The sequence below is a fragment of the Flavobacterium cheonanense genome (assembly GCF_039539185.1).
Taxonomy (GTDB): Bacteria; Bacteroidota; Bacteroidia; order Flavobacteriales; family Flavobacteriaceae; genus Flavobacterium; species Flavobacterium cheonanense.
In genome coordinates, this window is record NZ_BAABCT010000005.1 from 57,672 (window position 1) to 173,014 (window position 115,343).

Below are 115,343 nucleotides of genomic sequence, written 5' to 3' on the forward strand. Positions count from 1 at the left end.
TAATAGTTATTTCGTAAATATTATTTTTATCTTTTTCAACCGGAATATCAACTTGACTAAAATAATTAAATGATTGATGAATTTTAATATAAAACAGTACATCCGTTCTGTTTTCCTCATCTTCTTCAAAATATTGCGGGACTTCATAAATTATAAAATCAAAAATAAGATCAGCATCCATCTCAAAATAATGCATCCCCAATAATTTATATTTTTCTATTATGTTCTTTTTATTTAAATTGAAATCTTCCAACTTTTCAGACCCTAAAAAATATTTTTTGTCAAAAGAAATACTGCTATAATTATACAATTCAGGGATTTTAATTGAATTACTACTATTGTACAAGGAATCTGGAACTTTAACCATTTTGAGCGAATTATCTTTAATAACAAAACTCCATGTTTCCATTCTTTTAAAAGAATCTAAATAATTTTTAAAAAAATAACCTGCATACTCAGGTTCTACCTCTGTTAATTTATTATTCTTTGTGCTAACTTTTTTTGCTTCAATAAGTAAATCGTCAAGATAAATAAATACATAGAAATTTTCTTCAGCAATTTTTTCAACTATTTCTTTATCATCTTGTTTAGGAACATTTATAGCTTTGATTAATGGACGATAATAAAGTTCAATTTGCCTTTCTTTGTTTTCTTCATAAGGTTTAGTATCATAATAAAAATCTTTCTCCGTATTGTTATTTTGTTCTCTTGCTATGCGATAATATTTTTTAACAAATTTATCTTGTTTTTCTAAATAATCTTCTTCAAACAAAGTAGCCAAAGTTACTTTCTGATTTTTATAAACAATAATTTCGGTTTTAGTGGTACAGTTTTTTTTTGGAGTAATAATTAAATTCCCTTCTGAGTATTTTAAATCGGCAATGTCTGTTCTATGCACATTATTTGTATCAGCAATAAAAATATTAGCTTCTTTTTTTTGAGCTTGTATTGCAAAACAATAAAGACTGAGAAGTATAAAAATTATTTTTTTTATCATAAATTATAAAAAATTATTTGCATCCATTTAAAATATTTGGATCAACAATAGTAATATACAAGTGTTGTACTTTATTTATGGTAGAACAGCCACACATGGTAATTTGAAAATATTTTGATAGTCCTCCATAATAATATAAAATATTTATTAGTTGAAGCAATTTCTATTAATATTTAATAATTTCGAATAGCTATTTATATTTATTTAGGTTTAATTTTGCTAACATGACTAGTGAAAATGTACATTAAAAATTTACTGTTTTAAAAGCAGTATTTAATCTATCAAAAATAAAGAGGATTTCAAATTTATTTATGTCTAATAGAATACTCTTTGATATTGCTAATTTCTGCTAATGATTTTAGATCTTCAAACTTAAATATTATCGCAACATCATCGTTAGTTATATTGTCAAATTGAAGATAAACACCTGTAAATCTATTAATATTTGGAAAGTAATTATGTCCCTTTTTATCAATCATTACACTGCCACCAAATCCATTTTCAATGTACGCATCATTTAAATAAAATACTCCAGATTCATCAAATAATGAAGGTACAATAACATATTTTTTATATCGTTGAAATGCAGCTATTCGCAAATTATCTTCTACAATAATATCATTAATTTGCGAGTTATTATTGTTGGAAAAATTAGAAATTGTTTTGTTTTTTATTCCGTCAGAAATAACAAAGTTAGTTAAACCTGATTTAAAGCTTAAAATAATATTGTATATTATTTTAATACTATTAGAATTTCTTAATAAATATTTATTGTAATCACCATTATACCTTATAGTGATTGGATATCCCGATCCTGATTGTAAGCTAATACCTTCTAATGTTTTAGTTAAAAACTCAGGAATATTTGCAAAATTTAAATTTGGCTTAACAGTAACAAATATTGGAATTTTATATAAGTTATCGTATTGTTTTTCTGGATTGTTAGCTTTTATTTCATAATCAAATGATTTCTGAATTATATTATCTAAATATTCTGACATTTTTAACACTACTTTTTGTTCAGCCTCTTCATTCAATTTTTCTAGTTTAACGTTCATCGCAAATGCAGCTCCATTGAATTCAACCTTATATCCTTTAGATTCCATGTATGTTTTTAATTTAAAAACAGAAACTATAACTTTTAATGTAGATACACAATCACCATTTTCTATTTTAACTTCAGAAAGTATACTGTATTTTTCAATATTTCCTTTAGTTATTGATGTTATTTCCTCTTTAACTACTTCATCATTATTAATTTTAAGATCCTGTGATAAATAAACACCACATACCTGGGTAATTGCAGAGAAGAGAGCCGATTCTCTTGCTTTTTCAAATGTAGCTCCGTTTCCGATTGTTGTAATAGTAATACTAGTGTCATCTATTGTATTTGAAAAAGAAAAAGAAAAAATCAAAAGAAAAAAAATGCTTAAAATTGTTTTCATTGTATAAATATTTAGTTAGTTTTTTTATCTGTTATTTTAGAATAATATACTGAAATTGTTTTTTGTCCAGTTTTATCTTGAAAAGAAGTAAGAAACAAAGGGATATTATGAGTAATAAGTCTTGTATTACTTTCAATAATCTGATCTGAGTTTATTTGATAAGACCTATTTGTGTTCACCGCGTCAATATAACTGTTGATTTGCAACATTGCTTTTGTTTTAGCAACGGTATTTATTGCTTTATTTGAACTTTTTAATTCTATAACGGAAACTAAAAATTTATTCCCATTGTTTTCAATTAATGTTACATCACTAAATGGATTTTTTAAATACAGTTGTTTAATATAATCGGCTAAAGCCTCATTATCTTCATTAAATTTTTTATTATTGATTCCTTCAGCAGTTTTCTCTTTTTTAACTAAATAAAATCTCATTTCTTTCGAAATCAAATCAAGAATTGGTAATTCCGTATTTCCATATTCGGTGTCAACAAGATTTAAAACCACATTGTTTTTTTGTGGAGTTTCTGTTCTTATAAATATTTTATACGAGCCTTTCTCTTTCTCAATTTTAGAAATAATATTATTTACATCTTTTATTTCTAAATTTAAATCTATTGGTGAAAGCTTTACAATAATAAGTGCATCAGATACATTTGGTCCAATTGGCACTCCAATATTTCCTTTTGATCTTTCGTTTTCAGTAATGTTGTAATACTCTAGTTGTTTCTTTTGGGTAATAGTAAAATATTTAATTTCTTTTTCCTTTAATGATGGTAAAGTATTATCATCCATCAATTGTCCAAAATTTATACTATACTCATTTCCATTATTTTTAAAAGTAATTACTTGGGCCCCAGAAGTTACTTCTAAATAATACAAATCATCTTTTTTAGTGATTTCTTCTAATTTTTCTATGCTCGATTCAAAAGTTAATTCTAACTTGGTGTTAAAAATTAATAAGGATTTACCGTCTTTAATAGCTGACGAAACTTTTGATGCTTCTTCCTTATTTTCAGTCCAAACCAAAGTAGATTGAGAATAAATAAAGGTTGAAAAAAGAAAAAAAATTAAAAATTGTATTCTGCCTATTCTTATATTCATTTACGTTACAATTTAAAAATAAAAGGAAATTTATTTATTACAATCTAGTATTCTAGCAGTATATTCGGACATAAAAATACCGCCTGACTCAGTGCCTTTATACTTTTGTTGTTTTTGTTTTAGAATAGATTGCGACAAATCAAATAATCTAGTATATTCCTTGAGCATTATTTCATTTTCCGAATCTGTGTGTTTTCCACTTAATTTCTTTTGATAATTTCTTAATTCACAATTTGCATTTGCAGCTTCTTGTGCATCCACAGAAACATCTTCTAGATTCGTTGGCTTTTTCACCAAATAAAAACGAACTTCTTTGGATGCTAAACCATCAACAGGAAGATTTGTAGGATCCTTAAATTCTTTGTTTTTAATTTGAAGAATATGCTGAGCTGGTGCTTTCAAAAATATTTTATAAACACCATCGGTCTGTTTAGTTACTTTGGTAATTCCATTATTTTTCTCAGTTATCTCAAGTTCTAAATCGGGTGGAAAAACATTAATTACAACCAATGCATCTGAAACATTTGGACCAATAGGAACAATGTTATTGCCTTTGTCTTTTTCCTTTTTTGTTATATCTTCATATTGCAAGGCAATTAATTTAGATATAGTAAAATATTTAACCTCATTATTATTTAAACTAGGAAAACCATTATTCATTCCTATCTGACCAAAATTTAAACTATAATCCCCAAAATACTTTATAGTTATTACCTGTGGACCTGAACTTACAAAAACATAATATTTCCCATCAATCTTATCTTCAATTTGTAAATTTTCTATACTAGAATCAAATTTTAAATTTAAATCTGTTTCAAAAACTAATAGTGATTGTCCATCAGGAATGCTTTTTGTAATGTTTACTGCTTTATCATCACTAAGAATAAATTCTAGAGAAGATTGGGAATAGGCTAAACCAAGATTAAAAAAAATAAAAAAAATAATTATTTTTTTAACAAATACTTTGATAAAAAAATGAGAGTTCATATTTTATTTGTTTAAATTAAAATTTTCTAATTTAAACTTTTCATCTTCAGACAAAGTACGCGAACCTACTTTTTCTGGTTGCCAAGTTCTAACATGAATTAGAGGTTTGTCATCATCTGCAAAGTCAATTACTAATAATAAATATCCAACATCACTGTAATTTGTTGTGTTCCATCCTTGCATCATATTTACGCCATACATGTCTGGGTATTTTTTGTGTCTTTTTATTTCAATATCATCAAATTTTACATTGATATAAGAATTGTTCTTAAATATTGATTTTAATTTATTTAAATATTCTGCTTTGGTTTGTTTTTGATAGGTTACCATGGCACTATTCATTAAATTACTAGATGCATCAGGACTTTTTACCTGAACTACTTTTCCTGTAATGATTAAAGCATCTTCACTAAAAACAGATTGTAAATAACTAATGTCTTTTCTATTATATGCTGTTTTAAAATTCTCAACAAAATCTAATATAATTTGTCTTCTTCTAAATTCTGTAACATCAGTTCCTTGCGATATAAGTTGGTTATATCTATTGGTTTCCATTGAAATATAGATATTATCAATTAAACCTGAATCGGTAAATAATAATACAATTTCTTGGTATTGATCATCTTCTGCCGCTTCTTGCATAAATACTGGGATATTTCTTACCTCATAGCCTCCTTGTGGTCTTTTAATGGCTTTTTCAATTACATCCGCTTCGTAACATCTAAAAGGACTCATCTCCCACATTGAAAGTAATGATGCGCTTACATCAGATATAATAATTTTAGAATTAATTGCTGGGGTTGATTTGTTTAAAAAAGATGTATTTAATGTTGTTAGAAATTCAGAGGCATTATTTTCCATCTTTGCTTTAAGCACATCATTGTTGACGTCTGTTATCACAACTTTTGTTGTATTTTGTGAATAAACAATTGTAGTATTTGAAAATACAATTCCTAATACTACTAATAGGGTTAATTTAAAATTCATAAACATATATTTTTGATAGTTGATTAATAAGTTGATTTTCTTTTATATTTATCTTTTTAGAGTCAAGCAAGTTGACTCTAGTTTCATCCCCTTTATCTAGAAGGTAAAGAATTTTATTTGTGGTTTCTTCATAAATAATAATATAGCATTGATTACTATTATCAAACGCCTCAATTCGAGAACTATACATGATTTTTCCTTTCATTTTAAAGGTATTTAATTCCTTTAAGACGCTATTAATGTCATCGGTATCCAACAAACTATTAATTAAACTACTATTGGAAAGCTGTTTTGTTTTACTTTCGGAAATATTGGATGCAACTTCTTTGTTGACATTTAAGCTTTCAAGTGGTTTTGTGTCTTTCTCATACATCGGATCTAGTATAATTTGAGGATGTGGTATTACATTCGCATTGAGAGAAGAATCTGTGCTATTTATCTCTACTCCATTTTTAGCTATATAAGCAATAGCTGCCACTTTGTTTCCTCTTTGTTTTACTATATAAGAAATATTCTTCTGATTTAAATTAGGAGCCGTTTTTACTTCATCGGTTGACCATAATGACTCCGAAGCTTGTTTTTTAGCTTCCAAATCAGATGGAGCTGTAGCTTGGCTCCAAAAATAATTTCCTGAAATTTTAACTTCTTTTTCTTTATCTAAATCAGGTGACTGTCCAAAAAGGAAAACATTTTGGAGTAGTAAAAAGGAAAACATTAAAAATGTCTTATTATTTAGAGATAGTTTTTTTTTCATTTTTTAGTAGTATTTGAGGAATCATAATCTGCAAAAAGATTTTTTATGTTATCGGATGGAATATTGGTATACAACTTCGCATTAATAATGGGATTATTGCCTAAAAGAGTATTTTTATTGGTATTTACATACAGTAAATTTACGAAGTTTAGTTTTCTATTAAAAATAATAAGTGTACCAGACATACTTTCATCCGTCTTTTCTTCTATGCCAAAATAAAATTCAAAATCAGTACCAAAAAAAGATATAAAATCATTCAAATTTACCTTGTAATCGAATTTTTCGTCACCATATATTTTGTGGGTAATATTTAGTTGTATTTTTTTATTGGCTTCCATTGGCATTAAAAAAATATTACAAAAAGATTCCAAAGGATACTCCCTTGAAAACAATGGCTCGATAACAACATCCGTTACTTTGTAATACTTTGTAGAAGTAATAGATTTAAAATAACTGTTACCAACACTTACCTTTATATCATCTTTATATGTTTTTAATTGGTCTTTAAGTGGTGTCTTAGGGATAAAATTAGCATAGTTTTTAATAGTTTTAAGTGATGCCATCACCTGTTCCCCATATTCTTTTTTGTCCATTCCACTGATTACAGCATTTGTTGCTGGGAAGATTATTGTAATTTTCCCATTCATATTTTCTAATACTGCGGTATATTCGAGACCTTCTTGTTTAAGACTAAAAGCAAATTCATTTTTTATAATTGGAATTATCCCATTTATTTTGCTAAAACCAATTTCGCCCAATGCTTTATTGTTTTTAAAAAGTTGTATTCTATCTTCTTTATTTTTTTTATTAATATAAGCAGTATTGTTCCAAAGTAGGTCTTCTAAAAGACTTCTTTCAATAAAGCCGATAACAGAAGGTGAAAAAATAAGATTGTTGTCTAAAGAAAATAAATCTAATCCAACATGATTAATTTGGCCTTCATTATTAAAAGATGTTTTAATAGGAATAGAATCACCCGCAATTTTGCATAAACACTTCGTATTGTTCGCTTGATTAATCGAATTTTTACATTCTATTGGTAAAATAGAAAATAATTCATTTAGTCTATTATTTGCAAAAACACTTTGCGCCACAACGCTTTGAAAGCATATGGCGCAAAGGAAACAACAAACTATTGTTATTCTATTAATCATCTATCTACCAATCATTATAACTTCTTTCAAGGTATTACTAGCATCGTATAATTTACCTGACACTACTTTACCTTCATAAAATTCACCAATTAAATAATCACCTGCTTCGGCATATCTCTTTTTCATATCACGAGGTGAAATTAATTCATGTTGTCCGTAATAAAAAGTACCTAAACCTTGCATTTGGCCATTTTTCATTTCACCTACATATTTACTACCACCAGGAAATTTTTTAGTTTGAGTTCCTTTTGGAGTAGCAACATTGGTTACTGCTTTTTTAGTAGTTGCCGGTTTAGCTTCCTCTACAGCTTTAGGTGCAGGTGCTTCTGGTGCTACTGTTTCAGTAACAGGTTCTGCAGGTGGAGGTGTTGCAACTGGTGCTTCAACAACTGGTGTTTCTATGACAGGTGGAGCAGCTGTTTCATCAGTTTTCACTTCAGAAGATTTACCACTAAAGAAAAATACCAAGCCACCAATGAGTAACACACCAGCTGCTATAGATCCGATTAGTTTGAAGTTTAAAGGTTTCTTACTACCTTCATTCTTTAAAGTTGAGGGATCAACTTCTATAAGACCACAGTCTACATTATCTATATTTGTTAAACAAATGAATTTTCCTGTGTTATTTTTTTCAGGGAATTCATCTGAAGTTAGAACAAATTCATTACCATCATTTTCAATATTATATTTACAATGAGGATTTATGCATTTAAAAAATTTAGTTTCCATAGATTTATTTATTAAGTTTTATAAGTTTTCTGTAAGCCTCACTAAGCATTTGATATTTACCATCAGTTCGGTCGTTCTTAATAGTTGCGAGATAATCATCGAGAAATAAAGCAAATTTTGAGAGAACTAAATCAAAATCACTATTCAATTTTTTTTCAGCTTCCTTTCTCACGCATCCCAGTACTAAAGGATGAATAAAAGTATTTATACCTCCACCCGCTAGTAAATTGGCTTTATCTAAAGTTTTTAAGTCTAGATTCATAAAATCAATTAGTGAACCGCATTCAAATTTTAGATTAACCATTTTATTACTATCAATTGCGTGGATGTCTGTTAAATCGGAGTCATCCCCATTATAGCTTCTTAGCCCCCAAAAATTCTTGTCGCCATAATTTTCGAAACATTTTGATTCAGATAAAATAATCATGTAAGGCAGCAACACTTTTTTCATTTCATCAATAGTTTGAGGTGGAATTAAATCCACTAGATAGTCACAATCTTCTATATGTGATAAAAATAGTGTTTGTGGATAACCTTTATATTTGTGGTAATCTTCATATAAGTCAGAAATATTGTCAATAGCATCCATTCTAATTGGCCACGCGAATTGAACAAATGTCAATTCGTTAGACAACTTATCACCGCCAACCTTATAAATTTTAACTTCTTTTATCGTCTCCCTTATTGTTCTTTGGAGATCCTCCGAAAATGATTTAAGTTCTTCAATTTTACTTTCATTTTCGCCCTTTAGTTCTGGTAAAATAATTACCTTATCGTGATGTGTTTTATAATCCCCATCCCCTTTAGAAAAACTATTAATTGTTGCAAGTGGTGCTGACATCTTTTGGAGTTCCGCAAATAATTCGATTAAATCAGGATTATTTGCTGTCTTATATTTTTTGTGAAGAACTTGTATAATATTTGCTCTGTAAAAATCATCAATGTCACCTGTTAGTTTTCCTATATTGTCGTCTGTAAGGATATCATCCACCATTTTATAAGCCGCTTCCATAATTGGGTGTTTTCTATTTGAAAAAACACCATCTAAAGATGACTTTAGTGTAAAATCAAAATTGTCATAAATTAAATTTTCTAATTGACTTATAAAAGATTCGCACTCATCACTTTTGAAGAAAGCCTTTTTAAATTTCTCAAAACCTTGAATATTAGGTATCGATTTGAATCCGTCCGTAGTACCTTCAATTTTTTTGGACTCATCAATCCATTCATCGTGAATCTTATTTCTCCTTTCTTCAATAGCACGCACTTCTGATTTAACTCTCTCGCGAAGTTTAGATAGTTCTGTTTTTAATTCTTTTTGCGAAAGTTCTATTGCAAATGGAATTGCTTTTAATTCAACAGTCTTATTCCAATACTCCATTAACTTTTTACGAAAATCCTCAACAGCATTAGTACGTTTATTTTTACTACCTAAAAATGAATATGTTCCAACATACTCCTTTTTAATATTTTCTATTTCAATAGTAATTTTTTTCAAATCTCTCTCCAAAACAGATTTTTGGTTTTTTATAAATCTGTCAATTCCATCAAGATATCCTTGCTCTATTTCAAGTAAAATATCAATATAACTTGGCAAAGGATAGTGAGTTTTTCTGCCGTATCCATCAATTCCGAACATAATTCCTCTTATTCGTTCGCAAATAAATTTAGCATATTCAGTTGCTAAGTTAAATTTATCATTGTAGAATTTATCGTATCCACAACCTTTGTACTTACCTGTAGTGTAATCGGCAATTGATATTTGATAATATTTCAGTAAATCACGATCTTCAAAGGTAGTGCCTTGATACTTTTTAGTTGCTGTGAGTACAGTGAATATTTTCGTTTCCTCAATTTTCCAACTAGCATCAAAAGATTTTTCATCACCATTTTTCCTCAATAACCCTACTTTCTCAGAGTCAATCATTGGTGAATCTAAAAGAAAGTACTCGTAGGTTAAATACCATTCTTCCATCAAGGTAGAACGAAGGTTACTTATGATTTGAGCTGCTTCACTTTTTGCTTTTGCAATTTCATCAGAGCTCGGATTTCCCAAATAACCATTCCCATTATCCTGCTTTTCTTTATTTTTAAATAGTGTTTTATTAAATGCATTTAAAACAAGTTGATGAGCAAAAGCCTCCTTAATCTGTTCTCTTGGAACAGCAATTTTTGAAATACCAGGTACTCTAAAATTTGCCGACAAATCCCAATATTGCCAGGCAGAGTTTAAGTTATTTTCTTGAGTATCTACTTTGTTGAGCAAATTAGGTAATGTATTGTCACTTTTCTCGCCCTTTTCTGCATAATTGGCTGAAATTGTTTTTAAAAACAATAATGAAGCTACTGACGAGGCAGTATCTTTAAAAGTCATTCGATTTAAATTTCTCTCTGAAATAATATATGCTGATTTATATCTATTATTTGTATTTAATCTATCATTTTTAGAGTTTACATCGTAAGGACTAAATACTCCGCTCGCTAAAGAGTTAAGTTCTTTCAATGCTGCATACCCATTTATTTTTAAGAAACTTACATTATTAAATTGTCCTTTTTTATCATTAAATGATTTAACTTCAGGTAAGACAAGATAAAGAACTATAAATGTATTTTCAGATTCCTTTTCAAAAGTTTTACAAAGCTGAGCAGTTACGTCAATTATACTACCACTACCTGTTCCACCTGCAAGTCCAACGCAAATATGAATAGTGGTTCCAAATTCAGTTTTGTTTACTCGAAGTTGGTCGTGCTTTGAATTAACATTTTGAACTATTTCTCGCATATTTGGAATCAAATTAACCCTCCCCAATCTTCTCAGCTGATTTCCTGCCATGCCAGAAGTGTTTTCATCTTTAATCCCTTTCCAATCAGAATCTTCTCCCAACCATTCATTTCTTGTAGCATGATTTTTTAGTCTTGAATTAAGGTCACCAGCTTTCAAAAGAATAGTGTCATCACCTCTTAACTTTAAAGGTTTTCCCTGATACATCCATTCGTCTTTCAAATCATCTTCGTTACTATCTATAAATAGAAAGCGAATATTTTTTAAAAAGTCAACAGTCTCAAGGCTTCCAAATTTATCTACAAGCTGCTCTCTGTAGCTGCGAATAATTCTCCCTCCTGTTCCTCCCAATCCTATAATAATGTGATTATCTGCCATAATTTTATTTTTATTTTTTTGTTTTATAATTGTTTAATTGCAATTGCATTCCATTTATCGTTCTTATTCCAAAAACCTGTTAGTGTATTTCCTGGATCAAATATGTAAGCACAATCTGTATTTTCACTGTATTGATCTTGACACCATAAGACCCATTTCCCTTTTAAATCATCAAAAGCTTCTGTTTCATTATGAATTGTTATACATTCTTCGAGAGTGGGCAATCGCCAACCACCACCTTCTATTTTTCCTGCTTCATTTAATGCAGAATCCCAATTCATTTCTGAATTTTTAAATAATCCTTTCTTTAAAAAACCAGTAATTTTAAACCTACCTATAGAGGTTTCAATCTTAGTTATTTCCATAAACTAAATTTAAATTTAAACATTTTATACTATTAAATATCTTTCACCAAAATAATTGCACCTGGAAGAGCATTATAATCGCTTGCTTTTTTACAAGCATATTTTTCGCCTGTTAAAAAATTAAGTTGAAAAGCATTGTACTTTCCGTTTTCGCTGCTTGACCAAGCAGGTAGTTTCAAATCAACAAAACTATCTGGGGTATCGTTATACATTTTTTCAAGTTCATCAATTGTAGGAAGTCGCCATGTATTTTCATTAAACATTGAATGCTCATTAAATAGAGCAACAACCTCTGTTAAGTTTGTAAAACCACATATTCCTAAATTACCATATAGAAAACTAAAATCTTCGTTTACAGTTTTACCAACACCAACAAAACCTGTGTCTACAGAAGGCGTATCGCATTCTGCCACAATTAATAAAGAGCATTCATAATTTAAATCTTCTTTTGTAGCAGTCTTTGAAAAAGTTTGCGAAGAATGATAATACGCACTTTTTGCGGATGTGTAAGGATCTGTGGTCCAAAAATCTGATTTCAAATTTTTAACTTTCAGAATGTCAGCAAGCTCATTATTGTTGGGAAGTCTCCAATTGCCTATATTCCGATATTTAATGGTATTTAAAAGCTGTATTAAATCACCAAAAGCATTATTGCCTAATACATATGTGTGACAATCTACTATCAAATTATTTATAAGTTCTGAATAAAACATATGTTTATGTACTATTAAATTAGCTAAATCTTTTCATGAATTTACATCAAGATTAATACAATATTAAAAAAATATCGAAGAGATAAGGGCTAGATCTTTTAAGGTTTGACTTTCTTGTTTGAGTACTTCAATTTCATACTCCATCACTTTAATTTTATTCTAAATTATCAAGTACTGATCCAAAAAAAGATTTCCAAAAGCTATAAATATCATCAATTACAGTATAAAGTAATGAAAGCCAAAATGCTACAAGATATAATGTTGAGTAGGATTGAGCCATTATCAATCGTCCATCAAAAAATGATATTATTTTATTTGGTATGGCACAACCACCATGTACACCACCAAGAATAAAGCCGTTTAAAAAACCTTCATAGTGTTTTACTGCATCAGGATGAACAAAAAAGTAAGCAATTGCAAAAACGACTAAATATTTGACAAAGAACCTCATTAGCCATAGTTTTAAACGTGTTGAAAAAGTCATAATTATAAGTATTTAAGTTATTAATTTTATTTTATTCTAATTGAGATTTTTCGTTTCAGGAAAAATTAAATTGTTATTTATTTAAATGTTTTACTCCGAGTTCAAATTGGTTTATCAAATAATTAACCTTTTATTTTAGCAAAATTTTTAACAAAATAAGGGCACCAATAATTACAATTACTTTACCAATTTTAGTTGCCCAAAGCCAATTTACCAATTTACCAAGTAACGATTCGCTCCAACCCACGCCATTACCTGCATAAGTTTTCCAATCATGTCCGTAAGCTGGTCTTGCAGGACAGTTGACAGTGTATTCACTTCCTGTTTTTCTTTGATTGCAGTTTATGCAACGCTGATGTGAAGTCATAATTATTTCGTTTTGTATTAAAAATTATTGGTTTATAAATAAATCTACACAATCATCATCAGTGTTAATGTATTTTTCTTTAAACTTATAGTCTTGCCAGCAGGCATTAGGTTTTTCTTCATCACTATTCCCTGCTAATATCAGATATTTAGGCATAGCTTGATTATTATTATGTACATTTAACTTTAGCATTTGTTGTAAACGAAAATCAGAATTTGTAAAAAGCGTCCAGTTATCACCATATCCTTCTGATGGTCTAATAATAACAACTGCTTTTGGGTTGATGCCATTTGTAAGATAGGTAGCTTCAAAAGTAGCACAAGCTTCACCACCAATATGAAGTATTGAAAATTTACTAGAGTTATCATCCCCTTCTAATTCATATTCAGCTAATAATGCAAAAGGGGTAAAATTCACTCCATTAAAGCGGTCTCTTATAAAAGCCTCACTACTTAAACGATCTCTTTCGTGTTCATTAAAAGGAATACTGGCAATTGGTCTGAAACCATTTGGCGTTATCTGTGATTTAGTTACTTCACTGATTTTTATTAGTTGGTATCCTAAAGCCATACAATTAGTTGACAACGCTAGTTGCACTTCTTCTTTTGACATAGAATAATCTACGTGAATGAAGTTTTCAATACCTTGCTGGCTTAATGATTTTAAATGACTTACATCAACACCTGATGCAGGGTAAAAGGCGCTATTTTCAAGAAATAGTTTGATATTAAAATCTAGCATTTGTTGCATATTTATTCAATTTTAATAACAATATTTAACTGCGTACCAAATAGCTACAAATTCTTCTATGGTAACATTTCCGTCAATGTGAAATTGTATATCACTACTATAAGAAGAGTTTCCAGTAAACACTTTACTATCTTTTATTGTAGCAATAACATCGCTGCTATAAGTTGAAGTTCCTTTATAAATTTTCCCATCTTTTATCGTTAAAACAATATCAGAAGAATACGATGAATTAGCTTTAAATACCTTTCCATCGGTTACTGTAAAAAGCACGTCATTACTATAAGTAGAAGTACCTTTGTATATTTTATTGGCTTTTACATGACAAATAATATCGGAGCTATAAGTCGATAATTTTTTAAATATTTTAGCATCTGCTAAATTGCAAATAACATCACTACTATAGTTAGATGTTCCTTTATAAACTTTAATATTTGACATTTTGAAATTATTTTTTGGCTATTTGAATTTATGTATTAAAAAAAAATATCAATAATTAGTTTTTATTTAATAATGAATTTCATACACAAACATAATATTTTTTTTTTAAATACTTAAGACCTTCAATTTGTTTTTTTTACTTTTTTTTAAAATAATTTATAAAAAATATAAATTTATGACAACTCACTGCAACCTGATTGCGTTGAGTTATTTAAAAAAAATATACTATTTCCTAGACTATTAAAAAAACAAATATTCCCGAAGTTATTTTTAAATTTTAATTTTTTCGGCAATAGATTATAATTTATCCATCTATGGCATCCTATTAAAATATTTATCGATATCAAATGTTTTTTATTTTATTTATTTAAATCAATTATTAAATTTTCTCCAACCCAAGAAAAAAATTCATTTTTATTTAAATTGTCTTTATTGTTAACTGCACTTTTTAAATCATAAATATAATTTGAGAACGATTGATTATCAACTATGGAACTTAATTTACATTCTTCTATATGTAGTTTAAGCTCATCACTACTGCACTGAACATTTATTCCTGAAGTGATTTTATAAAATTTATGGGAGTCTTTATCTCGTGAATGGGTCTCAAAATATATAGAATTATCAACTATTGTATAACCTTGAAACATGCACACGGCAGCAGAAATTTCTAAAATATAACCCACTTCAATGTCTTTAATTATTGGTGTAACTATATTTCCATTAGTATCTTCAACACGCATATTAAATAAAGTGTAAGTATGCTCATAGCGTTCTGGAAGATATTTATATAATAAAGGACCTTCGGCTATTATTTTATATCCTGATTTTTCAAGAATAATCAATTGTTTTGGTTTTGTCATAAATTACAAGGTCAATTATATATTTAATTCTTATTTAATATATTTATTTTATTATTTCTTTAATATTTTTTTTGATTCACTCAAAAACTTATTATTTTAAAAAAAGGAACTATTGGTTTATTAAAAATAAATTTTATAAAATTAAAAAATATACAGCTTGAATTTTAGTTCAAGTTAGTTCAAGTTTAAAAATAAAAATAATTCATCTCGTTTCATTAAATGAATTAGATAAAATATTTTTATTAATTAAAACAAAAAGTCAGTTATAGCATGATTTTTCAAGAATAATCAATTGTTCTGGTTTTTTCATAAAAATAAATGTGGTAATTATTTGTTTTCTTTTTTGTTGTATAGGATTGATTTATCTATAGTGTCGAGAGCATCAATACCTTTAGAATTAATTTTATCTAACAAATCATCTATAGAAGTATATTCTTTTCTGAAACTAGTAAAAAAAGCTTCGTTAGAGAACTTAATTTTTGGATTTAATTTTTCAATTTCTCCTCTTAACAATTTGTCTGTAACATCTTCAGCTATGAGTTCATAGTATTTTTCAAATGCTGCCTTAATTCTTTTGTATTTATTTTCATCCAATCTAATAAAAAGCTCGTCATCATCTGAAATCCATATGTATTTTGCCTCCTCTAGCTCAATTATAGTAGCAAGTTCAGTATATATAGGATGTGAAAAATCATTTTCTGCATAATTGGTTTTTACAATTTCTTTTTCTAACCGGATGTGGTATATTTTATTTGATTTCATAAATTGTAGACAAGGAAATTATTGAATTTTAATTTTTCGATTCTTTATTAAACATAAACCTTGATAAATGAGAAGAATATTCCGTCATTTCATTCATTAGTTGCTCAACATCTTTGTCTTGAGAATTGGGAAATATTTCCTTGATGTTTTTTTGAACGTTAGCAATATGATCTATAGCTTCTTTGTAGTTTCCTTGTGCAAAATTTTCAGACATTACCTTTAGCCCTTGATTTAAAACTGCAATAGCATATAACTTTTTTTGCTCAGCTTCTAGAATTAACTCTATTTTTCCTTCTTTTGGCAACCATTTTAAATATACTTTTTCAATCTTTTCATCATACTTTAATTTATTTGGATCGAAATAGGTCATTTTGATGATGACAGGAGACTTTTCAATAGATTTATCTGGATGATTTAAATCAAATTTTAATAATCCAATGCCTTGCAATCCAGCATATATAGCATCTAATTTCAATTGCACAGAATTTCCATCCTTTTGTTTAAAAGGAAATCCATATAATTGCTTAAAAACAATTTTGTCATTATATTCAACTTCAATCTTAACATCGCTTACGCAAGGACTCAATAGACTTGTTAATTCCTTTTGAAAAACAGATTCAATGTTTTTTGACGAACCAATAAAATTTAATAATCCACCACCAGTTGAAGCTAATTGAGATAATAATGCTTGATTATAACTCTCTCCAACGCCAATAGCTGACAATTCTATTCCTTTGTCATTATATTCCTTAGATTTTTTTATTGTTATGAGAGGATCATCAGCTCCATAACCGTCTGTCAATAATATTACTCTATTAGTGCCTTTAGCTATTTTTTTCTTTTCTACTTGCTCATATCCCATAACCATTCCATTGTAAATATTAGTCCCGCCTCCTATTTCAATATCCTCTATCATGTCTTTAAGATATTTTCCATCACCAACTGGCTGCGAAGGAACTAACAAAATTGCTTTATCATCGTAAGACACTAAAGAAACAATATCAGTCTTTCTTAATTTATTTGTAAAATTAAGCAATGCTTTTTTTAAGGCTACAATTCTATCATCCCCATACATAGAGCCACTTCTGTCAACTACTAATGAAAGATTTATCGGTGGGCCATTTAGATTATAATTTGAAGTTCGTATTTTAAATCCCAACTCTAAAACGGCTTCTTTAGAAAGAGCATTTATAGAGTCGTTTGCCCATTTTATATGAAGTTGTACTGGATCTGTAGGTTCGGGATATTGTTTGGTAATAAAATCTTTGAATTCTTTTAAAAATAATTGATCTGGTGTTGGAATAAATTTTTCAGGAAACTCTAATTTAGGGTCAGGCTTATAAATAATAGTTGACTCTGAATTTGATATTCCTCTCATGTGAGAAAAATTCAAAACATCTACATCTTTTTGATATTTAAAATGAATTAAATATTTGCTCCTATTAGGTAATAAAAATGAGACCTTACCTTCTTTGTCCATTTTACCTTTATAAATTTTATTAGTGCCTAACATTTGAAGGTAAATTAATTCTCTGCTTACATCATTTCCTCCTAACTTGTTAACTTTAAGTTTTACAGCAATTCGAGTTGATGTTCCTTTTATATCCCTAGAAATTAACTGAACTATAGTATCATTAACTACCGTTTCTTTAATATTAGTAGGTTCGTAAGTAAATTGTAAATTATAAGTTCCAGCTTTTTTTGTATCGATATAATCAAAACTATCAATACCATCAATATCTATATCAAATTCTGTATTTATTGGTACAATAAAATTAGCTATCCCGTCTTCATTTGTCTTACCTAAAAAAGTTTGCTCTAATTTATAACTCGTAAGATTGACTGCAAAATTTTTAAGAGGACTATCATCATCCTTTACAATCTTAAGTTTTACAGAAGCTGTTTTTGAGTCATGTGGAATTACTACTAATTTGGTTTGATCAATAGTACTAATTTTTAAAGATTTTCTATCTAATTTTAATCTATTTTTCCTTCTGTAATGCTCGATATCATAAGTTATTAAATTCCTTCCTGTAGAGTATCCTTTATCAAAATCATAAATAAAACTACAGTTTTTCATTTCAAGAATATTTACCGCCCATTCTTTTCCAGATTTAATTTCAAAAACAACTTCTCCATTAGTATTAGTATTCTTAGAAATTCTTTGTTTAGTAGATTTTTCAATTAATGTTACAGGAACATTAGACATTGGGTCTTGCTGATTATTTACAACTTTAATTGTATGCAACCTCAAAAAATTTGATTGAGAAAACCCAACAAAATTTAAAAGTAAAAAAATAAATACAATAGCTTTTCTCATAATTTAGTGTTTTTTATTTATTCTTAACGATATTTATTTATCAATATTTTAATATAATTAAAAAAGTTTTAAAATAAACTTAAAACATCTATCAACACAAATATTATTTAAATGTTTTTTTACTCAAAAGAGAATTCAAAAGTTGATATTTATATTTATTTGATTGGAAAGTTTTCTTATTTTGAAAAGAAAAATTCCATATCATTTAACATTTCACTTGTTAAAGTTTCTCCTAAATTATTATTGTTTATGAGATCAAAAATCTCATGTAAGTTGTAAGAATCATTTTTTAAATAAAATAAAATAAATCTTTTCCAAATTGCTCTTACTCTTTTATTAATTGTTTTATGACCCTCAATCCAATTAGCAATTTCATTTGGGGTTTTAGTTTTTAATTTGTTATAATCCATTTTATTACTATTTTTTGAATGTTTTTATTTTAATAATATAATCAAAAATTTTCAATATCTATCGCTCCTAAATCAACTTCAGGAAAGCCAAATTGTTTGATTAATTCTTCTTGTGTATGTTTAATTCCTGTAGGATTGATGCAAAAATATAATACATGCTCTATGTTTTTTAACTCTTGCTTTAAATGATTATTAGGAATTTCTATCAATTTAACAAAAGCCCTAAATTCCTCGTTAGCAGCATATATACCGTCAAAAACGCCTATTAGTTTTTGTGCGTGTAATCGGTATTGCATAAATATTCTAAAAATGCTTTGTATATCAAAAGGATGTGAGTTATCTTTGAGGGAACGCGCATATGCTTTGGCATCTAATTGGTCGATAATAGATTCTTTAAATTCTTTCCATTTGCTAAACTGTACTTTTGATATAAAACGCCCTTCTGTAAATTCATAATAACTACAATTGATATCTAAAGCTTTCATAAGAGCCGTTATCATTTGCAATCGGTAATATCGAGAAGGATTGTTTTCGTATTTTTCAAAGGACCATTCTTGTATTTTGGTATCGTAGTTGTATAAATCTAAAAAGGTGTCTAATAATTGCTTTTCCATAGTTTTATTATTTATTATATCCAGTCTGAATCTATTTCATCAAGGTCTCCAACTGGGTAATTATATTTTTCTATTAATTCCTGATTAGAAAAATGTATTTCTTTTGGATTGATTAGATATGCGAGTATATTATCTATTGCTTCAATGTCTGCTTGAAGTTTGTTATTAATTGTGTCAATAATTAGTACTGGATATCTATTGTATTCTGAATACTCCAATACGCTATCCCTCAAGCTTGTTAGTTTTTGTAATTTCATTCTATAACTGAACAACATCTCAAACATAAATTGAGAATCACTTTGGTCCTTTTCATCTGTATTGATTGTTTGAAAAAGTATGGTGTAGTTCTCTTTTATTTTGGTTATCAATTCGGATTGCACTAATTGGTTTTGTCCCAATAGGAATTCTCCATACTGAAATTCTTGATAGGAACAGTTTATTTGTAATGCCTTCATCAAAGCATCTATTGCTTGTAATCGATACAAACGTGGTGGATTATTGGCGAAATTATCCTTTGACCATTTTGATGTATTATCGCTTAAAGTATAGAGTTCTAAAAAACTGGTTAACAATCGGTTTGTAATCATTTGAAAAACGTGTAATTATTTACTTAAAGCAGTTAATTTTAAAATATTCTCTAGTTTTTCTACTTTATCAAGTGGTAATTTGTTGGTATAAATTCCAGTAGACGCTCCTTTTCTAACCCCTCTTAGAAATAGGTAAATTACGCCACCAAAATGTTTGTTGTAGTCAAAACTATCGCCTAATTTACTTTCTAAAAATCGTTTCATTGCTACAGTGTAGATACAGTATTGCAAATGGTAATTACTATCGTTCATGGCTTCTGTCAATTTATCTTCATCATAATGCTCCAAAGCATCTCCTAAGAAATTAGATTTCCAGTCTAGTATGTAGTACTTATCGTTGTGTTTGAAGAATAAATCTACTAAACCGTTCATCATGCCTTTGACTTCACCAAAACCAGTATAAATGAATTCAGTATCTGAGGATGGAAATAAATCTTGAAGCGCCTTGATATCAAAGGTCTCGTCAATTGGAAAATCAAATTCTAATTCGTTTACTTTAACATCATTGTGGACACTTTTCAATTCAAAACTATCCTCCTCACCTACTTTAATTTTAGCATTTAGAATGTTTTCTACAAATGACTCCATCCAAGGTGTATAAACTTCTTTTTTGGATGCTGTAAATTTTTGTAATGAAATGTCTATTACCTTATTCCAATCTGTGCTGTCTGTGAAGTCTAGGTATTCAAATATGTTGTGCAGCATATTCCCTACATGAATTCCCTTTTCTAACTCTTTAAAAACAAATCGGTCATAGCCTTCTTCATACACCTTACTATTTTCTGTGGTGTGACTTTTATGTGGAGCTGCTAAAAAGGAGTAGCTCATTTTTTTCCAATTATGATCATTAGGCTTTTGTGTTGGAAAATCTAAAGGCATTGGTTGATGTAAAATCCCATTAGCCATATAAGCAACTTCTTGTATTTTATTAGTATCACCGTTGACCAACTTAATGTTAGTGGTAACCTCTGATTGAACTGCTAATTTTTCAGTAAAACTTTTAATCGAAGAAGATGAATAATAGTTATTACTAAAAACAAAACAATTGAAACGAGCGCGTGTAATTGCAACATATATTAATCGTCGGTTTTCTTGTTCTTCTTGTTGTAGAAATAATTGAGAATGCGATGAATTTCTTATAGGATTGGATGTAAACAAATATTCAATGTTTTCCTCATTTTCATGTTTAAAATTTGAAAAAAATCCACGTTCTTTTACTGTAAAATCAAGGTTTGGGAGCAATACAATATTATATTCCAACCCTTTACTTTTATGAATCGTTGCAATTTTAACAGCATCTTCATCCCTTTCAATGCGTTGTGCAAAGGCATCATCTGAATTATCAGAAGTTTGTATGGCGTTATTCAAAAAAGCTTTTAGCTTAGAAGGTGTAAAATTTCTTGAAATACTTATATTTTGCAACAATTCCGTTAACTGAAATACATTTGACAATACACGATGCCCTATTTCGTCATCGGTTGTCCATTTGGATTCTACTCCAAAGTCCGTTAGAAATAGACGCAACATGGCATAAATTCCACTTTTTCCCCATACCTGATGGTATTTACGGAATAATGAAAGTACCTTGTCATGATCGATGTTGTTCAATTCTTCACTTTTATATCCTACTAACTGAGTCAATAAAGCTTTGTCTATATTACTTTTATTAGGTAATGCTATTCCGTTTAATACCAAGTTAAGATCATTGGCTTCATTGCATTTAAAAATACTACTGTCATCCACCACCACAGCAGGAACACCTTTTTTCTCTAATCTCTTTTTGATGGTTCTACCATCAGCATTTGACCGAACTAAAATCCCGAAATCCGAAGGCACTATAGGTCTATTGTCAATGGTATGATTACCATCTAATAATTTAACCACAAGATTGGTTAGATCTTCATGAATTGAATCTTTGTTAGAATAATCAGTTCTTATTTCTAATGGAGTATATATATATTTTCCGTTTGAGGTTATTCCATTTTTATTTGTATTATTAGGCGAAGCTTCTACTTCTTGATATACAATTTCATCTTCATCATAATAAAAAGTTTTGAAGTTGTCTGACGCTTTAAAAAAGGCGTTCATCGCATCGATATATTTATCTGTAGAACGGAAATTCATTTTCATAGTCCATTTATGGTCCGCTCTTGCTTTTGCTCTAAAATAGGTATTCAAATCTGCTTTTCTAAAGGCATAAATAGATTGTTTTGGGTCACCAATATAAAACATAACTGAATCTGGGTTTGTCTGGAATACTGATTCAAATATTTCATACTGTAGCTTGTCGGTATCCTGAAACTCATCTATAAAAATTGCTTTGTATTTGTTTCTCAATACCTTTCTTAAGTTTTCTTCGTCTTTTACAGCATGTAAATTTTCTATTAAAGCATCGAATGTGAGTAGGTTATTATTTATTAAGTGTTCTTTTACTTTAAGAGCTATTTCTTGGGAAGCATTTGAAATAAGTCTATTTATAATACCCGCTTTAAGATTTGACTTTTGCAATTCAATAGATCTACTGAATGTAACTTCTTCTATAAAAATTTCGGCAATTTTAAATCTTGATTCAATTTGGAAAAGTTGATGATAATTAGTTGTATCATAAATTATACTATAGGCTTTCTCTCGAGTAGAATCTCCCAACCCTTTAAGCTGAGTATTTTGAACTCTTGATATTAATTCCTCTCTTTTATTATTATAAAAATCTTCAATTTGCTGATCAAGCTCAATGATATTTTCATAATCTGATAATTCACCTATTACATCAGTAAACACGTTCTTAGATAAAATTAATTCGGCTCCTTTCTTTACTCTCTCTCTAAAATCATCAGGAAAAAAATCTTGTATTTTAGACTCTAGAATAGCAATGTTTGTTCTCCAATATTCATTAAAGAAACGAGTAATAATTTCATCCGTATTTTTGACTAATTCACTACCAAAAATCTGATTGGTTTCAAAAGCAAACTCGGTTAGCGTCGATTGGCAAAAACCATGAATGGTTTGTATAGATGCCAAATCAATGTTTAATAATGCCGTATTTAAAGTTGATTTTACTTTATCAACTGAATTAGATTTAATGGAATCATGAACAATGTTCCATATTATTTTATCATTTGCATTGTCTTCGGAAACAACATCTGCTTCAGTCAAAGCTATACGAATAAACCGTGCTGTTCTTTCTTTTAATTCAGCAGCTGCTGCTTCAGTAAATGTAACTAACAAAATTTCCTGAATAGCTCTATTTTTCTCTAATAAAAGGCGTAAAACTAATATGGCAATAGAATAAGTTTTTCCTGTACCTGCACTTGCCTCAATAATATTACTTCCTTGTAGTTCTATTGTTTGACTATTAAATGGTTCCATACTAATTTATAGTTTATTCGTTAAATAGCGTATTCATTTCTGCGATTATGTCTTCGTAAATTTTTAAAAATAACGAAACATTCGCCTCATTATCAAAGAAGTTATTGTCTATTTCTTTCTTTTGATAGTCTGACAAATAACACTCCCCATATGAAGGATTTCTTAATTCCTTTAATTTTTTATTAAATTGAATAATGGTACTTTCATTAGCATTTTCTTTTTCTATTAAGTCTAAAAAAAACGAATGTGTCTTTTTATCTAATCTGCAAAAATCCAATGAAAATGGGAGTATGTTCTTTTGACCCATTTCAAAATAGCCACACCATTTTTCTAAAATGTTTTTAGCTTTTTCTTTTGAAATACCTGAAACGACTGTAGCACTACTAGATTCTATATGCAAATAGTATAACTCTAATGCATCATTACCAGAAGCAACTGTGAACAAATATTGAAGAATTGCTTGTAAGCGGTATTTGTATTTGTCTTTAGAGACTGTTCCAAATACTAATCTATTGCCATAAATATGGGTAATTTGTCCATTAAGATTATATTTCCCCAAAGTAAGGTCAATTAATTTGGTAGGATTATGGTTCCCTACTTTAATTTCTTCAAATAGTTGTTTTAGTTGTTCTATTTCACTGAATGATTTTTGCAACACTAATGCACCAGTTTGCATTAAAGGAAGATTCCCTTTTTTAACTTTTTCAGAGCGATAGGTTTCTAGATTACTTTCATCAAAACTTGGTATATTAAACACTTCGTCTTTAATTAACCAGCTTTCTAAAGTATTTAGTGAAAACAATTCTGTTTCAGCTAAAGTAGCATCCTCTTCATTGTAATAAATCCCTAAAGTTTTATTATAGTACCATTTTATAGGGTCTGTAAAAAACCTGTATAAATCATTTACATCCATTTTATTTGAAAATGGTTCTAGGTTGTTGTTGGTATCATCTTTGCTTATATTAATCGGATTATCTTGTGAAAAATAACGAGTCATATTTGGTTTATTATTGTATAATGTACTAAAACCATGCAATGGGTGCTTTGTAACTAAATCATCTATTTTACAATTTTCATTCAGTAAAGGTTTAACTGCTGCCTTTAATTCATCTACCACTGTAGATGGAGGAATACTCGAATTGTCTTTCACACTCTGACCGATATAACTTATGTATATTTTTTCTTGAGCTGCTAATAAACTATTTAAAAACAATTGTTTTTCTAAATCGGCTTGTGAACGAACCTCCGAAGCTAAGTCAAAACTCAAATTGGTTTGTTTTCGTGGAAAATCTGCGTTGTTCATGCCTAAAAAGGCTATAATTTTTGCAGGAGCAGTCATCATAGGTTGCAGAGAGGTAAATCGAACTCCTGATGTTCCTGTTTTAGAACCATTTTCCATTTCATTTAAAATGGATTTAAGAAAATGTTGCACTACCGAAAAAGGAATAACTTCATCTTCTAGATAGGAACTCAATTCATCTATTTTTCCTAAATTCATAAAAAAGAAGGTTAAATCAAACTCAGCAGTATTCAAAAAATCCTCGGTAGTTTGGGTTATGAATTCTACCCATTCTCTTATCGTTTTTGAGATACTTCGGTTCTCAATAAATTTGATTACTTGCTCTACAAAATAATATAATCGAATTATCTCATTAGCACCAGCACCTTCAAATTGATTTACGGTATAAAAATCGGTACTTCCATCTTGAATTAATGTAGCTTCTTCTTTAATACAAATGCCATACATTAATCGTTTTAATCCATAGCGCCATGATACTAGATTGGTCTCTAGATTTGGATTACCATCGATACCATGCTTTATATTAGCTAAACCAACCGCTCTTCTTACAGTACTTAAATCTTCTGAAAACTCAAATTTTGTTCGCAGGTATGTATACTCTAATAATTTTAGGACTTCCTCAGATGTTAAATTATCTAAATCCAAATCTAACAATGCTAAAAGTGCCGCATAAGGTGACTCTTCTAGATTTGTATTTGACTCATAAAGTGTATATTTAACCTCATATTTAGAAGAATTGAAAAAAGCATGAATTGCAGAAGAATAATCCGAAAGATTTGGAATCATTACGCATATATCCCTTGCACCTAATGACGCATCTTCTTCAAATTGTTTTAACAGATAATTATACAATACCTCTACTTCTCTATTAATTGAAAAGCAACTATTTACAGTTATTGAATCATCAATAGATTGCTTATCAATACCATTATTATGGAGCATATGGTTTTTTAATGTACCCAATAAACTGGATTTTGTTGTATTATGATTCTCCAATAGTATTGTTTCATTTTTTGTGTTAACAAACAATTCCTTTTGATTTTTCATGAATATCCCAAAATTATTAACCAACCTGTTCTGATTACTTTCATTTTCATCAAATTCATATTCAATTCTAAAAATAGTAACTTTTATATGATTAGAAAGTGCCTCTAACAATAAGATTAATTCCTCTGAATATTCTATTTGTCCAAAAAAAGTAATGCTTGGTAGCTTTGAAATTAAATCATTAATCTTCTGATCCTTATTTCTGAGGATTTGAAGTATATTCTCAATTGATTTAGAACGCTCAGAAAATCCACTTTCTGTTTTTTTTATGATAGCTCTCCATAAAAAACATTGCCAAATTTCATCTGGATTGCTAGGTTCAAAATCTAGATTGTTCCAATTGGAAATTAGACTTGGCTTTAAATTTTGATATTTATTAAACAATGAGGTTACTTTCTCGGCTAATGCAAATCTTTTTAACTCATTATCATGGTAATATTTTGCGATTTCAGGAAAATTAGCTTTGAATTTTTTTGAACCAAGCTCAGAAAACAGAAGCCAATTAATTTGTACTGGTTGTAATAAATCATTAGTTGATTTAGTTATTCCTAGTATTTTAGAGAGTACAACTATGCAATCATTTGGATTTGAAAAAGAAATATTAGCCACAATCCCTTTGTCTTTTGCTATTGTTTCTTTTAGCCAATCTTTTGTAGCATTGGCCCCAACTATAACTAACATTGGATTAAAAATATTTTCCTGATTTATGTATAAATTCCCAAACTCTTTAGCGAGAGTTTCCACCGAAGAGGAAGTGTAAATTTTTATAGACATAACTATTCTTTTATTAAAATTCGTTCTGTAATTCCGGATGCTCTTTGTACTTTTCTTTCAGTAGCTGCAGATAAGACTTCTTCTGGACCTTGAATTGTTGCTTTTTCTTTTGCTCGAGTAACGGCAGTGTAAATAAGTTCTCTAGTTACTAATTGAATATCACTTTTCTTAGGTAATATAACAAGTACTTGTTTGAATTCTGACCCTTGACTCTTATGGATAGTCATTGCAAAAACCGTTTCACACTCTGCAATAAATCCTGGTGAAATTTCTTTTAATCTTCCTTGGTTATCTCCATCTAGAAAAAAAGCCTTTAATAAATTTTCTTCATTTGTTCTTCTAATAATGCCTACATCTCCATTAAACAATCCTAAATCGGGATAATTTTTAGTCACTATAATGGGTTGATTATGATAGAAATCAGAAGAAGGGTTAAACTTTGTATTTTTAACACCATCGATATTAGCTTCATTATCAAATTTAAGTTTGAGTGCTTTTTCAATACGTTCATTGGTATAATACACCCCTTCTTTTGACTGTTTTATTGCGCAGATTACTTTTACATCATTAATTGCTTGTAGTGCTATATATGTATCTTTTTCATTGATGAAATTGGAATATTTAGCCACAATTTCATTAAAAAGTGAGGCGGAATATTCGGAATCAAAAACTAAACTATCATCTTTAATTTTAATTGTTTCTTTTACTTTATATACATTTCCTTGAATCATTGCTTTAGTAAAAACACCCATAGTTGATGTGGTATCATAACGGAATGTTTTTTTTAACTCAATTACATGTTCATTCAGTAAATTCTCCTTTAACTTTAAACTAAAAGAGTGCATAGGTATTTGGTGTTTTGAATTCAAAAAAGAATTGAAAAAGACTTTACTCTCCTCTGTAAAATTATTTAAACCCTGCTTTTGGGTTAAACAAATATCTCCAAATAAACTTCCTGCATCTACTGAAGCTAATTGATTTGCATCACCTAAAAGGATAAGTTTTGTTTTTTCAGGATTCACTGCTTCTAATAACTTTGAAAACAAAGGAGTTCCAATCATTGAAGATTCGTCTATAATAATAACATCAAAATCTAATGAATTTTGTTTGTTTCTTTTAAAATAAGGAGCATCCTTTATGGAACCTAAAAGGCGATGGATTGTTGAAGGCTTTAAGGAATCAATCAATCCTTTTATACCCCAAATTTCTGCATCTTTATTATTTAACAAGGACTCTTTCATTCTCACTGCTGCTTTTCCTGTTGGAGCTGCTAATGCTATATTTAATTGGTGATTGTCTTGCAATAATATGGCTATTATTTTTGCAACAGTAGTAGTTTTTCCAGTTCCAGGTCCACCTGTTATAATCGTGAAATTGTTTATATAAGCTTGTAAAGCACCTATCAATTGCCAATCAGGAATTTCATCTTCTTGGTAATTTGAGGTATCTAAATTTAAGGCCAATTTAGAAATGAACTCTTTATTTGCATTTAAGAAATCAATTCGCTTTTGTTTATTCTCTGGTGCTACTTTTATTAATTCTTTTAGATTATCAATAATGGCTGTTTCATATTCGAAGTATCTGTTTAAATAAAGTTTATTGTTATTAATAACAAATGGTTTGGCTTTATCAATTCCGTTTAAACTTACAAATTGAGAAAACTCTAAACTAGATGATTCCGCTAATGATTTATCTCCATCATAACCACTCCAAAACTCTTCCTCAGTTGGAATGGATTTCAAATCTAAACATATATGTCCCTCTCCCATTTTCTTAGATAGGGCAAACAAGTAGGGTTTTAATTCAGTATCATTAAAATAATCAGCAAAAGCATTATGAAGATTAAAGTTGGATTTGTTTATCATACTTTTTATTGAATTAAAGGCATTAACTCATAACTATCAGCGCTCACTACAACAATTCTGTTGTCGCTTGTTTTTATAAGTTCTACCATATCTTTTAATTTCGTTTCAAGTTTTGTTATATTCATACTTGGATATGTTGTTAAATCATAACAATAAAGGGCATTTCTGTTTAAAATAAATGCATTAATCATTTATGATGCAAAAGTCAACAATAGGGTTAGAAAAAGTAATTTTATTTTTCCAATCTTCAATTTCTTGAATGTACTTGTATAGGCCTTCGTTTTCTGTAGTCGCAATGATGCTTTGTATCTTTTGTGGGATTATAAATAGGTTTTTCATAAAGATTCTATTCAATTTCTATTGTACTATATCCAGCACCTGTTTTTAATAGTTTTATTTTGGTGCCTATTCGATCTTTTAATTCGCCTACATGCGAAATTATACCAATCGATTTATTGCTTTCATTTTGCATATTCTCGAGAATAGTAATAGCTTGGTCTAATGATTCAGGGTCTAAAGAACCAAATCCTTCATCAATAAATAAGGATTCAATATTTACATTACGCGCAGCCAAATCGGATAAACCGAATGCTAATGCCAAACTCAACTTAAATGTTTCCCCACCTGATAAAGAAGATACACTACGTTTTGAATTACCCATATAGGTATCAATGACCTGTAATGCATCCGAATCATTTGCAACTTCCAATAAATAACGGTCCGAAAAGCCAACTAATCTTTTGTTACCATATTCAATAAGTTGGCGCAATGTTAAATCTTGAACAAAATTGGAGAATGTTTTTCCTTTTGCATCTCCAATAAGTGCATTCATTTTACTCCATAAACTTAAATCTTTGAGCAAAGCATCTAGTGTCTCTTGACTTTTTTGGAGTCTTTGTTTATTTTCTTCATTTACTTTGATTTTTTGTTCCTGGTCCCAGATGTGTTTTTGGAGTTCGGATATTGCCTCTGATAATTTTGGAAGCATTTCAATTAATTCATCTAAAGTAATAGAAGTATCGTCTAATTTGTTTTCTTCTTCTAAAGTTTTATTCGTTGCAGCTATTATAGTTTTTAATTCTGCTTCGCGAGTCTTTATTTTCAGTGATTCATTACGAATTTGTGCTGCATTAGCTTCGTCTAATAATTTAGATTTTAATTCTTCTAATGAGTTTATTCCTCTTTCTTCTAATTTAGGAAAAAGGATTTCGGATAAACTTTTTTGAGAGTCTATAGCAATTTTTAGATTTTCTTGATGGTCTTCTATTTGTAAAATTAATCCTTTTAGAGCGGTAGTGATTTGTACAAAATTTGTTTTTAATGCATTTACTTCTTCATTGATATCATCACCATTGTAAATAGAAATACGAACATCTTTAGCTTTTATATATTCTTCATTTAAAAGTAAATAGTCATCATAACATTTTTTTAAATCTTGCAAGCTTTTTAAAGCATGGAACTTTTTCTCTAATATATCAAGCTCATTTTGTTTATATTGATATTTTTGAAGTTCATCTTCCCATTCAATAATTGCGACATTTAAGTCCCATTTTAATTTATTACATAGATTTTTAACACTAGTTTCTGTAATAGTAAAATCTGTATTCAATGTTTCTAATTTACTATTATCCGAAATAATATTATCTTGAAACGCTTTAATTTTGGTATTTAAAATACTATATTCTTTTTCTGATTGATTCAATTCAGAAGATAAAGCTTCCCATTTTTCTTGCAAGGCATTAATTAAGGCTTCTTCAATATTTTCAGAATAAGGATGGTTTTCAGAACCACATAAAGGGCAAGGTTTTCCATCTTCTAGTTCATTTCGATGTTGGTCTAAACTTTTACGGCTTTTCCAATCTTCTAATTCCGTACTAGCAGTCCTAACTTTTAAAACTAAATCATCTATTTTTAATTTTAATACTTTTTCAGATTCAATAGCATCAGATAAATTCTCTTTATGAGAAGAAATACTCTTCATTAAGGTTTCAATGGCATCTTTTTTCGAATCATACAATTGTCGACTTCCAATTAATTGAGTGGCTGGCAAAATTAAATTTGCAAATTCTGTTTTTTTAGATAAAACCTCCTCTACCATATTTAAACCACTTTGCTTAATAATTGTTGAAATTGAATTTAGTTCTTCTTGAATTTTTTCTGTTAGTTCATCATTTATATTTAATGAAATTCCATAAGCAACAAGGACTTCTAATCTGTCTTTTAATCGTTGGAATTCCTGTTCTTTATTTGAAAATTTTGTGTGCTCCTCATTTTGCAAAACAACAACTTGCTTTAAAAATAAATCCAATTCTACTTCTAAATCAGCTTCTGGAATTGTTTTACCAACTAATTTGGATACCAAAATAATATTGGTGGCCTTTTGAGTCACAAAAGCCTTACAATGCTCATCTAAAGTCAATATTGTTTCAGAAAGTTTTGATGCAGTATTCTTGTGTGATTCTATTTGATTCATTTCATCACGAAAAATAACTAAATCATTATGTATAGCTAACTGATTTTCTTTGGGTGCAAATGTTTTTTTTATTTCTAAAAATGCATTCCAATCAACTTGATTTTTTTCTTTTATTAAAATATTTTTTTGAATACTTTCTTTAAGTACTTTTTTATCATTAAAAGATTTATGTTTTATGTTTTCTGCTTCCAACAATGGCTTTTTCTCAATAATATCTGCATTAATTGAATCAATAGCTTCTTGCTCCAACAGAACAGTTTCTCCCATTTTAGTTCTTTGAGTAGCAACCAAATTAGTAACTTCCTTGTGACGTTCAAAAACCAACATACCAATTTTACGATAGACTGAAGAACCTGTGATTTTCTCTAAAATTAAATTACGTTCGTCTTTCTTTGCTAATAATAATTTTGAGAATTGCCCTTGAGCTAAAATCATAGACTGGACAAACTGATCGAAATTTAATCCAATTAGTTCTTCATTTTTCTTAACAACATCTTTTATTCCAGAAACAATAATTTGATTTGTTTCAACGTCAGTTAAATCTTGTTTTCTGCTATCTAAGGAACCTGTTCTTGTTCTTCTAATAGACCAATTCGAACGGTATTTTATTCCTTTCACTTCATATTCAATCTCAGCAAAACAATCAGGAACATTTTTAGTTAGTATAACTCCTTCTTTTTCTATTATTGATTCAGTAATTGGAGAGTCAATTCTAGGTATTCTATTGAACAATGCCAGGGTAATAACATCTAGTATAGATGATTTTCCAGTACCAGTTGCTCCTGTAATTACAAAAAGTCCAGCTTCGCCAAGTACTCCATTTTCAAAATCAATTTCGTGTTCTCCTTTTAGAGAATGTATATTTTTAAATTTTACTTTACAAATTTTCATAATAATGAACTGATGATGGTTTTTAATTGGTTAAAGCTGTATCACTTATTTTTTGAAGAATTTCTTTAAATGCAAGGATTAATTCTTGCGTATCCTCTAATGAATCATCTTGTTCCAATCGTTTTTCGAACAATTGAATAGGTCTGAAATCACCAATATCTTCACCTGCATTAAGCAAAACAGAAGTTCCAACTAACTTATTTTTGAAATTAATACGTCCTTTTAAAATTTGATAGTAAGTATGTGCTTCAGAAGTTAAAAGTTCTTCTAACATTCGTATATGCTCAATATTTTCATTCTCCTCTTCAATTAAAAGTTCTATCAAATCGGTTAATGGGGATTCTGATTTGTAGTCGGATAATATTTTATTTACTTCAACTATTGAACCTTTAATAGAAACTAATTTTCTGAATTGTGGTATTGGAAGAGATGAAATATTAAATTCACTTCCTTCTAATTCTAAAATAACTACTTCTTTTTGGTCTTCTTTTTCACTAAAACTTAATTGGATTGGGGAACCACTATAACGAATGTTAGACTGACCAACAATTTGAGGTTTATGTATGTGTCCTAAAGCCACATAATTTGGAGTATCTCCAAAAATTTTAGCCTCTACTCCTGCTTGATTTCCAATTTGTATTTCTCTTTCACTTTCCGATATGGAAGCACCTTGTGCAAATAAGTGAGCCATAACTATAAAAGGAATTCCATCATAATTAGTTGTATAATATTCATTTATATTCGCAAAATAATTAGCAATACCACTACGAATTAATTCAATTTTATCAGCATACGATTCGCCTGGAAGCGCATTTCTAATATCTTTGTCTCTTAGATAAGGAACTGCAGCTACAACAATTTTTTTATTGTCAATTTCAATTTCTACAAATAATTCAGAAATATCATTAGGAACTCCACCTACAACTTTGATTTCTAAAATTTCTAGGAGTTCTTTTGGTGCATTAATAACATATGGAGAATCATGATTTCCTCCTGTTAGTATAACCTTGCATTTTAATGGTAAAAGTTGCTTTAAAAAAGAATAATACTGTTTCATTGCAGCTTGAGAGGGATTGGCTTGGTCAAACAAATCGCCTGACATTAACAAAACATTTATATTATTGTCTTTAATACAATTAATTAACCATTCAAAAAAAAGATCCATATCTTCAGAAAAATCAACTTTTAACAATTGTTTCCCAATATGCCAATCGGCTGTATGTAAAATTTTTATACCCATATTTTTATTTTTATAACCTAAAAAGGTTTAATTTTTAAATAATGTTCTACCATTTGTTTTATCAACTGTTCGGTATCTGTTTCTATTAACAATGTTTCACTATATTGCACAAGGTCTTGAGCTAGTTGAATAATTTTATTTCTAGCGTCAATATCAGTACAACCAGAAACATCATTTGGACCTGCAAATTTTAATTTATAATCTTTAAATAAATGCTTTTCTTCTGGAATGAAAAAGAACCTATTATAATCTAACACATCTACATCATATAAAATCTGCTCTTCAAGGTTAGCTTCATTTGCTTTTAGTATAATGTTAGATGTAGTAGAAGAAAAATGATGCTCATATCCTTTGCTTCTTAAATATTTATAACAACAATAAGTACTATCTAATTCCCATTCATCAATTCCGTTATCCTCACGCATTGCGTCATGGTACATAATAGCATAAAAGGATTTTTCAATATAGAGGGAAATTGAATTAGATTCATAATAACGATATAAACTATCTGCTAAAAGCAAACACCTTATTATGTGAAATCTACCATGATGACTTTCTAAATCAAAAGTTTCTTCATGCTTACGATATAACGGAGCAATGTCTTCTTTAAAAACAGCTAAGGCATTATTTAATTGTGGTGGAATCATATTAAAGTAATTTTGCGCAAAAGTAATAGGGTAAATTGCCAAATAATGGCGATGTTAAAATTTTAAATGCATTACTTTACTATTTGTTTCATCAGGTGGTTATATTCCTTTTTCATGTGCTTTTTAACTTTCTCAGAACCAATCAATTTAATATCACCTAACTCAGAAATAATTAACTTAAACAAATCAATATTTGGAATCAATATATACTCCACCAAAGTATAATCATCAATTCTTGTATTGGTGATTTTTTGTGTATGATGAAGTGGTTTTGTTTTACAATAATCTAAGTATTTGTCAGATATAGCTAATTCTATTTTATGAGGTGTTAAATCTTTAAAAATTGGTTTGTTAATACCAATCATAAATTTGTAATTATCTATTTGTTTTTGAATATTCTCAGTAATTAGCAATTCATCATATAATTCTAATTTGTTAATATCATAGATTCTATCAATACCAAAAACTCTAATTTCATTTCCATCAATGGGTAACGCCATTAAATACCAACGTCCGTTATGTTCTTTTATCCAAAGTGGTATTACGGTTCTTATTTTATCAGATTCAATAGACTCATTAAATTTATGGTACTTAAAAGAAAGTATTCTCTTTTCTTTAAAAGCTTCAAACAAAATGGGCAACTGATCAATTCCTGACATTACTGGTGAAGTATTTAAGATGTACTTCACTGCTTCTGAATTTTCACTTGTTAAATTTAGAAGTTTAACTACTTCATCATATCGCTCTAATAATTCAATATCTGAACTCTTAGAAATATCAATAAAATAACCTTTATTCTTTTTATAAATCAATTCAAAGCCAAGGTCTTCTTTTAATTGTTTTAAATCTCTTTCTAAAGTTCGTGCTGAAATATACTCTCCTTTTTCTTCAAGAAACTCTAAAATATCATTTTTGGTTTTATAGGTTCGAGATAAGAAATATTTTATTGTCGTTAAGCGAACAATATTTGGGTAATTTGACATTTTATAGAGCTATTAATAGTGCACTAAAATAGATATATTTTTCTAAATAATAAGACTATTTATCCCACAAATAATCATAATCATCTGGTAACTTTTTAATTCCGTTTATGAATTTTGGCAAATCTTCGTTTAACCTTTCAAACATATCTTGGACACTCATCTCATCATTCCACTCACCCTCTAACATTTGTTCTAAATAAAAATAATGTAAATGATTGATAGCTTTGGATGATGAATAACCACTTTTCATCATGGATAGCGCCACAGCTTTAAGATAATCAAAATTGGCCTCATAGTTTGAAGATACAAAAAAACCGATTACGTAGGATTCGTTAAAAATATCTCGGTCTTTTATTTTGTATTGTTCAAAGTATTGGTTCATGTAAACGTTAAAGTAATATGGATCTCTGTCAAACATTTCAGAAACAATGTGGTCAATTGATTTAGAGAAGTCGATATCCATAAAAATCTCCTTTAACTGACAAGCGTCAACCTCCTCTAGCGTATCAAAATCGTCTAGCATCATGTCTAATAATTCTTCTCTAAAAATAAGTCTTTTTAGTTGTTTTCTCGTTTTGATCTGTTTTGGCTCAGGTATTAAAGCAATTAAATCTTTTCTAATTTTAGAAATTTTAATAATATCCCCAAATTCAATTTCCCCCATTCCATTTTCATCGTCTTCAAACTTCAAATTTCTAACCAAAGCCAAACATGGCAGCATTAATTTTGTATAATCAAATTTTTTATATCTCATATTTCTATTTTTAATTTAATTTAAACTATGTTTAATTGATAAATACTAAGTACAAATTTGAATTTAAACAATAAATTATTATTGTTCATAATCATGAAAAAGTCCACACCTACAAGGAAATTTTTCTTGTAAAATTTTAATCTCATTGGTAAACATTTTGATATTTTCATCGGACAAATGTAAATCCCAAGTAATAGCTTCTTTACTTTCAAATTCTTGATTTATAATTTTAAGAAAAGGAATGTTACTTCTTTTGAATCTCAAAAAAGAAAATGAAGCATCTACAAATTCAAGTCTTTTGGGTTGGTCTTTTTTGTTCAACCAAATCAAAATTCTATCGAAATCCTCTACTAATAAAAAGTCAAGTTCTTTATTTAAAAACTCATTATTTGAACTAATCAAAATTGTAGCCATTAACCAATCACTGTTATATAAAATCCCTTCTGATTCGGGTATCTTATACCCATTGATTAATAATTCAAACGATTCGCTATTGTGATTGTAAATTTTCATATTATTTATTTGATAAATATTCCGTTAGGGCTTCATGCAATATTAATATGATACCAAGTGAAACTAAAAAAACTTCTATTACTAAACCGAAAGGAGGAATTATAGCTATATTCAAATAGAAAGATGCTAATTTATCTTTGTTTTCTTGGTCATCATTCATTTGTTTCAAAAATGTAAAACAAGCATGATTTAATATTACAATAACTATAAAAAGAAGTGAATTATTCATATTTGTTGGCTTTAGGTGAAACTTTGTTTTTGCAGTAGGTATTCAAACATTTCATTTGAAGTCTTTTCAGATTCTAAGCATTCAATTAAACAATCAAACACCAGTTTATCCTCAAAGACTTCGAATAGTAATACATCTAATTCAGGCAAAATCTTTGATAAGAGCAAAAGAAATAGTTCTTTTAATTCGTTATCCTTATCGATTTGTATTAGTACTATCCAGAATAGCAATTGTTGTATTGGAGCTACTTTTGAATCAAAATAATTTATGGAACGTTTTTTATTAAATTCATTTTGCTCTAAGTAATTTTCAATAAATTGTTGACTTTTTGCAAAAACAGCTACCAACTCTTTAACTAGAACACAACAATCATCAAAAGAAATTTCCAAAAATGGAGCTGCTTGATGTGCTAACTTTTCCATGGTGTTTTGGAATAATCTTATATCTCCTTTTGGGTTTAGATACCAAAGTAGGCGATGGTCTTTTGAAAGTAAATCAAATAGATTGCCTTGAATAATAACAGAATACTTATCTGTTTTCGGCAAAAAACTTAATCTTTCTTGATGTGAAAATTCATCTCTATATTGAATACTATAGGTTTCAGTCAAAAGACCTAAATCTATTGTAGTTGCCGATGGCTTTTTTACTTTTCCAGCGTTTAATTCGCAAATTAATTTATCAAATCTTGATTTACCTTTTTGCAATTGAGCATTGTCTTTTACATAAAATGTTGTCATTTGTTTTTTTTATCATATAAGTGCATCGCTAAAAAGACAAAAAACATTGCGGAGCACATAAACCCTGCTGTTAAAAAGTTTCGATGATATTTATAATGATCGAAATAACATAAAAAGCCAATACTTAATAAAGATCCTGAAAGCGCTAACAGACAGTAAACGATTTTTCTTGTTTCCATTTTGTTTGATTTTTAAGGTTTATAATAACAAATATATTTGAAATAAAATTTAAGTACCTTTTTTTGCAAGTGTAAATAAATGCAAATTCGTGAAGTAAAGATAGAATCAGGAGTTGTTCCCGATTCTATCTAAGTTAATTATGCTATTTCTGTTCAAGCACTTTTAGCAAAATTTGACCCACTTTTGCTTCGGTACCAGGCGATTTACTTTCGCGATTTCCAGCCACGTTTAAGATGATTCTTTTACGGAACCGAACGTATTGTTTTTCAAGAAAGGCTTTTGTTAAGTCAGTTGCACTTTCTAGTTTTGGGTCGATAATTATATAAGGCTTATATAATTTCTCACAGTGTTTAATGGTAAGTTTCGTACCAGGTGATTTTGCATTGGATGAAAATATCAAAGTCGCATCACTCGACCGAATATTCACAACCGTTCTAATGCCGTAGTCCTCAGAAGGACTTTCTTTCAATCCGTAAATTGATTGTAATTCTAAATTACACCCAAGTTCCGTTTTAAATCCCTTAGGAGCTTCACCACCTGTTGGGATTCCTAATTTTTTAGCCGCTTTAAGTCCGCCTAAATCCGCACCTGTTTGTCCTCCGGAGATCATTTTTAACACCATGTTTTTCACGTTTTTAATATTAAACAATAGTTTGTCTAATAGTATAATGTGTTTAAAAGGTGTTTTGTGACGAAATTGAGGCTCTTTTTTTAAATATTTTTAAATTTAATTTCTAATAGCCACTAAAAGTGTCAGTTGCAACTAAATTATTATTATCATCAACATTAAAAATATCGGTGTCTGTATCATTTTTAATTTTTATGTTTTTAATTAAACTAGAAAAATTTTGGGTTTGGCTAGTTGTATTTCCTTTTAACGAATAGAACACAAAAGTTTCATATTTTGTTAAAGATTTATCTTCATCGATAGGCAAATAACAAAACCAAAAATTATTTTTTAGATTTACAATTTTATCTAACGTATCTGGCAATGGATTTCCATAGCAATCCTTTTGATCGGTAATTGGATAATCTGTTGAATTTCTTCCTGATGGAGTCAATATACAATTTGGATATTTTAAGTTCAGAAACTTATCACTATTAAAGTACTCGATACTATTTGGATCTTGTTGATGTTTTACTAAAACTGCCGGAAGATTAGGTTTTCTATTATACTTTACAGGATAAAGAGGGTCTTTAATAAACTCACGTAAGTAATCAAATGATAAACGGATGTATTTTCGTGCATCACCTTGTCTAACTTTTTGATGCGTCTTTATTCTACTGAAAATACTATCTTCTTTTTTTCCGACGTAGTATGGCAAAAACTTCCAGTTTTTTGGCAGTTCACATTTATTAGAATAATAGGAATCTAAAACTTCTTTATCTGAAAAATCGATAGGTTCTATGAATTCTCCCTTATCATATTTATACATAAATCCCCAAACATAAACTCCACTTGTATTTGGGTTTGAACATCCTTTTGGATTATTCTTTAAAATTCCAATTTTGTCTACATTATCAAAATGTACAGGGCCTTGAATTTTTAGCATCTTATTTAGTTTTAATGGTTATATTATTATAATGCACTTTTTAGTGCTTTTGTGACAGATTTTTGATGTTTATTTTAAATGCCAAATTTACACCCCGAAATGGCACCTCTACAATCTATGAAAATTTGAGAAAATTCATTTTTAAATTTTTCTTTGAATTTATATTCTCCCAAAAGACAAATTGGAAAATCACTACAACTTGTGGTCTTTCTTTCTTTGTTTATATTAACTAATAAATCAAATACTGCATCATCAAAACATTCATTAGGCTTATTAATTTCATTCAAAAGATTAATACAATACCATCCTTTTATCTCTATATTATTAATAAATATTTCATACATAAATTCTGAATCACTTGATAAAAAAGCATACATTAAATCATCAGTCAAAAAAGCATGTTTTCTTATTTCAACTATTTTTTTTAGAATAATTGTCTTATCAATAGTTGTTAAATTTTCATATAAAGCATACGGATTCTTTTTATTAGCAGGTGTTAAACGAGTTTCCAATAGATTCGTTAAGTTAGGATTATCTTCAACTGCCCAATATGCAATTAATTGCGCTAATGATTCATGAGTTTTTTTATCTGTACCTGCTTTGTAACCTTTTGACCAGTTTTCATTATTATATGTAGCCCAATGAGTCAGCCAATGACCCAATTCGTGCATTAAAACAATAAAACGAACAGAATTAACCTCTATTTGTTTTTCATAACAATACTTTTCGATTCGATCCTTAAATAATACAATTATACCTTCTTTACTGTTTATTTCATCCGATGGAATCCAAAAATCAGTGTAAACACCTAAGTAATCAATGTTTTCATCAAGGTCTTTTATTTTTCCATAAATCTCTTCATAATTATCATAATCATCATAATAAACCTCAGGAAATCGATCTATTTTAAAAGCATTTTTTTCAAAAATCCCTTTCAATTCAATCATTTTGTTCATCTCTTGTTCAGAGAATCGGTAGGCTTGCAAATGGTTTTTCATAATTAATTGGGTTTCTATAAAATTTAAAAAAGCTTTAAGTGTAGTTTCTAGATTATCTTGCTCTGTGTTGACAAATGAAATTAAATGTTTTTCTTTAGATTTAATATTAAGAGGACTATTTAATTTTGCTCTTAATAACTTCAATAAAGTTCTATAATTAACATCTTTATAACCTAAGGCCAAAGCAGATTCTTTTAGAGTTTTATTTAAACTACCGGTTGCCGTGCATTCTAAAGCTAAAGTAATTAGTAATTCAAATAATTCAGATTCAGATTCAGACAAAGAACTTCTTTTTTCAATTTCCTCTGCGTAGAGTATTATATTTTTATAAATTTCATTTTCATCTTTTGCTTCATCGTAAATAATATCTATAAAACTTTCATTTTTTACTAGATTATTATCGTCTTTAACTATCTTACTTCTATATTCTTCCAATAAACCTTCTTTAAATCCACGATTCATCCAATAACCAGGATTAATTATAGTTGCTTTATTTTTTAAAAGCAATTTTTCAAAACCAATATTAACTATTTCAATTAAGGCAGATGAATCAAGATAAAGACAAGTATAGAATTTTTTATACAATGAATTAACAACATGATTAACTTCTAAATCAGTCCAATTTGGATAACAATTTTTAAATGTTACTTTTAATATTTGTCTGGGATTATCAAAAATTGGTTTGACTTTTTCTTGTTCTTTCTTAGAGTTTAATTTTGCCATTTTTTTTTATTTTTCTTATTTTTTTAGTAAAAATTTTATCTTATCAAACAAATAATTGCCCATTTCTCGGGGATTCCATCAAAGTAGTAAATAGATGCTCCATATTTATCTTTTACTCTAATACATTGTCCATCTACAAAATAGAGTGCTTGCCCATATTTATCTTTTTGTCTGATGGTTAGCCCATCAAAATAATATAAAGCGGTTCCATATTTGTCTTTGATACGAACGGTATTTCCATCTAAAAAGTAGAGTGATTGACCATATTTATCTTTAATTTTAATGGCTTGACCATCATTGTAAAAAAGTGGTGTTCCATATTTGTCTTTAGACTTTAAAGTCAACCCATCTATATAGGCAATTGAGTTTCCATACTTATCTTTTTGCTTAATACTTTGTGCTAGCAAAGTAATTTGAGAGAGCAATAATAGTACTACACATAAGTTTTTTTTCATAATTTATTGAAATTAAAGGTTGGTAAAAAATTGGGTTAGTTAAGTTTTAATATTGGATGCACAACTGGCTCGATTGGTTCTCCAAATAATTTAAAATTAGCAATATCTAAAGGTTCAACGGTTAAGTATGCTTTTGATACTTGATTCTCTAAATAAAAACTTCTTAACTCCATTAATAATTGACCTAAAACATTGACTCCTATTACGTTATTGGGATTACTTTTATCTTCTTTTGTGCCCCAAAATAAATCTTTATGGCTCACCTCAACAATTGGTCTTGTTCCAGTTTTCTTTAACAAATGACCAAAACCATTAGGGTTACAAGCTAACTTAACCCTCAAACACCAATACATAATCGCTACTTTTTCTTCTTCAAAATCAGCTCTTGTGCATTTTAGTCTATGAGGCTTTGACTTCATTTTAGCGGCCATTGGACTTTTTTGTTTGATAATTTCTTCTTGAATTTCTGGATAATCAGGAAAACGACACGCTTGGTATAAAGCTTCAGAAGTTAAAATTCTTCTTTTATTTACCAATAACGGATAAACTATTCCTTTCATATTGGATAAACCACCCCATTCGGTATCTACTTTTTGAAAACAGCAGGAGTTCTTTTTGGAATAGGTTTGGTGATTAAAATTTACAATATACATATTCAAAAATTAAAAAAGTTAAACACTGATTATATAAAGTAAAGGACTTATTATGTGGTTTTGTGACAAAAAAAATCAAATTAAAAGAATCTATTTTCATTGATGATCGTTAAATTTTAAGAGTTCATGTTTTTTTTTATTTTATAACATAGTAAAGCCAAATTTATTAGCATTACTTTTACATTTATAAAAATCCTTTTGAATTTTGAGTTCATTGTTTTTAAGCATTTCAGTAACTGCTTTATCTATTGAATTCTTTGTATAATTTCGCCTTTCATCATCTCTAATTTCTCTAATTTTTCTTCGTACAGCAGGAAAAGCGTTTTTACCTGTATATCCTAATAATACAGCAAATTGAAAAACAGGCATAGAAAACATTCTATAAGAAGCATATTGATGACAATCATTTTGAGCAAAACCGCGAATAAAATATTTAATTATATTAAAATTATTTAGGGCTGCATATGACATATAAGTTCTTGAACCAAAGGAATTGGCTTTATACATCTTATAAGGTTCTTTTGTAATATAATGCCCCCAACCATTAATATAGCCTTCTAACATTTCTTTCGTAAAACGCAGTTTTTTGGGCACACCTCCGCTTCTTCTATTTAATAACCATGGCGATAACTTTAGGCTATCTAAATGTTTTTTATTAGCAGGTATTGATAAATCTAAACTTCCTAACACTAATGGTTCAGAAATCTGAAGATCTCTAGGATAAGCAAAATAAAAAGTCACATCTATTTCAATAGCTTTTTTCCAAACAGCAGCTCTTAATGTTTTAAAATCACTTCTTTTACGTGAAATTGACGTAAAAATATCTGAAAAATCGTGATTATCGTGATTTATAATTAATTGTACATTTCGGTGAACTGCTACATCGAATGGTTCATCAATAGTTTCAACAATATAATCATTTAATTCAGTTATAAAAGAACGTTCAGAATAGTTCTTTGGTCTTTTCGTAGTTAGTTTTTTTAAACCATCCGGAAAATAAACTTTTAATGATTTTTGAAATCGTTCTGATTTTAAAACAAATGTAGGAACTGCTTTCAAATCATCTTCAGAAAGTATATGGTCAAAAACCAAATCCAACCATGAATCAATTAAAAGCTCTTCAGACAATTCACCTTTATAATAAGTGGACATTTTCAATTTTTCAAAAATGTTGGGTGAAGATTTAATAATATTTGAAAAATCAAGTTTTTCATCTAAATTACAATTTATAATTATTTGATCCATAGAGTATACATTTAGATAGGAATTAAAATCAATTTCTTCCACATTTATATTTTCAGAAAAATTGGGATAAGGTGAATTATTAATTAACAATGGAAAACGCTTTAATTGTAAGTTCCACCAGTTTTCATCTTTACTTTTAATATCAACTTTACTTACTAATGAAATATCCGCACAATCGAACTTTAAATGATTGAGCACTAAATATATTTCACTTAACCAATTGTACGGTACTGCATTATTTCTTCCTCTTATTTCGTGGATTATTTTTTTTTCTAAATCACAACGTATAGCTACAACAGGGATATCATTATCATAAAATATTAAGAAATCACATTTTTTAATATAACTTTCTGCAAAAGAACTAGAAGCTATACACCAACCTGACTTATAAGCTAAAGAACTTAATAAATTAGAATTTTCAATCCCTTTCGTTACAAATTTCCATGTGTTTATTATTTTAACTTGGTACTTAGTGGCAACTCTATTAAAATAAGTTTTAGCAATGCTCTTATTTGGGTTGAGAAGCTCGTTAGAAATACGTTTGTATAATATTTCTATACTATTAATTTCAGGTTTAGGAAGAATTCTTCTTTGATTTTTTCCATACAACTCGAATACAGATAAAAGTACGAGATAATGGAAAGCTTCTTTATTTGGATATTTTGTTTTAAGCAAATTAATCCATAACTGGAATGCAGCAACTTTGTTATTATTTATGTATTTTTCTACAAGCTTCGCCGCAAACTCATTCCCATTTTCTATAAGTTGTTGGTTTATTTCTTTGATTTGAGCTTCAGAAAATTCATTATCAAATTCTAACAAAAACTTTACATCTGGTGTTTTACTGTATTTATAAAAAAAGGATTTACCTTCTAAACTACTATTGGTAGCATTTTGTATTAATTCAGTGTATAAATGATTTTTAATATAAGAATCCAATTCAGTTTCGCTTTTCACAACAGATTGCCAAGGAATCTTATTCTCATATTTTGCCACAAAAAATTTTAAAATCGGATTTACAATATTAAACTTTTTTACTTTGCTTGGAAAATTATACTCTAATTTTTGCATGTAATTACAATTTCATTTTTTGCGAAATAGACGGATATTCTTTCGGAAGTATTTTTAATAATTCGGGGTTCTCTTTTAGTTCTTCTATATAATTTGCTTTTTCTGACATTTAGATTGTTTTAAAGTTTAGGTTACTGACCATATCTACTACCTATAATAAACCCATAATAATTATATAATATTTCTGCTATTTTTCCATAATCCTCTTTGCCATTTTCACCTGACAAGTATGGAATAAATTTAATGTAAAAACTTTTTAATACAAAAGCTATGTTTTTTGGATTTAATAAAGTTTCAAATCTACTTTTTTCAGCATCGGAGATTTTATTCAATTCCGCCTCTATTTGTTGAATATCTAATCTGAACACATGGGAAATTTTAAATGATTTCTCTTTTATAAAAACACCATCACAATAAGGAATCCAAAATTCAGCAACAAAATAGCCGTCTTTTATTTCGGAAGATTCTGGAGTATAATATATCGTTTCCAAATTATCGTACATTTCAGTATTCAAATTTGTACTTTGTATATAAGGTTTGAATATTTCAAAATTTCTTTTTAGTTTATCTTGATTTTCTTTCATAATTTATTTTAAATTTAATTCTTATATTTCCAATTTATAGATGTGTAATAAAATAATCATTTGACAATACTTCTCTTATAGTATGCCTATAAGCCACTAAAATTCCTTTTTTAGCAATACTATAATCAACACAACACGCATTGCTACTCATTAACTCAACCTTATTTGCATCCATCCAATAATGACCAAAGAAAACAGGAGTGTGTTCCCTCTCATAAAAAAAATCATAATCGTGGTTAAAAGTAGAAATATCTTTATCAATCATGTGTCCTGGAAGTGAAGCGAAATCCTCTCCAAAAAGAGTTCTTTTTCTAGCTTGCCACCATTTTATTCTAGCTTCTGTTCTTGGTTCTGAACCATGATCATTATAATGTAAGGCTTCAGGTAATTTAAGTTCTTTTCCTTTTAATAATATCTCTATAGATTTATATAAATTGGGTGTAGCATAAACCTTTCTAAGTCCTTCCTCATCTAATCTTTCAATAGTAGATTTTTTTATATTTTCGATAGCCTCTACTTCCCATTGTGCATGTACTGCTCTGAAATGTTCCGACTCAATTGCTATTGGTAATTGAGCTATCCAATCTAAATAACTATCTAAATCTTTTCCTAAAAAAGCAGCATCTGTTTCTTTAACCTGATGGCGTTTAGATTGGCTTCTAAACGAATTTCCTTCTTTATCTTTATGATTTAATTCTAAAAAGTTTAATTCATGATTTCCCATTAAAGCGATCGCATTACCTGTTTCTTGCATATTTTTGACTAATTCAACCGTTTCAAATATCTTAGGTCCACGGTCTATATAATCACCTATAAAAACTGGAAACCGTTCTGGATGGCTATAGATTCCATCGTTAATAGTATAGCCCATTTTTTCAAACAATTGTATCAAAGCATCAAAATGCCCATGAATATCACCTATAAAATCGGGTTGTTTAGTTTGATTGTAATCAATAATTAATTTGCTCATATAGTTTGTTTTTCTTTTAGTTCTTGTCGCATTTTTCTTAAGGTGTTAATAGTCTGCTTTTCGGTCGCTGCATCTTCATCTGAATTTAAATAGTTCGTAATAACCATCGAAAGAACAAATGCTATAAATGAATTATTTATTAATCGCATTCCATTACCCGACTTGTAATAATAATAAAAATTAATACCCATTGAAAAACCAAAAACTAATATTCTGTAAAAATTCCTAGAGAAAAGAAAATACAGCGTTTTTGAAATTCTAATATTTGTTAGTAATTCGGAATCATTTGCATTCTTGTACTGCAACCTAACTTCTTCATTTTCTTCAGAATAAATCATAATAAAAAGGAGTTTAATTAAATTCATAATCAAAAATAAGTAATTTAAATCCACTTGTCAAATGTGGGAAATTGCAAATAATAGCAAATAAAAAAATACTAGAGTTTTTTGTATTTTAGCAATTTAATATTATGGCTAGAATAGCAACCAAACCTAAACCTGAACATCTGCAATTTCTTAGAAAAGAGATTTGTAAAAAACATGGCAATAGCATTTTAGACACCATTGATTGCGATTGGGTTAGTAATAAAATGGATAATAACGTTAGCTCGGATACCTTAAGGAGGTTATTCAATATCATCAAAAACAACACTACACTTTCAATAAACTCACTAAATTATTGTGCTGAATTTTGCGGACATTCCGATTGGGGAAAATTCATAGAATACTATAATCAAGTTGCAATTGACGAATTTAAAATTTTGCTATTAAAAAGTTTAGAAGGTGATTTTGATACTAGTTTGCTTATTAAAAAAATTGAAAGTCTTGAAGTAAACAAAGAAGTTTATGATCTTTTTATTCAAATTATTTTAATAAAGGCATTACAAAAAGACGAAAATTTCTTTAAAAACTTTTTTGAATTTGAAACGCTTTTTGTTGATATTGAAAATAATAGATATTCGATTTATTTTATATTGCATCTTTTAACAACCCTATGTATAAAAAACGAATGGTTGCAAAAAATTGCCTGCAACTATTATTTTAATTTAGACAACACCTATGCTTTTGAGACTGATTTTTTTGTTGAATGGGTAGTTACTCCACAATTTGAATTTTACCGAGTATTATTAAATCAATATTATGAAGTAAAAAAAGACAACTTAGAATCCTATGCTTTTTATCATCTAATTTTAGCCAATTACTATGCTGAAATCAAAGATTGGGTCTCTTTTAAAATTCATTATAAGGCAATTAAAAAAATAGATTATTCCAAAATTAATAATAACATTCTTTTAATGCGGATTAAAGGAATAACTTTAATTAATGCTAAACAATATAAACCAGAATTGGTTCCTCAATTATGTAACGAAATAAGTGCTATTAATTTTAAGTCTTTATATGAAGATGTAAGTGACCGAGTGACGTCTATATTCATTATAAGTCTATTTTTACATAAATGTAACGAGCACAAAATCATCATTGATTTAGCTATAAAACATGTTCCTTTAAACGATTTACTTTTTACACAATGGGGAGAACAAAATTGGAATCATTACAAAATAGTATATACTTATAGTTTGCTTAAAACTAATGAAATTGAGAAAGCGACAGAATTATTTAAAAGTATTTCTAGTACTAATTATGATTTAAATTTTTCTCCTGTAACTGATACCATTTATAAAAAACTACAAAAAGAGTTGGTCACAATATAATTACTTTTTAAAACATCTATTTCATTATAAACTTAGTAATCAATTGATAAAATAAATAGCAAGTTACTATTGTAAATGCAATTATCAAACCTATGATGATAATTTGTTTCAATAGTTTGTTTTGGTTTTTGGACATTGTTTTAGGATTAGATAAATGATGATGTTGGATTATATAATAAATAAAGGAATAGGGCAACAAGAATAAAAAAGGTGATGATTACTACAATTGCTAAAAAGAGAATTATTGTTTCTTTTGTTTGTTTTATTTTTGGCATAGAGATTTTGGCATATAAATTTAAGTATGATTTTTGTTTAAAAAAGAGGATAACTAGTATCCTCTTTTTTTAGTAAGCATTTCGCTTACAATTAAAACCCACTAACTGATTTTGGTTTATTTAACGTGTAAATTTAATGTATATAATTAGTTTAAAATAGTTCAAGTTAGTTCAAGTTGTAAACTGTATAATTAAACATTACAAAACTACTATATTATTCTACAAATACCATGCAGTCTGAAATTAATAAAGGACTATTTAATTTATTACGACCAAAATAACACATCTTCCCGATGTTTTAGAGCTTCATTTGAACTTTAAAATAAAGAACTATTCAGTTTTCAAATATATTGTAAATAGTTATGGAGTGCGAAATCAAATAAAGGCCAATAAAAGTGTCGCTTTATACTCTCAATTTATTTTAAAAACACTCCAAATAGGAACATGGTCAGAAATTTTTCTTGCTTCTTTTAAAGTCGTGAATTTTTGGTAAAAAGGTATAATTCCAGATTTTAAACTATTGGTTTTCATTGAATCATAAAACATATTGTCATACTCAGAGGCTAAACAATCATTGGTAATACACTTTTGACGCAAACTTGTTTTTTGATTGGTTAGTATACTTTTATATCCCTTCTTTTTTAGAGGGATAAAAACGGTATTGGATTGGGGGCAATTAAAGTCGCCCATAAAAATAAGGTTTAATTTTGGGTATAAAGCTGGTAATAATTTGAAATATTTAATTTCACTTTCAGGATTTTTCTTTTTAGGTACAGCATGAAAAGAAGCCAAGGTAAATTGCTTTCCTTTATATTCAAATGTACTCATAAAGGGTTCTCTATCTATTTCTTTCTGAAAATTTTGCTCCAACCAACTTTTCCCAATTTTTTTTACTTGCGAAACTTTCCACAAAAAAGCATAACGTTCTTTACTAGATGGATTCTCGCTAGTAGTAACATCACTAATAGCATAATCCCATTGAAATCCTTTATTATTCAAAACAGCTATTAATCTACTTACTGCTTTTGCTCCTCCATTACCTGCAACCACCTCTTGAATCGTCACAATGTCATATTTATTTATAGTAGTTGCTATAAATTCTAATTCACTATCCGACTTTGATTTACCAAAATTCATTATGTTCCAACTGCAAACAGAAACTTGAGCAGTGGAAAGAAGTGTAATAATAAAAAATGAGAAAAGAAAAAGTAGTTGTTTATTTAAGAACATTGAAGTTTGTTTTTAGCTAAAATAATAAAAAAGTAACGCAAAAATAATCTTAATTGAAAATAGCTGTTATTAAAGCCGCAACACCCCATACCGCAACACAAGCACCTGTTACAGCAATACTAAGTTTTGTTCCCCACATTGCAACACCACTTTTAGTCCAGAAATCTCTTGGTGGAATAAAAAAATCGGAAAATTTCCATCCAATTATAAATCCTATTAAGGCAATAATTCCTGTTCCAATTAATGTAAGTACTCCCATAAAGGTTAAAAGTATTGTTAATTTCATCTTGTTTTTTTTATTTAAAATAATTTATTATTGTATCAATGACTTTTTTGTATAAAGAAAAAGACTCATAGAGAAGTTTATTTCCAAAGCAAGCTATTAAAACCAAGCCAGCAATTGAAAACAAAAAGTAATATAACTCGATTTTTTTCTTGTTTGTATTTGTTTTGGTAATTCTTATAATTTCTGTTTCATAAAAGGCAGCTTCATCATATGCTTCTAGCTTTTTTAACCTCATGATGCCAGAGCGAATTTTAATTTCAAATACATCACTATCTTCGTTTTCTATTTGCGATTTGCCAGCTATTGAAAACAATACATCCAACTGGTCGCAAATTGATTTAGTATCCTCTTTAAAAACAATTTTTTCAGCTTGTTTAATTAATGATGAAAGATCTTCGTTATTATTTAGTACTTGTTTTGCCATTTATTTTTTCATTTCATTATAACAAAATTCTCCATAACGCATCATTTTTTTATAGGCATTTGGCAAAGCTTGACTTGCAAATGAATGCGCTATACCGGCATTAATAATGTTATCTTTGTAATAAATAGTTACTTTGCTAAATCGAAGTTTTAGTTTTCCTTCAGTATCCTTAAATTCTTTAATTGAACCCATTTCTATTTTTGCTTTAAAACCTTCAATTTCTTGACTAACTGAAAACAAGTTATAGAACTGTTTGCTGCAAAAAATTACATTGTCTCTAGGATGTTCAATTATAGCATCTAATACTCGATAAATGTATTTTTTTAAATGAACAATATTTTTACTGGCTAATTTACCATTATCTAATATTCCTTTAAAATCTCTAGAGGCATATGGAATAAACTCAAGTTGCAATTTATCCATTAAAACATTTCTTTTTGCAATCCTTTTTAAGTTATCGTTATTCCAAAACTCTTTAGGTATCTCAAAATCTAAATTATTAAAATTATGAAGAAATGCTGCTTGCTTTAAATCAAAGTTATCAAGTCTTTCAAAATCGATAGTACCATAGTTAACAAGAGTATTTATATGGTCATTATAGAATTCTTCAAAGGATTTGTAATGTGATTTACCGTTTTTGTCCTCAAAAAAATTATATGGATTATTTGGATTATCTGCATTGCCAGGATTCAACATAATCAAAACTGTTTTGGCATCTTTCTTTCCATTGAAATACATAGGCTGTATGTTTTCGTTGAAATAATGAAAACCTAAAGACTCATTAAGATTTCTTGCTTCAGCAATGAAGTTATTGTTGAACAATGATTCTAAATCGTTTAAAATATTGCTTTTCAAAATTCTAAGTTTATTTTTTCTTCTTGGCTCCTCCCAAGGTTGTTCTTTTATCTGCTTTTCCCGCTTTTGTAACAGTTCTTGTTGTATGTTTTGATCCGAATACTGATTTAGGTTTTGATTGTGCCATATTTATTATTTTAATTTGTTAAACGTTCAATAAATTGTTGGGTTACCCTATTAAAAAATAGAGCAACTGTTTCTTGTGATTGATTTTTACTAAATTCGGCAGTACAAGCCAAACAACCAAATTTAGCCAAATCCCAATCTGAAATTTCTTTAATTAGCCAAACACCTGGAACAATTTCAATTTTCGAATTGTTTGATAAAGACAATTCTTCTCTAGTAACTTTCCAACCAAATTCTGAAGCTATTTGAATCATATCATCCACAAATTGAGCATTATATCCATAATAGTTTATATTTAATCCCGTACCCGTTTTAGAAGGATCATTACAATAAATAGTTTGAATTGACTTTCCACCTTTACCTTCCACCCATCTATAAAAAGAGGTCACTGTTTTAGCAAAATTTATCTTTTGCCCGATGGCTTCAAGATTGTTATTGATAGGTTCAAAAATGGATTCCCATAAGGTGATAGCTTGTTTGTTACAATTAGAAGCAATTAATTGTTCTTTCTTAGCATCTAAGCCATTATATCGTATTTTACTTTTTCCTATTTGTATTATATTCTGTTTAGACTCTTGGCTATCATCAATCGATGTAATAGCCGCAAACTCTAAAGCATCATTTATTATTTCGTTAAAATTACCTTTAAAGGTTTCTTTAAGGCTATTTAGTAATTCTAATACATTAAATACTTTGCTTTTTAAGTAAGTATCTGATTGACAAAATCCCCAAATTACTTTTTCCCATTCTTCATCTAGCAGATCGTTCTCACCATATCTAGATATTTTTTCTTCAATTCCTTCCCATACTAAATTATTTTTTGCGGCAAAAGATTTGTCCCAATCAAAGTAAATAGGATTAATCGCAATGTATTTAAATATTTTAGGATAAGAAATTTGAATTCCTAAAAGCGCAAATAACATTAATTCAACTTGTTCAAAAGTATCTGAATTAGTTTCCTGCTTTTCATCATCTATAGTTCTTATGGTATTAAGCAAACTAAAAGTGTTTAAAAAGCGCTTTAAACTTCTTGGATTATATCCAACACTAAGTTGAACAACATCAAGATAAGTCTTAATCTTTTCGTCATTTAACTTTAAACCAAAATTTTGAAGTTTTTCTTTTAAAAAATTATTAATGTCATAAGTGCCAATTGGCATGCTAAAGGGAACCTGAATGATTTTATCAAAAAAAGATCTAAACTCTCTTTCATTTTCATCTGTCTTTTTTCCAAACTTGCCTTCTAATCCTTTTACCACAACATCATAATCTATAGCAAGTACAAAAATGCAATTTTGTAAGTCAAAAATATTTTTTAAGGATTCTAATACTTCTACTGCGTCAGTTGGATTAATTCTATCTAAATCATCTACAAAAAAAACGACTCTTTCATATCTATTTTTTGGATCATTTATTAATTGATTGATAACATCACTTATGTCCTTTTTTACTTCTGCAATTTCAGATTTTGTAAGTATCGATTCCGTATTATTTTCAATTGCTGATTTTAAATCAACTCCTACTTGATTTGCAACAGCTTGATTTATTATGTTTCCAAAAAATCTTCCAACTTTTTTTATTTTATTTTCAACATCACCTTCTTTTGGCCAGTCGCTTCCGCAAGTTTCTTTTAAGTCGTACAATAATCCATTCAATATAGCAGGAGTAGTCTCCTTTACACCTCTAAACAAACTGTATTCCCATGTATTAACCCAAGATGTAGCAACATTTTCATTAGAAAGTTCTTCTCGAATCATACACATCATAGATGTTTTTCCAGTTCCCCATTCTCCTTGTAAACCAATTGTTATTGGAGTGTCACTATTTAAAATAAATTTTGAGAGCGATTTAATGTAACGAGATACGTCTAATTGATCTTGTTCATTTTTCTCAATTGGTTTATCTTTAATTGAAATGGCATTAATTTTATTCATATTGCTAGTCTTTTAGCGTTTGAAGATTTTTTCGATATCCTTAAATTTAAATCTTATCAGATATAATTTTGTTTATTGGTGATTGACTTTATTAAGTTATTTATTTTTTAGAATAATATTCTTCTAATGTTTTACATTTTTCAGATTTTAGCCAGTCTTCAATCGAATTAAACCCACGGTCTTTGCACCAATCTTTTAAATCTTCTTTTCTTGCTGCTTGGCCTAATGTATATTTATTATTTATACAATAAGTATCATATTCATTAACTACTTGAACAGTTAGTCCAAAATGAGCATCAATCAATTTTTCAAATTCATCAATGGTCATGGATACTTTAATTTTTAAATCTTCATTTGATGATTTAATATCTTTACTTGTTCGTTGATTTAATGCTGCTAATGTTAGACTCTCATCGGCTAATTGTTTACCTTTATAAACTCTTAGTGTAAGTCCAAAATTAGTTTTAAAATCAGCTTTAAGACTTCTAATTTTTTTATTTGGTGCTAAATGAAAATCTTTAGCTTTAAATTTATCGGTAATATTTGAAATAAAATCGAACATAGTAGTATAGTTTTAAATTAAAAAAAACCAAATGTTATTTGGTTTTTAGCATTGTGAATTTTTTGTTTAAATATTATACAAACGAAACAAAACCTTCTTCTTTGGCAGTTTCATTTTGTTGTGCTAACGTTCTAGTGTCTGCCTCGCCTTTTGTATTGTGGATTCTTCCATCAGCTGATTTACAAACAACCTGAACATTAATTCCAAAATTCTCCATAAATCTTCTCTCTAAACTTCCTACTGTTAAATTACCTACGATAGATAATTCACCACCATTTTTTTCTCTTACCTCAGATAGATTTTTGTCAATATCAATTGGATGATTATTTGCCTTTTTGAATACTAAAGACAAATAATTAAATTTTTCTGAAAATTCATTAACAATAGTTTTAATTTTTTTGTTACCTGTCATTGTAATTTCTGTAGCCATAAATTGTATGTATTTAAATTTAAATTTGTTAAAAATACTATTCTTCTTTTTAAATTTTTATTGCAAGTTATTGCAACTTTATAATCAAAAAGGAATACCCATATATTTGTGCAACCATAAACATAAACATGAATCAACCGAATCCTTATCTAATAGCGCTTTGCAATCAACTTGAAATCCAATTAGGATTTAAGATAAAAAACATTGCAAATGCACAAAAGTGTTCGGAGGTTTTGGCATTAGAAAAATTATATATTTCTCAGCACACCATTGCAAGGATGTTTGGTGTCGTAAAACCTTTTAGAACTCCTTATAAAGATACTTTGAATGTAATTGCACGTTATTTGAGTTATGACGATTGGGAAGATTTTTGTACCAATCAAACCAATGTTCCTTTTGATCCCAACTATTTTCTTACCGAGGCTTCTGATGGTTTTTCGTTAGCGGTATTGCAATTAGCATTGGCCAATGAAGATTTTAAAGCCTTGCACCTTGTGTTAGAAAAAGCAAAAAAAAATGAAAACGAAGCCATATTATTTACTGCAGCTTCCCTAATTGGCACTTATGTTCGAGTATGTAAAAAGCAAAAAAAATTACTTCAATTTTTAGCAGACAATAGTGTTGGCCATCGCTTTTTTTATGAATGTTATGTAGATGAAGACAATGACAATAATTATTTTTCAGAAGCTTTAGTGAATTATTATTTACCTAATGTTACTAACGATTACAGAAAATTATATGTCTATTGTTTTGTCATAAGCCAAACGGCGCATAAAGCACAAAATGCTTCTCCTCTAATTCAAGAATTTCAAAAATTAACAGTTCAATTAGATAAAAAAAATGGCCATTTTCACGAACTTTCTAGATGGATGGAATGTCAAATACTGATAGATGGTTTTAATAGAATCCTTAATGATACATGGAAAATTCATGTAGCAGAAATACTAGTTTTATCAAAAGGTTTAGGGTTTAATGAAAAAGCATGGTTATTTTCTAGGTCATTGAAAGCACTAGTCTTTTTTGGATTTAAAGAAGAATTGTTCCATCATGAAGAATTAAACAAAAGTATTGATGACCTAATAAAGCACCAAAAGAAAGAGTTCCATAGCATCGCTTTGTATGTGCTCCAATTGTATTGGATTTGCAAATCGCTTTACTTCAATAATAAATCGGTTTACAACCCATTTAGAATCCATAATATCCTTTTTCAAAATGAAAGCAATGAAAAAACAGCTATTGAATTTGCAGTTGCCTCACTATTTGCTTCGGGAGAAAATAAAAATATTATTACGCTTAATTTAAAAAGTTTTTGCGAAAATAAGGGTGTTTATTGGGTTGTGAAGATGTTGGGTTAATTTAATTTTATAACTCCAAATCATAATTGGCGTTCGATTTATCAATAAGTTGATAAAAACAAAAAAAACATTACAAACAACAGCAACAATCCTATAAATAGAAGATAACTTCCGATTAAGAAATTTCAAAAAATAAGGTACAAGAGAAAATTTTTTCAAGATACAAAGTTAATCTTCAATATATTTTTGAGCCGCAATAACAAACTTATAAAAACCAATTTTATTGGCTAATTCTTTTAACTTAGAATAATTTTCATTTACTTTATTGATATCTTTTTCATAAAAATATAATTTGATTTTTGTTAAATAATAGAAAAGTGTAATATAATCAGTGTAGGCTAATTCAATCTTTTCTAATTCTATTAACTCCAAATTATTTTTAGCCGCTTTTAAATTCCCTTTTGATATATTAACACTTGCTAAACCTATTAAATAATTAGCGATAGTACTTTTTGAAGACCATCTGTCCACTTCAAATAGTTCTTCATAATAATTCTCAATAATTAAATTTAAAAAATCATATTCATCTTTTATTACAAGAGCAGGTATTATCTCTATCAAGAATAAATGATGTTGAGTTGCTTTGAGTTCATTTTTTATTGAATTTTCAAGTAATTTATCTATTTTTTCCTCACTCAATATTTTATAACCATAATATCTACCCACCAAAACAGGATAAATTTGCTCCGTTTTTTTTGGTAAATCAATTAAAATTTCTCTGTAGTCTTCATTAGAATAAAATTTTTGATAAAATTCCATTAAACAAGTAAAAAGAAAATCAGATTCATTAGCATTAAATTCATTTATCATTTTAATTACCTCGATGTAATAACCGTTGAGGTGCGAATAATCAATATAGCGCAATGGTGCAGAGTTTCTAAAACTTTCAAATGGTATAAGAGTTTTATAAATAGATAAAGTAACCTTGGTTGCTAATTTATAAAAACTAAAAGTAATTAATAGAGCAAATTTTGTAAGCGCATTATCTTTTAGTTTTTTATAATCAAAAACTGTAAAAAAAACAATTAGAGAGTCTGTTTTGTTTTTCTCAATTAAGAAACAAACATAATTTGCAACAGCAATAATATTATTTTCATTTTGTAAGGCATAATTAAATTGCAATACCTCGTTTTTTTCTAATTCATTTTCGTTAAGCTGCAACCTCAACATTTTAAGTTGAAAATACCAATCATCATAATTTTCTCCATTCTTTAAATAATTCGAATAGCTATTATATCCTAAATATAAAGCAAATGTGTTTAAAGTTTCAACTGATGGAGTTGTTGCATTTAAAAAACCAAAAAAACGTCTCAAAGTGTTGAAAGAAATATTCTTAGTTGTTACATTATAAATATCCTCTTGTAAATATTTTAAGTCTCTAACTTTTAAAACCTCAATCTTTGATTTTTTTTGGATATCGATTATAAGATTTGAATATTCTTTTTGCATACATGAGCTAAATATGAGCTAAATTAAATAATTATTATTTTATATTTACTTTTTTTAATCAAAAATTAAAAACTAAATTAATTATTTATGAGTTCAATAACAGATAAGCCAATTAATAAGAAAGGTGAAGACTTATTAAAAGTAGAAAAGTATAGTCAAGCTCTTTCAAATTTTATTACCAGAAGTGATACACCAATCACTATAGGTCTTCAAGGCGAATGGGGTACTGGAAAAACCTCATTAATGTCTTTGCTTTTAGAAGATTTTAATGAAAAAAACATAGCATGTTCATGGGTAAACACTTGGGAATATAGTATGTTTCGTGGAGCAAATGAAACTACTCCTGGTGTGTTAAAAGGTATGCTAGAAAAACTAAAGGAATCTTGTGAAAGCAGAGGCGTATGGACTTTGAAAGATGAAAGTAAGGCAACTTTCAAAAAGGTGACAGGTTTTGTAGGTAATTTAATGAATCAAGTAGTCGCCAACCAAACAGGAATGAATATTAAAGAAGCTTCCGAAAGCTTAACTTCTTCTCAAAATTCAACAGCTGAAATTGCTGAAATTAAATCATTAATCACAGGATTAATAAATGACTTGGTAAATGACTCAAAAAATCCAATCCAAAAAGTAGTTTTCTTTGTAGACGATTTAGATCGAATCCCACCAGGAGATGCGGTAGAAGTTTTAGAAGCACTTAAAAATATATTTGATATTCCAAATTGTATTTTCATTTTAGCAATTGATTATGATGTAGTTGTAAAAGGATTAGAAAGTAAATTCGGACCAAAAACTGAAGAAAATGAGCGGGAATTTCGTTCTTTTTTTGATAAAATTATTCAAGTACCCTTTTCAATGCCTACAGGAACCTATGACATTGAAAACTTCTTAGTTGAAAAATTAAATAGTATTGGCATTCAAATTACAGACGAAGAAAAAGAATTATATACCAAAGCCGTTAAGCACAGTATTGGGTTTAATCCAAGAAGTTTAAAACGCTATTTAAATTCTTTCAGTTTAATTAACCACCTAAAAGAAATTGAAATTAATGAAGATGAGGCTACCGGTGATGACTTTATGCTATTTGCACTGTTAGGAATTCAAATTTCATATCCAAAAATATTTAGATTATTATCACAACAACCCAATTTTACAAATTGGAATAAAGGTTTTGGAAATAAATTTGGAGTGGAATGGGATAATATACAAGAAAAAATAAAAAAGTTTGGTGAATCAGATTTAATTGATGAAGAATGGGAACAAGTGGCATGGGGCGCATGTCAAAATGATTCGTATTTAAAGGCAAGAGCCTTTTCGGTTTTAGAATTATTAAATTTGTTAAGAACCAAATATGGCGAAGATTTAGAGCAAGAGCTTGAAAAAGCCATGGAATTTGCTGCAATTACAAGTGTTGATGACGATGTGGAAACGAAACAAGCCGTGCAAAAAGTTGGAAATAAAACAATTTATAACGGAATTGAAACAAAATTATCTCAATTAGCAGAGGAAGGATATGTAATTGATGCCATAAATAATTTTAGCTCACTTTGGAAAGTGCTAAGTGATAAAGAGCAAATTAATTCAAACTATAGAATATCATTTGCAAAAAGCGGTTGTGGGTTTTATGATGATTCAAAAGGTGGCAGAGGGAAAAACCAACTTATCTACTGCGATAATCCTTCAAAAAAGACTCTTGGAATGAAAATTTATTTTAAAAGCAACACTGGTCTAGTAAAAAAATGTTTTGAACTTTATGGTACTAAATATAATATAATTTCATCAGACTCTTATTTTATTTCTAAAGACAATGATTTAATTTTAGAATCTAATCTATATGAAATCTTAGGAAAAGAAAAATATAGAAATTTAGTAACAGAGATTGCTAACGAAATTGATTAAACCCAGTGAATATAATCTATATTTTTTTTAATTATGAGTGATAAAGAACAAAAAAAGAGAGAACGTGAACGTGCCATAGCTGAAAGAAAAAGAATAGCTGAAGCAAATAAAAGAGAGCGTGAACGTGCAGCAGCTGAAAGAAAAAAAATAGCCGAAGCAAAAAAAAGAGAGCGTGAACGTGCAGTAGCTGAAAGAAAAAAAATAGCCGAAGCAAATAAAAGAGAGCGTGAACGTGCAGCTGCAGAAAGAAAAAGAATAGCTGAATCAAAAAAAAGAAAATAATGGTGTATTCCGAAAAACCAAAGAGTAGGAAAATTTAAAAATTAAATAAAATGGCAACAATTAAAGTAACAAAAGCAAGTTCAGTACAGAGTATTAAATCTCAATTTACTAAGGAATTTAGCTGTAACATTAGAATTTATAATGGAAATAAATTTGCTGATGACAAAATGAAAATTAGTGATTTATCTAAAACAGATAATCCTGGAGGTGATTTAGAACTTGGTGCTAGAAGCAGAGTTGAAAATGTTGAGAAATATTTTAATGAAACATTTGGTATTAAAGTTCAAATATCAAATGCAGATGATACTAAATTGGCTGGTAATGAATTGACTTTAACGCAAGCAGGAAAATTATAAATTAACATAGAGGAGGGTAATTTATAATTTTACCCTCTTTTTAAACTTAAACAAAATGGCAAGAGAAGTAACTACAACAGGATCAAAAAAACTAAAAACACTTAAAAAAGAGTTTAATGAGCATTTTCCTTATTTGAGAATTAATATTCATTCATCAGAAATGGCTCTTAAAGCTAAGAAAGTGGAAACAATTTCTCATTTAGATATAGAAAAAACATTAACTGAAGTGAGAGAAAAAACTGGAAGTGGATCAATTTCATTTTCAGGAAGAAAAAAAGTAAAAACAATAGAAAATGAGTTTAACGAAATTTTCGGATTATATGTACAAATATGTTATACCAGCTCGAAAGGAGAACGCTTTTATACAACTGGTTCTGATGACGAAAAAACATTAACAGAATTAAACCGAGATAAAGAAGCTGCTGATTGTAAAAAAGATATGTGGAATTAATAAAATAAAAAAATATGGGACTATTTAACAGCATAAAAGATCACTTCAATAAAGCAGAGTTTACAATTGCACCAAATAAAAAATTAAAAACAATTTCAAAAGAGTTTAAAGAAGCTTTTGGATTGAGTTTGGTTTTTTACAAAGGCAATATGATAGCAGAGGACAGTTTAACATTGGCCGCGTTAAACAATAAAACATCAAAAGAAGTTGCTACTACTTCAAAAGAAGGACTTAAATTAAAAGCTAGTATGAAAGTTGGAGATGCAGAAAAATTATTTGATGCTCTTTATGGAATAACTGTTCAAATAAAAGATAAATCGGCTAATAGTTTGGTAGATAATAATCTTACCATTGGCGATGCTTCAAGACAATAAATAGTTATAATTAATGTTAAAAGCAATTAAAAACAAACAGACAGAACTTACGGTATCACTCGGAATGATTTTGGTATTGCTTACATTAGCATCAACACTAATGTATTATTTAGAACACAATGCACAACCGAAATCATTTGAAAATCTCTACTCCTCCTTGTGGTGGGGTGTAGATAAATATCTAACTTCAACTGGAGGCGAAGATATAAATCCTATAACACCAGCTGGTAAATTTCTAGCAGGAGTAATAGCCATTCTTGGTGTGGGTATGTTTGCTCTTCCTGCAGGGATTATTGCTTCAGGTTTTATTGAGGAAATCGAAAAAGATAAATTACAAAAAGAATTAATAAGCCTTGAATCGAAATTAGAATACGCATTTTCCGTAGAGTATTTTGTTCCTGTAATGAACAAGAAAAAAGTTCTTAATTTATCCCATTTACCCAGAAAATGGTTAAGTATTGAAGACATTAAATACAAAATAGGCATTTCAGAAAGTTCTTTATTACAAGTGTGCGAGTTTTCAAAAAAATTAAGATTAAAGAATGTAAAAATAGATGGTCTAGATACTGTTGGTTTAGAATATATAAATTCAAACAGATCCTATGGACAATATATTAACAGAAATTCAAAACTAACTATAGTTAATTTATACCCCTCTATTCAACCCTTTTTTGGTCATTTTAGTATGGCAATAGCAGATATTCTTCAAGCCAATTACATTTCTAATGAATTTTTTAGTAAAGTTTCTCTTGTAGAGAAAAATCAACTTAATATAGTGGAGAACAAAAATTTCTTTGAAAATTCAAAATCACACCCTGCTTTACACGAAATTAAAAAGGATATTACTTCATTGAAGAAAGAAGATGGAATTTGTCTATTTATGGTAAATGCTGGAAATAATGAATATTTAATGCAGTTTAATGTAGGTGGTGAAAAAGGCGATCATAATTTCGAAAATGGGATTTATTTTTCTAATAAAGAAAAATTAGAAGAATATTATAATAATGCTAAAGTTATAGCTGATAAATATGAAAAACTAATTGCAAAACACGCAACTGTTGGGAGACCAGAAAAAGAACATATCGCAAATTACATTAGTACAGAAACCCAAAATGAAGTATTAATGCTACATGTAAATGTGTCAATTTTGAAAGAAAGTGAAATGGATTATTATCAATACATATCAGATTTTGCTACTATATTTAAAGACAATTAATGATTACAAAAAAAATAATTATTACAATATGAAAATAAAACAATTATTATTTGGATGTATCCTAGTTTGCCTCTTTTCAAGTTGTGAACAAAAAAATATTGATTCTGAAATCGAAAGATTACAAATCTTAGAGAACGAATTAACTAAAAACATTTCCGAAAAAAATATCGAACATGCTAAGCTTATATGCATACAAATGAAATGGGAATATGTTGCTACCACTGTTGGTGCGGATGCTAAATGTAAAAAGCTAGCTGAAATTTGGGATGATAAAAGACGAAATTATCTAAAAATTATAGGACTTGATCCCAATGAAATTTTAGGAGAAAAACCAAAGACCAAGACAAAAACTTTAGAAGAAAGATTCTTAAATAGTGAATAAAATAATATTAAGTTACAAATTGCAAATCTCTTCATATTATTGTTTGATTTTAAAAATATATAAAAAAATGAAAAAAATAATTTACCTAACACTACTATCATTAGTATTTATTTCATGTGATTCTAACGAAAGAAACATAAAAAAAACCTTTAACAGATTAAATGATGGGGAAATTTCAGCGGCATCAAAATATATTTGGCCTGAAGACCATAAAAACCTATATACTTTTGATCAACGCTTCTTGAGCAAAAACGATTTGTTGTCTTTTGATATTGAAACTATTGAAAAATTAAATGATGAAAGCTACAAATTAACACTTAATTGTAACAATAGTAATAAAGAAGTACTAGATTATTTTAAAACTAAAGGGAATTTAATTGCAGAAACTAAAATTGTAGATACTATTTTCGTAAAAACAGCGAATGGTAAAGAATATGTAACATTTGATTGGGATTTGAATGACAAATCTATTTCAAATAACATAAAATTATCAAGCATATTAGTTAAAAAATTAAATCTTAGATCTGGTCCAGGAAAGAATTTCAATGTAATTAGTCAACTAGAAAATGGCGATGAACTCCTAATAGATGATAATTATGAAAACTCAAATTGGAGAAAAGGATTTTATTTTGAAGAAAATAGTAGTATTAAAAAAGTTTACTTCTCCTCCAAATTAACCGATAGAAAAGAAATTAGTTTTTTCACATTAAAATGGGCAGAGAGTTTGGGAATTATAGTTATTTCAATATTAGGACTAATTGTACTTTTTGTTGTTTATCCTTTATTATTTTCAGCTCTTTTTAGAGCTGGAGGCGAAGGTGCTGGAGTATTTGCATTAATTCTTTTTGTTATCTTATTAGTTGCTGTCTATTTTACGTATCAAATTATTGAAATAGCATTTTTTGAACTTTTTATAATCAACTTACCTTTTTGATTATGAGATAAAACCGGAAATTTCAATAGTTTACTTGCTCAACTCCAAATCATATCTGGCATTCGCTTTCTGAATAAGCTTATAAGAAATAAAGAAGCTCAATATAAACAAAACTAGTAATCCAGTAAATAAGGCATAGCGTCCAATTAAGAAATTCCAAAAGATAAAATACAATAGAAAACCATTACCGGTTTGAAGTATCCACGCTAAAAGTCTTAGTTTAGAAAAAGTTTTTCCACTATTGTTAAATGGTTTCCAAAAACCACCAGGTTTTATGGTTGTGGCAAAGGTTTGTAAAACTTTAGCTTCTGTTGGAGCTGTACAGTAAGTAACCACCAACCAAGTAATGCAAACGGCAATGGTTAAAATGATGATTTTAATTGGATAATAGTCCATGTTAAAATTCTGTTCTAAACTAACAAGGAATTGATGAAATACTTTATTATTATCATAAAACCAATCTAAAACTGGTGGATAAATTAAAGCAGCTAGCATTGCCGATAACTGCGACCAAGCATTGATGCGCCACCAATACCATCGCAACATAAAAACTGGACCTACTCCTGCTGTTATTGCAAACAAATACTTCGTAATTCCTACTAACGAATCGGCATAGATGGCTATACCTCCAGATACTATAATAATATAGATCATGGCTATTATTCCGAACTTCTTTGCTTTAGCATCACTCAGATTTGGATTGATAGTATGTTTGTAAAAGTTCTCAATTAATAAGGAACCACCCCAATTTTGTGTGTTTTGAACAAACGAAAGAAAAGGAATCATAAATACTACAACTACAAAAACTAACATCCAAGATGGTAATACTTTTACAAATAAGGAAGTAAAAGCCAATTCGCTATCTGCCGAACCACTGGCATAGCCATAACAAACAGCCATAAAAGGTAAGGTAAACAGTAATACCCTAAAAAGCACTATTGATAAGGAAGGAATAAAAACACTTTTCAGTAAATCTTTACTAGTATTGGTTGCCATCAATTTTTGTCCATTCATATCAGGATAATCTAATATTGAAGCTGACCACCATTGCACCAACACAAAAACAATAAAAGCATTAAAAGTTTTAGAACCTATAGACGGAATAATATTGAAATTGATTTTTGAAGATTGTAGTGTAGCTGATAAATGGAATAAACCTCCAGTATTTAGAAATAAGCAAACTATGATAATTAGAAATAGCACTATAAAAACTATAAATAAAACAAAATCTAATTTTAAACGTTGCTTCAAACTATTAAAGAACGTTAGAAGTATAACAAGAAAAGTCAATAGTAGTATTGCTAAATTGATTTCTATTCCAACAATAAAACAGAAAATCTTACTAAAAGCCAACAGACTAAAACTGATAATAAAAGGAACAATCAACAAGCCTAAATACAAACTCCTAAAATTATGAAGTACCTTGGCTCCTGTTCCTGAGTATCTAAAAAACAAGAACTCATTTTCGGTTTTTACCGGAACTTTTCTCCATAAATGAGCAAAAAACGATACACTAAAAGCCGAACCTATAGCGGCACACCAATACAACCACATATCCGAAAGTTGCCCATTTAATAAAGAGGAACAAATTAATTGCGGTTCTATCATGATGCCACTTGCTAATAACATAGAAAAGCCAATGAGCCACCAAGATTCGTTTTTGGAATAAAATAAATTAGTTCCTATTATGGTCTGTTTTTTTTGTAGCCAGTTTTTCAAATCTTATCGCATTCTTTTATATGTAATTCGCTTTATTTTACTCTTCAACTCCTTAGAAGGTTTGTAACTTATTTTTGCACCTTTTATATTTGACTTTCCTAAAACTTGTTCTGTTTCGGCAGCAACACCTTGCAAAATAAGTTGAAAAGTACCCAAGCTATCTATTTTAACTATATTTCCGTTAGACAAAGCTTCTCCTATCACATCACTTAGAGCCATAATTACTCCATAACAATCCGCTTTGCTCATAGAGGAACGTCCTGAAATAATTTTAGCCAAATCCTCCAATTGCATTTCTCCTTTACTTACTGCACAAGGGTAATATTTTACCTCAGGAGGTGATACCAAATTGTTCTGCTTGGGAATCATTTTAAATTGTACTGACATAAAAATAGTTTGTTAAGGTATATAAAATAGTTTGATAAGTACAAATATAGCAAAAGATGTACGACTTTTATACGAATACCGTACATCTTTTATTTAAGTATCGTACATCTTTTATTTAAGTGTCGTACATATATAATAAAATTTATAGTGATGAATTTAAAAAGTTATCAGTATGAAATAAAAAATCGATACTGATAAGTTCAATTTTATAATAAAAGAGTCCTAACTTAATGCCTAAAAGCAAAAAGTAATTCAATAAAGATTATAATTAAACCTATTTTATTATATTTGAAATACTATTTAAGTTTATGACCAAATCAAGATACACTTTAAACACCTTTACGCTTTCTGAATTAAAAAGTCAGATAGCTGTAAAATTAACTTTTCCTGTTATTGGAAAACAGGATTGTTTTAAGTTAAGCGAAATCCTTCTCAAAGAAGGTTATGGTAGTGTTTCTGTTACAACATTATATCGTTTATTTATAAACTATAATGGTATAATTCCATATCAAAATACGTTAGATATGTTAGTCAATTATATTGGCTATTCGTGCTGGTCTGATTTTGTTGAAAAAATAGAAGTTAAAAACTATAACTACTCCATCAACCAGCAAAATGACGTTACCAATACCTTAATCTACCATTGCATAGCATCTGGTGCCACAAAACCTTTGAATGCTTTTTTTGAAAGTATTGAGGATATGGAATACAAATTCAAAGTTAAGGTTGCCTTAGATGTTTATGATAGTTTATTAGAAGTCAAAAAACCAGAATTATTTTTCTCAAAATTTCACAATAATAAATTCGTAAAACAATACGTTTTAGAAGATGCTTTTGATCCTATTTTTAGAATTAAAAATTATGATTATGCCTATAAACTCTATTGTAAAGACAGTACTATAAATAATTCATTAGAATCTATTCAAGATTATGTGTTTTCGCAATCTGTTTTATTCAGACATTATTTTTTAATTGGAAATCGTGAAGAAGCATTCTCCATTGGGACTAAAATATATACCCAAACTACAATCACTGATACTGATTTAGAAAGCATTTTTATATTTCCAAACATTCGATTTAGAGCCTACAAAATATGGTATTATCAATTGATTGGAAAGCCAAAAAATACTATTGAAGAATATGTTATTGAATTAATGGAGTATTGCAAAAACAATTATAATGCACTTGATAGCCTAGGAAGAAAAATCGTTTTTCATTGCATCGCGGAAGTATTCTGCCTTTCAAATATAAACACTAAATATCATTTACTACTAAAAAACCTTTTTAAAGAAGAGTTTTTAGCCATTCCTAATTACCTTTTTGAAAAACCACTCAAAAAATCCCTACCCTACTTTGAAGCTAATGGTTTATTGCATTACCGACCTGTAAAATAAAGTTGAACCAAGTTGAACTAAAATTCAACTATTTTAATTTATATTTTTGTATAAACTTAAATTTAAAAAAGTATGGCAGATATTAAAATTAGCGGTAAAATGAAATTAAAAACCTTTCAATCAGAGTTTTGTAAAAAATTTCCTTTTTTAGTTCCTACAATTGTTAATAAAGAAGGAACAAGATTAAGTAATGACTATACCATTGCAAAATGTAATACATTAGTTAATGGAGAGTATTCGCCAATTAAGGTTGATGATTTATCTATCAATGGTAATTTACTAGTTGGTACATTAGAGAAACGTTTTATGGAGTGTTTTGGAATACCATGTCAAGTAATCTACCGAAAAAATGGAAAACATTTACAAACCGGAGGAAAATATGATTCTTTGAGTATTTCAGAGGCAAACAGAACTTTAGAAAGTGAGAATGCTGAGAAAATTGTATTAACAGATATTACATCCTATGCATAAATTCTACTTTTATAGAGAATAACCTAAAACGATTATAGTTGTGTTACACACACTATAATCGTTTTAAGTTTGTAAAAAACATAAACAATCATGTTTTCTTTATAAGGTAGAAAAGATAAGTATATTAGAAAATAAAATTTATGGAAGGATAAGTAAAAAATCAAATATAATACGATAATTAACGTAATAATGATTATTAAATCTATAACCATATTGAAAAAAAAATGTAAATATAAAACGTTCACCTATGAAATACAGCTCTTTTTTAAAACGCAATAAACAAGAAATTCAAAAAGGAATTATATTGGTTATTGGAAAACACATGAATAGAACAGCTCTTGGAATTGTAGAGGCACTCTTAATAGTATATCCAAAATTAACTTTTGAAGAACTTAAGGAGATGTTACCAGATACTATAAATCCATCTGCACCCAAAAATTACAAATCATTATTTGCACCCTACAACCCTAATAGAAAATATGGTGTTGTGCAACCAGGTGCAATTAAAAAAGAAGCTATTGAAAACGGATTAGACATCAACGCTTCTCATTTTACTGAAAAAGAAGAAACCTTTATGACGAGCGATGGTATAGAAGTTTTAGTCAGCAAAAGCTGGGAGTCTTCTGACACGCTTACAGGTGAAAATGATTTACAAAATTTAATTAATCATGTTAAACAATATGGAATAATTGTTAACGACACAGAACCTACATCTGAACCTTTAAAAACAGGTAGTTACAAATTATATATTCTAAATAATGAGCTTTTGAAAGAAGTTAATAATTTCAAAAAAACAAATTATTTGTTTTTAGGCATTGCAGTAGCAATAGTTATAAGTCTAATCACTTTATATTTGGTAACTAAATCATAATTTTAAAAATGAAAAATTCTAACATAATTGACAAACCAAGAAAAGCTGGTGCTCCCGATTTATTAGGGGTAGATGATTATATGAAAGCTTTAATTAAGTTTGTAGAGACGTGTAATATGCCAACAACAATTGCCGTTCAAGGCGAATGGGGTAGCGGAAAAACTTCGATGCTGAACCAAATTAAACATGAAATTTGCGAAACAGGTTTAAATAAGGAGTTAGACGACAAATTACCTTATTATGGTATATGGATTAATACATGGCAGTATTCTATAATGAAAACCAGAGAGGAAACCTTGATGGCAATCATTGGCGGACTAACTAATGAAATTTCTAAAATTATAAAGCGAAAACATGAGACGCAATCGCAAGCCGTTTTAAATAAAGTTTCTAGCTTATTTGGAAAAATTGCAAAGGCTGGAGCTAAAGCTGCTGTATCTCAAATTGGTTTAGAAGGTGACTTAATTGATGCCGTTATAGGAAATGGCGAAGACACTGTTGATTTGTTAAATTTTAAAAACTCTTTACAAGAAGCCATAAATACCTGTTTAGAATTAGATAAAAAACAAGGAAATAACAATAGAGGTTTTATTTTTTTTATTGATGACTTAGATCGAATTGATCCTCCTGTAGCGGTCGAGATATTAGAATTAATCAAAAATATTTTTGAAGTTGACAATTGTATTTTTGTATTAGCTATTGATTATGAAGTAGTAGTCAAAGGATTGGTTCCTAAGTTTGGCCCTTTAACAGATAAAAATGAAAGAGAATTTAGATCGTTTTTTGATAAAATTATTCAACTACCATTTTCTATGCCTGTCGCTATGTATGATGTAAATCATTTTCTAATTCAATCGTTAGAAGATATTGGCTACATAGATGAAAAGTTTGTCGAAAATGAGTCTATGAAGGATCGATTAACCGATTTTGCTATGCTTTCTGTTGGGACTAACCCTAGATCATTAAAAAGATTAATCAACACAATATCATTACTTAAAATTATTGGTGAACAAAAAAATGAGAATGGAAAACAAGTATATGAATTAGTGGTCAATTTTGGTTTAGTATGTATCCAAATTGCTTATCCTAAAATTTACCAGGCACTTATTGAAGAGCCAGATTATAAATCATGGACAGATAAAACTGCTAAAAAAATGAGATTGATTGAGTTATCAGAATCTCAGTCAATTGCTTTGAAAGATACTACCGAATTTGATGAAGAATGGGAAATAGTACTTTTTAGGATTTGTCAAAATGATCCTTATCTATCTTCGAGAGCATTTCAGATTTCATTATTATTAAATTATTTAAGCGAAATAGTTCCAAACAACTTAGACTTTGGAGATGAAATAGCTAGAATATTAGGTGCTAGTTCGGTAACAAGTGTGAGTTTAGATAGTATTCCAAAACAAGCTAAAAAAGGTGAAAAAATAAGGTTTGAAGGTTGGCAGGGATTTGAACAAATGTTGAAAGGAAATAAAGCGATTACTACATTTTTGCCTGATTTAAAAACTATTCATGATTATTTTGAGACAGAATATAAAGATTTAATTCAATTTAATTATACTCCAAACTTTTTAACCATAGCTTGTAAATATCCTAGTTCAAGATCTAGAACTATAATTTTTATTAGATTAAAAAAAGAATCTGTTTTATTTGAATATTCTGGCAAGACAGTTTTGATTAGCATAATCTCTGATTTTAATGATACTGTAAAATCGGAATTAAAAATACGTTTTAATGAATTATCAACTAAACAATTAAAGTAACTATGTTTGGATTTAAAGGAAAATATGGAGTTTCATTCTCTCTAAATAGACTAATTGGTATCAGTGGCTTAAAGAATAGTATAGCTAGAAAAACAGGTATTCCTACCACAAAAGGAGGAATTGAAAGAAAAATAGGTAGAACAATTATAAACACCATTTTTGGTAAATAAATGAGGCTCCTAATCAACAAGTATAACTTGACCATTATTTTATGCATATTGTTTTTTAACAATACTTATTCTCAATTGGTTAATATAGAAAGTCAACGGATTCAAACAGATTCAATTCGATTTGTTATAAATGGTGATTTAAGCTATTCTAGTCAGAAAAATAACAATGAAAAATTTTCAGTTTTCGGGGCGTCATTTACATCACAATTAAAAACTAAGTCATTAAAAGATATTTTTCTTTTATTAGCGAACGCTAATTATTCTAAAGTAAATGATGATGATCTCAGTAATTCTTTATTAATACATGGAAGGTATAATAGAAAATTATCCAAATTTATTAGACTAGAAGCCTTTTTGCAATATCAAACCAACAAACTTTTAGGAATAGATTATAGAGAATTGATTGGAATTGGACCAAGATTCAAAATCCCTAACAAAAAGGATTTAAAACTATATTATGGTCTATTGTATATGCATGAAAATGAAAAAACCATTAATGAAAATAATCTAATTTACTATTCTAACTTAAATAGAATATCAACCTACTTATCGGGTTCTATAAAAATAGCTAAAGATATTGGGGAATTCACTACAGTAACCTATTATCAACCTTGTATTAATGACTTTAACAATTACAGATTAAACAATCAAAGTAGCCTGACATTTACTTTGACCTCTCATGTTAAATTCATAAATACATTAACTATTTTGTATGATGCATCGCCTCCTATTGGTATTTCTAAATCTAATGTTAGTTTTACTAATGGAATTAAAATTTCATATTGAAATGATGAATAAAATAAAGTTTTACAATGTTGTGAAACCATTATAAAAGAGTATTATTAATTGATCTAATGTAAAGAAGTTAATGAAGTTTCCGTTAAAAACAAATAGAATTAAGAGAAAAGATACAATAGAAGAAAATAATTTAAAGCTGAATATTGAATTAGATAATTTTGGAATAAAATTAATCAAAGTCATTGGTATTGTAGGTTTGATAATAGGGTTTGTTGTTTTAATTGTATTCTATTTTTGGGTATTTAAAAAAATGTTTTAAAAATCAAAAACCGTTGATAAATGTTGTATATATATCAACCAATCAATAGATTAAATTTATAAATTTAGTACCTCTTAAAACTTATCCAAATAACAAATGCCTCCATACAAACACAAAATATCCAAATCTCGTTTTGTTTCGGGAATGCAATGTGAGAAAAAATTATACTTTGATATGTTCAGAGGTGATTTAAAACCCACACTATCTGAACAACAAAAAGCACTTTTTGAATCTGGTAATCTAGTTGGAGAATTGGCGCAAAAAGTTTTTCCAAACGGAAAAGATGCCAGTCCTGAAAGTTATTATGACTTCTCAAAATCTATTGAACAAACAAGAGCATGGATTAATGAAGGAGTGGCTACCATTTATGAAGCAGCTTTTTTTCATGATGAAGTGTTGGCTGCTCTCGATATTTTACACCATCAAAATAATGAGCGATGGGCTATTGAAGTTAAAAGTAGTACTTCGCTGAAAGACTATCATATTCTTGATGCTTCATTGCAATATTGGGTAATGAAACAATCGGGATTTACGCCAGATCGGTTTTATTTGATGCACATCAATAATAGTTATGTTAAAAATGGTGCCATTGAAGTAGAACAACTGTTTACTTTAGTCGATATTACCCATCAAGTAATTGCAAATCAAGAAATGGTTGAAAATAATCTTTCTAGATTTAAAGGACTATCAAAAGAAACAGAACCAATAATTGCTATTGGAAAGCAGTGCTTCTCACCTTTTGATTGTGATTATAAAGGGCATTGTTGGCAACATATTCCTAAAAATTCTGTTTTTGAATTAGGAAATGCTAGAGGAAAAGATTGGGAGTTATATAACAAAGGAATACTAGAATTAATAAATATTCCGAATGATATTGAATTATCCCATCGGCAACAACTTCAGGTGGAAGGATTGAAAAATGGAACTTCTTATATTGATAAAACGTCAATAACTGAATTTGTCTCTAAATGTGACTATCCGCTCTATTTTTTTGATTTCGAAACCATCTTTCCTGCCCTACCCATAGTTGATAATTCAAGTCCGTTTCAACAAATCCCTTTTCAATATTCTTTGCATATTTTGGAAGATGAAAATGCTCCATTGTTACACAAAGAATTTCTAGCGGAACCCTCCTATTTTAAAACAAATGACAAAACAAAAGATCCAAGAAAGAAACTAATTGAACAATTAAAATCAGACATTGGAACTACAGGAAGTATTTTGGCCTATAACGCTACCTTTGAAATTGATGTGTTAAAAAAATTAGCCCTTGCTTATCCTGAAGACGCAAACTTTCTAAATGATTTGGCAAATCGTTTTGTGGATTTATTAGTGGTCTTCAAAAATGGCTGGTACTATAAACCCGAAATGAAAGCATCGGCTTCTATTAAATCGGTTTTGCCTGCCATTGCACCTGAATTCAGTTATAAAGATTTAGAAATTTCAGATGGTGGTCTTGCTAGCACCACTTTTTTATCTTTGATTGAAGGCACTATCGAGTTTACTCCCGATCTAAAAAACAACCTCTTAGTCTATTGCGAAAGAGATACGGATGGAATGGTAATTTTATGGAAAGAGTTATTGAGATGTATTTAAGATTAAAAAGAAATTCTTTCAAAATAAATTATAACTAATTACCCTAAAATACCTTGCAACAATAAAAAGACAATTGGTGCATTATAGTTTATAACATAGACGCTTTTTTCCTTTCCACTGTAATCAATTTCATACCTGACTATAAGTGGATCATTCAAATTAAAGGAATAATAGGAGTGAGTAGATAAAAACTGTTCTATTACACCTTCTTTAAGAGAATCAAAATGGTTTGATTCTCTTAAAGATTGCGTTTGTTTAGACAAAACCTTAATATGCGCTATAGTACTTTCTTCATCAAGTAGCTTTTTAGTGTTTGAATAATGATGAAAAAAGTTTTCATTTTCGGAACTTGAATTCATAATCACAATGGTATCATATTCCAACTCTTTTTTAAAAAATTTAAGTTGTTCTACACAAGCAAATATATTCGACTGTTTTGTTAGGTTTGTTATTCGGTAACGCTTTTGCAAATCTGTTTTTAGTAAGTCTAATAAGTCCCTATTTGTGTTCATAATGTCCGGTTTTAAGCAAATCCAATTTTATCACTTTTGTTTTTTCTGAAATTTATTTCTTGCTCAATATACGAAATAAATTTACTTGTTGCAGACATGGCTGTTCCAAACAACAATTGTTCTGTTAGACATCTTTTCTTAACATTGTCAATTTGCCCACCGGTTAATGAATAGTCCATACTAGCTTTAACTAATAAATCTTCATCAACATCTTTATTAAAACTCTGTTTTAAGATAGCCAATCTCGTTTCTTTATTAGGCTTATCAAATTGAAGTTTATACAACATTCGTCTGTCAAAAGCCGTGTCAATATTTATCAACATATTAGTGGTTGCTATGAAGATACCTTTAAAGTCTTCGAGTTCTTGCAGCAACATATTTTGTACAGAGTTGTACATTTGATCGACTGATTTTTCTACAATACCTCTTTTGCTAATAATGGCGTCTGCTTCATTAAATAAGAGTATTGGAGTTCTATCATAATAAGTCATTGCCTCTCGGTATTCTTTGAAAACCCGTTTAATGTTCTTTTCTGATTGCCCAACAAACATGTTATGCAATTGACTAATATCAACCATCAAAACAACCCTATTATTTTGTTTAGCCAATTGTTTTACCAATTCTGTTTTACCCGTTCCAGCTGCTCCATGAAACAATAGTGTCAATCCCGACTGCAAACCATGTTCTTCAAATCGAGTTATTACCTCATCATAAGCATCGGATGTCAGTTGAAACACTTCGTCAATTTGCTCTTGATTTTCTTCGTTGAAAAATAACTTCTTCTCACTAATAGCATCTGGCAAAATAACTTGTGACAATTTAGGTCTAAATGGTTTCTTTACATCTGACTCCATAATTTCAAGTTCGTCTTTCAATCGATTACCTAGACTTACTCTAGAAAAATCAGCTAAAAAAGGTTCGTTAAAAACTAAAAATTCTTCTTTAAAGAGAATGCTTTTTTCTGAACTCACTCTGTTTTTAAAAACATAAGGAAATGAAGGGTCAGCACAAAACTTATCCAATTCATAATTCAAGTCAAACTCATCTACACCTGCTGCAGTGAATGCCATAACATAGAACAAAACTGTTTTTTCAGGATTGGTGATTAGTTCATTTTTAAAAATGGAATCAATAACCGGAAAACATCTAAAATGCGCCACGTAGTCCAAGACCGCCTCTACCAAATATTCATTATCAGTATCGACCATAGTATTCTTAAGAAATTTCATAATACTGAACATGGCTTTGATAACATTATCAGGAACAATAATGTCCAATAAGGATTTATCTTGCAATAAAATGGAATTCATGACCTCTTGAGAGAAATTATAATCGTTAATACTCTCAACATCATAGTTATTCTTGTTAGGAACCATCCAACCTTTCTTTTTAAGCTCATTTAATTTAGCGCTTACCTCTAAATAATTGATGGTTTTGTAACCAAGATACTTCATCGTTTGATTGACATTAAACTTATTTCCGGCAATTTGTTCGCACAACAATACAGCCATAACAGTCGCTGTATTACTGTCCACATCAAAAAAGAATCGGATTCGGTCTATGTCCTCTTTTAATTCAAGTTGCAATTCAAAATCTTCTAGTAAGTATCTTCCTTTGTATTCATAAACAGCACATAAGCTGCTAATCAATTGGTTTTGATATAAGTTATTCAAAATTTTTGCTTTTATAGTTTTAATTACAACAAGTACAGTTTTCGTTTGCAGGGATGTCAGTTCCATACCACTTTAAGATAGTTGGAAGACCTTGCCCATCATTAAAGGGTCTATAATTAGTATAGTACATGCTTCTTCTATTAGCCCAGAAATAATAGTTATAGGTGAACTCTTTTGCTAGATAAGGCATAGCAGTTGGAGTAAAGCGATTCAATTCTATCAAACATAATTTAACTATCATATTGCAGATGGGCATAATATCAGAAGAAAGCCCAACTTGTACTAAGACATTCTTATCTTCAGGTGAAACATACGCTGGCAGTAATCCTTCTAATTGTTTATTGGTAGATATCTCCTCTTCTTGGCTGTATTTATTGGTGCCATCATCGTTAATTAAACAAGAGTAACAAGTTCTAGCATCGGGTTTCAATATAAAAACATCGCCACCTTCTGCCCTAGTTATGGCTCTACCAAAAATCACTGTTTTTTGTAACTTGATGGCTGCTTGATTTATGGCAAAACGACTCGTGTTATTATCGGTAGCACAGATAACCAAATCGGATTTAGCCATAAGCGTATGAAGTAATTGATACTTCTTAACCACTGAAACTTCATGAGTATCAATTTTGGCAAAAGGATTTTTTTGAAGAATCAAATCCCTGACTGCTTTTGTCTTATACCTTCCCAAATCGTTTATTCCACATTGGTGTCTGGATATGTTGTGCAACTCCATAAAATCCATATCTATTAGGATAAACTCACCAACTCCAGACTTTGCTAATTCAACAGCAATGGTACTACCGAAGCTTCCTAGACCAATAATTAGTACCTTACATTGTTCCATATACTCTGTTTCTAACAAGCCTTTGCTTCTTGAATATAGCTCGCTCTTCTTAGGAATAAAATGAATGTCACAATCTACTACGGTGTCAATATCAAATAGGTGTGCTTTATGTTCTAATTTTTCAGTTCCTTGATACAAGCATATCAACAGTAAATGAGCTCCATCTTTTGGAAAATGGTCAAACAAGTAATTGTAAAAGGCTTCTCTACTTTCCTCAAAAGCTTTTTTATCTTCGAATACTCGAATATAAGCCACTGCAGGATAACCAGCAGGAGCAACTTTAGGTGGTTTGGTATATACATGGTAAACGCCTTCACCTCGCCATTCATAAGCGACAGCCGTAGTTTGTTCCACATTGGAAGCTAGAACTTCCAATAATTGTTCTTCATATAAAAAGACTTTATTTTTCATCACGTAGCTTTATTTGCAAAGCCATCTTGAGCTATACTATTAATAGTTGTAGCGTCTGGAGGCAAATTATCACTAGTTTTTGCTACGACAAATTCTCCAGTAGAAGGGTCAAAGACCAATTGAGTTGCAGGCTTACGATTACCTTTGTTTAGTTGGTCCAAGGATTGCAATACTTCGGTATTGCTAGCAGGAATAATAGCATTTTTGTTCATAAAGAGATAGTATATAATAATAATTAAGAATCCTAACATTGTAAATAATCATTGATTGGTTTGCCGTTTTTTAAATGCCCTTCGTATGCTTCTATCCAAATCTTTACCTTGAGAATAACTTTGTATAAGCTTTGGTTAGGATTCCAATTACCAGGATGGAAATGACATATCTGTACTCCTTTTGAACTGTTTTCAAGGATATGCATTTGATGCGAGAACTCAGGCAAACGTTTTCCTTTAAAATTTTTCAAACCTATTGGGTAAACAATAAAAGCATTGGGCATCTCCAATGGATAGATTTCTGAGAGTTCGATCTTGATTTGATAAATTTTACCAGATTGCGATTTCACACCTACCAACAACATTTCTTCTCCATCAACTTCTGAAAAAAGAAATCGATTGACAAAATACCTTTTCAAGATGGCAGTTTCAAAAAGAAGGCGTGACTCATTCATGACATTCTTCATTAGGTTCAATTACTTTAGTTGCCATTTCAACTATATAATTAAACGTATTTAAAACCAAAGAGCCATCAGAATTCCAATCTGAGGATTCCAACAGTTTACGAAATCTTATATTGTCCAAATCAAATTTGTATACTAAAGGAGCGGTAGTAGGAAAAGCATCAGGAAAAGTAACTTTACATAGGCCTGATTCTTCAGAACCAAACAGCAAATAAACCAAGTCTGTCGCATCCTCTTGTTTTGCTTTAACATATCCAAATTCTTGGTTCAATTTGTGCATGATGCCATTTAAAACTTCGCGATTACTTTTGATTCGTAGCCAGTAGTTTTCCGGATAATTCGGTTTAGAATAGACTTGGTCTTCAAGCGTAGTTTCTAACAAATTAACTAAACGAGCATATTCTGTTTTCGGCTGATGTAAATACGAGGCACAAGTAGCATCAAAAATAGTTCGAATAGGCGACTCACCAGGCAACACAACAAATCCAGAATGATCGTAAAGATGTTCTTTTCCTCTATTGTACTGATAGGCATTAATAGTAGTACTATCGTCGTTCACTATGTTGCCAATCATCAATAGAAAACGATCCAGTTGATAGGTATTCATAGCTTTTACAACTGTAGTAGAATCTTGTTGAGAGGGCTTTTTCAATTTGAAGGTATGGTGCGAATGAAAATTACCCAAATGCTGTAAGCCGTGTTTAGTTCGCAGCTCATCCCCAATAGACTTTAGATAATCTTCATCTTGATGGAAAGTGGTTTCAGTACGTTTGCATCGTTCTCCAGGACCAATTACATATTGAACTACTGCATGATTTGAGTGCGTCCAGAAGCCAAAAAGGTCGCAGCCGGTTTCGGTTTCAGGATAGTCCAAAATACATTGGGCGAGAAAATTTAACTCAGATTGATAGATGAGAACTTTGGATTGAATATTGACCATTGGTATTGTGTTTTGATTTCGATGCAAAAATAACTACGAGCTATGCAGTTTTTTGCGTGGCAGTTTTTGTCATCACCTCTGCATTTTTTTGCACGGGTGTTTTATATATTTGCAATATGAAAAACAAATACATAACACCCGAACAATTTAGAATACAATTGATTTGTAATATACTAGAAAAAGGTGCATCACTTAAAAAAATCAAGAATGATGTAAATGATAAATTAAGAGAAAACAATTTAAAACAATATAGTAATAGAATTTACAGTGAGGATATAAGAAAGATAAGAGAGGGTGATTTTGATTACATAGGTAAAGACAAGAAAGAACAAACATTTAGTGTAATTTACTATGTGTCATTAGATCAATATAGATTTGAAGAAGATACACCTTTTCCAAAATTCAGTTTACTTGACGAAAATGAACGCTTAACAGTACCTTTTTTGAAAGGAATATTAAAGCCATACGAAAGTCTTCCTGCTGTTGGAAAAATTCTTAATGAACTAAATGAAATATTTGATTTAACTGAAGAAGAAATTAAAAGTTCCGCTGCTGTAGTAGTAACTAAACCCATAATCCATAATTCTGAAAAAGTACATGAAAATATTATTAAAATATTAGAGCATATTAAAAATAAAAATTGTGTAGAGTTTATGTATACAACTGTTCATAATTTAAATGACAAGTTATCTGCGAGTTTTATGTGTGAAATTATTCCACTTCAAATAAAACTGCACGAAAATCTGTACTATTTAATAGGACAAAACATTAAAAAAGAAAATAGAATTGTCAATTTTAGAATTGATAAAATTAAAGGTAGTATAGATGCTATTGAAGATGAAGAAACAGGTGAGTTGAAAAAATTCAATTCAATTGATATAAAAAGTTTGAATCTTGAACAGTATTTTAAAAATGTAATTGGTGTTTGGTGTTATAGTGAAAAAGACAAAACAGAAACTATAAAAATCAAGTTTAGGGACTGGGCTGCCTCTTATATTTTGGCTCAACCTTTACATGATTCCCAAAAAATTATAAGAGACTTTTATAAAGTAGAATTTGGAGAAAAGGTTTTTGATGAGATTATTATATCCATTGATACGAGACTATCACCAGAATTTGATAATGATAATAACAGAAAAAAAACAATTTTGGAACGATCTAATGAATTAGCCTTTCTTTTAGGTCGGTTTAGAGAATTTTGTGAAGTAATCGAATAAATATTATATAATGAATAGAAAAGAACAAATTGACGAATTTTATGAATTGATAGAAAAATTACCCATTAGATATTTAAAAGATGTTAAAAATAGTGATTTGCCTGAAAAAGGAGTTTATTTTTTCTTTGAAGATGGCGAAAATAGAACAAATTTAAATCAAAAAAGAGTTGTTCGCATCGGAACACATGCTGTTCAAGCAAATTCTAAAGCAACACTTTATAAAAGACTGAAGCAACATTCTGGACCAAATCATGGATATGGAAGGCACAGAATGTCAGTTCAAAGGGAATTGATTGGATATAGTATTAGAAATAAAGAGTATTCAGGGGAATATAATGAATGGGGAATTAGAAATGAAAAGAGTAATAAAATAATTCTTATTCAAGAAAAAAAATTAGAAAAAGAAGTTTCTGATTATATTCTAAATATGCCTTTTATTGTATTAAAAGTTGAAGGAGATTCATCAAAAGATAATCTTAGAGCATACATAGAAAGTAATTCTATTAAATTATTATCAAATTATTGTAAAACTCCTGTTGATCCTCCTTCCGAAAATTGGTTAGGGTTGTATTGTGATAATAATAAAGTTATAAAATCTGGTTTATGGAATCGAAAAGAAATTGAAGAAAATAGTGAAATAGATTTTTATTTTTTCGAAAAATTAAAGCATTTAATAAATGATATGAAATAATTTTACAAAATTAAAATAATTTAATTTTAACCAAAATCTTTACAAATGTCCATACCTCTCCAAAAGCTCAAAATCAATGTCTTTGGAGAGCTATGGACTTTAAAGAAAGTCGCACTTACGCCTATTGAGTTTGAGTATTATGAAAGTATTGCCTCTAAAACGAATCAACCGCTTCATGAAGCTTTGTTAGACCCTTTCTTTTATCCAAAACTGCGATTAGAAAAGACGACTTCTTTTTTGGATTTAAAAGGTGAAGTAATTTCCGGGATTACTGAAAACACTTCCAATCAAATTGAGATTTGGTACAACGGAAAAAAAGAAAAAATATGGGTGGCTAATTTAAAAAACAGTACCCTCTTCCCTATTTATAATGTAAAATTCTCAGAACAACAAACGACTCTTTCTAATGGCATTTACATCGAAACCTACGAATTTGGTAAAATTGCTTCTTGCGAAATACTAATAGACGACTTTAAAAAAGAACTGTTAGAATTTAACTTTTTTAAAAACAATAATACACTGCTGCTCCAAGATAGTTTTAAATATAATGGTAAGGTATTGAAAGAATTAAAAACCGATAGTAACATCACGCGTTATCATAGTTTTGAGATTTAATTGATTTTAAATCACCTCTATTCCATCGGAGATTTTTAATTCGATATTGTAGTAGTTAAAATCGTTTGAATTTCCATTTTCAATTTCAATAATATTCAAAACACAATCATTCTGAGGTATTGGAGGAAATAGCAATGAAAAAAACCTCCAATCTTTTTTTGTTTCAAAGTAGTGATGCATTGGTGCTATGGGAATGTTTTCAGCATTGACAAGAGTATAACGCTTTTTTGTTATCTTATTTTCAATGAAAGTTTCTGGGGCTATTCTAATCCATCCTCCATTGATATAAATATCTTTAGCAACATAACCAAAATCAATTTTAGTATACTCAGGTGTCAAATGTATTCTAAGCAGATCTGGATTGCCATGGTGATTTTTGATTACTTTAGGGTGAAATAGATAGTTCTTTTTTTGCGACTTCATATCAATTATTTTTAACTTCATTAATTAACCATTCAGGAGATACTACTACTATTTCTTTACCATACGATCGCAATTCCCTAACTAATTCAACTGTAGGAACCACCTCTATTGAAAAATCACAATAGCCATATTGACTCTTTTTTGCTTTCTGACTCTTATGAATAGGATAGGATTCAAAATAATTAGTAATCAAAGGTGTCGTTCTAAAAACTACTTTCTGCTTGGATTGATTTTCATAAGGATAAACACCATAAATATCGTTACAATACAAATCAATATCAGTTTGATTTATTAGGATGAATTTTCTTTTCAAGGGTATTGGCTCATAAATTCTATCAAAACCAAAAGTTCGCAAAGTAGTATGATATTCAGAAAACCCAATTAAATACCAACGATTATCAAATTCTTTCAACAGAATTGGATGAACAATAACTGATTTGTATTCTCTTTTCTGGAAGGAATAATGAATAAATGAAATAGGTATTTTATTTTTGCAAGCAGAAAATAAAACATCAAAATTTTTAAATCCTCTAGAACCATTCACATAATCCGTTTGAATCAGTTTTCGATTGGTGTCTCCTTCTGGGAATTCTTCTTGATAAGTGGTTAAAATTTTATCTAAAGCTTGATTAAAACGGATACTAACTCTAGAACCACCAATGTTTTGTAACAACTCAATGGCCTCTTTAATACTTTCAATATCATGATCCGTTAATCCAACAGTATTAATTGAAAAATTTGGATTAGTATAATAATAACCATTATTACTTCTACTGTATTTAATGGGTGCATCAAAACCATCTGGCTCTGGAAGTTTCATATTTTTGATATCCTTTTCAATAGTATTTTCTGAAGGAAAAACATCCAATTTATTCAAACAAGCTTCTTGAATATCATTCAAGGTTGGATAAGGCTTGCTGGTATTCCTGATAAGAGAATCTATTACTTTATATCTTCTATAGGCGGATTTTGAAATTGGCATTGTTAATTTTTTTATAAAAATAGTAAAAAAAATCATTCCGTATATAGAATACGGTTGACCTCTTTAGCTTTGCTCTATAATTTAAAAATATTACTATTTATGAAATCAAATTTTGAAAAAGAAACACTCAAAGAAGTGCTCACAGAAACTGAATCATATGTATTCAAAAACCCAATTTCACAATACACTCCAAACGAACATTTGGGTATTGAAAAAATCAGTTTAGAGGATGACTTCACTAGAATTGACTTTGTGTACATAGCACCAAAGCAATACATCAATGGTGGGTGGATTCAAATGGATTCGGGATGCTTTATTAGACCTATAGGTTCTGAAGTGCGGTATAAAATGTTTAGTGCCATCAACATACCCATAGCGCCTGCAAAATATTACTTTAAAAGTAAAGGACAGGTACATCGTTTTACTTTGCTTTTTCCACCCTTACCAAAAAATGTCAAGCAAATTGATATCATTGAAAAATTGGCAGAGGGAACATTCTTTAATTTTTTTAGAGTAGCACTGCAACATAATGCACCAACAGTTATTAGAATTATAAACGAGAATTAAGAATGAAAACACAATTTAAACAAGGCCAAGTAGTTCGATTTAAAAATTACAGACGGAATAAAGACGAAAAAGAAGCTTATTTTATTGTAATTCAAGAAGAAGATGCAACTAACGAAATGGTGCTTTATACTATCAATACAAACCGATATTATATATCGGGCACCACAATTATACCTGAATTTCCGGAAGAAGATTTACGAATAGTTGACCTTAGACCAAGTGATTTAATCAACCAAGAAATAACGATTAAAGAAAACCTATTTAATGATGTAGTAATTGGAGTTGCCGTTTATTTTGGTAGTGAGAATGACACTATTGAATTCAATCAGGTTGGTAATTTTTTGGTTTCCAATATTGAATTTGAATTTAGTTCAACGATTAAACATCGATTGAAAGGGAATTTAAACATCAAATTAGACTATAACAACAACTTTTAACAACAAATACTATGATCATTTTAAAATCAATTCTGAAATTCTACCTTTATGGTGTGGTTATGTCGCTAATAATAGTGGGATTCATACATATTTATGGACTGCTATTTGATACCTTTTATGCCTATCCTGAACTTCCGACTATAATAAAAACCGGTTTGTTAAGTGGACTGCCTTTAGGATTATTTATATTCTTGTTAACTGCAAGTAACAAACCTTTAAAAACCAAGAACAAATATGTGCTGTTATCCATAAAAACAGCAACTTATTATTGGTTTGGAATACTACTAGGGTTAGTACTCATCGGTTTCCTTCAATTGTACATTTTTGTGTATAACGTAGATTATAATTACGCGACTTTAGAAAACATATTCGGCTTTTCAATCTTGTTAGGAATACCCTTAGGAATACTTGTTTATGTATTAATAACATTAGCAGAAAGTAGAAATGCTGTTGAAATAAGTACCAAGCACCTTATCAACCAAGCTACTTCTGAACTGATAATTAACTCCTCAACCAATAAAATTCAATGTTTGAAATTAGTACTAAACACTACCGAATTTCAAGAAAACACTATCCTTTACAATCCTAAACTACCTTTAGATATTGTATTTAAAGATGGTATGATTGAAAAAAAAATAACTATTAAAAAAGAACAATATAATTTTAAAATTACCAATACTAATTCGGATACAATTATAATTCCAACAGCAATGGATTGTACTATTCAATTAGATAAAATTTAAAAATATCAGATACTATCTAATCCTTTTTTCTCAATTGCAAGGTTGCAAAGATGGTTGTTTTTGATATGGTCCATTTAATTTTGTCCCATAATTTTAAACAATCCATATCATGAAAAACAAAAAAACACTTTACCATTTTGTATTAGACAGAAGTGGTTCGATGTCAAACTGCACTGAAACAACAATTAGCGGATTCAATGCTCAAGTAGAAACAATCAAGAAATTACAAGAAGAATTTCCAGAACAAGAATTTGAAGTATCCCTAACAATTTTTGATGACGTTATCGATCATGTGCAATCACATGTTGCTATCAACAACTTCGAGTCTCTAAGTAGTGCAAGATATACTCCAAGAGGAGCCACTGCCCTATTAGATGCTATTGGTATGTCCATCAACCAAATTAGAATATCTAACGAGACAAAGATACTAAATAATGAGATGAGTATCGTTATGGTTATTCTAACCGATGGAATGGAAAATGCGAGCCGTGAATTTACCTACCATCAAATTGCCAAAACTATTGCCGAACTTGAAGCTACTGAAAAATGGAATTTTACGTTTTTAGGTGCTGATATTGATGCAATTCATACTTCAAAAATGTTAAACATCCGTTCTGAAAATGTGGTATCCTTTAACAAATTAGATATGAATTTTATGATGGACGACATCAGTGAAGGTATGCGCCAATATTCTCAAAGTAAATCAGAGGGTGTAACTAAAAAAGACTTCTTAGATTTTATTAAAAACAAAGACAGAAGATAACATAAAGCTATTTATATGAAAAATTACACGTTTAATAAAGAACAAGGAAACTGGTACATAGATTTACCGAATTGGACCGGAACAAAAGGTGAATTACAAATGGTAGCGGGTGCAGATACCCTGTTAGACCAATTGTCAAATAATGGTACAACTGTAAATGTAACCTTATCAATTGACAAAGTATTTAACGCTCCAGGATTTCAAACCCTTAAGCGAATTGTTAAAACACCACCAAACGGTTGTATTTATCATTTAGGCTTTACTCCTGTTTGGTTGTGTAACGTAACTAAATTTGTTTTTGATGGTTTGTTGCCAAGACAAATACATTTTAAAGTAGTTTACTAAAAATAATAGACTAATTATTATAAAGAAATTACCAAAAAAAGTTTAATTTAGTTTTATGAATGTACACTTATTACGATCACCCGAATTAAAAATAGAAACCTATAGGAATGTGCTGCATTTATTGCAGCAATTCCAAGGTCCTATGCACTTTATGGCTTGCGAAGAAGACTTTTCAGAATTTAACAATGAGGCCGAAGAAATAACATGGCTACGCAAAAAAGATTTTGAGACGTCAACAGTAATGGAGAATGAATCAAGCAAATCTTCTTCTACTAATTATTCGTTAAGTTTACCCAAAATATCATTCCCTTACATCGAGAGAAAGAAAACTTGGGAGCAATTGTTTGCTGAATGTGATAACTATAGAAAATCAAAAGCGTTGCCTGATGAGGATATAGTGGTGTTGCTAACAGATATAGGGAATGAACTCAATTGGTTTGGTGGCGTTGCTCCATCTATGAAAAACTACTTTATCCAAACATCCAATTGGGAACATTTTTTTGGAAACTCCATTGATATCCGTTTTCCAATTGCCTATGAAATCATCATTTGGGTGATGCGCTATTATATGTTTCCTGATAGAGAAGAAACACTCAAAGGGGTTCATAAAAAATCGATTGGTTGCATCATGGATTTTTGTAAAGATAAATCTCAAATCATCTTAAAGATGCGAACCGCTGATGTCTGTGAAAGTTGTATGAATAAATTTATTGAACGTGACATTCCTACGTTATATTCCAGACAATTTTTCGATATTTTGGATGGAATTCGAAACAGTATGACTTTTAGAGGACGAGCAACTTTGTTACAACAACCTAGCAGAGTGGAAATTAGAGGTCATACTAAAAAAATATTTTTTACAGATTTAGGTGGATTGGAATTGGCCTTAAACCCAAAGGAAAAAGCCATATATTTCTTGTTTCTAAACTTCGAAGAAGGAATAAGAATATCGCATTTGTCTGATTACAGGAACGACCTAGAGCAACTTTACCGTCAATTTAGTAATCTATCTGAAAGAGAACTTATTGACAGAGCCATTGACGTATTGATAAATCCTTTAGAAAATGATATTAATGTAGTGCTTTCTAGAATCAATAGAAAGATCAAAAATGCTGTTGGTGATTCTTTATATGATTTCTATTGCATTAGAGGAGAACGAGGAGAAAAGAAAAGTATAAAGTTGAACAGGGAATTAATTATGTATACCTAATTATATTATTGTCTAAAAGTTGATATGCATTACCTATACCTTTGATATACCTTTGATATACCTTTGATATGCCTTTGATATGCCTTTCAACAGTTCTAATATTAAAAAAAAGTATATACAAATAATTAAAAATGAAAAGAATAATATTTAAAAAAAACATATATTTACCTCCTTATATTTTTTTTTAAACAAATACATAATTATGAATTTAATTGCTAATACAGGTATTCAATATTTCACAATTCCAATAGAAATAAACACTTCTGATAATTTCAGAATGTACTTTCATGAATGGTTTGATGTTGAAGAAAAACAATTAAAATTAGAAATTGCTCACTTATTTTCTGAAGATGACGTTTGGGTGAAAAAGTGGGATTTGCAACATTCAGGATATGTTGAAGGTGGTAAAGTTTCTCAAAATTGGGATCAAATTAAAGATGATTTTTATCAAGAAGGATATAAAACAATTTCTATAGAAACAGAAGACCCTAGAGACTCTGGTTGTTTTCAAGAAACTATTAGTAGAATTAAATGGGATAAATTTGAAAACACTTGGATGCCATTACCTTATTTTTTGTTGAAAAATGGGAAGTCAGAGTTTGGTCCAACTAATTGGTGCCGCTTTAAATTGATTCCATCGGATTCGAATGAAAAATTAAAAAAATATAACCTTTTAATAGCTTTTGATACCAGAACTACTTTTGAAAATGATGTATTTGATGAATTAAGCCAAGCACCTTTTTTTTCTAATGATTACGAAAAATCAAATGATTATGAGCTTTGTAATATCGAGTATAAATTACTTGGATATTTTTCAGAAGCATTTAATTGTGATTGGGTTGATAAATATTTATTAAAACACTTCCACAATTTAGAAGATATTAATGATTTTAAAGGTCAAAAACCTAAATTAAATTATCTCTCTCAATACATTTGTTTTATCAATTATATACAGCAACTCAATATTTTGCCTAAAGTTACTTTGTTTTCCAATAAAAATGTAGCTCATGGAAATGTAGATTTGGTAGTCGACATTGGTAATTCTCGAACTTGTGCTGTGTTATTTGATGAAGGTGACTTTAAAAAAGCAAGTCCACTTGAGTTACAAGATTTCACAGAACCAATTTTGGATGGAAAACTAAATAAATATCGAGAATCTTTCGATATGCGTTTAGCATTCCGTGAAGCAGATTTTGGAGGTAAATTCGGGCTTGTAAACAGCAAACAGTTTGTCTATCCAAGTATGATACGCTTAGGAAAGGAAGCGAATAAGCTTATACACAAAGCAACCAACATGAATACTGGAGCTGAAAAAATAAGCACTTTTTCAAGTCCAAAGCGTTTTTTATGGGACACTATTCCTCAAAAACAAGAATGGGAATTTGTTCAGTTTGAAGGAGAAAAAGCAAAACCAATTTACATAGAAGGTATATCAGAGCAGTTAAATTCAGATGGTTCATTAAATACTGAAGGGAATGGAGGGATAATAAATCATTATTCTCGTAAAGCATTGATGACTTTTGCTTTCCTTGAAATTTTAGCCCAAGCTAAAATGCAAATCAATAGTTATGAGCAACGCAGTCATTGGGGTAATGAATCAATGCCAAGAAGAATAAATCGAATAATTGTTACTTGCCCTACAGCAATGTCACGTGTTGAACAAATTGCATTACGCAAATGTGCAGAAGATGCAGCAATTATGCTGGAACGATTCTATAATGATGAATATTATTCTGAAATTGATCAGAAAAAAGTTCGCTCAGAAGTTAAAGTAATTCCTTCTTCAACTAATCTCTCCAATAAGGGAGAAAAAGCAGAATGGATTTATGATGAAGCAACTGCAGCACAATTTGTATTTCTTTATGCGGAGATTGGAGAACGGTATTTAAAAAAGGTAAAAGATTATTTTGATTTCTACGGTAAAGTTAGAAATGATTTAGAAGAGTATAACAAAAAATCACTTACGATTGGTTCTGTCGATTTTGGTGCTGGTACAACCGATGTAATGATAGCAGCCTATAAATATGAAGATGGTGCTGGGCAATGTTCTTTAGCACCAGTTCCACTTTTTTGGGAGAGTTTTTATAAAGCAGGCGATGATTTAGTTAAAGAGCTAATTCATCAACTTGTTATAGAAGGTAAATACTCACCTATTGAAAAGAAAATGAAATCATTAGGTTTATCTCCAGATGTTATTATTGAAAAAAACAATGATTTTTTTGGTGGTGACACAGGAATGTCTTTTAAAAATAAGCAGTTACGTGCAGATTTTAACGTACAGGTTTCTGTACCTATTGTCTCGTTTTTTCTTGAATTAATAAAACAAAATAATTCAGAAAGTAAAATTTTATCTTTCAGTGATATTTTCAGTAATGACTTACCACCTAAAAATGTACTGAATCATTTTCAACAACATTTTGGATTTGAATTTGAATCTTTACAATGGCAGTATGAGAGAAAAGTCATTTCATCAATAATTGAAAAAACATTTGATTCTTTAGTCGGGAAAATTTCTTCTTTATTTTCTTATTACGATTGTGATATTGTATTAATTTCAGGACGGCCTGCATCACTAAAACCACTTACTGATGTCTTTTTAAAGTATTATGCTATTTCTCCAAATAGGTTGAAATCAATGAATGATTATAGAGTTGGAAAATGGTATCCTCAGGATAAGCGCTACAAATTTATTGATGGGAATGGTAAATTTACAAATCCAAAATCAATTATTACTACAGGTGCTATGATAGGACATATTGCTGATAATGGAGGTTTAAATGGTTTTACTTTGAACTTAAAAGAGCTTAAAGAAAAACTAGTTTCCAAAACTAATTATTTTGGCAAACTCAATAATCAATTTGAATATACTAAAACTTCTATTTCTCTTGAGAATAATAAAACTAACCTAGAAATTTTCTCTTTACCCTTAAGAATTGGTGTTAGACAAATTGATATTCCTTCCTATCCTTCGCGACCATTTTACACCTTAGATTTTAATGAATTTAAATTGGAAGATAAAGTTAAAGGTCGATTTGAAGAACCTTATGACATGAATGTTATTCAATATGGAATAAATGCTGAGAAAGAAAAAATCCGTAAAAATATGCCTCTAAAAATAACAATTAGTAGAGATATAAATGAGGATATAGAGTTATTACGTATTGAAGAGATTATAGATAAAGAGGGAAATCAATTGAATAATAATTTTTTCAATTTACAAGTACAAAGTATGAGCGAAGTGGATGATTTTTGGCTTGACTCAGGTATTTTCTCATTGAATATTAATAATAATCAAGCTTAAAATGGATAAGAATATAGTATCACAATTAGCTGTAATTGAAAAATCAATCTCTTGGATTAAAACTTCTTTAGATGGAGAAAAGCAAAAAAACGCATATCGAAATATTGTCGATTGCCGTCGAAAGCTAAACAAGAAAAAGTTTGCTTTAGAAGGAAATCCCGCAGCAGCAATGTATGGTGAGAGCCAAGCTGGTAAATCGTACCTTGTAAGTGCATTACTATCTGGTTCGGGAAAACCATTTATGGTACTTGATGGTTTAGGTAATGAATTTGATTTTAAAAATCAAATTAATCCTAGAGGTAATGAAATGGAGTCTACATCAGTTGTAACAAGATTTTCAACAAAATATAAGTGGATTAATGAAGATTATCCCATAATTGCAAAATTACTTTCTCCTACTGATTTAATTATAGTAATGTGCGAAGCATATTATAATAATTTAAAAGTTAATAAACCGCTAAGTTTTGAAGAACTTAAAGAGAAAATAAATTCTTTTGAAAATACATATAAGAACAAAGTAGAATGTCAAAACCTAATTATAGAAGATGATATTTTAGATATTGAAGATTATTTTAATGATAATTTTTCAAAATTGGTTTATAACAATATAAATGACGCTAATTTTTTTACAAAAATTTCAACTTTAGTAACAAAAATAGCTCCTGAAGAGTGGAAAGATGTATTTTCAATTTTCTGGAATTTTAATCCTCAATTAACCAAACTTTTTGATGATTTAATAATTCAATACAAACAATTAAACTTTGCTGATACTATTTATCTTCCTATAGATGCTGTTTTAAGAAATAAAGGCACTATACTTGATGTTAGTAGACTTGATGAAATTTATAATTCATTTCAAGGACAAGAAATAGAATATTGTGCAGAAACTAATGTTTTTTACCTAAATAATGATGGAAAAGACAAAACTGTAAAGTTTTCAAAATCCTATTTATGTGCGCTTACTGCAGAACTCATTTTTGTTCTACCAGATTCTATTAAAGTTGACAAACCTTTTCTTTCTCATACTGATTTATTAGATTTCCCAGGTCTTCGTCGAACAGAAAACACAAGTGAAGATAATATCACAGACATTTCCTTAACTACTTTGTTACGAAGAGGAAGAGTTGATTATTTATTTAATAAATATTCAACTAATGAGCGTATTAATACTTTGCTATTTTGTCAAAAACATTCAATGTCTGGACAAAGTATTATGCCTGAAAAGTTAAATAATTGGATTGGTAATATGGTTGGTAAAACTTCAATAGAGCGTGAAAACTTCAAATCAACAATTTCCCCATTATTTATTATATCAACATGGTTTAATAAAGATTTGCAATATGATTCCAATATTGATAAGTTGGGAAACATACAATCTTTAAATGAGAGATGGGACCAACGATTTGTAAAAACTCTACAAAAAGAAATTTTAAAAGTGGACACTTATCCTTGGTTGATAGATTGGACTAAATCTCAACCTAATTTTCAGAACATTTTTCTTTTGAGAGACTTTGCAATGTCATCTGAAACAAAAAGTTTGATTTATAGTGGATTTGATGAATTTAAAATTGAAAAACAAGAAATTCTTCCAACTGGTTATCCAACATTCAGAGAAGATTTGAAACAATCTTTTATTGAATTTGATTTTGTAAAACGCCATTTTGAAAATCCCTCCCAATCTTGGGACAAAGCTGCATCTATAAATAAAGATGGTACAGAATTAATAATTGAAAAATTAACGATTGCTGCAAATAATATAAATCAAGCACGTATTGAAAAAATGCGAGCTGAGTTAATTAATATTTCTCAAAATATACATTCTGAAATAATTAAGCATTTTCATACTAATGACAAAGATGAGGAATTGCAAAAAGCAAAATCAACTGCAGGCGATATCCAGTTTAAATTAGCAACAGCGTTCAGAGCTGATGGGATTAAACTTTATGGACAATTGATGAAAGAACTGATGATTGACGAAAGTACTGTAATTGAATTATACAGAAAAAAAATTGACGATATTGAACATAGGGATGTGATTAATATGGATAAATTTAGCACTTTCAAACAGAAGGTTCCTATTATTGAAAATGATAGCATTGAAAATTATTTTGAACGATTATGCGCTCATTATGAAAAAAACACTGATGACCAAAAAGCACTATTTTGGACAGAATTAGAATCATTAAATATTAATTTAGAGGAGCTAATCAATGGTAATTCTGAACTAATTAAAAATAATTCACTCCAATTAGCAGAAGTATTACTTGAATACTGGTTAACTTATATATCTTTAAATGACAACAAAACTATTCAAAATGTTTTAGGAAATGAAGCTGTAGAGAACGTTAAAGAAATGTTCCAAAAATTATTTCTAAAATTAGGGCTAGCTAATCAAATTGCTGAAAAAATCCGAAGGTATATTGATGGTCGCCAAAGAACCGACTTACCTTATGAAATTATTGCTGATATAAGTTCAGAACTCTTAAATAAATGCATCAATTCAGTTGGATTTGACTTTTTTGACGAATCAGAAATCAATGATTTGATAATTGCCAACGATAATAATAACTTAGGTTTAGTATTAGAGCATCAATCAAATCCTAGAGAAGAATCCGTTGCAGAACTCTTTGAAAAAATTGAACATTGGAATGATATTATACAATCTAATCCAGAAGAAATGAAATCGTTGCCTAGCTATCGAAATTATTTATTATGGTACGATCGTCTCAAAATTGCTTTCGTATCGGTTTGTGATATTCCAAATTATGATATAGCGGCTAATGAAAGATTAGGTGTAATTATCAAAGAATCTGAAACCGTAAAATATTAAAATATGGCGATAGTAATAGGTAAAAAGCAATTACTCAGTACTGATTTGAAATATTTTAAAGCATTACAAGGTATTGGTGGGAGAACATTATTTGATAGATTTAAGTTGGCTGAGTCAAATATTATAAATAAAAATATTGATACTAAATACCAGCATTTTTTAGCATATCCGGTTGTAGATGGTGATGCAATTGTGTTTCACGGTATTAAATATAATGAAACACCACAAATATTTCAAGAGCTACAGGGAGAAGATTTGTCTAGATATACAAACATTAAAAATGAAACAATTTCTCATTATAATGGCGTAATAGACAATCTTAAAAATTCAGGTAAAACAGTTGAAGCCGATTTTTTAGCAGATGCAATTAAGTATATTGATGACCGTTTTATCTATTGCTATGACAACAAAGTAGTTTTAGCTGTTTGGGGAATGAAATTGAAAGATAATTTTAGAGAAGATGTAAGTCAAATTTGCAAGCGCCTAATTGTTGAGATACCACCACCACCGCCACCACCACCAACTTTTTTCACGATTAATTATAATGCTGGTGATAATGGTAATTTGTATGGTAATACTAGTATAAACAAACAATCAAGCGAATATATTTCAAACGATGAAATACCTCAAGTAGAAGCTAATGATGGTTATGAATTTGCTGGTTGGAATGAAAATCCAAATGGACACGAAGTAACAGAAGATAAGCAATTTACAGCACAGTACACTCAAAAACAACAAATTCCTCCTGTTCCAACGCCACCCGTTCCTACTATACCTTGGTACTTGGGTTTTTGGAATTGGCTAAAAAAACTGTTTACTGGAAATGGATGTTTAAAATGGCTATTATGGTTAATGGCTATTCTGCTTTTAATTTTATTATTTTCTTGGTTATTCAGAAACTGTAGTGGGCACAACTTAAAAGGTGGTGCAGCTTTAAGCGATAATGATTCTACTTGGGTTAAGAAAGATCCACGTGTTGGTGATGGTGGTGGTATTTATGACCCTCACGACCCCTATACTCCTGTGCCAACACCTCCAGCATATAAAGATGTATTACCACCTCAACAAGGGGTTTTGCCTCCAATAGAGGGTAAACCAGAAATAATCCCAGGAAATCCTAGTATTATAGGTAATCGGATAAATATTTTAATGGAAAATGAGGATAAATCCATAATGGATTTAGCTAAAGATTTTAAAGCTAAATATCCTGGTGATAAATATAAGGTAGTCTATTACGACAATGTTGTAAAGCGAATGCAAATTGAAATTCCATCGCAAGAACGAGAGAAAATTAAACAAGAAATACCAACTAAATTTTCACCAGCTTATAAGTTATTTGTGTTTGACGAATCCTTGTTAGAAGGAAATTATACGCCAAATGACCCTGCTTTTAAAGATAAAAACAAAAATTGGTATCTTCAAAAAATAAAAGCACCAGAAGCTTGGGATGTTAGTCGAGGTTCAGATAAAATCACTATTGCAATAGTAGACAATGGTTTTAATCTAAGCCATCCTGAACTAAAAAGTAAAGTGGTACAGCCTTATAATGTTTGGACACATTCTGATAAAATTTTCCCTCAAAAAGTCGACCATGGTACTCATGTTGCTGGAACCGCATTAGCAATTGCAGATAATAATCAAGGTCTTTGCGGTATTGCACCAAACTGTAAATTTATGCCTATTCAAGTGGCTAACGAAAAGGGTATAATGACCACTACTTCTGTATTAGATGGAATACTATATGCCTTGTATCAAGGGGCGGATGTAATCAATGTTTCATTAGGTAGTCAATTTAAAGGTCTTGCCCAATTTCCTGAACGTGAACAAATTGATTTAATACAAAATCATTTTAAAGAAGAAGAACGGTTATGGCTTGAAATCATGAGAATTGCAGCAAAACATAATGCTACAATTGTAGTAGCTGCAGGAAATGACAACATACTTGCAGGGATTGATGCTTTGCAACGTCCAGACCAATTTATTACAGTTTCGGCAATTGACCGAAACAACTCTAGTCTTAATAAAGCCAATTTTAGTAATTATGGTCCTTATTCTAAAATATCAGCACCTGGTGTAGGTATTTATAGTACAGTAGGTTCTAATAGTTATCAAATAATGGACGGTACAAGTATGGCAGCGCCAATTGTTACAGGAGCTGTTGCGCTAATGAAAAGTATAAATCCTAACCTAACTACAAAACAAATTATTTGTATTTTACAAAATACTGGTTTACCTGTTAATGATAATATTGGAAAGTTAATTCAGATAGATAAAGCTTTGCAAAAAGTGAAGTCAGGAGAAAAATTAGATTGCACTGCAACTCCTTCAACAGGAGATGTACAAGTATTGTTAAATTGGGATAACTATAATGATTTAGATTTGTGTTGCACCGATCCAAATGGAGAGGCGGTTTGGTTCAAAAATAAAAATGTATCAAGTGGTGGACAACTAGATATTGATATGAATGTAGATTATCCAGGAAGTATTACTCCAGTTGAAAATATTTATTGGCCTTCTGGTAAAGCTCCAAATGGAACCTATAATGTTTACCTAATAAATTACAAAAATCATGAGCCATATATCAATAGTACTCCTTACACTATAAAAGTAAAATATGGAGGAAAAAACCAAGTGTATAAAGGGATTATAAAGAAAGAAGATAAGTCTTTACATATTTGTTCTTTTACTTTAGGCAATCAAACTTCTCCAACTTCTCCAAACAACGATCAGACAAATTCGTTAATACAACAGCGCGAAAAATTACAAAAAGAATTAGATAGAATAGATAGAGAATTAAAAGAAATTAGAAGTAGTAAATAAAAAAACAAACATTTAAAAATATGAATTTAAAACAAATAAAATTTTCATTAGCAGTTGTCATTAATCTATTAGCAGCTCTTACATTTGGGTATTTTTGCTTTCTAGGAAAAAACTTTCAAACACTAGGTGATAAAGTGAGCAGTATCACTTTTGCTGTAATTATTACCCTATTATTAATAGGAACTTCACTTGGCGCTAAGTTGTTAAAACAAACGCATCGTAATTTCAAAAGCCGATTTATTTGGGAAATTATATTATTGGTTTTGTTTACAGTGTTGATATGTTATTTTACAGTTTTTCCTTTTTCTCATTACTTTTCTGTTTCTGAGAAAGAAACCGAAATTAAAAGTAAACTAAATTCAAGTATTACTCAAGCTGAAAATATGTATGTTAAATACGAAGAATATGTAAATAATAGAAAAAGTAATTACAAAACTAAATTAGAAAGTGCTGTTTTATCAAAAGTAAATGGAGTTAGTGATATTGATTTTAATTGTCTTGATTTTAGATTAAACAGTTTACCTTATCCAAGACAAATTGAAAGAAAAATCAGAACAATTGGATTTGATTTGTTGCCGTCTAGCTTTATTGAAATGAAAAGTGATAATTCTAAATGGTTAGCTAATTCAAAAGGTGATATTGATAAATGGAAACCTATTGGTATAGTAGATTTTATATATAATATTGAAAATAATTCTAAAAAATGGAAATCTGATTTAATTACTATTTCTAAAATAAGAGAAACTGGTGAGATAGCAGATGATTTTGATTATATTCTCCAATTTAATGAAGTAAAAACATATTTCACAAAACTTGGAAATCCAACAACACTTTCTCTTATTTATGCAATATTGTTGTATGTGCTAATGTTGCTGTCATATTTTTTTAGTAATAGAAGTACGAAATCGTCAGTTGGTTTTCGCACAATATTTTCTAAAAAAACTAAAAAAACTAATGAATTTGATATTAAATATTAATAATACTTACAATGGAGGAAAACGATTATTTAGATAATATAGGAAATGATAAACATTCTAATGACCAAATAGTTGACGCAATATTAAATGGGGTAGTATCTTTTAAAAATTTACAAGGTACTGGAGAATTCCTCAATTCAAGACAAAAAGAAGTTAGAGCACTATTAAATCAAAAGGACGATGAAGCTTTTGCCACTGCAAATTCAGTTTCAGATGTAAATTCAATTTATGAATTACAAAATTATTTAAAAGCATTTCCAGATGGAAATCATATTGCCGAAGTAAATGCAAAAATTAAAAAAATATTAGATGAGGCGGAGCGAATTAAAGAGGAACAGGAAGAACGAGAGAGATTATTACGAGAAATAAAACACAATATTAATGAATATACTATTGATGAAATAATTGATAAACTAAGTGAAAGTGATTTATATAAATTATGTAATGATTTGGAGATTGACTTTCAAATTATAAAAGATTTTGAAGAACCAAAAATAACATTTAACCCTATACCAAGAAAAGAAAATGAAGTTCCAATTGGCTATACTGATGTCTTTTTTTGGGGAATACCTTCTTCAGGTAAAACTTGTGCTTTGTCTGCAATTTTAAGTACTATTAAAAATGATTATTCAATGGAAGCACCTGATTGTAATATTAAATTTGGTGCTACATATATAACAAGTTTGGCCAATATATTTCGTAAAGATATTGGTTATCTTCCTGATCGAACTAATGAAGATCGAACACAATATATGCCTTTTTTATTTTATAAACGAGGAGAAAAAAATAAACGTAGAATATCATTTTTTGAATTAAGTGGTGAAGTTTTTAAATCTTTTTATGAAAAAGTAAATGATACTAAAATTATTGAAGATAAAGATAGAGATGGTATAGAGCAATCTTTCAAAACACTTGAATTATTATTAAATAGTAGTAATCAAAAAATTCATTTTTTCTTTATTGATTACAACCAAGAGACAAAAAATTCTATTGACAAAGAAACAGGTTTAACTCAATCAGACTATTTAGAGGCTGCAACAATTTATTTTAGAGATAATAATGATATTTTAACAAAAAAAACTGATGCTGTTTATGTAATAGTAACAAAATCTGATGAAATTCAAGCTGATGATAATAAACAAAGAATAGAAAAAGCTAAAGTGTTTTTAGATCATAATTTTGGAAATTTTATGGATGTATTACAAAATCAATGTAATAAAAATTCTGTTCAATTTGGAGTTAAATTATTTTCTATTGGTGATGTATACTTTAAAAGAATATGTAAAATTAACCGAGCATCTTCAATAAATATCATTAATGATTTACTTGGTCAAGTTAATCCAATAAGTAACAATAATTGGTGGAGTGCTATAATCAGATTTTTTAACAGATAAGCAGATGGAAATTGTAATACACGGAACAAAAGGAGGTCGCAAAATTTTTACATCAAATAAACTAAGTGGTTTATTTGATGTAACTTCAGATAGCCCAAAAACGAGTGCTATTGGACAAAGTGCTTACGCTATTCGATTTATTTCAAATAGTACTATTTTTTCAAAATACAAAATAATTAGAGATGTACGTGGCGACAAAAGAACTGGTTTTATAGCTTTTTCAATATTTCTTTCAAATAATGAAAAACTATCGGGTACGGACATTATTAATTTTTTAGATAAAGTTTCAGAAGAATATTGTCAAAAATATATAATAGATAATAATTTAAATGAAGTTAATGAAGATTGGACTTTTTTAGAACTTTTATCAAATGAATACAAGAATAAAATAGGTAAAGTTTCTATCGAAGAATCAGAAAATATTCAATCAGGTGATTTAGATGATGGATTGATATATTTTTCCAATAATAATGAACTTCACAAATATTTCGACCAACCAAACCAAGAAGGATATATACCATATCGACAAGTATATTTAATAAATAAAGAATTTAAAGATAAGTCTGAAAATCCACTTAATGCTTTACGAAATTCTGGAGTTGATTTAACTGGACAAATTGATTTGGAAAATCCATCTTATAAATTGAGAGAATTTCATGGTAATGCAAAAAATGGTGTCTCAATTACAATTAAAAATTCAAAAGGAAGACAACTTTGCAATAAAGACAAAATATTTAGAAAAGATGAACTAACAGTTGTCTATTCTAAAAAAAACTATAAAGAAAAAAGAATAACTGGAAGTTTATTAAATAGTGAAGAAATAAGAAATTTTCTGAACGTAAGCAATGATAATAAAATTGATGTATTAAAAGAAGTTGAGTTAGAATCAGAAGTAAAAACAATCAGTTTTGAAGTTGTAAATAAAGCCGGCTCTAGAGTTACGGATGCAATTATAACATATAAAAATAATTATAAACCAGAAAAACAAGTTTTAAATAATCAAGTTACTTTTAGTGGTGAAGATTTAAATGAAAGATGGACTGTTTCAGCAAAAAAAGGAGATAATTTATTTTCTAAAAACTACATTATTGATTTCGATAAAGATTTTCAAAATAGCATATTAATAATTTTAAATGAGAGAAGGATATTAAAGATTATTGCTAAAGAAGCTAAAGAGAATCACCTTCAAGATGATTCAATACCAAAATTTAGGGTTTGGATACAAGGCAAAGGGAACTATAACGAAAATGATATTGAATTTGAAGAACATGAATTGAATAAATCTTATAATATAACTGTTGAAGCTGATGATTATGAAAGATCAGAAGTTCAAACATATCATCCCTTAAATGATGGAAATAAATCATTATATTTTAAACTCAAAGAAAAGAAAAAATCATTGGTGATTGATGAAAAAAATAAAATCAATGATGAAACTAAAGGTATAAAAGTTGACAAAGAAAGAAAACCTACAAAAGTACCAAAATTCATTATTTTTTCAATAGTAAGTGTTTTGATATTAACTGTTGGGGTTTGGGGATTGAGACAAACTATTTTTAAACCAAAACCAATTGAGAAATTAATTTCATTAGAACAAATAAGTAATTATTTAGAGTCTGATGAACTTATCCTTGATACTTTAAAACTCTACAAAGTAAATTGGGAAAAGCAAAATTCAAATAAAATAGACAATTGGAATAAAATAAGTGATAGTATTGTAAGTGCAATAACCAAAAGAGAACTTATTGATAAAAAGGACTTTGAAAAGTTGAGAGAAGTACATTTTAGTAATCAGGAATCCTTTGAAAAAACTATCCATAAATTAAATGAAACTAAATGCAAATTACTTAAAGAAAAGCTTAAGGATATTGATATTTCAAGTTTAAGTTTACCTGAAATTGAATCTAAGATAGAAGAAATTATAAATCGACAGGATAGTGAAAAAAGTCGTACAGATTCACATGTAAATCCAGGTGCAAAAACACCTAACAAAGATAGAGAACCTCAACAAAACTCAGGAAATGTTACAACTGGAGGTGCAGAAAAAAAAGAAGACAAAGGTTCTGAGAAAACAGGTAAAAATACTAGTGTAACATCAGGAAAAAAAGCAGATGCTGATACTGACGGAAATTCTGTAAATTCATCATCAGACATTTCTTCAGATATAAAAAAGTATCTAAAAGGAGATGAAATAAAAAAAATAAAATTAGAAGAATATAAAAATACGGTATCTGATCCTAAAATAAAAGAAAGCATCATTATTACATTAAAATTATGGGAATTGGATGGTACTGATTCCAAAAAAAAGAAAAATTATCTGAAGCAAATTGAAAATAATAGCTATTTGAAAAACAGTAAATTAAATCAATTTGTTAAAAAAATAATAGATAAAAATGAGCCTATCATAAAGAATAATATTAAAACTTTAAAAGAAATAATTGATGAAAACAATTAAAATTAGTTTAGCTATAGCAGTAATTGGATTAATTACTTTTTTTGTTATAAACTCATTAACAACATTAGTTGAGCCACCTCCACCTCCACCAGTTGAGAACCAATTTACAAAAATTATTGATGAGGAAATAAATGCATTAAAAACTTTAAAAGTTATTAGTTTTAAAGATTTAAAAGCCTCATATGAAAATGTTAAGTTTGATATTGATGATTATTACGGTGAAAATCGTTTAGGTAAAAATCAATCACAAAACAATCAATCAAAAGAGAGACTTTCAAAAAATTTATATTCAATATATGTTGTTAAATTTATAAATCTAACAAATTCTGTTTTTAGAAAATCAGATTGGAATCCACAAGACATAACTTTTATTAGAAATGAAAGTAAAACATTAAAAAATTCCAAATTTCTCCAAAAAGGAAATGGGGTTGATATACAAATTATTCAAATTCAAAATGTTCTAAGTAAGTATGATGAAATTAACAAATTTATATCATCATGTAAAGAGTTTTCTTATTCCAATAATGAATTAAATTCGGCCTTCCCAATAACTACTATAAAGCAAAAAATATCAAGAGCTGTAACCTATAAGAATAATAAATTAGAGAATAGTTTTGTAAATAATTGTACAGTACTACACAACCAATTAAATGAAACAACTAAATTTTTATTTAATGCTCATGTTAGATTTTTAAATGGTAAAATAGATCGCTATAAAGGTTGGTATAGTAAGAAAGACCCTAGTGGGGAATATACTTTTAATTCAGCTGGTGCATATGCCGATGAATTCTACAAAAAAATGAAAAATGAAATAAATGGATTAGACAATGATATATACCATGTATCCAACTTAGATAATGAATATGAAAAATTGATAGCTAAGTTAAATAAAGAAAATTCTAACGCAATGACATTCTTCAGTAATAATTAATTTAAAATTTAAATAAATAAATGAGAAATATTATACTTTTTGTAATGGTTTTGTGTGGTACTTTTTCCGCACAATCACAGGATTTAATTAAAGAGTTAAAAAAATTAACTTTAGAAAATGATAGTCTAAAAAGTCAAATTATAAAACCTCTCAAAATTGAATTAAAGGAATCTATTGAAAAAAACAGAAGTGAAATATCAATTTTAAAACTGAAATTAAATACTTTGGAGAAAGATTCGGTTATATTTAAGAAAAAGATTTTAGACCTTAATAGAGAAATAGCTGATTTAAATAAAAATAAACTAACAATAGAAAATGTTAAGTTACAAGAACAGTTAAAATTACTTTCTGAAAAAAACAGTGTTTTAAATTTAATGAACGAAAAAAATATTAAATTAATTAATGATAAAGATGCTCAAATAAAAGATGTTGCAATTAGAGAAAAAGAAATAGGAAAAAAAGAGATTATTACCTCATTAATTAATTTTTATAAAAATAAAAAGTTTGATGACTTAATTATTTTTTCAACAATAGAATCTGTTCAAGGAGACAAACAACTTATTGGTAATAATACTGAAATTTCTCAATTATTATTTGATCTAGAAACATATTTCACTACGAAAGAATTACTTAATAAAAAAATCGATTTAAATCAACTTAATGTTTTTAAAACCAAGTTAAACCAAATTAAAAGAGAGTCTGATTTAACAAGAAGCTTAAATGAAAAATTAGATAATTATAATACACTTTCTCTAAAATTAAAAGAAACATTAATAAATATAAGTGTATATGATGAAAAGTCAAACAAAAAATATATCACAGGAGAGGGTATGGACAAAGCAACTAGACAATTAAAACTTAATTTGATATTTTCTGTTCTACTACCATATATTTTTGACTATGATATAAAATATAATGACTACCCATATTTATTTGACATTGTATTAGATGTTATTAAGCGAAAACAATCGAATACTGATGAAGATATTTCTGATTTGTTAAATAAAATCCAATAACTTATAATGAAACAAATAATAATAATAATAATAATTTTTGCATTTATCTTACCATTTTCAGCTTACAGTCAAGTAGGTATTTGGGAAGAAGCAAATCAATGTTTTAAATTATCAGATTATGTTTGCGCTGAAGCAAAATACAAGGAATTAATTAAATCTACGATTGGTGAAGAAAAACAAATAGCTATTACAAAAGCTCAACGTGCTAAAAAGTGTATTGAAAATTTAAAAAATGCCAATTTAGCATTTAATAGTAAAAACTACACTAAAGCAAAAGAACTTTATTTAGCAATTTTAGATTCAAATCCTAATGATGATAATGCTAAAAGCCAATTAGATAATATTAGTAACTTATTGAAAAAAGCAACAGAGAATTCTTTAGGTCTTTCAAAAACTCAAATTTACCAAAGGTCTTCAGGTGGTAATGAATATATAAATGTTACTACAAATTCAAAAACATATACAATCGATTTATTACCCTCTTGGTGCACTGTACAAAAATATGATAGTTATTTTGTTATCAATTGTAGTATTAATTATCAAAGTACTGCAAGAAGTGATTATTTTAATGTAAAAGCTGGAGATAAAACTATTAGGGTTAATATATCTCAAGAAGGAGGTGTAACTCAGAAAACAGAAACAAATTTAAGTTTATCAAAAGCAAATCTGTATTTTTTAAAAAATGGTGGGGATGAAAATATTATTGTTACTACAAATAATAATAATTTTTCAATAGAGTTAATACCATCATGGTGTACATTTCAAAAATTTTCTAATAGTATTATTGTTACTTGCCTACAAAATAATACAAATCAATCTCGATCAGATTGGTTTAAAATTACTGCAGGTAATAAAGAAGTTAAAGTTTATGTAAACCAAGAAGCATCAGTTACAAATTCATATACAGAATCAGTTAAAACTCCAAGAAAAAAACTAGGTTCATTTTCAAGTATAGGTTTTCAAAGTGGTGAAATTGCAAAATATGGTTTTATTTATGAACGTGGTGGTATAAAAACAGTTGGATTTCGAATATCAGCACGTACAAGCCTCACATCGGAACAAGATATTTTAAATGGCACTGCTACAAAAAATAAAACAGAAATTGAACTAGGGCCAAATTTCAGGATACTAAACAGACTTTATTTAAACATAGGTTTTGGTTATGGATATTATGAAAGGCTATTAAATAATGATTTTGCTGGTGATGTTTTTTTAGAAAAAACAGGATATTCAGTAGCAACTACTGGATTAATGTTTCGAATATCAAGAGCTATAAATATAAATGGAGGAGCATCCTTTATGGATATTGAAAAGGATTTTTATAAACCAGAATTTACGTTTGGTGTTACTTATAATCTTAAAAACAAGAATGACAGTGAAATTAATTCATCCCAAACTCAACAGAAGCGAAAAAGCGTATCATCTAGAAACTACAAAAGCAATTTGTCATCATTTTCTAGCTTAGGCTTTTACAGTGGAAAAAATGCAAAATATGGTCTATTTTATGAAACCGGTGGTAGTAGAGTAACTGGTTTTCATATTTCTGCTAGAACAAGTTTAAAAGAAGAAACGGTAATAAATGGGCAATTAATTTTAAATAGAAGTGAATTAGAATTAGGCCCTAATTTTAAAATGAGTAACAGGCTTTACCTAAATTTAGGAGTTGGTTACGGTATTTACGATTATGGTCTTTCCAATGACATTTATATGGGTACAGATGATTATTTTACTGCTAATGCTGGTATTATGTTCCGTGTTTCTAAAGTTATTAATATAAATGCAGGATACTCTTTTGAAAATTTTGATATAGAATATAATAAACCAGAAATGACCTTCGGTATATCATTTAATATCTGGGATTAGAATAGTTTAATTAATAAAAAGCATTAAAGATGAAAAAAATCAAATTTTTAAAAATATTATTTTTTTTAATAACCATACTATTAATTAGTTGTGAAGAAGAATTTGACTATGGTAAAATAGTAAATGCCGTTAAAACTATAGAATTCAGTAATGTCACTCAAACAACAGCCAATGTTTCAGGGAACATAATAACCGACAATGGTGCTAGCTTAACCGCTAGAGGGATTTGCTATGGAACCTCAAACAATCCAACAATTAATAGTACAAAAGTAGTATTTGATACAGCTACATTAGGAAATTATACATGTTCTTTAACTAATTTAGCTCCAAGTACTACCTACTATGCAAGAGCTTATGCAACTAATAGTTTTGGTACAGCTTATGGTGCAAATATTTCTTTTACAACATTAGCCGCAACAATAGCGAATGGAATAACAACGAATAATTTGTCATCAATAACTCAAACAACTGCTGTATGTGGTGGTAATATTGCTTCAGATGGAGCTTCTTCAATCACTTCTCGAGGTGTATGCTGGAGTAGTACGAATTCAAATCCAACAATTTTAGACACTAAAACTAATAATGGTACTGGAATAGGTTCTTTTACCAGTTCAATTACAGGATTAACAGCAGGAACAACCTATTATATTAGAGCATATGCTACTAATAGTGTTGGGACAGCTTATGGCAATACAAGGACATTTGTAACTTTATCTCCAACTTTACCTTCTGGAATTGTAACTACCCAAATTTCATCTATTACTCAAAATACAGCATTCAGTGGAGGTTCTATTACTAATGATGGTGGAGCTACAATTACATCACGTGGTATATGTTGGAGTTCGACTAACTCAAATCCAACAATTTTTAATAGTACCATTAATAACGGTTCGGGAATTGGCTCTTTTACAAGTTCATTAACAGGATTAACGGCAAACACAACTTATTTCGTAAGAGCATATGCAACAAATAGCGTGGGCACTTCATATGGTAATGTAATATCATTTACTACTGCTAATCTCAACTTAACAGTTGGACAATCATATCAAGGAGGCATAATTGCCTATATATTTGTTCCTGGTGATAATGGATATGTTGCAGGTCAAATTAATGGCTTAATAGCAACTTCGACAAATCAAAGTACTGGTGTGCAATGGGGTTGTTCTGGCACATCAATAGCGGGAACTAGCACAACATTAGGAACAGGTGTAGCAAATACTACTGCAATTGTCAATGGATGCGGTACAACAAATATTGCAGCTAGATTATGTAATAATTTAGCTTCAGGCGGATATACAGATTGGTATTTACCAAGCAGAGATGAATTAAGTAAACTATATTTAAATAGAGCTTCAATAGGTGGCTTTAGCAATGTTTCCTATTGGAGTTCATCTCAAGTAGGATCAACAACAGCATGGAGTATAAACTTTAGTAATGGTTCATCAATTAGTACTAGTACTAAATCTACTTTAATGTATGTAAGAGCAATTAGAAAATTTTAAATAAGTGTATTTAAAAAAATGTTTTTAATTAAATATCTAATATTTACCTTTTTATTAACTATAGGGTTTGTGTTTTTCAAAAAACTCAAAATACAATTTATGCGTTTTTACTACAAATTTATTGAGACAATAAGGAAAATCTATCGATTGATGAACGTTAAAAAACGTTCAAAAATAGTATGGGAAGAATTAATCAAAATGCATAAAAATGAAAATTGGCATTTTGGTCAATTTGATAATGAAAAATACATTGTAACTACATTTAATCTTAAAGACGAAAAAGAACAAAAATTCAGATATGAAGTAACTCAAAATAGCCTCAAATATCACACATTTATTTTAGATAGCTTTGATGAGCATAAAACTACAGATATAATGGTTTTAGCATCTCATTTAAACAGTTTATTAAACTTTGGGAAAGTAAGTGTAAATACGAAATATAACTGTGTTGAATTTGTTCATTATGGTGATTTAGTAACTTATATGTTGTTTCCTGGAGAAATCCATTCAGATCTAAGGGTACATTATGACATAACAATAGATTGTTTTTGGGCTTTTACAAATTTGATAAAAACTGATGACGATCCTGTTTTTGTAATTTCTGAACTTTTAAAACGAAAAAATGAAGAAAATAAACAAATAATTAAATGAAAATCACAAAACTCTTTTCTTTAAATTTAATCAATAAAATGAAAAAAATTTCTTTTTTATTATTGCTAAGTATATTGTTTTCATCATTTATAAATTTGAAATCTACTACAATTTACATACAACCACTCGGTGAAGTAAATCAACAATACTTGATTTATCTAAAAAAATCAATTAAAGAGTTCTATGGATATGATTGTGTTATAAAAACAAAAATTAGTTTTACTAATGATATTTTAGCAAGCAGTAGAACTAGATATGAAGCAAGTAAAATACTAAACAAATACAACTCGAATCAAAATGTTCTGATAATCACAGAAAAAGATATTGCTTATAGAAAAAGTAGTCAATTTCCTGAATGGGGTATTTTTGGTCTTGGTTTAAGGCCTGGAAAGACCTGTGTTATTTCAACTTTTAGACTTAAAAAGAAAGTCACTAATCAAATAATGTTAGAACGACTAAAAAAAGTTGCATTACATGAAATTGGTCACAATTTGGGATTAGAACACTGTACAAACAATAAAGAATGTATGATGAATGATGCAAACGGTACAATTCAACAAGTTGATAAAGAGAAAATTTGGTTTTGTTCTAAATGTATGGCATTAATAAACAAAAACAAATAAAATTTTTAATTTGACTACATAAAAAAACATTCCACTATTAAGTGATAAACTTTCAATAAAAATAGTAATAATGAATATTGAATCTAATAAAGTTATAGATTGTCTTCTTGGTGTAGCTGTAGGTGATGCTCTTGGAGTTCCTTTTGAATTTAAAAGGACTTTTGAAATGATTGAAAATCCTGCCACTGAAATGACAGAATATGGTACTCATCACCAACCTGTAGGTACTTGGTCTGATGATAGTTCACTTACTTTTTGTTTAGCAGAATCATTAGCAGATAATTATGATTTAGCCGATATGGCTAAAAAGTTTATTAATTGGAGAGACAATAATTATTGGACTGCAAATGGTGAGGTTTTTGACATAGGCATAACAACTAATAATGCAATATCTGAACTTGAAGAAATAGTAGACTATAAAAACTACGAAAAATTAAAAGCGCTTAAAAATCAAGCTAGTGAATTAGATAATGGAAATGGTTCTTTAATGAGAATTTTACCATTATTATTTTATATCAAAAAGAAAGGTATTAAAGAACAATTTGAAATAATATGGGAAGCCTCTGCTTTAACTCATAAACATATTAGAGCAGCAATGAGTTGTTTTATTTATTTAAAGTTAGCTGAATATTTATTAAATGGAGAAGAAAAAGAACTTGCCTATACTACTATGAAAGCTGATGTATTGCAATTATGGGATGATATTAAATTTGACAAATTAGAACAGCAACATTTTAAAAGAATTATTCAAAATCACATTTTAGAAACCAAAAGAGAAGATTTAAAATCGGGAGGATATGTTATAGAATCTCTTGAAGCCAGTTTGTGGTGTTTTATGAATGAAAGTGATTATAAAAACGCACTTCTTTCAGTTATCAATTTAGGACATGATACAGATACTACTGGAGCAATTACAGGAGGCTTAGCAGGTCTTTATTATGGTATTTCAAATATACCAGAGAATTGGATAAAAGTTATTAAAAGACTAAATGACATTGTAGAATTAGGGAATAAATTAAACAATAAATGCATGGCATAAAGTTTATCGAAAATATTAGTTTTTTTTACTAAATCATAGTATAATAGTCATCTAATTTTTTACTATTTTTATACCACAAAAAAATAATTCTATGAACACCCAACACTCCCAATCCATAAGCAACCTTTCAAAAGAAATTGTTCAAAATATAGAAAACAAAGACGGCAATAACAACGTAATACCCACTGGTTTTGAGTATTTAGATGAAGAATTTGGCGGTTTATCTTTAGGCGAATTAGTGGTTATTGGTGGAAGACCAGCTATGGGGAAAAGTCAATTTGTCATTAATCTAGTTTCTAATATTTGTGATAGAGAACCTATCTTGTTTTTTTCCTTTGACCTTACTCCTACTACACTCACCTCTCGCATACTATCGAATAGAACAGGAATTAGTGTGGACAAACTGATTCGCAACCAATTAATTGATTCTGATGTTACTTTGATAAAATTAGCCGCTAAACAACTTGAAAACAGCAAATTGTTGGTAAGCGATATTGGAGTAGCTAATATTAACGAAACAATCGATATAATAAAAGAACATGTGGAACTATACCACACTAAAATAGTAGTTATTGATTATTTGCAACTCTTAGGCATAGGAAAATATAATACTGGTAGAGAGGCAGAAATAGGTCATATTTGTAGAGTGTTAAAAATGTGTGCTAAAGAACTTAATATTTGTATTGTATTATTAAGTCAATTAAGTCGAGCTGTTGAAGTTAGAGGAAGCAGTAAAAAACCACAATTATCCGATTTGAGAGATAGTGGTTCGATAGAGCAAATAGCCGACAAAGTTTGGTTGTTGTATCGCCCTGAATACTATATGATTGAGGAGTTAGACGATGATGAATTTACTCCTGCAGATTGTATTTTAATGCTTGTGGTTGCCAAAAACAAAAATGGTAAAATTGGAGTAAGTTATTTTAAACGAAATGATAACTTTACAGAATTCAATTCTATCAAAAAACCAGGTGATAGTTTTGAATTTAACGAAGACCGCCTTTCTGAATTACAAAAACCAACTTTCAAGGAATTAAATAATGATAATGAAGTTCCTTTTTAAATATACAAAAGCCGTTGAGAAAAATTATGAAGTCAAACCTATATAAAAAAATGACTTAGAGGTTGTGTTCCGCAATCCACTCAATAGTGTTACTAGGTACTAAAGAGATCTGTTTCCTGCGTAAACAGATGATATTCAAAGATAATCAACCAACGGCTTTTTAAATCATGAAACCTAATTTAATTCGAGATAAAATTCATTCCAAATTAGAAGACTACAACAAGTACCTCTATGGGCCTCGATATGATGTTATATTTCGCTTTGAACAAGAGTTCTTCGTTTCTCAATTATTATCGGTAGTCAAAATTTCAGATTTGAGAATCCTGCTAAAGGCACAACTATCTAAAATTAGTAATTTGATGAATAAGCCTAGCTACATTACTTTTTCTATACCAAAGAAAAGAGGTGGTAATCGCTTGATTCAATCTCCTGATGCTAATTTAATGCGAATCCAATCAAGGTTAAATTTCTACTTACAAAACTATTACCATTTGATACGACCTGAAGGAATTCATGGTTTTGTAATCAATCCCAATAAGAAAGAGAAGATTTGTAATATTGTTGATAATGCTAAAATCCACGTAAATCAAAAACACTTATTAAATCTTGATTTAAAAGAGTTCTTTCCATCGATTGAAGCCTATAGAGTCAAAGAATTATTTGTATCCGAATATTTTAAATTTAATGAGGATATAGCTAACGCTTTAGCCCTATTAGTAACTTACAAAGGTAAATTACCTATTGGAGCTCCAACATCGCCTGTTATCTCAAATTTTATTTGTTTGCAATTAGATTCGGATTTAATAACGTTTTGTAATGAAAATCAAATCAATTTTAGCCGCTACGCAGATGATTTGACCTTCTCTTCTAATAAAGAAATTACTAAAGAAATGATCCGTAGTATTTTTGAAATTATCAAACAAAATCAGTTTGAAATAAATACTAAAAAAACACGGCTAAAATCTAAAAACAGAAAACAAACCGTTACAGGTCTTGTGGTGAATGAAAAAGTAAATGTAGACAGACAAACGCTAAAAATGGTCCGCGCAATGCTATACGATGCTTCTAAAAATGGTATTGCAAAAGCAGCAAGTAAGCATTTTTCATTTAATCAAAAGAATGCTCACACCCATACCTCCTACTTTTTAAATCGATTAGAAGGGTATATTAATTTTATTGCTCAAGTACGTGGAAAAGAAGATGCTTTGGTACTAAAATTCAAAGAGGAATTTAAAATGATTCTTAAATTACAATAATAACTATCTGTGCGCTAAAATTGCATACATCAGTTGTTATTTTGCTTAAAATTAAAACTATAAGTATGAACATAAAAGCAAAATTAACTCAACTACTCCCTTTACAAACCGGATTTGGAAAAAATGGGCAGTGGAGAAAACAAGACATTATTGTAGAAACTGAGGGTCAATATCCTAAAAAAATATGCATCAGTATTTGGGGTGATAAAATCAATGAAAAGCAATTAATAATTGGTAATCAACTTAGTATTGATTTTGAATTAGAAAGTCGTGAATTTAATGGTAAATGGTATACCGATGTTAAAGCAGGGAAAATTGACCTTGTAGATAACATGATTGTAACTGAATCTATGAAGTCAGATTTTACTCCTGAAGAAAATTATGAAGATGATGGACTACCTTTTTAAAAAAAAGAATATTTTTATAGTCTAGAAAATTACATTTTTTTAAAATGGAGAAAGCTGTTAATTATCGAATATATTTTGTTGGCCTACTAATTTTAATATTTGCAGGTGCTATAGTGTTCAAGCTAACCAACATTCAATGGGTTCATGGTGAACATTACAGAAAATTAGCAAAACAAAACACTATAAAGACATTTGTTGTGCCTGCAAATAAAGGAAGTATCTATTCTTCTGATGGTAGCTTATTAGCTGTATCAGTATCTATTTACATTGTTAGGTTTGATGCTGTTTCACCATCAGATAAAGTATTTAATGAAAATTTGAATGCTTTGTCAGATTCACTGGCTTCATTGTTTGGTAAAAAAAGAAGTTTTTATGAATTCAAATTAAAATCTGCCCGTGCAAATAAAAATCGATTTTTGCTCATAGGTAAAGATTTGAGTTATACTCAATATGCCAGGTTAAAGTCATTTCCAATTCTAAAATTAGGAATTTATAAAGGCGGTCGTATGGATAGTATTAGAGAAGTTAGAAAACATCCTATTGGCGAGATTGCTCAACGAACAATAGGCTATATAGGCTTAGATAAAAATGGCAATAAAAATGGGGTTGGATTAGAAGGTGTTTTTGGAATGTATTTAAACGGAAAAGATGGAAGAATTTTAAAACAAAAAATTGCTAAAGGTCAATATAAACCTATAAAAGATGATAATGAAGTTGAGCCCATAGATGGTTATGATGTTATTTCAACAATTGATGTATATATACAAGACATTGCACATCATGCCTTATTGCAATCATTACAAAAGAACAAAGCAGAGCATGGGTGTGTTATTGTTATGGAGACCAAAACAGGTCACATAAAGGCCATTTCTAATCTAGGAAGAACTGAGAAAGACACCATTTATAAAGAAAGACTAAATTATGCCATTAGAGAAAAAGGAGAACCTGGTTCAACCTTTAAACTTATTGATATGATTGCCTTATTGGAAGACAAGAAAGTTGATACCAGTAAAGTATATGACCGCAAAGGAGGCTTGATAACTTATTTTGGAAAAGATGTGGTAGATTCACACAGAGATGGACCACAAAGAATTTCATTAGCCAAAGGTTTTGAAATATCCTCTAACACAGTATTGGTTAAAGCTGTTTATGAAAACTATAAGAACAACCCAAAACAATTTGTTGACCGTATTAATAATATGGGCCTTAATAAACCATTAGGATTGTGTTTAAAAGGAGAAGGAATACCCTTTGTTCCTCAACCCAATACCCCAAAGTGGAATGGAATATCATTACCTTGGATGGCGTTTGGTTATGGTGTAGAAGTAACTCCTATTCAAACCTTGACTCTTTATAATGCTATTGCCAATAATGGGGAAATGATAAAACCACAATTTGTATCTGAAATAAGAGATAAAAATAAAACCATCAAAAAATTTGAAAAAGAGATTATCAATCCCAAGATATGTTCTAAAGAAACTGTTAAGAAATTAAAAGCCCTATTGGAAAATGTGGTTAAGAAGGGAACTGCAAAGAGTATTTACTCTAAAGATTTTTCAATAGCTGGTAAAACAGGTACAGCTCAAGGTAATTATGGAATTAATGGTGGTGCTGATAAACACTATATTTCCTCATTTGTTGGGTTCTTTCCTGTTAAGGAGCCTAAGTATACTTGTATTGTTGTAGTACATAAACCTAGTACCGAAAACGGAAATTATTATGGTGCTGATGTTGCTGGTCCTGTTTTTAAAAGAATTGCTCAGAAGATATTTACAGATTCACCCACAACAAATGAAATTAAAGATGTAAACAAAAAGGTGAATAAACAAGAAAATAAATTCAATGAGTATTTTTCTAAAGCTCAAAACGATAAAAATGTCATTCCAAATGTAAAAGGAATGCCAGGAATGGATGCTGTTGCTCTATTAGAAAACATGGGATTAAAAGTTAAATTGAAAGGGAATGGAGTAGGAAAAGTTAAAAGTCAATCTATATCTTCAGGAAATCCTTTAGTTAAAAACACAACAATTGAATTAGCTATTAATTAAAAGCCTCACTCCTATTTTACATGACTCCAGAACAACTAAAATTATTACAACAACTTGCAGAGTTGGGCGATGTTACTTATTTCAAAAGAAGTAGAGAGACTATTGTTAAAGCAATTTCCAATATGGACGTGAAAGCTCTTGAAGTGATTTTAGATGAAAGTAACACCTATCAAGATGTTTCAAAAAAAGTGTTTCTGAACAAATTAAACGAGTTGTTCAAGGACCTTAAAAAGACAGATGATTATTTGACTATCAATGATGGAAAATGCCAATCTGACGAATGTCCAAATAAAAATAAATGTGGGGTGTTGTTTAGTGGCAATAAATCAGGAAATAACTTTCCGTTAATTATCGAAAACGATGAAAATAATAATATTAAAGAGCTTTATTATTGTAATGATTTTCATTGCGAATCAGACCTTGACGGAAATAAAAAAGGGAAATCGCTATATTATAAAATTTATGAAGAAGAAAAGTCCGATTTCATCCCTAACGCTAACTTTGAATTTATTAATTCCAAAGCAGTAAAAGCATTAAATGAAATTAAAGAATTTCGAGAAAAATCAATACCTAAAGAAGAACTTATCAAATGGGTCAACACCTATGCTGATTTTTTTAGTACCCTATTCATCTTTCATTTAAGATATAAAAATGAAGAACTTTTTTATCATTGTTATTCTAATTCAAAACAAATAGTTGACTTCATGCTACTTGAACAAGAGGCTACCAATGCAGTGGAGTTATTTGATACATTAGTAATTGATAACGAAATGAATTTACTGAAATGGCTTTCAGAAAATGAAAAGTTAAAAGCGGATATGATGCTTTTCATTTATTTCTTTATTAATGAAAAAACACCACAGTCCAAAATTATAGAAATTGATAAAAAACTAAACATTTCCATAAGCAGTGACTATTTTAAAAACTGCCTTCGGTTCAATCAAATCATAACAATCTATTATGACAAAATTTTAGCGAAATATAAGGTACACAACATTGATTATAATTTAACAACTGCTGATGGTATAATAAATAATGAATCGTCGCTTAAATTTCATTTGGCTCAAAGAGGCGTTCATACTGATACTATAAAATATTCGTTTAATCCTGGGAAAAATTCATTTCTTTATGACGCACCCAATTTAGGTCAGTTAGAAAAAGGAGTATCTTATGGAGATAATAATGATGACCGAGATATTTCTAAAAATGATACTGATAGTTTTGAGATAATTTAAGGTCAATACTGAAGTGTAAAATTCATCCATAGTATGATTAGTTATATAAATGACAATAAGATTCCTAACAAGTTGAATTTTTATGACACCAATCATCGATTTGAAACTATTAATGAGTTGCTAGAAAATATAAAACATGAATTAATACCCTAAATAATTATGAAAAGAGTTTACTTATTAGTTATCACATTATTTTTATTATCGCTTAACATGTCAGCCCAAAAAGTATATTCTGTTGAATATGCTAACCAAGCCGATGTAAAAGTGTTTGTCGTTGATTATGAGAACCAAGCCGATTTAAAAGTCTTTAAAGTAAAATATCAAAATCAAGCAGTCAAAAATGAAGGCAGATGGTTTTTTACAGACTATGCGAACCAAGCTGATAAAAAAATCTTTTTCGTTAAATATGCCAATCAAGCCGATTTGAAAATCTACTTCGTAAAGTATGCCAACCAAGCTGGGTGGATTAATCAATCTAAGTTACATTTAATGTACTAATATATTCAGCTTAAAACCTTGAAAAAGATTGTTATTCAATAATGGTTAAGTAGCCTCCTTCTCTGCAAAATAAAATGCTAATAACCATTAAGTTTATCTTTTGCCCAGGATTCCCTCTTTGGGAACAACGTAGTTAATCCCACATTGGCTTCGAGATCCTCAGGCAACGTTGCACTTCCGTATAGTTGAAGTGTATTATCCAAATATCAAATTTGCTTTTCTTTTTTAAATGTAGAAGGTGTCATTCCTTTTTTATTGAAGAAAACTCTATTAAAATAGCTAAGCGTTTCAAAACCACATTCAAAAGATATTTGACTAATTGTTTTTTCTGATTGGACCAACATTCGGCAAGCTTCGTTTATTCTTAACTCATTTAAATAATCAGAATAGGTTTTTCCTGTGGCTTTTTTGAAAAATTTACAGAAGTTACTTTCCGTCAAATAAATTAAGTCTGCTGCTTGTTTTAGAGAAATTTTATTATAAAAGTTGTTTTGTATAAATGAGCAAACTTTATTAATCCGTAGCTCATTTTTTTTAGATACAACATTATGAAAAGCATTTGGTGCAATCAACCTTGCTTGCTTTTTAGAGAGTACGTCCAAAATCGAAATCAACTTCAATACCCTATCCACTCCTTTCGCTTCGGTCAAATCTGTAATTTCTGAAACTAACGCTTCATCAATCTCAAAACTTATTCCTCTTTCAGAATGTTGCAACATGTTCTTAATCAATACACTTTCATTAAGTTCTAAGAATGGTGCTATAAATTCCTTAGAAAACTGAATTACTACAGCATCCGATTTTACGTCATCCTCTAATTTACCAGACCAAGTATGCGGCAAATTGCTTCCCAACAAAACTAAATCACCATTGCTAAAATATTCATAAGAGTTCCCAACAATTCTATAGCCACTGCCCTTAACAATGTAGGTTAATTCAAATTCTGGGTGATAATGCCATTTGAATTCAAAAAAGGGAACCTGAAAACGATAAGCATAAAAACTCGAAGTTCCTTTTTCTGATGGGATGTTCTCTAATGTAGCTTTCATATGTAACTATTTATTGTTTTTAAAGGTCATATGTTATCGCTTTATTTTCATTGGTGTTTGCAAGCAAACGAGTTTGTTTATGGCGATTTCATAATATACTATAAACTTTAAAATTTATAATCATTCAAAAATAATTCAATATAGTGTCATAATTAAACAAATTAATGTTAAATCTTACCAAAACGAATCAATAGTTTTGAAATTCCTAAAATAGAATGTTCCATTTTAATTTACTTTAATTTAATAATTAGAATATGCAAACACTACCAAAATCAATATCAGAATTTCTTGAAACGCCTTATTCGCTTTCGCAAGAACAAATTGATTTCTATCAAAAAAATAGATATATCAAATTGAAGGAAGTTCTAAATCTAGAAACAGTTATATTCTTTAACGATGCTATTACAAAACAAGTAAACGCAATGAACCAAGAGCAAACAGCACTTGAGGATAGAACAACGTACGGAAAAGCATTTCTGCAATTATTCAATTTATGGTTGGAAAACAATGTTGTAAAAGAATTAATTTTTAGTAAACGAATAGCTAAAATCGCATCCGATTTAATGGAAGTAAACGGAGTTCGTTTATACCATGACCAAGCTTTGTTTAAAGAAGGTGGCGGTGGAATTACTCCTTGGCACGCCGATCAATATTATTGGCCATTAGAAACTGATAAAACGGTTACGGCTTGGATGCCATTGCAAGCAACACCACTAGAAATGGGTCCTTTAGAATTCAGTGCAGGAAGTCATACAATTGTGGAAGGTCGCGAATTGGAAATTGGAGACGAAAGCGAAGAAGTAATTCAGAAAAAACTACGAGTTACTGATTTCAAACATGTTATTGAACCTTTTAATGTTGGCGAGATTAGTTTTCATTCCGGTTGGGTGTTTCATCGTGCTGGTGCTAATGTAACTGACGAAATGCGAAAAGTCATGACCATCATTTATATGGACAAAGACATGATTCTAAAAAATCCTGAAAATAAAAACCAGATACACGATTGGAATACTTGGTGTCCGGGCGCAAAAATTGGTGAAATCATCAACTCTCCTATTAATCCAATTCTATATTCAAACTAATATGGATGTAAAATATACCTGTACCTATTGGGGTTGCGAACATCAATCGGCAAAAGAATTTCTATCCAATGTTGTGAACAATGGTTATGAAGGTGTGGAAATCAATTTCCCTGATGATGCAAATTTTGTGGCGGAATTTCTTGAAGAGTTAGTGAATATTAGAAACACTATTAATCCTAATTTTATTTTTATTGCGCAACAAGTATTATCCAATAAAAATGAAACAGTTGATGAGTACATTGAAAGAATTACAAAACGATTGGAATTTTTAACCACTTTAAAACCAAATTATATTAACTCTCATACAGGAAAAGATTTTTATGATTTCAGTGATAATTGTAAAATAATTGAAATCACAGAACATATTGCTCGAAATTCAGGAATTCCTATTTGGCATGAAATTCATAGAGGCAGATTTTCATTTCATTTAAAAACGCTTTTAAGATATATTGACATCTACCCCAAATTAAAACTAATTGCCGATTTCTCTCATTTTTGTGTGGTTTCAGAAAGTAATTTGGAAGACCAAAAAGAGTTATTATCCAAAATTTATCCCAATATAAAACACATCCATGCTCGTGTTGGCTTTGAGCAAAGTCCGCAAGTAAACCATCCTTTCGCACCAGAATGGAATTCGCATTTAGAACGCTATTTAAGTTGGTGGAAAGAAATTATTGAAATTCAAAAGAAAAGTAACGGTTCTCAAATAACCATTACACCTGAATTTGGACCATTTCCTTACATGCCTCAAGAACCTTTCACAAAGAAACCGCTTTCGAATCAATGGGAAATCAATCTTGAAATGAAACACTATTTACAACAAAACCTTTAACCAATGAATAAAAACAACAAAAACTATATTCTTTTTATTGCCTTAAGTGCAGCGCTTGGTGGCTTATTATTTGGCTATGACACGGCTGTGATTTCGGGTGCAATTGGTAATCTAACCGAATATTTCCATTTGACTCCTGTTGAAACTGGCTGGGCTATTTCAAGTGCATTGGTTGGCTGTTTAATTGGTGCTTTTTTCTCTGATTATTTGAGTAACCGAT

At 29.1% G+C, this 115,343-nt stretch carries 109 protein-coding genes (2 of these 109 cut by a window edge); 48 read left to right on the forward strand and 61 right to left on the reverse strand.

Annotated features, from left to right (window positions below):
* From ABD766_RS10075 to ABD766_RS10280, 42 genes are all read right to left on the reverse strand, one after another.
* Positions 1-997, reverse strand: partial view of a hypothetical protein gene (locus ABD766_RS10075; protein WP_344816560.1) — the 5' portion only. 107 nt of this gene lie to the left of the window's left edge; only the first 997 of its 1,104 coding nucleotides appear in the window; the start codon lies at positions 995-997; the stop codon falls past the left edge of the window.
* Between the two features lie 305 nt (positions 998-1,302).
* Positions 1,303-2,442 (reverse strand): hypothetical protein, encoded by a 1,140-nt coding sequence (locus ABD766_RS10080; protein ID WP_344816561.1) that lies wholly within the window; start codon positions 2,440-2,442, stop codon positions 1,303-1,305.
* Positions 2,443-2,453: 11 nt separating this feature from the next.
* Positions 2,454-3,545: a hypothetical protein gene (locus tag ABD766_RS10085; RefSeq protein ID WP_344816562.1), complete on the reverse strand. Its 1,092-nt coding sequence runs from the start codon at positions 3,543-3,545 to the stop codon at positions 2,454-2,456.
* A gap of 30 nt (positions 3,546-3,575) precedes the next feature.
* Positions 3,576-4,532 (reverse strand): hypothetical protein, encoded by a 957-nt coding sequence (locus tag ABD766_RS10090; RefSeq protein WP_344816563.1) that lies wholly within the window; start codon positions 4,530-4,532, stop codon positions 3,576-3,578.
* Positions 4,533-4,535: 3 nt separating this feature from the next.
* A complete protein-coding gene (locus tag ABD766_RS10095) occupies positions 4,536-5,519 on the reverse strand; it encodes a hypothetical protein (RefSeq protein ID WP_344816564.1) in 984 nt (327 codons plus the stop codon).
* Positions 5,509-6,273 carry a hypothetical protein gene (locus tag ABD766_RS10100; RefSeq protein ID WP_344816565.1) on the reverse strand — a complete coding sequence of 255 codons (765 nt, stop codon included), beginning with the start codon at positions 6,271-6,273 and terminating at the stop codon, positions 5,509-5,511. Before ABD766_RS10100 ends, ABD766_RS10095 begins: the two co-directional genes overlap by 11 nt.
* Positions 6,270-7,427, reverse strand: coding sequence for a hypothetical protein (locus ABD766_RS10105; protein WP_344816566.1), 1,158 nt, complete (start codon positions 7,425-7,427; stop codon positions 6,270-6,272). Before ABD766_RS10105 ends, ABD766_RS10100 begins: the two co-directional genes overlap by 4 nt.
* Positions 7,428-8,156: a hypothetical protein gene (locus ABD766_RS10110; RefSeq protein WP_344816567.1), complete on the reverse strand. Its 729-nt coding sequence runs from the start codon at positions 8,154-8,156 to the stop codon at positions 7,428-7,430.
* A gap of 4 nt (positions 8,157-8,160) precedes the next feature.
* Entirely contained in the window at positions 8,161-11,316 is a 3,156-nt protein-coding gene (locus tag ABD766_RS10115) for a tubulin-like doman-containing protein (protein WP_344816568.1), read from the reverse strand.
* A gap of 23 nt (positions 11,317-11,339) precedes the next feature.
* Positions 11,340-11,681: a hypothetical protein gene (locus tag ABD766_RS10120; RefSeq protein ID WP_344816569.1), complete on the reverse strand. Its 342-nt coding sequence runs from the start codon at positions 11,679-11,681 to the stop codon at positions 11,340-11,342.
* A gap of 32 nt (positions 11,682-11,713) precedes the next feature.
* Complete coding sequence (locus ABD766_RS10125) at positions 11,714-12,394, reverse strand: Lcl C-terminal domain-containing protein (RefSeq protein ID WP_344816570.1); 681 nt, start codon at positions 12,392-12,394, stop codon at positions 11,714-11,716.
* Positions 12,395-12,548: 154 nt separating this feature from the next.
* Positions 12,549-12,845 (reverse strand): hypothetical protein, encoded by a 297-nt coding sequence (locus ABD766_RS10130; protein WP_344816571.1) that lies wholly within the window; start codon positions 12,843-12,845, stop codon positions 12,549-12,551.
* Positions 12,846-13,008: 163 nt separating this feature from the next.
* Positions 13,009-13,245, reverse strand: coding sequence for a hypothetical protein (locus tag ABD766_RS10135; protein ID WP_344816572.1), 237 nt, complete (start codon positions 13,243-13,245; stop codon positions 13,009-13,011).
* A 24-nt stretch (positions 13,246-13,269) separates the two neighbouring features.
* Positions 13,270-13,995, reverse strand: a complete 726-nt coding sequence (locus tag ABD766_RS10140; RefSeq protein ID WP_344816573.1) for a hypothetical protein — start codon at positions 13,993-13,995, stop codon at positions 13,270-13,272.
* A gap of 12 nt (positions 13,996-14,007) precedes the next feature.
* Positions 14,008-14,433: a hypothetical protein gene (locus ABD766_RS10145; protein WP_344816574.1), complete on the reverse strand. Its 426-nt coding sequence runs from the start codon at positions 14,431-14,433 to the stop codon at positions 14,008-14,010.
* Between the two features lie 359 nt (positions 14,434-14,792).
* Positions 14,793-15,296: a hypothetical protein gene (locus ABD766_RS10150; RefSeq protein ID WP_344816575.1), complete on the reverse strand. Its 504-nt coding sequence runs from the start codon at positions 15,294-15,296 to the stop codon at positions 14,793-14,795.
* A gap of 327 nt (positions 15,297-15,623) precedes the next feature.
* Positions 15,624-16,058: a hypothetical protein gene (locus tag ABD766_RS10155; protein ID WP_344816576.1), complete on the reverse strand. Its 435-nt coding sequence runs from the start codon at positions 16,056-16,058 to the stop codon at positions 15,624-15,626.
* Between the two features lie 28 nt (positions 16,059-16,086).
* On the reverse strand, positions 16,087-18,306 hold the full coding sequence (locus tag ABD766_RS10160; RefSeq protein WP_344816577.1) for a vWA domain-containing protein: 2,220 nt from the start codon (positions 18,304-18,306) through the stop codon (positions 16,087-16,089).
* A 248-nt stretch (positions 18,307-18,554) separates the two neighbouring features.
* A complete protein-coding gene (locus ABD766_RS10165; RefSeq protein WP_344816578.1) occupies positions 18,555-18,788 on the reverse strand; it encodes a hypothetical protein in 234 nt (77 codons plus the stop codon).
* A gap of 41 nt (positions 18,789-18,829) precedes the next feature.
* Positions 18,830-19,402 carry a hypothetical protein gene (locus ABD766_RS10170; RefSeq protein ID WP_344816579.1) on the reverse strand — a complete coding sequence of 191 codons (573 nt, stop codon included), beginning with the start codon at positions 19,400-19,402 and terminating at the stop codon, positions 18,830-18,832.
* Positions 19,403-19,416: 14 nt separating this feature from the next.
* On the reverse strand, positions 19,417-19,989 hold the full coding sequence (locus tag ABD766_RS10175) for a hypothetical protein (RefSeq protein WP_344816580.1): 573 nt from the start codon (positions 19,987-19,989) through the stop codon (positions 19,417-19,419).
* 15 nt (positions 19,990-20,004) lie between these two features.
* Positions 20,005-23,355: a UvrD-helicase domain-containing protein gene (locus ABD766_RS10180; protein WP_344816581.1), complete on the reverse strand. Its 3,351-nt coding sequence runs from the start codon at positions 23,353-23,355 to the stop codon at positions 20,005-20,007.
* A 13-nt stretch (positions 23,356-23,368) separates the two neighbouring features.
* On the reverse strand, positions 23,369-26,476 hold the full coding sequence (locus tag ABD766_RS10185; protein WP_344816582.1) for an exodeoxyribonuclease V subunit gamma: 3,108 nt from the start codon (positions 26,474-26,476) through the stop codon (positions 23,369-23,371).
* Between the two features lie 2 nt (positions 26,477-26,478).
* The gene (gene recD, locus ABD766_RS10190) at positions 26,479-28,341 is read right to left on the reverse strand and encodes an exodeoxyribonuclease V subunit alpha (protein WP_344816583.1); all 1,863 of its coding nucleotides are present in this window, start codon (positions 28,339-28,341) and stop codon (positions 26,479-26,481) included.
* A gap of 183 nt (positions 28,342-28,524) precedes the next feature.
* A complete protein-coding gene (locus tag ABD766_RS10195; protein WP_344816584.1) occupies positions 28,525-28,680 on the reverse strand; it encodes a hypothetical protein in 156 nt (51 codons plus the stop codon).
* A 7-nt stretch (positions 28,681-28,687) separates the two neighbouring features.
* The gene (locus ABD766_RS10200; protein WP_344816585.1) at positions 28,688-31,705 is read right to left on the reverse strand and encodes an SbcC/MukB-like Walker B domain-containing protein; all 3,018 of its coding nucleotides are present in this window, start codon (positions 31,703-31,705) and stop codon (positions 28,688-28,690) included.
* 22 nt (positions 31,706-31,727) lie between these two features.
* Positions 31,728-32,945 carry a metallophosphoesterase family protein gene (locus ABD766_RS10205; protein ID WP_344816586.1) on the reverse strand — a complete coding sequence of 406 codons (1,218 nt, stop codon included), beginning with the start codon at positions 32,943-32,945 and terminating at the stop codon, positions 31,728-31,730.
* A gap of 17 nt (positions 32,946-32,962) precedes the next feature.
* Positions 32,963-33,634 (reverse strand): hypothetical protein, encoded by a 672-nt coding sequence (locus ABD766_RS10210; protein WP_344816587.1) that lies wholly within the window; start codon positions 33,632-33,634, stop codon positions 32,963-32,965.
* Positions 33,635-33,663: 29 nt separating this feature from the next.
* Positions 33,664-34,575 (reverse strand): helix-turn-helix transcriptional regulator, encoded by a 912-nt coding sequence (locus ABD766_RS10215; RefSeq protein ID WP_344816588.1) that lies wholly within the window; start codon positions 34,573-34,575, stop codon positions 33,664-33,666.
* Positions 34,576-34,630: 55 nt separating this feature from the next.
* On the reverse strand, positions 34,631-35,329 hold the full coding sequence (locus ABD766_RS10220; protein WP_344816589.1) for a hypothetical protein: 699 nt from the start codon (positions 35,327-35,329) through the stop codon (positions 34,631-34,633).
* Between the two features lie 78 nt (positions 35,330-35,407).
* Positions 35,408-35,842 (reverse strand): hypothetical protein, encoded by a 435-nt coding sequence (locus ABD766_RS10225; RefSeq protein ID WP_344816590.1) that lies wholly within the window; start codon positions 35,840-35,842, stop codon positions 35,408-35,410.
* A 1-nt stretch (position 35,843) separates the two neighbouring features.
* Entirely contained in the window at positions 35,844-36,071 is a 228-nt protein-coding gene (locus ABD766_RS10230) for a hypothetical protein (RefSeq protein ID WP_344816591.1), read from the reverse strand.
* An 11-nt stretch (positions 36,072-36,082) separates the two neighbouring features.
* Positions 36,083-36,808, reverse strand: a complete 726-nt coding sequence (locus ABD766_RS10235; RefSeq protein ID WP_344816592.1) for a hypothetical protein — start codon at positions 36,806-36,808, stop codon at positions 36,083-36,085.
* A gap of 322 nt (positions 36,809-37,130) precedes the next feature.
* Positions 37,131-37,598 (reverse strand): YpsA SLOG family protein, encoded by a 468-nt coding sequence (locus ABD766_RS10240; RefSeq protein WP_344816593.1) that lies wholly within the window; start codon positions 37,596-37,598, stop codon positions 37,131-37,133.
* A gap of 124 nt (positions 37,599-37,722) precedes the next feature.
* Positions 37,723-38,541 carry a hypothetical protein gene (locus ABD766_RS10245; RefSeq protein WP_344816594.1) on the reverse strand — a complete coding sequence of 273 codons (819 nt, stop codon included), beginning with the start codon at positions 38,539-38,541 and terminating at the stop codon, positions 37,723-37,725.
* Between the two features lie 74 nt (positions 38,542-38,615).
* Positions 38,616-40,262, reverse strand: a complete 1,647-nt coding sequence (locus ABD766_RS10250; RefSeq protein WP_344816595.1) for a hypothetical protein — start codon at positions 40,260-40,262, stop codon at positions 38,616-38,618.
* A 35-nt stretch (positions 40,263-40,297) separates the two neighbouring features.
* Entirely contained in the window at positions 40,298-40,717 is a 420-nt protein-coding gene (locus tag ABD766_RS10255; RefSeq protein ID WP_344816596.1) for a hypothetical protein, read from the reverse strand.
* Positions 40,718-40,752: 35 nt separating this feature from the next.
* Complete coding sequence (locus ABD766_RS10260) at positions 40,753-41,370, reverse strand: NADAR family protein (protein WP_344816597.1); 618 nt, start codon at positions 41,368-41,370, stop codon at positions 40,753-40,755.
* Between the two features lie 141 nt (positions 41,371-41,511).
* Positions 41,512-43,437: a hypothetical protein gene (locus tag ABD766_RS10265; protein WP_344816598.1), complete on the reverse strand. Its 1,926-nt coding sequence runs from the start codon at positions 43,435-43,437 to the stop codon at positions 41,512-41,514.
* Positions 43,438-43,817: 380 nt separating this feature from the next.
* Positions 43,818-44,270 (reverse strand): hypothetical protein, encoded by a 453-nt coding sequence (locus ABD766_RS10270; protein WP_344816599.1) that lies wholly within the window; start codon positions 44,268-44,270, stop codon positions 43,818-43,820.
* A 34-nt stretch (positions 44,271-44,304) separates the two neighbouring features.
* Complete coding sequence (locus ABD766_RS10275) at positions 44,305-45,240, reverse strand: metallophosphoesterase (protein WP_344816600.1); 936 nt, start codon at positions 45,238-45,240, stop codon at positions 44,305-44,307.
* Positions 45,237-45,605, reverse strand: a complete 369-nt coding sequence (locus ABD766_RS10280; protein ID WP_344816601.1) for a hypothetical protein — start codon at positions 45,603-45,605, stop codon at positions 45,237-45,239. The genes ABD766_RS10275 and ABD766_RS10280 overlap by 4 nt, the downstream gene beginning before the upstream one ends.
* Before the next feature lie 104 nt (positions 45,606-45,709).
* Here ABD766_RS10280 and ABD766_RS10285 point away from each other — a divergent pair, with 104 nt between their 5' ends.
* Positions 45,710-46,951 carry a hypothetical protein gene (locus ABD766_RS10285; protein WP_344816602.1) on the forward strand — a complete coding sequence of 414 codons (1,242 nt, stop codon included), beginning with the start codon at positions 45,710-45,712 and terminating at the stop codon, positions 46,949-46,951.
* A 686-nt stretch (positions 46,952-47,637) separates the two neighbouring features.
* Here the strand turns inward: ABD766_RS10285 and ABD766_RS10290 are convergent.
* From ABD766_RS10290 to ABD766_RS10320, 7 genes are all read right to left on the reverse strand, one after another.
* Positions 47,638-48,456, reverse strand: a complete 819-nt coding sequence (locus ABD766_RS10290) for an endonuclease/exonuclease/phosphatase family protein (protein ID WP_344816603.1) — start codon at positions 48,454-48,456, stop codon at positions 47,638-47,640.
* A gap of 49 nt (positions 48,457-48,505) precedes the next feature.
* Positions 48,506-48,742, reverse strand: coding sequence for a hypothetical protein (locus ABD766_RS10295; protein WP_344816604.1), 237 nt, complete (start codon positions 48,740-48,742; stop codon positions 48,506-48,508).
* 10 nt (positions 48,743-48,752) lie between these two features.
* A complete protein-coding gene (locus ABD766_RS10300; protein ID WP_344816605.1) occupies positions 48,753-49,166 on the reverse strand; it encodes a hypothetical protein in 414 nt (137 codons plus the stop codon).
* On the reverse strand, positions 49,167-50,021 hold the full coding sequence (locus tag ABD766_RS10305) for a hypothetical protein (protein WP_344816606.1): 855 nt from the start codon (positions 50,019-50,021) through the stop codon (positions 49,167-49,169).
* A gap of 137 nt (positions 50,022-50,158) precedes the next feature.
* Positions 50,159-52,081, reverse strand: coding sequence for a KAP family P-loop NTPase fold protein (locus tag ABD766_RS10310; protein ID WP_344816607.1), 1,923 nt, complete (start codon positions 52,079-52,081; stop codon positions 50,159-50,161).
* A gap of 100 nt (positions 52,082-52,181) precedes the next feature.
* Positions 52,182-52,643, reverse strand: a complete 462-nt coding sequence (locus ABD766_RS10315; RefSeq protein ID WP_344816608.1) for a hypothetical protein — start codon at positions 52,641-52,643, stop codon at positions 52,182-52,184.
* A 73-nt stretch (positions 52,644-52,716) separates the two neighbouring features.
* Positions 52,717-53,073 carry a hypothetical protein gene (locus tag ABD766_RS10320; protein WP_344816609.1) on the reverse strand — a complete coding sequence of 119 codons (357 nt, stop codon included), beginning with the start codon at positions 53,071-53,073 and terminating at the stop codon, positions 52,717-52,719.
* 128 nt (positions 53,074-53,201) lie between these two features.
* On the opposite strand from ABD766_RS10320, the gene ABD766_RS10325 reads away from it, so the two are divergent.
* On the forward strand, positions 53,202-54,428 hold the full coding sequence (locus tag ABD766_RS10325) for a hypothetical protein (RefSeq protein WP_344816610.1): 1,227 nt from the start codon (positions 53,202-53,204) through the stop codon (positions 54,426-54,428).
* Positions 54,429-54,596: 168 nt separating this feature from the next.
* Here the strand turns inward: ABD766_RS10325 and ABD766_RS10330 are convergent, their stop codons facing one another.
* Positions 54,597-55,877, reverse strand: a complete 1,281-nt coding sequence (locus ABD766_RS10330) for a hypothetical protein (protein WP_344816611.1) — start codon at positions 55,875-55,877, stop codon at positions 54,597-54,599.
* 87 nt (positions 55,878-55,964) lie between these two features.
* Here ABD766_RS10330 and ABD766_RS10335 point away from each other — a divergent pair, with 87 nt between their 5' ends.
* The 8 genes from ABD766_RS10335 (at position 55,965) to ABD766_RS10370 (ending at position 61,768) form a co-directional block, all read left to right on the forward strand.
* Positions 55,965-57,773, forward strand: a complete 1,809-nt coding sequence (locus tag ABD766_RS10335; protein WP_344816612.1) for a KAP family P-loop NTPase fold protein — start codon at positions 55,965-55,967, stop codon at positions 57,771-57,773.
* Between the two features lie 33 nt (positions 57,774-57,806).
* Positions 57,807-58,055, forward strand: a complete 249-nt coding sequence (locus tag ABD766_RS10340) for a hypothetical protein (RefSeq protein WP_344816613.1) — start codon at positions 57,807-57,809, stop codon at positions 58,053-58,055.
* A 50-nt stretch (positions 58,056-58,105) separates the two neighbouring features.
* Complete coding sequence (locus ABD766_RS10345) at positions 58,106-58,411, forward strand: hypothetical protein (protein WP_344816614.1); 306 nt, start codon at positions 58,106-58,108, stop codon at positions 58,409-58,411.
* Positions 58,412-58,466: 55 nt separating this feature from the next.
* Positions 58,467-58,862: a hypothetical protein gene (locus ABD766_RS10350; protein WP_344816615.1), complete on the forward strand. Its 396-nt coding sequence runs from the start codon at positions 58,467-58,469 to the stop codon at positions 58,860-58,862.
* 14 nt (positions 58,863-58,876) lie between these two features.
* Positions 58,877-59,236: a hypothetical protein gene (locus tag ABD766_RS10355; protein WP_344816616.1), complete on the forward strand. Its 360-nt coding sequence runs from the start codon at positions 58,877-58,879 to the stop codon at positions 59,234-59,236.
* A 13-nt stretch (positions 59,237-59,249) separates the two neighbouring features.
* Positions 59,250-60,452, forward strand: a complete 1,203-nt coding sequence (locus tag ABD766_RS10360) for an ion channel (RefSeq protein WP_344816617.1) — start codon at positions 59,250-59,252, stop codon at positions 60,450-60,452.
* Between the two features lie 28 nt (positions 60,453-60,480).
* A complete protein-coding gene (locus ABD766_RS10365) occupies positions 60,481-60,834 on the forward strand; it encodes a hypothetical protein (protein WP_344816618.1) in 354 nt (117 codons plus the stop codon).
* A gap of 67 nt (positions 60,835-60,901) precedes the next feature.
* Positions 60,902-61,768, forward strand: coding sequence for an SH3 domain-containing protein (locus tag ABD766_RS10370; RefSeq protein ID WP_344816619.1), 867 nt, complete (start codon positions 60,902-60,904; stop codon positions 61,766-61,768).
* 30 nt (positions 61,769-61,798) lie between these two features.
* Here the strand turns inward: ABD766_RS10370 and ABD766_RS10375 are convergent, their stop codons facing one another.
* Positions 61,799-63,487 carry a sodium:solute symporter family transporter gene (locus ABD766_RS10375; protein ID WP_344816620.1) on the reverse strand — a complete coding sequence of 563 codons (1,689 nt, stop codon included), beginning with the start codon at positions 63,485-63,487 and terminating at the stop codon, positions 61,799-61,801.
* Positions 63,488-63,490: 3 nt separating this feature from the next.
* A complete protein-coding gene (locus tag ABD766_RS10380; protein ID WP_344816621.1) occupies positions 63,491-63,874 on the reverse strand; it encodes an HU family DNA-binding protein in 384 nt (127 codons plus the stop codon).
* Positions 63,875-64,182: 308 nt separating this feature from the next.
* Here ABD766_RS10380 and ABD766_RS10385 point away from each other — a divergent pair, with 308 nt between their 5' ends.
* The 7 genes from ABD766_RS10385 (at position 64,183) to ABD766_RS10415 (ending at position 71,202) form a co-directional block, all read left to right on the forward strand.
* Positions 64,183-65,268: a hypothetical protein gene (locus tag ABD766_RS10385; RefSeq protein WP_344816622.1), complete on the forward strand. Its 1,086-nt coding sequence runs from the start codon at positions 64,183-64,185 to the stop codon at positions 65,266-65,268.
* A 72-nt stretch (positions 65,269-65,340) separates the two neighbouring features.
* The gene (locus tag ABD766_RS10390; RefSeq protein WP_344816623.1) at positions 65,341-65,739 is read left to right on the forward strand and encodes a hypothetical protein; all 399 of its coding nucleotides are present in this window, start codon (positions 65,341-65,343) and stop codon (positions 65,737-65,739) included.
* A 247-nt stretch (positions 65,740-65,986) separates the two neighbouring features.
* Positions 65,987-66,610 carry a hypothetical protein gene (locus ABD766_RS10395; RefSeq protein WP_344816624.1) on the forward strand — a complete coding sequence of 208 codons (624 nt, stop codon included), beginning with the start codon at positions 65,987-65,989 and terminating at the stop codon, positions 66,608-66,610.
* Positions 66,611-66,618: 8 nt separating this feature from the next.
* The gene (locus ABD766_RS10400) at positions 66,619-68,379 is read left to right on the forward strand and encodes a KAP family P-loop NTPase fold protein (RefSeq protein WP_344816625.1); all 1,761 of its coding nucleotides are present in this window, start codon (positions 66,619-66,621) and stop codon (positions 68,377-68,379) included.
* Positions 68,380-68,381: 2 nt separating this feature from the next.
* The gene (locus tag ABD766_RS10405; protein ID WP_344816626.1) at positions 68,382-68,549 is read left to right on the forward strand and encodes a hypothetical protein; all 168 of its coding nucleotides are present in this window, start codon (positions 68,382-68,384) and stop codon (positions 68,547-68,549) included.
* A gap of 75 nt (positions 68,550-68,624) precedes the next feature.
* A complete protein-coding gene (locus tag ABD766_RS10410) occupies positions 68,625-69,335 on the forward strand; it encodes a DUF481 domain-containing protein (protein WP_344816627.1) in 711 nt (236 codons plus the stop codon).
* Between the two features lie 367 nt (positions 69,336-69,702).
* Positions 69,703-71,202: a DUF2779 domain-containing protein gene (locus ABD766_RS10415; protein ID WP_344816628.1), complete on the forward strand. Its 1,500-nt coding sequence runs from the start codon at positions 69,703-69,705 to the stop codon at positions 71,200-71,202.
* A 38-nt stretch (positions 71,203-71,240) separates the two neighbouring features.
* Here ABD766_RS10415 and ABD766_RS10420 read toward each other — a convergent pair whose 3' ends face one another.
* The 6 genes from ABD766_RS10420 to ABD766_RS10445 are packed head-to-tail and all read right to left on the reverse strand — an operon-like array spanning position 71,241 to position 75,970.
* The gene (locus ABD766_RS10420; RefSeq protein ID WP_344816629.1) at positions 71,241-71,714 is read right to left on the reverse strand and encodes a hypothetical protein; all 474 of its coding nucleotides are present in this window, start codon (positions 71,712-71,714) and stop codon (positions 71,241-71,243) included.
* Positions 71,715-71,725: 11 nt separating this feature from the next.
* On the reverse strand, positions 71,726-73,387 hold the full coding sequence (locus tag ABD766_RS10425; protein WP_344816630.1) for an ATP-binding protein: 1,662 nt from the start codon (positions 73,385-73,387) through the stop codon (positions 71,726-71,728).
* 19 nt (positions 73,388-73,406) lie between these two features.
* Positions 73,407-74,642 carry a HesA/MoeB/ThiF family protein gene (locus tag ABD766_RS10430; protein ID WP_344816631.1) on the reverse strand — a complete coding sequence of 412 codons (1,236 nt, stop codon included), beginning with the start codon at positions 74,640-74,642 and terminating at the stop codon, positions 73,407-73,409.
* Positions 74,642-74,893: a hypothetical protein gene (locus ABD766_RS10435; protein WP_344816632.1), complete on the reverse strand. Its 252-nt coding sequence runs from the start codon at positions 74,891-74,893 to the stop codon at positions 74,642-74,644. The genes ABD766_RS10430 and ABD766_RS10435 overlap by 1 nt, the downstream gene beginning before the upstream one ends.
* The gene (locus ABD766_RS10440; protein WP_344816633.1) at positions 74,887-75,309 is read right to left on the reverse strand and encodes a hypothetical protein; all 423 of its coding nucleotides are present in this window, start codon (positions 75,307-75,309) and stop codon (positions 74,887-74,889) included. The genes ABD766_RS10435 and ABD766_RS10440 overlap by 7 nt, the downstream gene beginning before the upstream one ends.
* Complete coding sequence (locus tag ABD766_RS10445; RefSeq protein ID WP_344816634.1) at positions 75,302-75,970, reverse strand: hypothetical protein; 669 nt, start codon at positions 75,968-75,970, stop codon at positions 75,302-75,304. The genes ABD766_RS10440 and ABD766_RS10445 overlap by 8 nt, the downstream gene beginning before the upstream one ends.
* A gap of 404 nt (positions 75,971-76,374) precedes the next feature.
* Here ABD766_RS10445 and ABD766_RS10450 point away from each other — a divergent pair, with 404 nt between their 5' ends.
* Genes ABD766_RS10450 through ABD766_RS10460 form a run of 3 tightly spaced genes read left to right on the forward strand, consistent with a single transcriptional unit; the run spans position 76,375 to position 78,781 of the window.
* Positions 76,375-77,475 carry a WYL domain-containing protein gene (locus ABD766_RS10450; protein ID WP_344816635.1) on the forward strand — a complete coding sequence of 367 codons (1,101 nt, stop codon included), beginning with the start codon at positions 76,375-76,377 and terminating at the stop codon, positions 77,473-77,475.
* A gap of 10 nt (positions 77,476-77,485) precedes the next feature.
* Positions 77,486-78,166, forward strand: coding sequence for a GIY-YIG domain-containing protein (locus tag ABD766_RS10455; RefSeq protein ID WP_344816636.1), 681 nt, complete (start codon positions 77,486-77,488; stop codon positions 78,164-78,166).
* 45 nt (positions 78,167-78,211) lie between these two features.
* Entirely contained in the window at positions 78,212-78,781 is a 570-nt protein-coding gene (locus ABD766_RS10460) for a hypothetical protein (RefSeq protein ID WP_344816637.1), read from the forward strand.
* A gap of 6 nt (positions 78,782-78,787) precedes the next feature.
* On the opposite strand, the gene ABD766_RS10465 is transcribed toward ABD766_RS10460, so the two are convergent.
* Both ABD766_RS10465 and ABD766_RS10470 read right to left on the reverse strand, forming a co-directional pair.
* Positions 78,788-79,204: a hypothetical protein gene (locus tag ABD766_RS10465; protein WP_344816638.1), complete on the reverse strand. Its 417-nt coding sequence runs from the start codon at positions 79,202-79,204 to the stop codon at positions 78,788-78,790.
* Position 79,205: 1 nt separating this feature from the next.
* A complete protein-coding gene (locus tag ABD766_RS10470) occupies positions 79,206-80,186 on the reverse strand; it encodes a helix-turn-helix transcriptional regulator (RefSeq protein ID WP_344816639.1) in 981 nt (326 codons plus the stop codon).
* A 99-nt stretch (positions 80,187-80,285) separates the two neighbouring features.
* On the opposite strand from ABD766_RS10470, the gene ABD766_RS10475 reads away from it, so the two are divergent.
* The 25 genes from ABD766_RS10475 to ABD766_RS10595 all read left to right on the forward strand — a co-directional run bounded on the left by ABD766_RS10475 (position 80,286) and on the right by ABD766_RS10595 (position 112,160).
* Positions 80,286-80,753: a hypothetical protein gene (locus ABD766_RS10475; RefSeq protein ID WP_344816640.1), complete on the forward strand. Its 468-nt coding sequence runs from the start codon at positions 80,286-80,288 to the stop codon at positions 80,751-80,753.
* Positions 80,754-80,755: 2 nt separating this feature from the next.
* Positions 80,756-81,190 carry a hypothetical protein gene (locus ABD766_RS10480; protein ID WP_344816641.1) on the forward strand — a complete coding sequence of 145 codons (435 nt, stop codon included), beginning with the start codon at positions 80,756-80,758 and terminating at the stop codon, positions 81,188-81,190.
* A gap of 59 nt (positions 81,191-81,249) precedes the next feature.
* Positions 81,250-81,933 (forward strand): hypothetical protein, encoded by a 684-nt coding sequence (locus tag ABD766_RS10485; protein ID WP_344816642.1) that lies wholly within the window; start codon positions 81,250-81,252, stop codon positions 81,931-81,933.
* A gap of 109 nt (positions 81,934-82,042) precedes the next feature.
* Positions 82,043-82,696, forward strand: a complete 654-nt coding sequence (locus tag ABD766_RS10490) for a VWA domain-containing protein (protein WP_344816643.1) — start codon at positions 82,043-82,045, stop codon at positions 82,694-82,696.
* Between the two features lie 15 nt (positions 82,697-82,711).
* Positions 82,712-83,041 carry a DUF6717 family protein gene (locus ABD766_RS10495; RefSeq protein ID WP_344816644.1) on the forward strand — a complete coding sequence of 110 codons (330 nt, stop codon included), beginning with the start codon at positions 82,712-82,714 and terminating at the stop codon, positions 83,039-83,041.
* Positions 83,042-83,192: 151 nt separating this feature from the next.
* Positions 83,193-84,251 carry a hypothetical protein gene (locus ABD766_RS10500; RefSeq protein WP_344816645.1) on the forward strand — a complete coding sequence of 353 codons (1,059 nt, stop codon included), beginning with the start codon at positions 83,193-83,195 and terminating at the stop codon, positions 84,249-84,251.
* 202 nt (positions 84,252-84,453) lie between these two features.
* Positions 84,454-87,552 carry a virulence factor SrfB gene (locus ABD766_RS10505; RefSeq protein ID WP_344816646.1) on the forward strand — a complete coding sequence of 1,033 codons (3,099 nt, stop codon included), beginning with the start codon at positions 84,454-84,456 and terminating at the stop codon, positions 87,550-87,552.
* Between the two features lies 1 nt (position 87,553).
* A complete protein-coding gene (locus ABD766_RS10510) occupies positions 87,554-90,382 on the forward strand; it encodes a virulence factor SrfC family protein (RefSeq protein WP_344816647.1) in 2,829 nt (942 codons plus the stop codon).
* A 3-nt stretch (positions 90,383-90,385) separates the two neighbouring features.
* On the forward strand, positions 90,386-93,202 hold the full coding sequence (locus ABD766_RS10515) for a S8 family serine peptidase (RefSeq protein ID WP_344816648.1): 2,817 nt from the start codon (positions 90,386-90,388) through the stop codon (positions 93,200-93,202).
* Between the two features lie 20 nt (positions 93,203-93,222).
* Complete coding sequence (locus tag ABD766_RS10520) at positions 93,223-94,179, forward strand: hypothetical protein (protein WP_344816649.1); 957 nt, start codon at positions 93,223-93,225, stop codon at positions 94,177-94,179.
* Between the two features lie 11 nt (positions 94,180-94,190).
* Positions 94,191-95,573 (forward strand): hypothetical protein, encoded by a 1,383-nt coding sequence (locus tag ABD766_RS10525; protein ID WP_344816650.1) that lies wholly within the window; start codon positions 94,191-94,193, stop codon positions 95,571-95,573.
* A gap of 4 nt (positions 95,574-95,577) precedes the next feature.
* On the forward strand, positions 95,578-98,028 hold the full coding sequence (locus tag ABD766_RS10530) for a hypothetical protein (RefSeq protein WP_344816651.1): 2,451 nt from the start codon (positions 95,578-95,580) through the stop codon (positions 98,026-98,028).
* Positions 98,015-98,959 carry a hypothetical protein gene (locus ABD766_RS10535; protein WP_344816653.1) on the forward strand — a complete coding sequence of 315 codons (945 nt, stop codon included), beginning with the start codon at positions 98,015-98,017 and terminating at the stop codon, positions 98,957-98,959. The genes ABD766_RS10530 and ABD766_RS10535 overlap by 14 nt, the downstream gene beginning before the upstream one ends.
* A gap of 20 nt (positions 98,960-98,979) precedes the next feature.
* The gene (locus tag ABD766_RS10540) at positions 98,980-99,975 is read left to right on the forward strand and encodes a hypothetical protein (RefSeq protein WP_344816654.1); all 996 of its coding nucleotides are present in this window, start codon (positions 98,980-98,982) and stop codon (positions 99,973-99,975) included.
* A 6-nt stretch (positions 99,976-99,981) separates the two neighbouring features.
* Positions 99,982-101,838: a BACON domain-containing protein gene (locus ABD766_RS10545; protein ID WP_344816655.1), complete on the forward strand. Its 1,857-nt coding sequence runs from the start codon at positions 99,982-99,984 to the stop codon at positions 101,836-101,838.
* 29 nt (positions 101,839-101,867) lie between these two features.
* A complete protein-coding gene (locus ABD766_RS10550) occupies positions 101,868-103,340 on the forward strand; it encodes an Lcl domain-containing protein (RefSeq protein WP_344816656.1) in 1,473 nt (490 codons plus the stop codon).
* Between the two features lie 99 nt (positions 103,341-103,439).
* The gene (locus ABD766_RS10555) at positions 103,440-103,991 is read left to right on the forward strand and encodes a hypothetical protein (RefSeq protein ID WP_344816657.1); all 552 of its coding nucleotides are present in this window, start codon (positions 103,440-103,442) and stop codon (positions 103,989-103,991) included.
* Between the two features lie 38 nt (positions 103,992-104,029).
* Positions 104,030-104,614, forward strand: a complete 585-nt coding sequence (locus ABD766_RS10560; protein WP_344816658.1) for a matrixin family metalloprotease — start codon at positions 104,030-104,032, stop codon at positions 104,612-104,614.
* Between the two features lie 70 nt (positions 104,615-104,684).
* On the forward strand, positions 104,685-105,653 hold the full coding sequence (locus ABD766_RS10565) for an ADP-ribosylglycohydrolase family protein (protein ID WP_344816659.1): 969 nt from the start codon (positions 104,685-104,687) through the stop codon (positions 105,651-105,653).
* Positions 105,654-105,744: 91 nt separating this feature from the next.
* Positions 105,745-106,716 (forward strand): DnaB-like helicase C-terminal domain-containing protein, encoded by a 972-nt coding sequence (locus tag ABD766_RS10570; protein ID WP_344816660.1) that lies wholly within the window; start codon positions 105,745-105,747, stop codon positions 106,714-106,716.
* Positions 106,717-106,883: 167 nt separating this feature from the next.
* The gene (locus tag ABD766_RS10575) at positions 106,884-107,972 is read left to right on the forward strand and encodes a reverse transcriptase family protein (RefSeq protein ID WP_344816661.1); all 1,089 of its coding nucleotides are present in this window, start codon (positions 106,884-106,886) and stop codon (positions 107,970-107,972) included.
* Between the two features lie 65 nt (positions 107,973-108,037).
* Entirely contained in the window at positions 108,038-108,379 is a 342-nt protein-coding gene (locus ABD766_RS10580; RefSeq protein WP_344816662.1) for a DUF3127 domain-containing protein, read from the forward strand.
* 44 nt (positions 108,380-108,423) lie between these two features.
* On the forward strand, positions 108,424-110,427 hold the full coding sequence (locus tag ABD766_RS10585) for a penicillin-binding protein (protein WP_344816663.1): 2,004 nt from the start codon (positions 108,424-108,426) through the stop codon (positions 110,425-110,427).
* Positions 110,428-110,447: 20 nt separating this feature from the next.
* On the forward strand, positions 110,448-111,662 hold the full coding sequence (locus tag ABD766_RS10590; RefSeq protein WP_344816664.1) for a hypothetical protein: 1,215 nt from the start codon (positions 110,448-110,450) through the stop codon (positions 111,660-111,662).
* Between the two features lie 159 nt (positions 111,663-111,821).
* Complete coding sequence (locus ABD766_RS10595; RefSeq protein WP_344816665.1) at positions 111,822-112,160, forward strand: 7(1) septoil knot domain-containing protein; 339 nt, start codon at positions 111,822-111,824, stop codon at positions 112,158-112,160.
* A 206-nt stretch (positions 112,161-112,366) separates the two neighbouring features.
* On the opposite strand, the gene ABD766_RS10600 is transcribed toward ABD766_RS10595, so the two are convergent.
* Positions 112,367-113,209 carry an AraC family transcriptional regulator gene (locus tag ABD766_RS10600; protein WP_344816666.1) on the reverse strand — a complete coding sequence of 281 codons (843 nt, stop codon included), beginning with the start codon at positions 113,207-113,209 and terminating at the stop codon, positions 112,367-112,369.
* Between the two features lie 254 nt (positions 113,210-113,463).
* On the opposite strand from ABD766_RS10600, the gene ABD766_RS10605 reads away from it, so the two are divergent.
* The 3 genes in view from ABD766_RS10605 to ABD766_RS10615 are tightly spaced (at most 3 nt apart) and all read left to right on the forward strand, a layout consistent with a single transcriptional unit that may run on beyond the window.
* Complete coding sequence (locus ABD766_RS10605) at positions 113,464-114,291, forward strand: phytanoyl-CoA dioxygenase family protein (protein WP_344816667.1); 828 nt, start codon at positions 113,464-113,466, stop codon at positions 114,289-114,291.
* Position 114,292: 1 nt separating this feature from the next.
* Positions 114,293-115,123, forward strand: a complete 831-nt coding sequence (locus ABD766_RS10610) for a sugar phosphate isomerase/epimerase family protein (RefSeq protein ID WP_344816668.1) — start codon at positions 114,293-114,295, stop codon at positions 115,121-115,123.
* A 3-nt stretch (positions 115,124-115,126) separates the two neighbouring features.
* On the forward strand, positions 115,127-115,343 hold the 5' end (the start) of the coding sequence (locus ABD766_RS10615; protein ID WP_344816669.1) for a sugar porter family MFS transporter. Its footprint extends 1,148 nt past the window's final position; the window shows 217 of its 1,365 coding nt (coding positions 1-217); it begins with the start codon at positions 115,127-115,129; its stop codon lies beyond the right edge, outside the window.

Coding starts and splice junctions, on each gene's coding strand:
- ABD766_RS10080 (WP_344816561.1), bottom strand. CDS start 2,442: ATGAAAACAATTTTAAGCATTTTTTTTCTTTTGATTTTTTCTTTTTCT.
- ABD766_RS10085 (WP_344816562.1), bottom strand. CDS start 3,545: ATGAATATAAGAATAGGCAGAATACAATTTTTAATTTTTTTTCTTTTT.
- ABD766_RS10090 (WP_344816563.1), bottom strand. CDS start 4,532: ATGAACTCTCATTTTTTTATCAAAGTATTTGTTAAAAAAATAATTATT.
- ABD766_RS10095 (WP_344816564.1), bottom strand. CDS start 5,519: ATGAATTTTAAATTAACCCTATTAGTAGTATTAGGAATTGTATTTTCA.
- ABD766_RS10100 (WP_344816565.1), bottom strand. CDS start 6,273: ATGAAAAAAAAACTATCTCTAAATAATAAGACATTTTTAATGTTTTCC.
- ABD766_RS10105 (WP_344816566.1), bottom strand. CDS start 7,427: ATGATTAATAGAATAACAATAGTTTGTTGTTTCCTTTGCGCCATATGC.
- ABD766_RS10110 (WP_344816567.1), bottom strand. CDS start 8,156: ATGGAAACTAAATTTTTTAAATGCATAAATCCTCATTGTAAATATAAT.
- ABD766_RS10115 (WP_344816568.1), bottom strand. CDS start 11,316: ATGGCAGATAATCACATTATTATAGGATTGGGAGGAACAGGAGGGAGA.
- ABD766_RS10120 (WP_344816569.1), bottom strand. CDS start 11,681: ATGGAAATAACTAAGATTGAAACCTCTATAGGTAGGTTTAAAATTACT.
- ABD766_RS10125 (WP_344816570.1), bottom strand. CDS start 12,394: ATGTTTTATTCAGAACTTATAAATAATTTGATAGTAGATTGTCACACA.
- ABD766_RS10130 (WP_344816571.1), bottom strand. CDS start 12,845: ATGAGGTTCTTTGTCAAATATTTAGTCGTTTTTGCAATTGCTTACTTT.
- ABD766_RS10135 (WP_344816572.1), bottom strand. CDS start 13,245: ATGACTTCACATCAGCGTTGCATAAACTGCAATCAAAGAAAAACAGGA.
- ABD766_RS10140 (WP_344816573.1), bottom strand. CDS start 13,995: ATGCAACAAATGCTAGATTTTAATATCAAACTATTTCTTGAAAATAGC.
- ABD766_RS10145 (WP_344816574.1), bottom strand. CDS start 14,433: ATGTCAAATATTAAAGTTTATAAAGGAACATCTAACTATAGTAGTGAT.
- ABD766_RS10150 (WP_344816575.1), bottom strand. CDS start 15,296: ATGACAAAACCAAAACAATTGATTATTCTTGAAAAATCAGGATATAAA.
- ABD766_RS10155 (WP_344816576.1), bottom strand. CDS start 16,058: ATGAAATCAAATAAAATATACCACATCCGGTTAGAAAAAGAAATTGTA.
- ABD766_RS10165 (WP_344816578.1), bottom strand. CDS start 18,788: ATGGATTATAACAAATTAAAAACTAAAACCCCAAATGAAATTGCTAAT.
- ABD766_RS10170 (WP_344816579.1), bottom strand. CDS start 19,402: ATGGAAAAGCAATTATTAGACACCTTTTTAGATTTATACAACTACGAT.
- ABD766_RS10175 (WP_344816580.1), bottom strand. CDS start 19,989: ATGATTACAAACCGATTGTTAACCAGTTTTTTAGAACTCTATACTTTA.
- ABD766_RS10180 (WP_344816581.1), bottom strand. CDS start 23,355: ATGGAACCATTTAATAGTCAAACAATAGAACTACAAGGAAGTAATATT.
- ABD766_RS10185 (WP_344816582.1), bottom strand. CDS start 26,476: ATGTCTATAAAAATTTACACTTCCTCTTCGGTGGAAACTCTCGCTAAA.
- recD (WP_344816583.1), bottom strand. CDS start 28,341: ATGATAAACAAATCCAACTTTAATCTTCATAATGCTTTTGCTGATTAT.
- ABD766_RS10195 (WP_344816584.1), bottom strand. CDS start 28,680: ATGAAAAACCTATTTATAATCCCACAAAAGATACAAAGCATCATTGCG.
- ABD766_RS10200 (WP_344816585.1), bottom strand. CDS start 31,705: ATGAAAATTTGTAAAGTAAAATTTAAAAATATACATTCTCTAAAAGGA.
- ABD766_RS10205 (WP_344816586.1), bottom strand. CDS start 32,945: ATGGGTATAAAAATTTTACATACAGCCGATTGGCATATTGGGAAACAA.
- ABD766_RS10215 (WP_344816588.1), bottom strand. CDS start 34,575: ATGTCAAATTACCCAAATATTGTTCGCTTAACGACAATAAAATATTTC.
- ABD766_RS10220 (WP_344816589.1), bottom strand. CDS start 35,329: ATGAGATATAAAAAATTTGATTATACAAAATTAATGCTGCCATGTTTG.
- ABD766_RS10225 (WP_344816590.1), bottom strand. CDS start 35,842: ATGAAAATTTACAATCACAATAGCGAATCGTTTGAATTATTAATCAAT.
- ABD766_RS10230 (WP_344816591.1), bottom strand. CDS start 36,071: ATGAATAATTCACTTCTTTTTATAGTTATTGTAATATTAAATCATGCT.
- ABD766_RS10235 (WP_344816592.1), bottom strand. CDS start 36,808: ATGACAACATTTTATGTAAAAGACAATGCTCAATTGCAAAAAGGTAAA.
- ABD766_RS10240 (WP_344816593.1), bottom strand. CDS start 37,598: ATGATCTCCGGAGGACAAACAGGTGCGGATTTAGGCGGACTTAAAGCG.
- ABD766_RS10245 (WP_344816594.1), bottom strand. CDS start 38,541: ATGCTAAAAATTCAAGGCCCTGTACATTTTGATAATGTAGACAAAATT.
- ABD766_RS10250 (WP_344816595.1), bottom strand. CDS start 40,262: ATGGCAAAATTAAACTCTAAGAAAGAACAAGAAAAAGTCAAACCAATT.
- ABD766_RS10255 (WP_344816596.1), bottom strand. CDS start 40,717: ATGAAAAAAAACTTATGTGTAGTACTATTATTGCTCTCTCAAATTACT.
- ABD766_RS10260 (WP_344816597.1), bottom strand. CDS start 41,370: ATGTATATTGTAAATTTTAATCACCAAACCTATTCCAAAAAGAACTCC.
- ABD766_RS10270 (WP_344816599.1), bottom strand. CDS start 44,270: ATGAAAGAAAATCAAGATAAACTAAAAAGAAATTTTGAAATATTCAAA.
- ABD766_RS10275 (WP_344816600.1), bottom strand. CDS start 45,240: ATGAGCAAATTAATTATTGATTACAATCAAACTAAACAACCCGATTTT.
- ABD766_RS10280 (WP_344816601.1), bottom strand. CDS start 45,605: ATGAATTTAATTAAACTCCTTTTTATTATGATTTATTCTGAAGAAAAT.
- ABD766_RS10285 (WP_344816602.1), top strand. CDS start 45,710: ATGGCTAGAATAGCAACCAAACCTAAACCTGAACATCTGCAATTTCTT.
- ABD766_RS10290 (WP_344816603.1), bottom strand. CDS start 48,456: ATGTTCTTAAATAAACAACTACTTTTTCTTTTCTCATTTTTTATTATT.
- ABD766_RS10295 (WP_344816604.1), bottom strand. CDS start 48,742: ATGAAATTAACAATACTTTTAACCTTTATGGGAGTACTTACATTAATT.
- ABD766_RS10300 (WP_344816605.1), bottom strand. CDS start 49,166: ATGGCAAAACAAGTACTAAATAATAACGAAGATCTTTCATCATTAATT.
- ABD766_RS10310 (WP_344816607.1), bottom strand. CDS start 52,081: ATGAATAAAATTAATGCCATTTCAATTAAAGATAAACCAATTGAGAAA.
- ABD766_RS10315 (WP_344816608.1), bottom strand. CDS start 52,643: ATGTTCGATTTTATTTCAAATATTACCGATAAATTTAAAGCTAAAGAT.
- ABD766_RS10320 (WP_344816609.1), bottom strand. CDS start 53,073: ATGGCTACAGAAATTACAATGACAGGTAACAAAAAAATTAAAACTATT.
- ABD766_RS10325 (WP_344816610.1), top strand. CDS start 53,202: ATGAATCAACCGAATCCTTATCTAATAGCGCTTTGCAATCAACTTGAA.
- ABD766_RS10330 (WP_344816611.1), bottom strand. CDS start 55,877: ATGCAAAAAGAATATTCAAATCTTATAATCGATATCCAAAAAAAATCA.
- ABD766_RS10335 (WP_344816612.1), top strand. CDS start 55,965: ATGAGTTCAATAACAGATAAGCCAATTAATAAGAAAGGTGAAGACTTA.
- ABD766_RS10340 (WP_344816613.1), top strand. CDS start 57,807: ATGAGTGATAAAGAACAAAAAAAGAGAGAACGTGAACGTGCCATAGCT.
- ABD766_RS10345 (WP_344816614.1), top strand. CDS start 58,106: ATGGCAACAATTAAAGTAACAAAAGCAAGTTCAGTACAGAGTATTAAA.
- ABD766_RS10350 (WP_344816615.1), top strand. CDS start 58,467: ATGGCAAGAGAAGTAACTACAACAGGATCAAAAAAACTAAAAACACTT.
- ABD766_RS10355 (WP_344816616.1), top strand. CDS start 58,877: ATGGGACTATTTAACAGCATAAAAGATCACTTCAATAAAGCAGAGTTT.
- ABD766_RS10360 (WP_344816617.1), top strand. CDS start 59,250: ATGTTAAAAGCAATTAAAAACAAACAGACAGAACTTACGGTATCACTC.
- ABD766_RS10365 (WP_344816618.1), top strand. CDS start 60,481: ATGAAAATAAAACAATTATTATTTGGATGTATCCTAGTTTGCCTCTTT.
- ABD766_RS10370 (WP_344816619.1), top strand. CDS start 60,902: ATGAAAAAAATAATTTACCTAACACTACTATCATTAGTATTTATTTCA.
- ABD766_RS10380 (WP_344816621.1), bottom strand. CDS start 63,874: ATGTCAGTACAATTTAAAATGATTCCCAAGCAGAACAATTTGGTATCA.
- ABD766_RS10385 (WP_344816622.1), top strand. CDS start 64,183: ATGACCAAATCAAGATACACTTTAAACACCTTTACGCTTTCTGAATTA.
- ABD766_RS10390 (WP_344816623.1), top strand. CDS start 65,341: ATGGCAGATATTAAAATTAGCGGTAAAATGAAATTAAAAACCTTTCAA.
- ABD766_RS10395 (WP_344816624.1), top strand. CDS start 65,987: ATGAAATACAGCTCTTTTTTAAAACGCAATAAACAAGAAATTCAAAAA.
- ABD766_RS10400 (WP_344816625.1), top strand. CDS start 66,619: ATGAAAAATTCTAACATAATTGACAAACCAAGAAAAGCTGGTGCTCCC.
- ABD766_RS10405 (WP_344816626.1), top strand. CDS start 68,382: ATGTTTGGATTTAAAGGAAAATATGGAGTTTCATTCTCTCTAAATAGA.
- ABD766_RS10415 (WP_344816628.1), top strand. CDS start 69,703: ATGCCTCCATACAAACACAAAATATCCAAATCTCGTTTTGTTTCGGGA.
- ABD766_RS10420 (WP_344816629.1), bottom strand. CDS start 71,714: ATGAACACAAATAGGGACTTATTAGACTTACTAAAAACAGATTTGCAA.
- ABD766_RS10430 (WP_344816631.1), bottom strand. CDS start 74,642: ATGAAAAATAAAGTCTTTTTATATGAAGAACAATTATTGGAAGTTCTA.
- ABD766_RS10435 (WP_344816632.1), bottom strand. CDS start 74,893: ATGTTAGGATTCTTAATTATTATTATATACTATCTCTTTATGAACAAA.
- ABD766_RS10440 (WP_344816633.1), bottom strand. CDS start 75,309: ATGAATGAGTCACGCCTTCTTTTTGAAACTGCCATCTTGAAAAGGTAT.
- ABD766_RS10450 (WP_344816635.1), top strand. CDS start 76,375: ATGAAAAACAAATACATAACACCCGAACAATTTAGAATACAATTGATT.
- ABD766_RS10455 (WP_344816636.1), top strand. CDS start 77,486: ATGAATAGAAAAGAACAAATTGACGAATTTTATGAATTGATAGAAAAA.
- ABD766_RS10460 (WP_344816637.1), top strand. CDS start 78,212: ATGTCCATACCTCTCCAAAAGCTCAAAATCAATGTCTTTGGAGAGCTA.
- ABD766_RS10465 (WP_344816638.1), bottom strand. CDS start 79,204: ATGAAGTCGCAAAAAAAGAACTATCTATTTCACCCTAAAGTAATCAAA.
- ABD766_RS10470 (WP_344816639.1), bottom strand. CDS start 80,186: ATGCCAATTTCAAAATCCGCCTATAGAAGATATAAAGTAATAGATTCT.
- ABD766_RS10475 (WP_344816640.1), top strand. CDS start 80,286: ATGAAATCAAATTTTGAAAAAGAAACACTCAAAGAAGTGCTCACAGAA.
- ABD766_RS10480 (WP_344816641.1), top strand. CDS start 80,756: ATGAAAACACAATTTAAACAAGGCCAAGTAGTTCGATTTAAAAATTAC.
- ABD766_RS10485 (WP_344816642.1), top strand. CDS start 81,250: ATGTCGCTAATAATAGTGGGATTCATACATATTTATGGACTGCTATTT.
- ABD766_RS10490 (WP_344816643.1), top strand. CDS start 82,043: ATGAAAAACAAAAAAACACTTTACCATTTTGTATTAGACAGAAGTGGT.
- ABD766_RS10495 (WP_344816644.1), top strand. CDS start 82,712: ATGAAAAATTACACGTTTAATAAAGAACAAGGAAACTGGTACATAGAT.
- ABD766_RS10500 (WP_344816645.1), top strand. CDS start 83,193: ATGGCTTGCGAAGAAGACTTTTCAGAATTTAACAATGAGGCCGAAGAA.
- ABD766_RS10505 (WP_344816646.1), top strand. CDS start 84,454: ATGAATTTAATTGCTAATACAGGTATTCAATATTTCACAATTCCAATA.
- ABD766_RS10510 (WP_344816647.1), top strand. CDS start 87,554: ATGGATAAGAATATAGTATCACAATTAGCTGTAATTGAAAAATCAATC.
- ABD766_RS10515 (WP_344816648.1), top strand. CDS start 90,386: ATGGCGATAGTAATAGGTAAAAAGCAATTACTCAGTACTGATTTGAAA.
- ABD766_RS10520 (WP_344816649.1), top strand. CDS start 93,223: ATGAATTTAAAACAAATAAAATTTTCATTAGCAGTTGTCATTAATCTA.
- ABD766_RS10525 (WP_344816650.1), top strand. CDS start 94,191: ATGGAGGAAAACGATTATTTAGATAATATAGGAAATGATAAACATTCT.
- ABD766_RS10530 (WP_344816651.1), top strand. CDS start 95,578: ATGGAAATTGTAATACACGGAACAAAAGGAGGTCGCAAAATTTTTACA.
- ABD766_RS10535 (WP_344816653.1), top strand. CDS start 98,015: ATGAAAACAATTAAAATTAGTTTAGCTATAGCAGTAATTGGATTAATT.
- ABD766_RS10540 (WP_344816654.1), top strand. CDS start 98,980: ATGAGAAATATTATACTTTTTGTAATGGTTTTGTGTGGTACTTTTTCC.
- ABD766_RS10545 (WP_344816655.1), top strand. CDS start 99,982: ATGAAACAAATAATAATAATAATAATAATTTTTGCATTTATCTTACCA.
- ABD766_RS10550 (WP_344816656.1), top strand. CDS start 101,868: ATGAAAAAAATCAAATTTTTAAAAATATTATTTTTTTTAATAACCATA.
- ABD766_RS10555 (WP_344816657.1), top strand. CDS start 103,440: ATGCGTTTTTACTACAAATTTATTGAGACAATAAGGAAAATCTATCGA.
- ABD766_RS10560 (WP_344816658.1), top strand. CDS start 104,030: ATGAAAAAAATTTCTTTTTTATTATTGCTAAGTATATTGTTTTCATCA.
- ABD766_RS10565 (WP_344816659.1), top strand. CDS start 104,685: ATGAATATTGAATCTAATAAAGTTATAGATTGTCTTCTTGGTGTAGCT.
- ABD766_RS10570 (WP_344816660.1), top strand. CDS start 105,745: ATGAACACCCAACACTCCCAATCCATAAGCAACCTTTCAAAAGAAATT.
- ABD766_RS10575 (WP_344816661.1), top strand. CDS start 106,884: ATGAAACCTAATTTAATTCGAGATAAAATTCATTCCAAATTAGAAGAC.
- ABD766_RS10580 (WP_344816662.1), top strand. CDS start 108,038: ATGAACATAAAAGCAAAATTAACTCAACTACTCCCTTTACAAACCGGA.
- ABD766_RS10585 (WP_344816663.1), top strand. CDS start 108,424: ATGGAGAAAGCTGTTAATTATCGAATATATTTTGTTGGCCTACTAATT.
- ABD766_RS10590 (WP_344816664.1), top strand. CDS start 110,448: ATGACTCCAGAACAACTAAAATTATTACAACAACTTGCAGAGTTGGGC.
- ABD766_RS10595 (WP_344816665.1), top strand. CDS start 111,822: ATGAAAAGAGTTTACTTATTAGTTATCACATTATTTTTATTATCGCTT.
- ABD766_RS10600 (WP_344816666.1), bottom strand. CDS start 113,209: ATGAAAGCTACATTAGAGAACATCCCATCAGAAAAAGGAACTTCGAGT.
- ABD766_RS10605 (WP_344816667.1), top strand. CDS start 113,464: ATGCAAACACTACCAAAATCAATATCAGAATTTCTTGAAACGCCTTAT.
- ABD766_RS10610 (WP_344816668.1), top strand. CDS start 114,293: ATGGATGTAAAATATACCTGTACCTATTGGGGTTGCGAACATCAATCG.